This is a genomic window from Shewanella yunxiaonensis, from assembly GCF_018223345.1.
GTDB classification, from domain to species: Bacteria; Pseudomonadota; Gammaproteobacteria; order Enterobacterales; family Shewanellaceae; genus Shewanella; species Shewanella yunxiaonensis.
Map to the genome: position 1 here is coordinate 2,053,502 of NZ_CP073587.1, position 115,343 is coordinate 2,168,844.

At 47.2% G+C, this 115,343-nt stretch carries 103 protein-coding genes and 8 tRNA genes (2 of these 111 running past the window's edge); 60 read left to right on the plus strand and 51 right to left on the minus strand.

Translation table 11 applies throughout. From position 1 onward, the window contains the following. From KDN34_RS09390 to KDN34_RS09400, 3 genes are all read right to left on the minus strand, one after another. Nucleotides 1-726: the beginning of a putative bifunctional diguanylate cyclase/phosphodiesterase gene (locus tag KDN34_RS09390; protein ID WP_212593555.1), read on the minus strand. The gene continues 1,455 nt to the left of window position 1, outside the view; the window shows 726 of its 2,181 coding nt (coding positions 1-726); the start codon lies at nt 724-726; its stop codon lies off the left edge, out of view. 151 nt (nt 727-877) lie between these two features. Next, on the minus strand, nt 878-1,168 hold the full coding sequence (locus KDN34_RS09395; RefSeq protein ID WP_212593556.1) for a DUF406 family protein: 291 nt from the start codon (nt 1,166-1,168) through the stop codon (nt 878-880). A 70-nt stretch (nt 1,169-1,238) separates the two neighbouring features. Next, nucleotides 1,239-1,724, minus strand: a complete 486-nt coding sequence (locus tag KDN34_RS09400; protein ID WP_212593557.1) for a VC2046/SO_2500 family protein — start codon at nt 1,722-1,724, stop codon at nt 1,239-1,241. Between the two features lie 126 nt (nt 1,725-1,850). Between KDN34_RS09400 and KDN34_RS09405 the strand changes: the two genes are divergently transcribed. The 3 genes from KDN34_RS09405 (at nt 1,851) to KDN34_RS09415 (ending at nt 2,169) form a co-directional block, all read left to right on the plus strand. Then, nucleotides 1,851-1,935, plus strand: a tRNA-Tyr gene (locus KDN34_RS09405). Nucleotides 1,936-1,972: 37 nt separating this feature from the next. Further along, a tRNA-Tyr gene (locus KDN34_RS09410) sits at nt 1,973-2,057 on the plus strand. A 27-nt stretch (nt 2,058-2,084) separates the two neighbouring features. Beyond that, nucleotides 2,085-2,169, plus strand: a tRNA-Tyr gene (locus KDN34_RS09415). Between the two features lie 42 nt (nt 2,170-2,211). Here the strand turns inward: KDN34_RS09415 and queE are convergent. Next, the gene (gene queE, locus KDN34_RS09420; protein WP_212593558.1) at nt 2,212-2,880 is read right to left on the minus strand and encodes a 7-carboxy-7-deazaguanine synthase QueE; all 669 of its coding nucleotides are present in this window, start codon (nt 2,878-2,880) and stop codon (nt 2,212-2,214) included. 162 nt (nt 2,881-3,042) lie between these two features. Here queE and queC point away from each other — a divergent pair, with 162 nt between their 5' ends. The 3 genes from queC to KDN34_RS09435 all read left to right on the plus strand — a co-directional run bounded on the left by queC (nt 3,043) and on the right by KDN34_RS09435 (nt 6,038). Further along, nucleotides 3,043-3,759: a 7-cyano-7-deazaguanine synthase QueC gene (gene queC, locus KDN34_RS09425; protein WP_228730301.1), complete on the plus strand. Its 717-nt coding sequence runs from the start codon at nt 3,043-3,045 to the stop codon at nt 3,757-3,759. Beyond that, nucleotides 3,756-4,349: a rhombosortase gene (gene rrtA / locus KDN34_RS09430; RefSeq protein WP_212593560.1), complete on the plus strand. Its 594-nt coding sequence runs from the start codon at nt 3,756-3,758 to the stop codon at nt 4,347-4,349. The genes queC and rrtA overlap by 4 nt, the downstream gene beginning before the upstream one ends. A 225-nt stretch (nt 4,350-4,574) precedes the next feature. Continuing rightward, nucleotides 4,575-6,038: a hypothetical protein gene (locus tag KDN34_RS09435; RefSeq protein ID WP_212593561.1), complete on the plus strand. Its 1,464-nt coding sequence runs from the start codon at nt 4,575-4,577 to the stop codon at nt 6,036-6,038. Between the two features lie 106 nt (nt 6,039-6,144). Here KDN34_RS09435 and uvrB read toward each other — a convergent pair whose 3' ends face one another. Next, entirely contained in the window at nt 6,145-8,163 is a 2,019-nt protein-coding gene (uvrB, locus tag KDN34_RS09440) for an excinuclease ABC subunit UvrB (RefSeq protein ID WP_212593562.1), read from the minus strand. Nucleotides 8,164-9,061: 898 nt separating this feature from the next. On the opposite strand from uvrB, the gene KDN34_RS09445 reads away from it, so the two are divergent. The 13 genes from KDN34_RS09445 (at nt 9,062) to gloA (ending at nt 16,934) form a co-directional block, all read left to right on the plus strand. After that, nucleotides 9,062-9,137: transfer RNA gene (locus KDN34_RS09445), tRNA-Asn, on the plus strand. Nucleotides 9,138-9,180: 43 nt separating this feature from the next. Beyond that, nucleotides 9,181-9,256 (plus strand) — tRNA-Asn (locus KDN34_RS09450). Between the two features lie 23 nt (nt 9,257-9,279). Continuing rightward, nucleotides 9,280-9,355: transfer RNA gene (locus KDN34_RS09455), tRNA-Asn, on the plus strand. A gap of 29 nt (nt 9,356-9,384) precedes the next feature. Continuing rightward, a tRNA-Asn gene (locus KDN34_RS09460) sits at nt 9,385-9,460 on the plus strand. 28 nt (nt 9,461-9,488) lie between these two features. Then, nucleotides 9,489-9,564 (plus strand) — tRNA-Asn (locus tag KDN34_RS09465). A 174-nt stretch (nt 9,565-9,738) separates the two neighbouring features. After that, the gene (gene rsxA, locus KDN34_RS09470; protein WP_212596592.1) at nt 9,739-10,317 is read left to right on the plus strand and encodes an electron transport complex subunit RsxA; all 579 of its coding nucleotides are present in this window, start codon (nt 9,739-9,741) and stop codon (nt 10,315-10,317) included. A gap of 12 nt (nt 10,318-10,329) precedes the next feature. Next, a complete protein-coding gene (gene rsxB, locus KDN34_RS09475; RefSeq protein WP_212593563.1) occupies nt 10,330-10,872 on the plus strand; it encodes an electron transport complex subunit RsxB in 543 nt (180 codons plus the stop codon). 12 nt (nt 10,873-10,884) lie between these two features. Next, nucleotides 10,885-13,119: an electron transport complex subunit RsxC gene (gene rsxC, locus KDN34_RS09480; RefSeq protein ID WP_228730302.1), complete on the plus strand. Its 2,235-nt coding sequence runs from the start codon at nt 10,885-10,887 to the stop codon at nt 13,117-13,119. Nucleotide 13,120: 1 nt separating this feature from the next. Beyond that, nucleotides 13,121-14,170 carry an electron transport complex subunit RsxD gene (rsxD, locus tag KDN34_RS09485; RefSeq protein ID WP_212593564.1) on the plus strand — a complete coding sequence of 350 codons (1,050 nt, stop codon included), beginning with the start codon at nt 13,121-13,123 and terminating at the stop codon, nt 14,168-14,170. 36 nt (nt 14,171-14,206) lie between these two features. Next, entirely contained in the window at nt 14,207-14,830 is a 624-nt protein-coding gene (gene rsxG, locus KDN34_RS09490) for an electron transport complex subunit RsxG (RefSeq protein WP_407695799.1), read from the plus strand. Then, on the plus strand, nt 14,827-15,525 hold the full coding sequence (locus KDN34_RS09495) for an electron transport complex subunit E (protein ID WP_212593566.1): 699 nt from the start codon (nt 14,827-14,829) through the stop codon (nt 15,523-15,525). Before rsxG ends, KDN34_RS09495 begins: the two co-directional genes overlap by 4 nt. Before the next feature lie 36 nt (nt 15,526-15,561). Then, on the plus strand, nt 15,562-16,203 hold the full coding sequence (gene nth, locus KDN34_RS09500) for an endonuclease III (RefSeq protein ID WP_212593567.1): 642 nt from the start codon (nt 15,562-15,564) through the stop codon (nt 16,201-16,203). A gap of 320 nt (nt 16,204-16,523) precedes the next feature. Next, nucleotides 16,524-16,934 carry a lactoylglutathione lyase gene (gloA, locus tag KDN34_RS09505; RefSeq protein ID WP_212593568.1) on the plus strand — a complete coding sequence of 137 codons (411 nt, stop codon included), beginning with the start codon at nt 16,524-16,526 and terminating at the stop codon, nt 16,932-16,934. A 99-nt stretch (nt 16,935-17,033) separates the two neighbouring features. Here the strand turns inward: gloA and KDN34_RS09510 are convergent, their stop codons facing one another. Continuing rightward, nucleotides 17,034-19,565 carry a TonB-dependent receptor plug domain-containing protein gene (locus KDN34_RS09510; RefSeq protein WP_212593569.1) on the minus strand — a complete coding sequence of 844 codons (2,532 nt, stop codon included), beginning with the start codon at nt 19,563-19,565 and terminating at the stop codon, nt 17,034-17,036. A 680-nt stretch (nt 19,566-20,245) separates the two neighbouring features. Next, nucleotides 20,246-20,581: a Grx4 family monothiol glutaredoxin gene (locus KDN34_RS09515; RefSeq protein WP_212593570.1), complete on the minus strand. Its 336-nt coding sequence runs from the start codon at nt 20,579-20,581 to the stop codon at nt 20,246-20,248. A 223-nt stretch (nt 20,582-20,804) separates the two neighbouring features. On the opposite strand from KDN34_RS09515, the gene sodB reads away from it, so the two are divergent. The 4 genes from sodB to KDN34_RS09535 all read left to right on the plus strand — a co-directional run bounded on the left by sodB (nt 20,805) and on the right by KDN34_RS09535 (nt 26,462). Next, complete coding sequence (sodB, locus tag KDN34_RS09520; RefSeq protein WP_212593571.1) at nt 20,805-21,386, plus strand: superoxide dismutase [Fe]; 582 nt, start codon at nt 20,805-20,807, stop codon at nt 21,384-21,386. Nucleotides 21,387-21,673: 287 nt separating this feature from the next. After that, nucleotides 21,674-23,608: a PrkA family serine protein kinase gene (locus KDN34_RS09525; RefSeq protein WP_212593572.1), complete on the plus strand. Its 1,935-nt coding sequence runs from the start codon at nt 21,674-21,676 to the stop codon at nt 23,606-23,608. A gap of 52 nt (nt 23,609-23,660) precedes the next feature. Next, nucleotides 23,661-24,929, plus strand: coding sequence for a YeaH/YhbH family protein (locus KDN34_RS09530; RefSeq protein ID WP_212593573.1), 1,269 nt, complete (start codon nt 23,661-23,663; stop codon nt 24,927-24,929). A 9-nt stretch (nt 24,930-24,938) separates the two neighbouring features. Beyond that, nucleotides 24,939-26,462, plus strand: a complete 1,524-nt coding sequence (locus KDN34_RS09535; RefSeq protein WP_212593574.1) for a SpoVR family protein — start codon at nt 24,939-24,941, stop codon at nt 26,460-26,462. Nucleotides 26,463-26,528: 66 nt separating this feature from the next. On the opposite strand, the gene fadR is transcribed toward KDN34_RS09535, so the two are convergent. Further along, the gene (gene fadR / locus KDN34_RS09540; RefSeq protein ID WP_212593575.1) at nt 26,529-27,248 is read right to left on the minus strand and encodes a fatty acid metabolism transcriptional regulator FadR; all 720 of its coding nucleotides are present in this window, start codon (nt 27,246-27,248) and stop codon (nt 26,529-26,531) included. A 292-nt stretch (nt 27,249-27,540) separates the two neighbouring features. Between fadR and nhaB the strand changes: the two genes are divergently transcribed. Then, nucleotides 27,541-29,133: a sodium/proton antiporter NhaB gene (gene nhaB, locus KDN34_RS09545; RefSeq protein WP_212593576.1), complete on the plus strand. Its 1,593-nt coding sequence runs from the start codon at nt 27,541-27,543 to the stop codon at nt 29,131-29,133. 95 nt (nt 29,134-29,228) lie between these two features. Then, nucleotides 29,229-29,741, plus strand: a complete 513-nt coding sequence (dsbB, locus tag KDN34_RS09550) for a disulfide bond formation protein DsbB (protein ID WP_212593577.1) — start codon at nt 29,229-29,231, stop codon at nt 29,739-29,741. 32 nt (nt 29,742-29,773) lie between these two features. Here the strand turns inward: dsbB and KDN34_RS09555 are convergent, their stop codons facing one another. From KDN34_RS09555 to KDN34_RS09565, 3 genes are read right to left on the minus strand one after another with little or no spacing between them, the layout of a single operon-like run. Then, nucleotides 29,774-30,214 (minus strand): YcgN family cysteine cluster protein, encoded by a 441-nt coding sequence (locus KDN34_RS09555; RefSeq protein WP_212593578.1) that lies wholly within the window; start codon nt 30,212-30,214, stop codon nt 29,774-29,776. Between the two features lie 32 nt (nt 30,215-30,246). Continuing rightward, on the minus strand, nt 30,247-31,221 hold the full coding sequence (locus KDN34_RS09560) for a lytic murein transglycosylase (RefSeq protein WP_212593579.1): 975 nt from the start codon (nt 31,219-31,221) through the stop codon (nt 30,247-30,249). 10 nt (nt 31,222-31,231) lie between these two features. Further along, on the minus strand, nt 31,232-31,519 hold the full coding sequence (locus KDN34_RS09565) for a YcgL domain-containing protein (protein ID WP_212596594.1): 288 nt from the start codon (nt 31,517-31,519) through the stop codon (nt 31,232-31,234). A 120-nt stretch (nt 31,520-31,639) separates the two neighbouring features. Between KDN34_RS09565 and minC the strand changes: the two genes are divergently transcribed. Genes minC through minE form a run of 3 tightly spaced genes read left to right on the plus strand, consistent with a single transcriptional unit; the run spans nt 31,640 to nt 33,402 of the window. After that, nucleotides 31,640-32,305, plus strand: a complete 666-nt coding sequence (gene minC, locus KDN34_RS09570; protein ID WP_212593580.1) for a septum site-determining protein MinC — start codon at nt 31,640-31,642, stop codon at nt 32,303-32,305. A gap of 26 nt (nt 32,306-32,331) precedes the next feature. Then, nucleotides 32,332-33,138, plus strand: coding sequence for a septum site-determining protein MinD (minD, locus tag KDN34_RS09575; RefSeq protein WP_212593581.1), 807 nt, complete (start codon nt 32,332-32,334; stop codon nt 33,136-33,138). A gap of 6 nt (nt 33,139-33,144) precedes the next feature. Continuing rightward, on the plus strand, nt 33,145-33,402 hold the full coding sequence (minE, locus tag KDN34_RS09580; RefSeq protein WP_212593582.1) for a cell division topological specificity factor MinE: 258 nt from the start codon (nt 33,145-33,147) through the stop codon (nt 33,400-33,402). Nucleotides 33,403-33,465: 63 nt separating this feature from the next. Here the strand turns inward: minE and rnd are convergent, their stop codons facing one another. The 6 genes from rnd to tsaB form a co-directional block, all read right to left on the minus strand. Then, nucleotides 33,466-34,575, minus strand: coding sequence for a ribonuclease D (gene rnd, locus KDN34_RS09585; protein ID WP_212593583.1), 1,110 nt, complete (start codon nt 34,573-34,575; stop codon nt 33,466-33,468). A gap of 67 nt (nt 34,576-34,642) precedes the next feature. Next, entirely contained in the window at nt 34,643-36,316 is a 1,674-nt protein-coding gene (gene fadD, locus KDN34_RS09590; RefSeq protein WP_212593584.1) for a long-chain-fatty-acid--CoA ligase FadD, read from the minus strand. 193 nt (nt 36,317-36,509) lie between these two features. Continuing rightward, entirely contained in the window at nt 36,510-37,397 is an 888-nt protein-coding gene (locus KDN34_RS09595) for an alpha/beta fold hydrolase (protein WP_212593585.1), read from the minus strand. Nucleotides 37,398-37,416: 19 nt separating this feature from the next. After that, entirely contained in the window at nt 37,417-38,133 is a 717-nt protein-coding gene (locus KDN34_RS09600; protein WP_407695800.1) for a M50 family metallopeptidase, read from the minus strand. Further along, nucleotides 38,126-38,425 carry a hypothetical protein gene (locus KDN34_RS09605; RefSeq protein ID WP_212593587.1) on the minus strand — a complete coding sequence of 100 codons (300 nt, stop codon included), beginning with the start codon at nt 38,423-38,425 and terminating at the stop codon, nt 38,126-38,128. Before KDN34_RS09605 ends, KDN34_RS09600 begins: the two co-directional genes overlap by 8 nt. Nucleotides 38,426-38,460: 35 nt before the next feature. Then, nucleotides 38,461-39,174, minus strand: coding sequence for a tRNA (adenosine(37)-N6)-threonylcarbamoyltransferase complex dimerization subunit type 1 TsaB (tsaB, locus tag KDN34_RS09610; protein ID WP_212593588.1), 714 nt, complete (start codon nt 39,172-39,174; stop codon nt 38,461-38,463). Nucleotides 39,175-39,489: 315 nt separating this feature from the next. Between tsaB and hemB the strand changes: the two genes are divergently transcribed. After that, nucleotides 39,490-40,515: a porphobilinogen synthase gene (hemB, locus tag KDN34_RS09615; protein ID WP_212593589.1), complete on the plus strand. Its 1,026-nt coding sequence runs from the start codon at nt 39,490-39,492 to the stop codon at nt 40,513-40,515. 119 nt (nt 40,516-40,634) lie between these two features. Here the strand turns inward: hemB and KDN34_RS09620 are convergent, their stop codons facing one another. Next, complete coding sequence (locus KDN34_RS09620; RefSeq protein ID WP_212596595.1) at nt 40,635-42,602, minus strand: ATP-dependent DNA helicase; 1,968 nt, start codon at nt 42,600-42,602, stop codon at nt 40,635-40,637. Between the two features lie 382 nt (nt 42,603-42,984). Here KDN34_RS09620 and hisG point away from each other — a divergent pair, with 382 nt between their 5' ends. Genes hisG through hisIE form a run of 8 tightly spaced genes read left to right on the plus strand, consistent with a single transcriptional unit; the run spans nt 42,985 to nt 50,181 of the window. Further along, nucleotides 42,985-43,884, plus strand: a complete 900-nt coding sequence (gene hisG, locus KDN34_RS09625) for an ATP phosphoribosyltransferase (RefSeq protein ID WP_212593590.1) — start codon at nt 42,985-42,987, stop codon at nt 43,882-43,884. 6 nt (nt 43,885-43,890) lie between these two features. After that, nucleotides 43,891-45,198 (plus strand): histidinol dehydrogenase, encoded by a 1,308-nt coding sequence (gene hisD / locus KDN34_RS09630; RefSeq protein WP_212593591.1) that lies wholly within the window; start codon nt 43,891-43,893, stop codon nt 45,196-45,198. After that, the gene (gene hisC, locus KDN34_RS09635; RefSeq protein ID WP_212593592.1) at nt 45,195-46,247 is read left to right on the plus strand and encodes a histidinol-phosphate transaminase; all 1,053 of its coding nucleotides are present in this window, start codon (nt 45,195-45,197) and stop codon (nt 46,245-46,247) included. Before hisD ends, hisC begins: the two co-directional genes overlap by 4 nt. Before the next feature lie 43 nt (nt 46,248-46,290). Continuing rightward, nucleotides 46,291-47,358 (plus strand): bifunctional histidinol-phosphatase/imidazoleglycerol-phosphate dehydratase HisB, encoded by a 1,068-nt coding sequence (gene hisB, locus KDN34_RS09640; RefSeq protein WP_212593593.1) that lies wholly within the window; start codon nt 46,291-46,293, stop codon nt 47,356-47,358. Further along, on the plus strand, nt 47,358-48,005 hold the full coding sequence (gene hisH, locus KDN34_RS09645) for an imidazole glycerol phosphate synthase subunit HisH (protein WP_212593594.1): 648 nt from the start codon (nt 47,358-47,360) through the stop codon (nt 48,003-48,005). The genes hisB and hisH overlap by 1 nt, the downstream gene beginning before the upstream one ends. Next, entirely contained in the window at nt 48,002-48,739 is a 738-nt protein-coding gene (gene hisA, locus KDN34_RS09650) for a 1-(5-phosphoribosyl)-5-[(5-phosphoribosylamino)methylideneamino]imidazole-4-carboxamide isomerase (protein ID WP_212593595.1), read from the plus strand. Before hisH ends, hisA begins: the two co-directional genes overlap by 4 nt. After that, nucleotides 48,721-49,512 carry an imidazole glycerol phosphate synthase subunit HisF gene (gene hisF / locus KDN34_RS09655; RefSeq protein ID WP_212593596.1) on the plus strand — a complete coding sequence of 264 codons (792 nt, stop codon included), beginning with the start codon at nt 48,721-48,723 and terminating at the stop codon, nt 49,510-49,512. Before hisA ends, hisF begins: the two co-directional genes overlap by 19 nt. 12 nt (nt 49,513-49,524) lie before the next feature. Then, on the plus strand, nt 49,525-50,181 hold the full coding sequence (hisIE, locus tag KDN34_RS09660; protein WP_228730303.1) for a bifunctional phosphoribosyl-AMP cyclohydrolase/phosphoribosyl-ATP diphosphatase HisIE: 657 nt from the start codon (nt 49,525-49,527) through the stop codon (nt 50,179-50,181). A 62-nt stretch (nt 50,182-50,243) separates the two neighbouring features. Here hisIE and KDN34_RS09665 read toward each other — a convergent pair whose 3' ends face one another. The 13 genes from KDN34_RS09665 to KDN34_RS09725 form a co-directional block, all read right to left on the minus strand. After that, the gene (locus KDN34_RS09665; protein WP_212593597.1) at nt 50,244-50,777 is read right to left on the minus strand and encodes a cell division protein ZapC; all 534 of its coding nucleotides are present in this window, start codon (nt 50,775-50,777) and stop codon (nt 50,244-50,246) included. 192 nt (nt 50,778-50,969) lie between these two features. Beyond that, complete coding sequence (gene pyrD / locus KDN34_RS09670) at nt 50,970-51,998, minus strand: quinone-dependent dihydroorotate dehydrogenase (protein WP_212593598.1); 1,029 nt, start codon at nt 51,996-51,998, stop codon at nt 50,970-50,972. A gap of 61 nt (nt 51,999-52,059) precedes the next feature. Then, nucleotides 52,060-56,907 carry an NAD-glutamate dehydrogenase gene (locus KDN34_RS09675; RefSeq protein WP_212593599.1) on the minus strand — a complete coding sequence of 1,616 codons (4,848 nt, stop codon included), beginning with the start codon at nt 56,905-56,907 and terminating at the stop codon, nt 52,060-52,062. A 249-nt stretch (nt 56,908-57,156) separates the two neighbouring features. Continuing rightward, a complete protein-coding gene (locus KDN34_RS09680) occupies nt 57,157-59,472 on the minus strand; it encodes an efflux RND transporter permease subunit (protein ID WP_212593600.1) in 2,316 nt (771 codons plus the stop codon). 12 nt (nt 59,473-59,484) lie between these two features. Further along, the gene (locus KDN34_RS09685; protein ID WP_212593601.1) at nt 59,485-60,504 is read right to left on the minus strand and encodes a YCF48-related protein; all 1,020 of its coding nucleotides are present in this window, start codon (nt 60,502-60,504) and stop codon (nt 59,485-59,487) included. Nucleotides 60,505-60,548: 44 nt separating this feature from the next. Continuing rightward, the gene (locus KDN34_RS09690; protein ID WP_212593602.1) at nt 60,549-61,910 is read right to left on the minus strand and encodes a DUF1329 domain-containing protein; all 1,362 of its coding nucleotides are present in this window, start codon (nt 61,908-61,910) and stop codon (nt 60,549-60,551) included. A 14-nt stretch (nt 61,911-61,924) separates the two neighbouring features. Further along, nucleotides 61,925-63,964 (minus strand): DUF1302 domain-containing protein, encoded by a 2,040-nt coding sequence (locus KDN34_RS09695; protein ID WP_212593603.1) that lies wholly within the window; start codon nt 63,962-63,964, stop codon nt 61,925-61,927. 494 nt (nt 63,965-64,458) lie between these two features. Then, nucleotides 64,459-64,677, minus strand: coding sequence for a DUF2835 domain-containing protein (locus KDN34_RS09700; protein ID WP_212593604.1), 219 nt, complete (start codon nt 64,675-64,677; stop codon nt 64,459-64,461). A gap of 25 nt (nt 64,678-64,702) precedes the next feature. Next, nucleotides 64,703-67,276, minus strand: coding sequence for an aminopeptidase N (gene pepN / locus KDN34_RS09705; RefSeq protein WP_212593605.1), 2,574 nt, complete (start codon nt 67,274-67,276; stop codon nt 64,703-64,705). 123 nt (nt 67,277-67,399) lie between these two features. Next, nucleotides 67,400-69,469, minus strand: a complete 2,070-nt coding sequence (prc, locus tag KDN34_RS09710) for a carboxy terminal-processing peptidase (protein WP_212593606.1) — start codon at nt 69,467-69,469, stop codon at nt 67,400-67,402. A 40-nt stretch (nt 69,470-69,509) separates the two neighbouring features. After that, a complete protein-coding gene (gene proQ / locus KDN34_RS09715) occupies nt 69,510-70,178 on the minus strand; it encodes an RNA chaperone ProQ (protein ID WP_212593607.1) in 669 nt (222 codons plus the stop codon). 235 nt (nt 70,179-70,413) lie between these two features. Further along, on the minus strand, nt 70,414-70,872 hold the full coding sequence (locus tag KDN34_RS09720; protein ID WP_212593608.1) for a GAF domain-containing protein: 459 nt from the start codon (nt 70,870-70,872) through the stop codon (nt 70,414-70,416). Between the two features lie 14 nt (nt 70,873-70,886). After that, nucleotides 70,887-71,168, minus strand: coding sequence for a YebG family protein (locus KDN34_RS09725; protein WP_212593609.1), 282 nt, complete (start codon nt 71,166-71,168; stop codon nt 70,887-70,889). A 210-nt stretch (nt 71,169-71,378) separates the two neighbouring features. Here KDN34_RS09725 and KDN34_RS09730 point away from each other — a divergent pair, with 210 nt between their 5' ends. The 3 genes from KDN34_RS09730 to KDN34_RS09740 are packed head-to-tail and all read left to right on the plus strand — an operon-like array spanning nt 71,379 to nt 75,205. Continuing rightward, nucleotides 71,379-71,984 (plus strand): paraquat-inducible protein A, encoded by a 606-nt coding sequence (locus KDN34_RS09730; RefSeq protein ID WP_407695767.1) that lies wholly within the window; start codon nt 71,379-71,381, stop codon nt 71,982-71,984. After that, nucleotides 71,971-72,594, plus strand: coding sequence for a paraquat-inducible protein A (locus KDN34_RS09735; protein WP_212593610.1), 624 nt, complete (start codon nt 71,971-71,973; stop codon nt 72,592-72,594). The genes KDN34_RS09730 and KDN34_RS09735 overlap by 14 nt, the downstream gene beginning before the upstream one ends. Next, on the plus strand, nt 72,587-75,205 hold the full coding sequence (locus KDN34_RS09740; RefSeq protein WP_212593611.1) for an MlaD family protein: 2,619 nt from the start codon (nt 72,587-72,589) through the stop codon (nt 75,203-75,205). The genes KDN34_RS09735 and KDN34_RS09740 overlap by 8 nt, the downstream gene beginning before the upstream one ends. A gap of 59 nt (nt 75,206-75,264) precedes the next feature. On the opposite strand, the gene KDN34_RS09745 is transcribed toward KDN34_RS09740, so the two are convergent. Further along, the gene (locus KDN34_RS09745) at nt 75,265-76,491 is read right to left on the minus strand and encodes a nucleoside recognition domain-containing protein (protein ID WP_212593612.1); all 1,227 of its coding nucleotides are present in this window, start codon (nt 76,489-76,491) and stop codon (nt 75,265-75,267) included. Nucleotides 76,492-76,561: 70 nt separating this feature from the next. Here KDN34_RS09745 and rsmF point away from each other — a divergent pair, with 70 nt between their 5' ends. Then, a complete protein-coding gene (rsmF, locus tag KDN34_RS09750) occupies nt 76,562-77,977 on the plus strand; it encodes a 16S rRNA (cytosine(1407)-C(5))-methyltransferase RsmF (protein ID WP_212593613.1) in 1,416 nt (471 codons plus the stop codon). A 206-nt stretch (nt 77,978-78,183) separates the two neighbouring features. Here the strand turns inward: rsmF and KDN34_RS09755 are convergent, their stop codons facing one another. Genes KDN34_RS09755 through apbC form a run of 9 tightly spaced genes read right to left on the minus strand, consistent with a single transcriptional unit; the run spans nt 78,184 to nt 85,132 of the window. Then, a complete protein-coding gene (locus tag KDN34_RS09755; RefSeq protein WP_212593614.1) occupies nt 78,184-78,975 on the minus strand; it encodes a TatD family hydrolase in 792 nt (263 codons plus the stop codon). Between the two features lie 46 nt (nt 78,976-79,021). Beyond that, on the minus strand, nt 79,022-79,348 hold the full coding sequence (locus tag KDN34_RS09760) for a PilZ domain-containing protein (protein ID WP_212593615.1): 327 nt from the start codon (nt 79,346-79,348) through the stop codon (nt 79,022-79,024). A 9-nt stretch (nt 79,349-79,357) separates the two neighbouring features. Continuing rightward, entirely contained in the window at nt 79,358-80,284 is a 927-nt protein-coding gene (gene holB, locus KDN34_RS09765) for a DNA polymerase III subunit delta' (protein ID WP_212593616.1), read from the minus strand. Beyond that, on the minus strand, nt 80,281-80,919 hold the full coding sequence (tmk, locus tag KDN34_RS09770; RefSeq protein WP_212593617.1) for a dTMP kinase: 639 nt from the start codon (nt 80,917-80,919) through the stop codon (nt 80,281-80,283). Before tmk ends, holB begins: the two co-directional genes overlap by 4 nt. Continuing rightward, nucleotides 80,919-81,929: an endolytic transglycosylase MltG gene (mltG, locus tag KDN34_RS09775; RefSeq protein ID WP_212593618.1), complete on the minus strand. Its 1,011-nt coding sequence runs from the start codon at nt 81,927-81,929 to the stop codon at nt 80,919-80,921. Before mltG ends, tmk begins: the two co-directional genes overlap by 1 nt. Next, the gene (gene pabC, locus KDN34_RS09780) at nt 81,926-82,759 is read right to left on the minus strand and encodes an aminodeoxychorismate lyase (protein ID WP_212593619.1); all 834 of its coding nucleotides are present in this window, start codon (nt 82,757-82,759) and stop codon (nt 81,926-81,928) included. Before pabC ends, mltG begins: the two co-directional genes overlap by 4 nt. 9 nt (nt 82,760-82,768) lie before the next feature. Then, nucleotides 82,769-83,350, minus strand: a complete 582-nt coding sequence (gene dcd / locus KDN34_RS09785; protein WP_212593620.1) for a dCTP deaminase — start codon at nt 83,348-83,350, stop codon at nt 82,769-82,771. A gap of 21 nt (nt 83,351-83,371) precedes the next feature. Further along, complete coding sequence (gene udk, locus KDN34_RS09790) at nt 83,372-84,010, minus strand: uridine kinase (RefSeq protein ID WP_212593621.1); 639 nt, start codon at nt 84,008-84,010, stop codon at nt 83,372-83,374. 6 nt (nt 84,011-84,016) lie between these two features. Next, nucleotides 84,017-85,132, minus strand: a complete 1,116-nt coding sequence (gene apbC, locus KDN34_RS09795; protein ID WP_212593622.1) for an iron-sulfur cluster carrier protein ApbC — start codon at nt 85,130-85,132, stop codon at nt 84,017-84,019. A gap of 151 nt (nt 85,133-85,283) precedes the next feature. Between apbC and metG the strand changes: the two genes are divergently transcribed. Then, nucleotides 85,284-87,326, plus strand: coding sequence for a methionine--tRNA ligase (metG, locus tag KDN34_RS09800; RefSeq protein ID WP_228730481.1), 2,043 nt, complete (start codon nt 85,284-85,286; stop codon nt 87,324-87,326). Between the two features lie 53 nt (nt 87,327-87,379). Here metG and KDN34_RS09805 read toward each other — a convergent pair whose 3' ends face one another. Beyond that, complete coding sequence (locus KDN34_RS09805; protein WP_212593624.1) at nt 87,380-88,132, minus strand: Nif3-like dinuclear metal center hexameric protein; 753 nt, start codon at nt 88,130-88,132, stop codon at nt 87,380-87,382. Between the two features lie 208 nt (nt 88,133-88,340). Between KDN34_RS09805 and KDN34_RS09810 the strand changes: the two genes are divergently transcribed. Then, complete coding sequence (locus KDN34_RS09810; protein ID WP_212593625.1) at nt 88,341-88,655, plus strand: hypothetical protein; 315 nt, start codon at nt 88,341-88,343, stop codon at nt 88,653-88,655. Between the two features lie 47 nt (nt 88,656-88,702). Here KDN34_RS09810 and KDN34_RS09815 read toward each other — a convergent pair whose 3' ends face one another. After that, the gene (locus KDN34_RS09815) at nt 88,703-89,170 is read right to left on the minus strand and encodes an outer membrane lipoprotein (RefSeq protein ID WP_212593626.1); all 468 of its coding nucleotides are present in this window, start codon (nt 89,168-89,170) and stop codon (nt 88,703-88,705) included. 54 nt (nt 89,171-89,224) lie between these two features. Here KDN34_RS09815 and aat point away from each other — a divergent pair, with 54 nt between their 5' ends. Genes aat through infA form a run of 3 tightly spaced genes read left to right on the plus strand, consistent with a single transcriptional unit; the run spans nt 89,225 to nt 90,933 of the window. Further along, on the plus strand, nt 89,225-89,935 hold the full coding sequence (aat, locus tag KDN34_RS09820) for a leucyl/phenylalanyl-tRNA--protein transferase (RefSeq protein WP_212593627.1): 711 nt from the start codon (nt 89,225-89,227) through the stop codon (nt 89,933-89,935). After that, nucleotides 89,925-90,659 carry an arginyltransferase gene (locus KDN34_RS09825; protein ID WP_228730304.1) on the plus strand — a complete coding sequence of 245 codons (735 nt, stop codon included), beginning with the start codon at nt 89,925-89,927 and terminating at the stop codon, nt 90,657-90,659. Before aat ends, KDN34_RS09825 begins: the two co-directional genes overlap by 11 nt. Before the next feature lie 55 nt (nt 90,660-90,714). Then, nucleotides 90,715-90,933 (plus strand): translation initiation factor IF-1, encoded by a 219-nt coding sequence (gene infA / locus KDN34_RS09830; protein WP_037439960.1) that lies wholly within the window; start codon nt 90,715-90,717, stop codon nt 90,931-90,933. Between the two features lie 141 nt (nt 90,934-91,074). Here the strand turns inward: infA and clpA are convergent, their stop codons facing one another. Together clpA and clpS are read right to left on the minus strand one after the other, a co-directional pair. Beyond that, on the minus strand, nt 91,075-93,333 hold the full coding sequence (gene clpA / locus KDN34_RS09835; RefSeq protein ID WP_212593628.1) for an ATP-dependent Clp protease ATP-binding subunit ClpA: 2,259 nt from the start codon (nt 93,331-93,333) through the stop codon (nt 91,075-91,077). A gap of 31 nt (nt 93,334-93,364) precedes the next feature. Continuing rightward, a complete protein-coding gene (clpS, locus tag KDN34_RS09840) occupies nt 93,365-93,673 on the minus strand; it encodes an ATP-dependent Clp protease adapter ClpS (protein WP_212593629.1) in 309 nt (102 codons plus the stop codon). Nucleotides 93,674-94,026: 353 nt separating this feature from the next. Between clpS and cspD the strand changes: the two genes are divergently transcribed. Beyond that, entirely contained in the window at nt 94,027-94,233 is a 207-nt protein-coding gene (gene cspD, locus KDN34_RS09845; RefSeq protein WP_212593630.1) for a cold shock domain-containing protein CspD, read from the plus strand. A 105-nt stretch (nt 94,234-94,338) separates the two neighbouring features. On the opposite strand, the gene KDN34_RS09850 is transcribed toward cspD, so the two are convergent. Beyond that, nucleotides 94,339-96,564 (minus strand): NADP-dependent isocitrate dehydrogenase, encoded by a 2,226-nt coding sequence (locus KDN34_RS09850; RefSeq protein WP_212593631.1) that lies wholly within the window; start codon nt 96,562-96,564, stop codon nt 94,339-94,341. Nucleotides 96,565-96,833: 269 nt separating this feature from the next. On the opposite strand from KDN34_RS09850, the gene KDN34_RS09855 reads away from it, so the two are divergent. From KDN34_RS09855 to KDN34_RS09880, 6 genes are all read left to right on the plus strand, one after another. Next, nucleotides 96,834-97,520 (plus strand): pseudouridine synthase, encoded by a 687-nt coding sequence (locus KDN34_RS09855; protein WP_212593632.1) that lies wholly within the window; start codon nt 96,834-96,836, stop codon nt 97,518-97,520. Continuing rightward, nucleotides 97,517-98,014: an NUDIX hydrolase gene (locus KDN34_RS09860; RefSeq protein WP_212593633.1), complete on the plus strand. Its 498-nt coding sequence runs from the start codon at nt 97,517-97,519 to the stop codon at nt 98,012-98,014. The genes KDN34_RS09855 and KDN34_RS09860 overlap by 4 nt, the downstream gene beginning before the upstream one ends. Nucleotides 98,015-98,160: 146 nt before the next feature. Further along, a complete protein-coding gene (mnmA, locus tag KDN34_RS09865; protein WP_212593634.1) occupies nt 98,161-99,276 on the plus strand; it encodes a tRNA 2-thiouridine(34) synthase MnmA in 1,116 nt (371 codons plus the stop codon). A 3-nt stretch (nt 99,277-99,279) separates the two neighbouring features. Next, nucleotides 99,280-99,897 carry a high frequency lysogenization protein HflD gene (gene hflD / locus KDN34_RS09870; RefSeq protein WP_228730305.1) on the plus strand — a complete coding sequence of 206 codons (618 nt, stop codon included), beginning with the start codon at nt 99,280-99,282 and terminating at the stop codon, nt 99,895-99,897. A gap of 26 nt (nt 99,898-99,923) precedes the next feature. Further along, nucleotides 99,924-101,294 (plus strand): adenylosuccinate lyase, encoded by a 1,371-nt coding sequence (gene purB / locus KDN34_RS09875; RefSeq protein ID WP_212593635.1) that lies wholly within the window; start codon nt 99,924-99,926, stop codon nt 101,292-101,294. 64 nt (nt 101,295-101,358) lie between these two features. Then, nucleotides 101,359-102,498 (plus strand): ribosomal protein uL16 3-hydroxylase, encoded by a 1,140-nt coding sequence (locus KDN34_RS09880; protein ID WP_212593636.1) that lies wholly within the window; start codon nt 101,359-101,361, stop codon nt 102,496-102,498. A 75-nt stretch (nt 102,499-102,573) separates the two neighbouring features. On the opposite strand, the gene KDN34_RS09885 is transcribed toward KDN34_RS09880, so the two are convergent. After that, nucleotides 102,574-103,179, minus strand: coding sequence for a peroxiredoxin (locus tag KDN34_RS09885; protein WP_212593637.1), 606 nt, complete (start codon nt 103,177-103,179; stop codon nt 102,574-102,576). A gap of 277 nt (nt 103,180-103,456) precedes the next feature. Here KDN34_RS09885 and KDN34_RS09890 point away from each other — a divergent pair, with 277 nt between their 5' ends. After that, nucleotides 103,457-104,776 carry a Na+/H+ antiporter family protein gene (locus KDN34_RS09890; RefSeq protein WP_212593638.1) on the plus strand — a complete coding sequence of 440 codons (1,320 nt, stop codon included), beginning with the start codon at nt 103,457-103,459 and terminating at the stop codon, nt 104,774-104,776. A 52-nt stretch (nt 104,777-104,828) separates the two neighbouring features. Here the strand turns inward: KDN34_RS09890 and upp are convergent, their stop codons facing one another. Continuing rightward, a complete protein-coding gene (gene upp, locus KDN34_RS09895) occupies nt 104,829-105,455 on the minus strand; it encodes a uracil phosphoribosyltransferase (protein WP_212593639.1) in 627 nt (208 codons plus the stop codon). Nucleotides 105,456-105,705: 250 nt separating this feature from the next. On the opposite strand from upp, the gene purM reads away from it, so the two are divergent. The 5 genes from purM to asnB all read left to right on the plus strand — a co-directional run bounded on the left by purM (nt 105,706) and on the right by asnB (nt 112,009). After that, the gene (gene purM, locus KDN34_RS09900) at nt 105,706-106,743 is read left to right on the plus strand and encodes a phosphoribosylformylglycinamidine cyclo-ligase (protein WP_212593640.1); all 1,038 of its coding nucleotides are present in this window, start codon (nt 105,706-105,708) and stop codon (nt 106,741-106,743) included. Continuing rightward, entirely contained in the window at nt 106,743-107,384 is a 642-nt protein-coding gene (gene purN / locus KDN34_RS09905; protein ID WP_212593641.1) for a phosphoribosylglycinamide formyltransferase, read from the plus strand. Before purM ends, purN begins: the two co-directional genes overlap by 1 nt. A gap of 86 nt (nt 107,385-107,470) precedes the next feature. Then, nucleotides 107,471-108,229: an HAD-IIA family hydrolase gene (locus KDN34_RS09910; protein WP_212593642.1), complete on the plus strand. Its 759-nt coding sequence runs from the start codon at nt 107,471-107,473 to the stop codon at nt 108,227-108,229. A 141-nt stretch (nt 108,230-108,370) separates the two neighbouring features. After that, complete coding sequence (locus tag KDN34_RS09915; protein WP_212593643.1) at nt 108,371-110,005, plus strand: M28 family metallopeptidase; 1,635 nt, start codon at nt 108,371-108,373, stop codon at nt 110,003-110,005. A gap of 342 nt (nt 110,006-110,347) precedes the next feature. After that, complete coding sequence (gene asnB / locus KDN34_RS09920; protein WP_212593644.1) at nt 110,348-112,009, plus strand: asparagine synthase B; 1,662 nt, start codon at nt 110,348-110,350, stop codon at nt 112,007-112,009. 45 nt (nt 112,010-112,054) lie between these two features. Here the strand turns inward: asnB and KDN34_RS09925 are convergent, their stop codons facing one another. From KDN34_RS09925 to KDN34_RS09935, 3 genes are read right to left on the minus strand one after another with little or no spacing between them, the layout of a single operon-like run. Continuing rightward, nucleotides 112,055-112,276, minus strand: a complete 222-nt coding sequence (locus KDN34_RS09925) for a DUF1289 domain-containing protein (RefSeq protein ID WP_212593645.1) — start codon at nt 112,274-112,276, stop codon at nt 112,055-112,057. Between the two features lie 17 nt (nt 112,277-112,293). Then, the gene (locus KDN34_RS09930) at nt 112,294-112,644 is read right to left on the minus strand and encodes a 5-carboxymethyl-2-hydroxymuconate Delta-isomerase (protein WP_212593646.1); all 351 of its coding nucleotides are present in this window, start codon (nt 112,642-112,644) and stop codon (nt 112,294-112,296) included. Nucleotides 112,645-112,662: 18 nt separating this feature from the next. Further along, nucleotides 112,663-113,361 (minus strand): DUF445 family protein, encoded by a 699-nt coding sequence (locus tag KDN34_RS09935; RefSeq protein WP_212596600.1) that lies wholly within the window; start codon nt 113,359-113,361, stop codon nt 112,663-112,665. Between the two features lie 226 nt (nt 113,362-113,587). Here KDN34_RS09935 and KDN34_RS09940 point away from each other — a divergent pair, with 226 nt between their 5' ends. Further along, a protein-coding gene (locus tag KDN34_RS09940) for a DUF748 domain-containing protein (RefSeq protein WP_212593647.1) crosses the window boundary here: on the plus strand, nt 113,588-115,343 show its 5' portion. Its footprint extends 1,316 nt past the window's final position; only the first 1,756 of its 3,072 coding nucleotides appear in the window; its start codon is at nt 113,588-113,590; its stop codon lies off the right edge, out of view.

Below are 115,343 nucleotides of genomic sequence, written 5' to 3' on the forward strand. Positions count from 1 at the left end.
TAATACTTGATGAGCGGCTTCGGGAGATTGACGGAAAAAAGCCAGCTCTTTAAAACTCCGACCTATAAGCTTATCTTGCGGAATACCGGTTACCATCTCATGTGCTTTATTCACATATTCGATAGTTTCTTCGTGTAAATTCACCAGCAGTGTAATCTGTGCTGACTTTTCGATGGCTGACTGGAATAATGTCAGCATCTCATCTTTATGATAAGCATCACCGGTTGCCAGCGTCAGTGCCAACTGATCCGCTACCTGGCAAGCCAGATGTATTTCAGTGTCATTCCAGATGGCTTTTTGGGCATATCGTTCAAGGCTCAAGACGCCTTCAATATGTCCATTAATCCTGACGGCAATTTCCAGTGCACTTTTAATCTGATTGGGCTGGATATAACTAGTATGTAATTCAGCTAAACGGGGATCATCAGCCGCATTACTCGCGGCGATATGCAGATGATTTCGAAGCTCGGCAATATAATGTGATAATGATTGTAAATTACTCGGCCGGACGCGCTGTTGACTGGCGGGTGTACCATATCTCGCCGCTTCAAATTGAATGTGCTGGTCCTTAGACCAGGACCAAACGCTGGCATGATCGACCTGTAAGTGCTCACAGAGTAATTTTGTAGCAAGCTCCGCCGTACCAACAAAATCACCCTGTTGTTTCGCTGTCGAATTCGTTAGCGACTCCAATAATCGCCAATACTGCCCACGATTAACGCTCATTCACATCCAGCCAAATTAAAAGACCTAAACTATTGTTTTTTATTATCACTCGCGAAGATTACACATTTACGAATTACGCAGCAACAATAGATATATCTGCTAACAGTTTTATCCCATCTGTATTTCTGCTAACAGTTTTATCCCATCTGTATTAAGGCAGACTGTTTTCCAATTGGAAGATCATTTTTTCTGCACTACAGCCAAACTCAATGTCTAACAGCCAATTAGGTGCTTTTTCTGTCAATGTAACCACCGCATCAGCAAATCTTGCCGAGGCTTTGTCTGCCAATGTCTGCGCGTCTTCCTTGGCGGTTTTGCCTGAAAACTGTAAATGCAGTAATACATCGCTTTCTTCAACCACCGTACCGATATCGACAAAACTGCCACATTCAGCACAGGTATCATTCACCAAATCACTTTGCGCTTCTTTAATGCTTTTCATGACGTCTCTCCGGAATGAACCATAACTTAGTGATTATAGGCTCTTATAACCTGTGTTTCTGTGGCAAGTTTCACGCTGCTTGTAGTCTATGGGCCGCCAGACACTGTTGTAATACCAATTCAGACAGCTGTGGCGTTTCCGGCAATAACGGAAAATGCTCACCATTGAAACGGTTACGAGCAAGAAGACTACAATTTTCCAGGACTTCACCGGTGCCACTGGCCCAGTGACCACGGATCACGATAGGTTCTGCGTTGATTGCTTCGGCTAACCGAAATGCTGTCGGGCCCTCTGACAAAAATTGGGCACTGTTATCGGTGACTAACTGCTGGCTGAGATCCCCCAGCAGTGTCGGTGCTGGAGGTAACTCAAATTGCTGGCGTAACCGGGTGTCGTTATCTAATTCATCTTGCAAATGAAATTGTGGGCAATCGCGCACATCTTGTGACAAAAGCGACAACAGTAGGCCAAAATCACTGCGCGAGTTTGTTTCTATCGCGCGATTTAAACGAGATCCTAATTGCAGTTCGTTGTGCAGTATCGGTTTGGATTGCATAAAAAAACATCAAAGAAACAACCTGTTGTTATTTAATCGACCGAACTGCCACTAACTTTAGTGGTTTTTGCAAAATCAGGCTTTACATAAAAACGCTTTCTGTCTACTATTGCCGCCGCAATTTGAGGAGGGGTTCCCGAGTGGCCAAAGGGATCAGACTGTAAATCTGACGGCTCCGCCTTCGAAGGTTCGAATCCTTCCCCCTCCACCATTTTGCGCTGCCAATCAGCACTTTTGTGTGAAGTTGAGGAGGGGTTCCCGAGTGGCCAAAGGGATCAGACTGTAAATCTGACGGCTCCGCCTTCGAAGGTTCGAATCCTTCCCCCTCCACCATTTCACCACAAAAGCTGCCAATTTCGGGGAGGGGTTCCCGAGTGGCCAAAGGGATCAGACTGTAAATCTGACGGCTCCGCCTTCGAAGGTTCGAATCCTTCCCCCTCCACCATTTTCTATGCGTTATTCGTTGTTATTGTCTCTACCTTTCTAACTAATCAATTTGTAGGTATTTATGCGTTTGCACAGATAGTCGCCAATTGTGTGCAATACATTCCTTAATCGCTAACGCAGTCGCATTTGGCTTCTGGCTTATTGGCTGCAGACAGACCACCTTTCCGGTCAAGTCCACACCTTCAAGCAAGGACTCTAATTGCTCGATATGCCGCTGAGTCGCAACCGGATGCTTAATCTCATTGGCACGCGCCAACGCCTGTGATTGCACGTTCAAACCACCTTTCATGCCGATTTTTGGTGACACAGTAACCCAAGTTGACTGGCTGCATTTCACTTCAAAGGTGCCGCTCGTTTCAATCTGAGTGGTATAACCCGCGTGATTTAATGAATTGGTGAGTTCAACGAGATCAAACAGACAAGGTTCCCCCCCCGTTAACACCACATGCTTAGCTGAAAACGATTTCTGCTGAAATGCCTGCAGCAGTGTTTCTGCGTCATACCAGGCCCAACGACCAAGCTGACCATCCGTTTGCAATACCTGTTCAGCTGGCACTTCATTTTCCGGCGTTTGCTCCCATGTATGACGGGTATCGCACCATGGGCATCCCACAGGACAACCTTGTAAGCGCACAAAAATTGCTGGCAGGCCAGTATTAACGCCTTCTCCTTGAATGGTTTCAAACACTTCATTGATCGGATATTGCATACGCAGGCTCCTGAAAACTGACAAGGGATATTTCCCTCATTGCGGCGCGCCGTTATATAGCATCTTCTTGAAAATGGCAAACCTGACATCCGATTAAGGAATTCGCGCTATTTTGCGGTAAACTGTGCGCCATTCGCTAATTGAGTGTATCGGAAGATGCTCATGACACAGACAAAAAATCCCCCTATCCGTAAAGCTATTTTAGTCTTTAGTGGCGGTCAGGACTCGACAACTTGTTTAATCCAAGCACTGGAGCAATATGATGAAGTGCATGCGATGACGTTTAACTATGGTCAGCGTCATGCTCATGAAATTGATGTTGCCCGGCGGCTTGCCCAAAAGTTAGGGGCCACCAGTCATAAAGTGATGGATGTAGGCCTCCTTAATGAGTTGGCGATCTCTGCGCTGACTCGCGACAGCATCCCGGTGTCGACTGAACTAATGGACAATGGTTTACCCAATACATTCGTGCCGGGTCGCAATATCCTGTTTCTCACACTGGCGGGGATATATGCCTACCAATTGGGTGCCGAGGCGGTGATTACTGGCGTCTGTGAAACTGATTATTCGGGTTATCCTGATTGTCGCCATGATTTTGTACGCGCATTGGAATCGGCGCTGGTTCAAGGGATGGATCGGCCGTTAAAACTCGTGACACCGTTGATGTGGCTCAATAAAGCCGAAACCTGGGCGCTCGCAGATAAATATGGCAAATTAGCGTTGGTTCGCGATGAAACGCTCACCTGCTATAACGGCATTGAAGGTCGTGGTTGTGGAGAGTGTCCCGCCTGTAAACTACGCCAACACGGTCTTGATGAATATCTGTCTAATAAGGCAATCATACAGCAACAACTGACACAAAAGAGCCGCACAGAATGAGTTGGCGTGACTCGCCATGGCTGACAGTATTGGCTGTCAGCTTACTCTGCGTTACGCTGCAGTGGTCAGGGGCGACCGAAGCACTGGAATATCAGCGACAGTTTATTGCTGATGGCCAATGGTGGCGACTATTGACCGGTAATCTACTGCATACCAATAACTGGCATCTGCTGATGAATTTAGCCGGTTTCTGGGTGGTGGTATTTATTCACCGCACGCACTATCACAACTTTCAATTAGCCTGCCTGCTCGCCATATTGCTATTGAGTGAAGGGCTTGGGCTTTGGTTAGCATTCCCAGCGCTCACGGCCTACGTCGGACTGAGTGGTATTTTGCATGGTTTATTTACCTACGGCGCACTTAACGATATCAGAATCGGCTGGCGCTCGGGTTATCTGCTCTTGGCAGGCGTTATTGCCAAGGTTATCTGGGAACAATTTATGGGCGGCAATAGTGAGGTGACACAGCTAATTGGCGCAAGAGTGGCCACTGAAGCACATTTAGTCGGCCTGGTTGACGGAATATTGGCGTTTATGCTGTTCCGTTTCATGTTCACCCTTTTTCCTTTTCAATCCAAAAACAAACGTTAATTTACACTTACCGAGTAAATAATACCGTTACAGACCTCAATGCGAACAAAAAACGTTCATATGTAATGTTTTGTATTTATTGGGTTATATGGCGTATTTATTGAATTACACAACCCTGGATTTTGAGTAAATCGTACCTATTGAGGGCGTTTTCTCAGTGAATGTTATCTACTCCCCCATGGGTAACTTTGTGTTATCAGGGGACATACACTCAGGGTTATAACCATGCCGAAAACCATTCATAGATATGCGCTGTTACTATCACTATTATCCCTGCTTGGGGGGTGTGGTGGCAGTAGCGACAGTTCAAGTAGCCAAGGAAGCAGCTTCAGTCTGCAATTGGTAACCTTGCAAAAAGATACGTTGACCAATACCAATAAAAATAAGTGTCAGGTTTATTATCGCATTGCCAACAGCGACAGTGATGGCAATGCTTACTATTATTACGCGACCAAAGTCAGTGATCCGACAGTGGCACTCTATACCGCTAATGGTACGCTATCGTCAAAACTGACAGTAGACACCACTGGGAAAGTCACTGTCTATGAGAAGGATATTCCGGCAAACGGCTATCTCGGGATCACTACCAAGACTGAAAGTCAGGCTATCACTGAATATAACGTGACAGCCATCAGCAGTGCACTACTATCGGCGATGACGGTCAGCGTCGCCAGTGACGAAACCGATGGGGCCTGTATTTCTGGTACGTATAGTGAAGCATCCAGTACCACCGGTTACATGACAGTGGCGATTGATGACAGCCAATTCACTACCGCTCCGGCTATATACCGTATTGATAATGGCGATAAAGTCACAACAACTGCCAGCAATACGTCGATGAGCATGACGGCCTACAGCAATTCTCCCGTGCTTGTGACTGCTTATGCGCAATATGATAGCAATACCGATACCGCATCCGACATGATGGGTTATGTCTATATCAGCGCATCTGAGCTTTGTTCAAAAACCACCTGTGGCAAATCCGTGCAACTGATCCCGCTGGACCAAACCGGTAGCATTGCATTTTATCACCCGGCAGAAACCGATAGCGCACAGTTAAAACTCAAAGAAGACAGTGTGGTTTATAACTGGCAAACCCTGGCATCAGACAACACTTCATACAGTTATAGCGACGAACTGGCGGATGCCACTTGGTATTACAGCGCCACAGGTAATGACGCCAACTGGACGATCACTCGTCAACAGACGATTACGGAACCGGCTAGCGGTTTTGACGTTGATATTGTGGGTGATCTTGATTTGTCAGACAGTGATCCTGTGATCAGTACAAGCTGCGTTTCAGCGACCTATGCCTGCGTTATAGTTAATGGCATCGACAGTAGCCAGTATAATTATCAGCGTACATTTGTGAGCGCCTATGATGGCACCGACAAATTTATTGCTATGCAGGTGATGGGTGCCGCCAGCGATGAAGTGGTGTTGCCACGAGCAATTGATAGCGAGGGTAACCTTATCATCAGCGCCAATCTTTTAGCGCAAGGTAGCGCCACTGTGAATTTATTGAGCGGCAGCAGTAGCGCACTGTTCCAACAGCAACGAGATGACAACCTTGCCAGCGCACCATACTACTATGGCACGGTGCTGCAAACATTAGCGAGCCAGCAAAGCATTACTCAAAGTTTGGCGGGCGCTAATATTACCAATATCACTCGTAGTAATGCGGGGTAATCTTTTGAAATCAGTTTGCTAGCCACACTCTGACATTGACTTTGAAAAGAAAAACTCATCCGAAAAATCGAATGAGTTTTTGTTTACTTGTCCGGAACATTCAAATTTAAGCTTCTATCAATTGTTGTCTTAGTTCAGCGATTTGGTCGCGAATAGCAGCGGCTTCTTCAAACTCAAGGTCGCGGGCATGCTGTAACATCTGCTTTTCCAAGCGGTCAATTTCATGGGACAGTTCGGAGGCGCTGGCACGAGCTTGATAATGAACTTTAGGTTCGGCGACTTTACGCCAATCTTTGCTGTCATATCCCCCTCGCTCCGTATCACCGACATCCATGACATCGGTGATACGTTTCACTACACCACGCGGGATAATGCCGTGGTCCAGGTTAAATTGATGCTGCTTCTCGCGACGGCGACTGGTTTCATCCATCGCTTTCGCCATTGAAGGCGTTATCTTGTCGGCATACAGGATCACCTTACCATTCACGTTACGTGCCGCGCGGCCAATGGTCTGGATCAATGAACGTTCTGAACGCAAGAAACCCTCTTTATCCGCATCGAAGATACACACCAGAGACACCTCAGGCATGTCGAGGCCCTCACGCAATAGGTTGATCCCCACCAACACATCAAACAAACCTTTGCGCAGATCCCGAATAATTTCCACACGCTCAACCGTATCCACATCGGAATGCAAATAACGCACTTTTACGCCATGTTCATCCAGATATTCGGTAAGATCTTCAGCCATGCGTTTGGTTAAGGTAGTCACGAGTACCCTTTCGTTAACCGCCACACGTTTTGCCACTTCGGACAAAAGATCGTCCACCTGAATAGCAACCGGTCTGACTTCCACTTCAGGATCCAGTAACCCGGTTGGTCGCACGACCTGTTCGGCTATTTCTCCGTCGCAGCGTTCCATTTCATAGGGACCAGGCGTCGCGGAGACATAGATAGTCTGAGGCATCAGCGCTTCAAATTCGTCGAACTTCAACGGCCGGTTATCTAATGCAGACGGCAAACGAAAACCATACTCCACCAGTGTCGTTTTCCGTGAGCGGTCACCTTTATACATGGCGCCAATTTGCGGCACGGTGACATGCGATTCATCAATGATCATCAAGCCATCGGCAGGCAGATAATCCAGCAGTGTTGGCGGGCCCTCTCCGGGACGTCGCCCCGACAGGTAACGCAAATAGTTTTCGATGCCTGAGCAGTAACCGAGTTCTACCATCATTTCAATATCGTATTGCACGCGCTCTGTCAGCCGCTGTGCTTCTACCAACTTATTGGTGTCTAACAACTGCTGACGCCTCTCTCGCAGTTCTTCTTTAATCAGATCCGTTGCCGCGAGAATTTTTTCTCTGGGCGTCACATAGTGTGTCTTGGGATACACGGTGGTGCGCGCAAGGCGTTTACTGATGTGGCCGGTTAATGGATCGAACATCGATAACTGTTCAATTTCGTCGTCAAACAGCTCGACTCGGATAGCATCTCGTTCTGATTCTGCCGGGAAGATATCGATAACTTCCCCCCGAACTCTGAACGTCCCTCGAGCCAATTCAATATCGTTTCGCGTGTATTGCAGCTCACTCAATCTTTGCAAAATATCACGCTGGCCCATGATGTCGCCCTGGCGCAAATGCAACATCATCTTCATATAGGAATCTGGGTCACCCAGCCCATAGATAGCGGAAACCGAGGCCACCAGTACCACATCTCGGCGTTCTAACAATGCTTTAGTGGCGGACAAGCGCATCTGTTCAATATGGGCATTAACCGAAGCGTCTTTTTCAATGAACGTGTTTGTTGCTGGAACATAAGCTTCCGGTTGATAGTAATCGTAATAGGATACGAAATACTCCACCGCGTTATGCGGGAAAAACTCTTTCATCTCTCCGTACAACTGAGCCGCGAGAGTTTTGTTAGGCGCCATGATGATCGTTGGACGCCCCATTGTTGCAATCACGTTGGCCACAGTGAAGGTTTTGCCGGAACCGGTTACGCCCAACAAGGTCTGATGTGCCAGTCCTGCTCCCAACCCGTCAATAAGTTGTGAGATGGCAGAAGGTTGATCGCCTGCAGGCTGGTAAGGTGATACTAATTTGAACACTGATTCAGACACGAAATGATCTCCTCCCAAAGAGCCATACATTGTAACCTCCACCACACGGTCTTACCACCGAGCTTAACTGCAGATTATCTGGGGATTGCCGTTATAACAGCGCATGCTGAAATTCAATAACGGCATCATAAATGGCATCTGCTATGCACAATTTTGAGTCAAAGCACCAATTTAATGCACAAGGCCAACTGATTAATTTCTTACAAATTGATTACAACTCCAGTCAACTTTTATTCGACTGCTTGACTTTTTTAAATCATTGTTTCTTATCTGTTTTATTTTTTGCCGAGTTTTTTACCCGATTTAAGTCGACCCTAGAATCCATAGGGGTTTGCGGCGAATTTACCAGACAAACTCACAGGGTTATCCACAGATTCAGTGGATAACTGAATCCAGCCCTGTAACCATGCGGGGTTGCGATTTTTCCACTATCGCACCACTGGCCTATTTTTTTCTGAAAAAAAATTACATTTAAAAAGTTATGTGGTGGAAAATGGCACAATGCTCACAAAATGCACAGATTGTTATGCTTTTTTTAACTTGATGAGGATTCGTTAATTCCTGAAATTGAAGTGGTTGCGTATGACGATGATACGACAATGTAGCCGGTGGATAATTATCTCAAATACTGCACATTTCAGCGATAGTAGGACATGGCTAATTATACTCAAGATTACGCCCCTCATCCCCACCTGATCTGCGGAATAATCCGTCAGCAAATGCTTGCCTTAGCTGTTATTTTTTAAGCATTATCCTGCGAATTTATGCAGTAAAGCGGTCTCGTGGACATTAGATAAGCAATTAAGCCCATTACAACGCTTTTTTTGAAATGTCGAGTTGACTCAACTTCGAGAGCGATTTACTATGCGCTCCGTTCTTCAGAGACGCAATCTGCGATTCCCCTGTAGTTCAGTCGGTAGAACGGCGGACTGTTAATCCGTATGTCACTGGTTCAAGTCCAGTCAGGGGAGCCACTTTGAAGACACCATCTGCAATATTGATGGTTTTCTGTATCATTCCCCTGTAGTTCAGTCGGTAGAACGGCGGACTGTTAATCCGTATGTCACTGGTTCAAGTCCAGTCAGGGGAGCCATACAGAAATATCGAAAGGTTTGTTCCCCTGTAGTTCAGTCGGTAGAACGGCGGACTGTTAATCCGTATGTCACTGGTTCAAGTCCAGTCAGGGGAGCCATTTCGACTATCAGTAGTTTCAGAGTCTGTTCCCCTGTAGTTCAGTCGGTAGAACGGCGGACTGTTAATCCGTATGTCACTGGTTCAAGTCCAGTCAGGGGAGCCAATCTGAGTTTTATCATGCCATCCATCATTCCCCTGTAGTTCAGTCGGTAGAACGGCGGACTGTTAATCCGTATGTCACTGGTTCAAGTCCAGTCAGGGGAGCCATCATGATATCAAAACACTCGCATCAACCTAAGCTGTGATCCCGCTCGCAGTTAAAATGCAAACTTATCTCTCTCTGTGTTGTCACATTCGCATTAATCCCTAAATTTCATGTGTTGTTAATACCGGACGAAACACCGATAATAACTGCCAAGAAATTGTAATACTGTGAATATGATGAGTGATTATCTGCTGTTGCTGATTGGCACAGTGCTGGTCAATAACTTTGTCCTGGTAAAATTCCTGGGGCTTTGCCCATTCATGGGGGTATCCAGTAAGCTCGAGTCTGCTATCGGTATGTCGATGGCAACAACTTTTGTGCTGACCCTTGCCTCCATTCTCAGTTATCTGGTGAACCAGTATCTGTTGCTGCCTTTTGATCTGGGTTATCTACGCACGATGAGCTTTATTCTGGTCATTGCGGTGGTGGTGCAGTTTACCGAAATGGTGGTGCAGAAAACCTCCGCCTCATTGTACCGGGCGTTAGGGATTTACCTGCCGTTGATTACCACTAACTGTGCCGTGCTTGGGGTAGCGTTATTAAACGTCAATGAACAGCACAATTTCATGCAGTCTGCCGTATATGGCTTTGGTGCAGCCTTAGGCTTCTCTCTGGTGCTAATCCTGTTCTCTGCGATGCGCGAGCGTCTAGCCGCTGCAGACGTCCCGTTACCTTTTAAAGGGGGGGCCATAGCGATGATAACTGCGGGACTCATGTCTTTGGCCTTTATGGGCTTCACCGGTTTAGTTAAATAGAGTGGAATTCTGATGCTAATAGCTGTTGTTCTATTAACACTGCTGGCACTTGTGTTCGGCGTAGTGCTGGGATTTGCTGCCGAAAAATTCAAGGTTGAAGGGGATCCCATCGTCGACCAGATTGAATCGTTACTGCCACAGACTCAATGTGGTCAGTGTGGTTACCCTGGTTGTCGTCCTTATGCAGAAGCAATTGCTAATGGCGAGAAAATCAATCGCTGTCCACCTGGTGGCACCGCAACGATGGAAAAGCTGGCAGATCTTATGGGGGTTGAGCCTGAACCATTAACTGCCGCAGCTGAAACTCAGATTAAAAAAGTGGCCTACATCCGCGAAGAGGAATGTATCGGTTGTACCAAATGCATACAGGCATGTCCTGTCGATGCCATTATTGGTGCTGGGAAATTAATGCACACCGTGCTGACCAGTGCCTGTACCGGGTGCGATTTGTGTGTTGAACCCTGCCCGGTCGACTGTATTGAAATGATCCCAGTTGAACAGGATCTGCGTAGCTGGGACTGGAAACTCAACGCCATTCCCGTTAAGACGCTGTAAGAGGATTTTCCATTGAGTCTATCTGCATCTCCTGAGCAAGCAATCCTCTGGCCTTTAAAAGGCGGCATTCATCCGCCAGAAATGAAGCAATTATCGAATAACTCGCCGATTGAGCGACTACCGCAAGCACAGGAATATCTGCTGCCGCTGCCCCAAGTAGGCGAAACCGCCGCACTCATCGTCAATATTGGCGATCATGTGCTGGGTGGACAGGCGCTCACCCGCGGAATTTCGGCCATGTATCTGGCAGTACATGCCCCCACATCTGGCACCATTACGGCTATTGAACCACGCCCCAGCAATCATCCCTCTGGCTTACCGGTGTTAACCTGCGTCCTGCAAGCGGACGGGCTCAATACCACCGTCCCCTTTATCGCCGCCGATGCCACACAACTGACGCATGATCAGATATTGCAGAGAATTCGTGATGCTGGCATTGCGGGGATGGGCGGTGCAATGTTTCCGAGCCATATCAAGCTTAACCCTGCCAGTAAGATCGAGCAGTTAATTATCAACGGCGTTGAATGCGAACCTTACATCACTTCTGATGACCGCTTAATGCGGGAGCACGCAGGGGGCATTCTCAAAGGTGTGGCTTTGATGCAGCAGCTGATTACACCTAAGCAGATCATTATTGCGATTGAAGACAATAAGCCTGAAGCAATCCTGTCGATGAAAAAAGCGCTAGCGGCCTCGATGCTCGCAGGTAGCTGTCGATTGCAGGTCATTCCCACCAAATATCCCTCTGGTGGCGAAAAGCAGCTGATCCAAATTCTCACTGGCCGTGAAGTGCCGTCCGGCGCCATTCCCGCACATTTAGGTATTGTGGTGCAGAATGTCGGTACTGCATTTGCTATTCAACAAGCCGTGTATGAAGGCAAACCACTGTTAGAAAGGGTCATCACCGTGACCGGCAACAATGTCGACAAACCCGGTAATTACTGGGTTGCTATTGGTACGCCAGTGCGACACATTCTGGAACAGACCGGATTTAACACAAGCAACGCAGAGCAAGTCATCGTGGGTGGCCCCATGATGGGTTACACCCTGCCAACCATTGATGTGCCGGTATTAAAAGGTAGCAACTGCTTGTTGTTGCCACTGGCCACAGAATTATCCAGTGCCACGATGGAGCGCTCCTGTATCCGCTGCGGAGAATGCGCCCAAGTGTGTCCGGCCGCCCTATTGCCACAACAGCTCTATTGGCACGCTAAAGCGACTGAGTACGACAAGGCGGAAAAATTCCATCTGCAAGATTGTATTGAATGTGGTTGTTGCAGCTATGTCTGCCCGTCTGAAATTCCACTCGTCGAATACTATCGGGTTGCTAAAGCGGCCATTCGTAAAACCCGCGATGAAAAACTTCATGCAGAACATGCCAAATTACGTTTTGAAGCGCGTACACAACGTTTAGAGCAGGAAAAACAAGACCGTGAAGCAAAGGCCCGTCAGGCAGCAGAGAAGCGCCAGGCCACCATGTCCGGTGATGAAAAAAGTGCTGTGGCCGCTGCGTTGGCACGCGTAAAAGCAAAACAAGCCGCGAAAGAGACTGACGCATTAGCTGACACAGTGAATACTGCGCCAACAACAGATAAGCAAGCCGCTGTTGCCGCTGCTGTCGCTCAAGCTAAAGCTAAAAAAGCGCAATCAGATCAGCGCAATGACACCAGTAATGATGCCTCTGCAACAGTCGTTGATAATAAAAAAGCGGCGGTTGCTGCCGCGATTGCCAGAGCCAAAGCTAAAAAAGCGCAAACAGATCAGCACAATGGCGCCAGTAATGATGCCACTGCAACAGTCGTTGATAGCAAAAAGGCGGCGGTTGCCGCCGCCGTTGCCAGAGCCAAAGCCAAAAAAGCGGCAATGATTGCAAGCGCGGAAAATCCTACGGACCGGCCAACTACAGTTGAAAATACTGAAGCAGCAACACCCGAAAAAATGGCTGCCGACGGTGAAGACGTAAACAACAAAAGTTCTGCAGGCAATCTGCCAGAGACTGCCGCAATCGCAAGTGACACCACAACCGCAGATGCCGACAAAAAAGCCAGAATCGCTGCCGCCGTTGCTAAAGCCAAGGCCAAAAAGGCGCTAGCGCCTATTGAGCCAGATACGACTGAAACTCCAGCGTCAACGCCAACGCCAACGCCAACGCCAGATAATGATGACAAAAAGGCTCGCATCGCCGCAGCAGTCGCGAAAGCCAAACAAAAAGCCCGCGAGCGAGCTCACGAGCAGGAGAAAAACTGATATGGCATTTAAAATTGCCTCATCCCCACATCTCACTCGTCAGTTGCAAACCAACACAGTGATGCAACGAGTATTGTTATGTGCCCTGCCAGCACTGATTGTTCAATGTGCATTCTTTGGATGGGGCACCTTGATCCAGGTGATCTTCGCGATGCTGATTGCGTTACTCAGTGAATCGCTGGTATTACGGCTACGCCAACGGCCTGTATTGGCCACCATTTCCGATAATAGTGCGCTGCTGACGGCATTTCTGATTGGTGTGGCAATTCCACCGCTAGCGCCCTGGTGGTTAGTCCTGATCGGAACAGCTTTCGCTATCATTATGGTCAAGCAGCTTTATGGTGGGCTCGGCCAAAATCTGTTTAACCCGGCGATGGCGGCGTATGTACTGTTGTTGATTGCTTTCCCTGTGCAGATGACCAGTTGGGTTGCACCGATAACCGCCGCGCAGCACTCACCTGGATTTTTCGATAGTCTACACATTATTTTCAACGCTACTCAGATAGATGTCGCAGATAGTTACCGTCTAGGGATTGATGGCACCAGTATGGCAACGCCACTGGATACCATAAAAACGGATCTACACATGGGCCTGTCTGCCAGCGATAGTCTGCAAAAACTGATTTTTAATGGTTTTGTCGGTAAAGGTTGGTTTTGGGTCAATCTCGCCTATCTTGCTGGCGGATTGATAATGCTGCGGCTGAAGCTTATTCGTTGGCATATCAGCGCCGGGATTTTAGGTGCATTGCTGATCTGCTCAACCGTTGCATGGGCTTGGGACCCACAAACCCATGTGAGTCCTTTGATCCACCTGTTTAGCGGTGCCACGATGATCGGCGCATTTTTTATCGCCACTGATCCGGTAACAGCGGCAACCAGCAACAAAGGTAGGTTGCTTTTTGGTGCCATCATCGGTGTACTGGTCTACCTGATCCGCAGTTATGGTGGCTACCCTGACGCGTTTGCATTTGCGGTGCTATTGGCCAATATCAGTGCCCCATTAATCGATTTTTACATCAAGCCGCGGGCCTATGGTCACCAACGTGGATAGTGGTTGGAGTAAGGAGCAATTATTTTGCAAAACACTATGTTGAGAAACGGCTTGTTACTTGGACTTTTCGCCTTGATCTGTACCGCGTTGGTTGCAGCAGTCAACCTGATGACCAAGGAAACCATCGTTGAGCAGCAACAGCAACAGTTGATGAATATTCTGCATCAGATTATTCCTGACACATTGCATGACAACGAATTATCTCAGACCTGCACCCTGCTGCATGCACCGGAAAGTTTAGGGACTACACGGCCCCTGCCCGCCTACATCGCTATGAAAAATGGTCAGCCCGTTGGACTGGCTATTGAAGCCGTGGCCCCCGATGGTTACAACGGTGAAATTCAACTGATAGTTGGCGTGCGCAACGACGGAACTGTGTTGGGTGTCCAAACCTTATCGCAGCAGGAAACTCCAGGACTTGGCGACAAAATTGATAGCCATAAATCCAACTGGGTAAAGAGTTTCGCGGGCATGGTTTATAACAGTCAAAACGACAAAAAATGGCACGTTAAAAAAGATGGTGGTGATATTGATCAGTTCACTGGTGCCACTATCACACCAAGGGCCTTTACCAAGGCTCTGCGTAACGCCTTACGTTATTTTGAAGCGAATAAGGCTGCAATATATCGTCAACCATTAAATTGTGAGGTAAGCAAATGACCTCGTATCGTGAGATTGCTTGGCAAGGGCTCTGGAAAAACAATCCTGGGTTGGTACAGCTTTTGGGGTTATGTCCCCTACTCGCCGTGACGGCGACCATCACCAACGCCATCGGTCTTGGGGTTGCCACCATGGCGGTGCTCGTAGGTTCCAATGTCCTGGTATCTCTGGTCCGCGACTTTGTCCCCAAAGAAATCCGCATTCCGGTGTTTGTGATGATCATTGCGGCACTGGTCACTGCGGTGCAGTTACTGATCAATGCCTATGCTTATGGCTTGTATCTGTCGCTCGGGATCTTTTTGCCGTTGATTGTCACTAACTGTGTGATCATTGGACGTGCTGAAGCGTTTGCCTCTCGAAATAATCCACTGAAAGCCGCCTTTGACGGTCTGATGATGGGTTCCGGATTTACCTTAGTGCTGATGGTATTGGGTGCCATTCGCGAGATTTTAGGTCAAGGTACCTTGTTTGATGGTGCCGACCAACTCCTCGGCGCTTGGGCTACAAATTTGCGCATTGAAGTTTGGCATGTCAACACCTCCTTTTTGTTAGCAATGCTGCCACCAGGCGCATTTTTTGGTGTTGGCCTGTTAATCGCACTCAAAAATGTGATCGATCGAAAGCTCGCTGCACGCCAACCGAAAATAACAGAAACAGTCGCGGTGCAGCGCGTGCGCGTGACCAAGGTTAACTAATGCCAATAGCTCATTTGTTTCTGTAAAGGATGGACAGTGAATAACGCCAAACGAATTGAAATACTGAAACGTCTGCGGGACAGCAATCCCCATCCTAAAACAGAACTGCACTATAGCAGCCCTTTTGAACTATTAGTCGCTGTGACCTTATCGGCTCAAGCAACCGATGTCAGTGTTAACAAGGCGACGGCTAAATTATTTCCGGTAGCCAACACTCCCAGAGCAATAACGGAACTCGGAGTTGAAGGGCTGAAACACTACATTAAGACAATTGGTCTTTATAACAACAAAGCCATCAATGTTGTCGCACTATCACAAAAGTTGCTGGATGACTTTGATGGACAAGTGCCAGAAAACCGTGAGGCTTTGGAATCTTTACCGGGAGTAGGGAGAAAAACAGCTAACGTGGTACTGAATACGGCTTTTGGTTGGCCCACTATTGCCGTAGACACCCATATTTTCAGAGTGGGTAACCGCACTAAATTTGCGCCGGGCAAGAATGTGCAAGAAGTCGAAGAAAAACTACTGAAAGTAGTGCCCGCTGAATTTAAAGTGGATGTTCATCACTGGTTAATCTTACATGGCCGTTATACCTGTATCGCCAGAAAACCAAGATGTGGCAGTTGCATTATTGAAGATTTGTGTGAGTACAAAGATAAGCTGTACCCTGATTCATAAAAAAGCCGCCCGTAAGGCGGCTTTAGCTCATCGAATACGCTCAACAAAGGCACATCAGAAAATTTGAGCAATAAGTGCAGCAAATACCAGTGCGATGACGCATGTAGTCCCCAAAGCCATTTTTAATTCAGTCGTCATTGTTATCTCCATGAGTTAGCATCGACTTCATTATTAATTATGCAACAATAAATACAACAATACGTTACAGAATATGTGACCTATCAAACACCGCAATCATAGTACAGTGCGTTGTCGCACATTTCCGAAAATTAGCCTTTTAGCTTAACGTGCCTAAAGGCAACATCAAGAAAGGGGTAAATATGTCTCAGGTTTTACACACAATGATCCGCGTGGGCAACCTTGAACGTAGTATTGAATTTTATACAAAAGTTATGGGTATGAAAGTACTACGGCAATCAGAAAACCCACAATACAAATATAGCCTCGCCTTTGTTGGCTATGAAGAAGAAAGCAAAGGTGCGGCAGTCATAGAATTGACCTATAACTGGGGGACTGATAAGTACGAAATGGGTAATGCCTTTGGACATATTGCAATTGGTGAAAAAGATATTTATAGCCGTTGTGAGGCGATTGCCGCGGCCGGAGGTAAAGTCACACGTGCTCCAGGTCCTGTTGCCGGAGGCACTACCGAAATTGCATTCGTAGAAGATCCTGATGGCTATAAAATTGAGCTGATCCAGATGAGTTCAGCTGAAAAAGGTCTGGGCTAATCCTATCTGCTAATAAAAATGTGCATCAAAAAGCCCTCTAATGAGGGCTTTTTAATTAGATAAAGTCTCCCAAATTCGGGAGACTTTGCTCTGAGGCGATTAGAACTTGTAGCTTACGCTACCATAGATCTGACGGCCTACAACGTCATATACCTGTGGAGAGGTACCGCCGTCGCTACCGTTAGACACATATGAAGGATTTTCATCAGTGAAATTCTTCACGCCAGCAGACAGACTCAGGTTATCAGTGAAGTGATAAGTACCCACGATGTTGTGGTACATTACTGCATCCGCCTTAGTGCCATCACCTAAATCGTAATCCAGCATGCTGCTCAGATAACGGTTGTAGTACATCAGGCTCCAGTCACCCTGAGAAGCAGTGATGCTGAAGTTGTTACGCCACTGAGCGTAACCACCCATGTTACCGTCTACATAACCTTCATAATCGATCCCATCTTGTCTGTAGTCGATCAGATAAGTGGCATCGTTGTTGATGGCCCAATCCAGACCCAAGCCTTCAAACTTGTAGGCGACGTTAATGTCAACACCGCTGGTTTTTACAGTACCGACGTTAGTCAAAGCTGAAGTCAGGTTGCTGATGTCGCCATCAGAAGTCACGTTGATAGCAGCACATGCTGAAGAATCGCCATTGTAACAAGCGTCGAGGTTAGCCTGAACGTCAAGACGGCTGATGGCATTAGTGATGTTAAACTTCCAGTAGTCAATGGTGGTTGAAAAACCGTCCAGATAACTTGGTGAGTAAACAATACCAGCTGTGTATGACTCTGATTCTTCAGGTTTCAGATTTGGATCTGAGGTGTAGTTCACTAGCAGTTGTGCGTCTTCTGAATTGCCCCATGGGTCAGTCAGGTAATCGTAAGAACCAGAGTTACCACCGAACAGTTCGCTGATGTTAGGTGCACGGAAACCGGTAGCCACCACACCACGCAGCATGACATCATCAGTCATTTTATAGGTTAAACCGACTTTCCAAGTAGCGGCCTTACCGAAGGTGTTGTATTCGTCGTAACGCAGCGCAAAATCACCAGTCAACTTCTGAGTGAATGGCACACTGACTTCTTCGTATACAGAGATAACGTTGTAATTACCGCTGGTAGGATCCTGCTGAGCTGCTGTACTCTGACCGGCAACAATGATTGGGTCTGGAGTATAGTAACCAGACTCGTAACGATATTCAGCACCGATTGCAAAACTTACGGCACCAGCATCCAGTTGGAACAGGTCACCACTCAAGTTAGCCTGTACATCGTTCTGTTCGTTACCGCCGTGGTTGGTTTCTAAGTAGCTGATGTCATCTGCATATTCAGATGGCACAGTATCACTGTAGAACCATGCGTCCTGGTCAGCATAGATAGAGTCTGCCATTAAAGTGGCATTGACAGAGTTTTGGGTACCAGTGGTAGCTTTGTTCTTACCATAGGTATATGAAACGTCCCAAGTCATGCCGTTAGCAACGTTCAAAGTGCCTTGCAGATCCAATGAAGCACGATAGGTATCAGTGTCCTGAGTATAAATACGATCACCAACACCATTAGTACGTTGTTTGTATTCTACCTGTCCGTTGTCGTCAGCAGTAATGCCGGCAGCGGTCATAGCGCTGTCTAATGTTACGCAGTTACTGGTAACAGAACCGCTACAAACATCGAGCATAATATCGGCTGGCTGAGGAGCCATCTGCTGATGAGACTTACGTTTGGTATACAGCAAGTCACCAGTCAGAACCAGATCATTACCCAATTCCTGAGTCATATTGGCAAACAGACTGTAGCGTTTTGATGGAGTCTGATAATAACTATCGGCAGTGTAATCGTAACCATAGTCACGAGCATACCAGCTACCATCTGCGGCAGAACGCATGCCATTCAGAGTGCCTTCCGGGATGTATGAACTTGCACCAGCTTCAGTCCAATTACGATCAGCCTGAATAACACCGTTACGTTTTGAAACAGCGGCACCAACAGTGTAGTTGCCACCGTTATTGGTATTGAAACCATACAAACCGTTCAGTTCGTAGGTCTGGCCATCGCCTTTATCGGTAGTAGATGACTTGGCATCTAATTGACCGCCTTCATAGTCTTTCTTAGTGATGATGTTCACTACCCCGGCAATCGCATCTGAACCGTATACTGCAGAAGCACCATCTTTCAGGATTTCTACACGTTGGATCATTGCAACTGGGATGGCGTTAAGGTCAACAGCACTATCTGCGCCTGAACCTGAGTTCACCATACGGCGACCATTCAGCAGTACCAGAGTACGCTTAGAACCCATACCACGCAGGTCTACGTTAGCGACACCGTCAGAACCGTTGTTGGTAGTTGAACCTACTGGAGCACCAGCCATTGAAGTCTGATCCTGCAGCAGTTGGTCTACAGAGGCATACCCCTGGGCAACGATAGTATCTGCACTGATAGAAGTCACGGGAGACGCAGTCTCCATGTCTTGGCGTTTGATACGAGAACCGGTAACTTCAATGCGCTCTACATCGCTGTTAGTAGCGGTAGCTTGATCTGCTGCGGCTGCAGCATGTGCAAAGCCTACAGAACCTGCAGATACAGCAGCAATCAGAGACAATCTGACAGCTGAAGCAATCTTATTAGTTTTAAGCATTAAAAACTCCCTTACTTCCTGGTTTTGTTTTACAGCCGATTTTTTATATTTATTCACACCTGAAAATCAGGCGAGTGAGAATACTGTCGCCAAGTAAACAAGGCGTCAATCCCGTATTTACAAACCCGAGTAACACAAAATGTTTATTAATTGTTTCATTTATGTTCCATTTTTATTTAAAACAACAATTGGATTAATAATTAGCAGTAAAATTAACCTGTAAATGCTTTTAAAATAGTCATATTTAATAATGTTACATGTAAATATTGTCTATTTTCATTAACAATACCCTTGGACATTTTTGTGATCGATATCACATTTCAAAATGTGACAAGGAACTTGTCAATAACCATGCAAAGCAAGACTACACAAGCATTTGCCCACACTTCAGCTTCGACAATGACAACATATTGTTATAATTGTTTATATTTTGTTTATATGAAAATTATTTGTTATTTTTATAATTACGTTTGTTTATGTTTAAATACATAATCTGTGTTAACAAAAATAAATTAAATTTAATTTTAACAATTTATTTAAAAGGAAATGAGCAGCACAATAACAAGCAAAGATGAACTATCATAAAGGTGACAATTGGGGTAAATGTTAAATTTTATGCGGCTAGGAATGTGAATAAAAAAACCGCACTAGGCGGCTTTTTCTTGAGCATATGATTTAAGTTATTCTTCTTCTTTTCTATATTTATCAGCGGTTTCTTTAATAAGCGTCTGAAGTTCACCCTTCTGATACATTTCAGTCACAATATCACAACCACCAATCAGTTCCCCTTCAACCCAAAGTTGTGGGAAGGTCGGCCAATTTGCATATTTAGGCAATTCTGCACGGATATCTGGATGCTGCAGAATATCAACGAACGCGAACTGCTCGCCAATATTGATCATGATTTGAGCAACTTGGGAAGAGAAACCACAACTTGGCAGCTTAGGTGAACCTTTCATGTAGAGGATGATTGGATTTTCGCTAATCTGACGCTTAATTTTTTCAACAGTATCCATTTTGATTCCTGAGTATTAATGGAGTAGGTATTGCTGACTATTGTACGCCACTCAGTAGGCTAACAAAAACACAGGAAAAGTATGGTTTTTAAATGCATACATTCTAATGTAAAGCAACTACATTTTTAAGCAAAACGATGATGCACTTCACAAATTTTATCAGTACAATAGCATCCAGTGAGCATGTTCAAGAATGATAACCCAAGTCAATGGAGAGATAACAATGGCTTTCGAATTACCTGCATTACCATATGCAAAAGACGCATTGGAACCCCATATTTCCCAAGAAACACTCGAGTACCACTATGGCAAACACCACAACACTTATGTGGTCAACCTGAATAAACTGATCGCTGGTACCGAGAATGAAGCTAAGTCTCTGGAAGAGATCATCAAATCAGCTACCGGCGGAGTGTTTAACAACGCAGCCCAAGTTTGGAACCACACTTTCTACTGGAACTGTTTAGCGCCTAATGCTGGTGGTGTGGCGACTGGTCCTGTCGCAGATGCAATCGTTGCAGCTTTCGGCTCATTTGAAGCCTTTAAAGAAGAATTTACTAAAAGTGCCACTGGTAACTTTGGTTCAGGCTGGACCTGGCTAGTGAAAAAAGCTGACGGTTCTCTGGCAATCCAAAACACGTCCAACGCTGGTTGTCCATTAACCGATGGCGTAACTCCAGTGTTGACTGTAGATGTCTGGGAACACGCCTATTACATCGATTACCGTAATGCCCGCCCTAACTACCTGGCGCATTTCTGGGAATTGGTAAACTGGGATTTCGTGAACAAAAACTTTGCTGCTTAAGCAAAACGAATACGTCAAAAAGGAGCCTTAATGGCTCCTTTTTTCATTTAAAAGTAATGCCTACTTTTACCGCAAAAAATCTTGCCTACTTCGGAAAAACCATCCCTATAGCGTTTTGATAACCTAGTTGCAACAACTGCAAATATTGCTTTTGCAACTATTTCCCCTTGTTTTTATTTATGTTTTTTTTGACAACGCCCACAAAATAGTGTCTAAGATTAAGTGTAGGTCACTACATAACGAGAGTTTCCATCCAGAGATAAGCTTGGTGTTTCAGGGGGTTTAAGATGGGTATATTCGAGCATTATCAGCAGCGCTACGAGAAGAAACTCGAGGAAGAATTTACACTTCAAGAGTTTCTGGATCTTTGCAAAAAGGACCGTACAGCATACGCATCGGCCGCAGAACGATTGCTCATCGCAATCGGTGAACCGCAAGTGATCGATACGTCAAAAATTCCGGTGTTAAGTCGACTCTTTTCTAACCGAGTTATTTCCCAGTATCCAGCCTTTAAAGATTTCTATGGTATGGAAGAGTCTATAGAGCAGATTGTGTCCTATTTACGCCACTCTGCTCAAGGACTGGAAGAGTCGAAACAGATCCTCTATTTACTCGGCCCGGTAGGTGGCGGTAAATCCTCATTAGCGGAAAAACTGAAAGCATTGATGCAACAAGTGCCGGTATATGTGTTGACGGCAAATGGCGAAAGAAGTCCTGTCAACGATCACCCATTTTGCCTGTTTGACCCTGAAGAGGATGGCAAATTGCTGCAAGAGGAATATCAGATCCCATTGCGCTATCTGAAGACCATCATGTCACCTTGGGCAGTAAAACGTCTGCACGAGTTTGGTGGCGATATTTCTAAGTTTCGAGTAGTAAAAGTTTATCCTTCGGTACTCGATCAAGTTGCGATTGCCAAAACTGAGCCAGGTGATGAAAACAACCAGGATATCTCCTCTTTAGTGGGTAAAGTCGATATCCGCAAACTAGAACATTTTGCACAAAATGATGCGGATGCTTATGCCTATTCCGGAGCGCTGTGCCGGGCCAATCAGGGGTTGATGGAATTCGTCGAAATGTTTAAAGCCCCCATCAAGGTACTACATCCATTGCTGACGGCAACGCAGGAAGGCAATTATAACGGTACCGAAGGGTTATCAGCCCTGCCCTTTAGCGGCATTATTCTGGCTCACTCAAACGAGTCTGAATGGAGTGCGTTTCGTAATAATAAGAACAATGAGGCATTTCTCGATCGTGTTTATATCGTCAAAGTACCTTATTGTCTGCGGGTTTCTGAAGAGATCCATATCTACGAAAAACTGATCACTAACTCTGAACTGGCACATGCCCCATGCGCACCTGGCACATTGGAGACGCTGGCGCAATTCAGTGTGCTTTCTAGGATTAAATCTCCAGAGAATTCATCGATTTACTCTAAGATGAGGGTATATAACGGTGAGAGTCTCAAAGACACTGATCCTAAGGCAAAGTCCTATCAGGAATACCGGGACTATGCTGGCGTCGATGAAGGGATGGAAGGTTTGTCAACGCGTTTTGCCTTTAAGATCTTGTCCAAGGTGTTTAACTTTGACAGAACTGAAATCGCGGCTAACCCGGTACATCTGTTCTACGTGCTGGAAAAGCAGATTGAGCAAGAGCAATTCCCGTCAGATACTGCCGATAAGTATCTGGAATTCCTCAAAGGTTATCTGATCCCGAAATATGTCGAATTCATTGGCAAAGAAATTCAGACGGCGTATTTGGAATCCTATTCCGAATATGGTCAAAACATCTTCGACCGTTATGTTATCTACGCCGATTTCTGGATCCAGGATCAGGAATACCGCGATCCCGAAACCGGACAGCTGTTTGACCGTGCATCACTGAATGCTGAGCTTGAGAAAATCGAGAAGCCAGCAGGGATCAGTAATCCCAAAGATTTCCGTAACGAGATTGTCAATTTTGTATTGCGTGCTAGAGCCAACAACGATGGTAACAATCCGAACTGGACCAGTTACGAAAAACTTCGCACAGTCATTGAGAAGAAAATGTTCTCAAATACTGAAGATCTGCTGCCAGTTATTTCTTTCAACACTAAAACGTCGACCGAAGATCAACGTAAGCACGATGACTTTGTCAGTCGGATGATGGAGAAAGGCTATACCAAGAAGCAGGTACGTCTGTTATCTGAATGGTACCTGAGGGTAAGAAAATCCTCGTAGTCCGGTGGCGAGGCCGGCATAGCGGCCTCGATTCTTACTTTGGGAGGTGCTTATGGCGAATTTCATCGACCGGCGGTTAAATGCCAAAGGCAAGAGCACGGTTAACCGCCAACGTTTTATCAACCGCTATAAACAGCAGATAAAAAAGGCGGTTAGCGATGCGGTAACGCGTAGAAGCGTTACTGACATCGATAAAGGCGAAAAGATCAGTATTCCGACAAGGGACATCAGCGAACCGATATTCCATCAGGGTCAAGGGGGTGTACGTGAACGGGTACATCCAGGCAACGACCAGTTTAGTCGCGGCGATAAAATTGAGCGGCCACCTGCTGGCGGAAGCGGTGGCAGCGGTGCCGGTGATGCATCAGATAGTGGTGAAGGTCAGGACGATTTTGTATTTCAGATCTCCAAGGATGAGTATCTCGAACTGTTGTTTGAAGACCTGGAGTTACCCAACCTACAAAAAAATCGCCTCAATAAATTAGTGGAATATGAAACCTATCGGGCAGGTTATACCACCGATGGAGTGCCGACTAATATCAATATAGTGCGCTCACTGCGCTCGTCTTTGGCACGCCGCACAGCAATGACTGCGGGTAAAAAACGAGAGCTTAAAGCGCTGGAGCAGGAGTTAGATGAGCTGCAGAACACCGCCGGAGCGAGTGCCGACCGGATCATGGCGCTCAAGCTACAAATTGAAGAGTTGAAGCAGAAAATTAAAAAAGTACCGTTTATCGATACGTTTGATTTGCGCTTCAATAACTTTGCTAAACGCGAAGTGCCAACAAGCCAAGCGGTGATGTTCTGTCTGATGGATGTTTCTGGCTCAATGGATCAGGCCACCAAGGATATGGCAAAACGCTTCTATATTCTGTTGTATCTGTTTCTAACCCGCACTTATAAAAATCTGGAAGTGGTCTATATCCGCCACCATACCCAGGCAAAAGAAGTCGACGAACATGAGTTCTTTTATTCACAGGAAACTGGCGGCACCATTGTCTCCAGCGCGTTAAAGCTCATGCATGAAATCCAGCAAAAGCGTTACCCTGCGGATGAATGGAATATCTATGCTGCGCAAGCATCAGACGGCGATAACTGGGCAGATGACTCGCCTTTATGCCATCAGTTACTGGAGAAGCAAATCCTGCCATTTGTACGCTACTTTTCGTACATTGAAATTACCAACCGGGCACATCAGACGTTGTGGAGGGAATACGAACAACTTACTGAAAAATACGACAATATGGCAGTCAGAAACATTCGTCAGGTAGAAGATATCTACCCGGTATTTCGCGAACTGTTCAAGAAGCAAGCAGTATAAGGAGGCTTTATGGCAAAAACCAAGTTACGTCGTCAGCCACTTAGTGATGGCCCAGAATGGACCTTTGAACTGCTTGAAACGTATGAAAAAGAGATTGCCAGAGTCGCGGAGCATTATCGGCTGGATACCTACCCCAATCAGATTGAGATCATCACGGCTGAGCAGATGATGGATGCTTATGCGAGTGTTGGCATGCCGATTGGTTACACCCATTGGTCATTCGGCAAGCGCTTTATCGAAACTGAACAGGGCTATAAGCGTGGGCAAATGGGATTGGCCTATGAGATTGTCATTAACTCAGATCCCTGCATTGCTTACCTGATGGAAGAAAACACCATCACCATGCAGGCGTTAGTGATTGCGCATGCCTGTTACGGACACAACAGTTTCTTCAAAAACAACTATCTGTTTAAAACCTGGACAGATGCCAGTTCGATTATTGATTATCTGGTATTTGCCAAAAACTACATCAGCCAATGTGAACGTAAATATGGCGTTGAGGAGGTCGAGACCATTATCGATTCCTGTCACGCGCTGATGAATTATGGGGTCGATCGTTATAAACGGCCTGCCCACATCTCATTTAAAGAAGAACAGCAGCGGCAACAGGAACGTGAAGCTTATCTGCAGAGTCAGGTGAATGATCTCTGGCGTACCATTCCCACCAAGCCAGCGGAGCAAAAACTGGCGGGGAATAAACGTTTTCCGCCAGAACCACAGGAAAACATTCTTTATTTTATTGAGAAAAAAGCACCATTGCTGGAACCGTGGCAACGTGAAGTGGTGCGGATTGTGCGCAAACTTGGTCAGTACTTCTACCCGCAACGCCAAACACAGGTAATGAACGAAGGCTGGGCAACATTCTGGCACTACACCTTACTTAATCATCTTTATGATGAAGGGTTGTTAACTGATCGCTTCATGTTGGAGTTTTTACAAAGTCACACTAATGTTGTGGCTCAACCCGCTTACAACAGTCCGTATTACAGTGGCATCAATCCGTATGCTTTGGGCTTTAACATGTTTTGTGACATTCGCCGGATCTGTGAACATCCCACAGAAGAAGATCATCGCTGGTTCCCAGATATCGCCGGCAGTGACTGGCTGGAGACCCTGCATTTTGCAATGCAGAACTTTAAGGATGAGAGTTTTATCAGCCAATATCTGTCACCTAATCTTATCCGCAAGTTTAAGCTGTTCAGTGTTCTCGACGACGAGCGTCAGGAATATCTGAGTATTTCAGCCATTCACAATGACCAAGGATATAAGGAAATTCGCCAGATCCTGTCGTCACAATACAACCTGTCAAATAACGAACCCAATGTTCAGGTGTACAATGTCAACGTCAATGGGGATCGCTCTCTGACGTTGCGATATGTTCCGAATCGTGGCATTCCGTTGGCCAAAAGCAGTGCTGAGGTGCTTAAGCATCTGCATAGGCTTTGGGGATTCGACGTGATACTTGAACAGATGGACGACGATGGCGACGTGAGAATTATTGCGGCATGTCCAGAGAAAAATGCGGCCGCATAACATCCCAGCTGTAAAATGAACAAGACCGCCTGATGGCGGTCTTGTTCAATCGGGAAGCCGAGACAATTATTGATTATCTTGCGCGATTTCTAGCGGCATCGCATCTCGCATTTTCTGCCACATAATCCCACTATCTTTGCCGTAGCCGCGCATCAGTTCAGGGACCTCTGCGAAACGGCCGGCACGGGCCAATTTTTCCAGATTCAGATAAAAGTCCAACGCGAGTTTTCGAGACTCAGCACTACCAAAATAATAACGCCCTACTCGGCCATAAAGACCTTTGAAACCGTTAAGGATCAGCACGTACAACGGATTGCCCGATGAAAATGCCAGCGTATGGTGCAACTTATAATCAAAATCGGTATACGCTGCGGCATCGTCCGTCAAATCATGCGCCTTAGCCAACGTGTCAATGGCAACATTCGGGTTATTACGCAAGGCACCGCGGAAATAAATGGTGCTGATGTTAGTGCGCGCCGATAACAGCTGATCCACTAGAACCGGGAAGCCTGACGGATTCAGATCTGCAATAGTTTCCAAAATATTGAGACCTGAAGTTTCCCAAAAATTATTCACTTTGGTTGGCTTACCATGTTGAATAGTTAGCCAGCCATCACGAGCTAAACGTTGCAAAACTTCACGTAACGTCGTGCGGGTAACACCGATGAGTTCTGACAACTCACGTTCAGCAGGAAGAATAGAACCTGGTGGAAATTTATTTTCCCAAATCGAGCGAACTATATATTTCTCTGCAAAGCTTGCAGGCCCTTTGGCATTGATGATCATCAGCCCAATTTTCCAGTGGTGACAGTGATTTTGGAAACTGATCATACCAGAGACAAAAAAAATGAAAACCTTCAAACTATCGACTACCGCTATCAGTCACTATCCGGTAGCCCCGCCGCGGCACTTAATTATAAAATTAACTGCCCAGCTCCCATTTTTACTATCGGATACCTCAATTTTAAGTCTGAATTCAGACTGGTCATGACAATACTCTAGGGTTTGCGCTAGACTGAGCCATTCACAAATCCAACAATTTTTATAACGTCTTATAACAACTTGAGAGAGGGTAACCATGCCAATGCCATTAAGTCAGGCTTTCATGGGCAACTTCTTGGGGAACTCGCCCAAGTGGTACAAGCTTGCGATTCTGTGTTTTTTAATTATCAATCCGATTCTGTTCAGTATTCATCCCTTCCTCGCTGGTTGGTTGTTGGTTGCCGAATTTATCTTTACGCTGGCGATGGCTTTAAAATGTTATCCGCTGCAACCTGGTGGTCTGCTTGCCATTGAAGCGGTAATCATTGGCATGACCAGTCCGAGTCAAGTGTTACATGAGTTGGAAGCCAACCTCGAAGTATTGCTGTTATTGATCTTTATGGTTGCGGGCATCTACTTCATGAAGCAGTTATTGCTTTATGCCTTTACTAAAATGATCACAAAAGTGCGCTCCAAAATCGCAGTTTCGTTGATGTTCTGTCTGGCGTCCGCATTTCTTTCGGCATTTTTGGATGCGTTGACGGTAATTGCAGTGATTATTGCGGTCGCTGTTGGCTTCTACTCGATTTATCACAAAGTGGCTTCTGGTAAAGATTTCAGCGACGACCATGACCATACTGATGATGGTGACGGACAGTTAAATGCCGAAGAGTTGGAGAACTTCCGTGGATTCTTGCGTAATCTGCTGATGCATGCGGGTGTTGGTACGGCCTTAGGGGGGGTTTGTACTATGGTTGGGGAACCGCAAAACCTGATCATCGCAGCTCAGGCCAACTGGCAATTTTCCGAGTTTGCCCTGCGCATGTCACCGGTTACTGTACCCGTGCTGCTGATGGGTATCCTCACTTGTTTGATCGTCGAGAAATTCCATCTATTTGGTTATGGCGCAAAACTGCCAGATGCAGTGCATCGTATCCTAGTAGATTTTGCCAATCACGAAGATGAAAGCCGTACGACAAAAGACAACATCAAGCTGGTCATTCAAGCTTTAGTGGGTGTCTGGCTGATTGTTGGCTTGGCATTCCATCTGGCGTCTGTGGGTCTCATCGGATTGTCGGTGATTATTTTCACCACATCCTTTAACGGCATTACTGATGAACACGCATTGGGTAATGCCTTTAAAGAAGCATTGCCATTTACCGCACTATTGGCCGTCTTTTTCTCGGTGGTTGGTGTGATTATTGATCAACATCTGTTTGCCCCGGTAATTCACTGGGCACTGAGCTATCAAGACAATAAACAGCTGGTTATTTTTTATATTGCTAACGGCTTGTTGTCGATGGTCAGTGATAACGTGTTTGTCGGAACGGTTTACATCAACGAAGTTAAAGCCGCGCTGATCGATAACCAAATCACTCGCGATCAGTTTGATCTGTTAGCCGTGGCCATTAATACCGGGACGAACCTGCCATCTGTCGCTACACCAAACGGACAAGCCGCGTTCCTGTTCTTGTTAACTTCAGCCTTAGCGCCGTTAATTCGTTTGTCCTACGGACGCATGGTCTGGATGGCACTGCCCTACACTATCGTCCTGTCTGTTGTCGGGATTCTGTCAATTGAAACGGGATTTTTACAGGAAGCCACGCAGTATTTTTACGATTCACATATGATCTTGCATCACAGCATGCAAGAGGTCATCAAAAACGCCGCAGAACATGGCGTGCACTGATTTTTATTGATGTCTTTTGACTGAACCAAGCCGATTCAGTAAAGTCTAAAAAGCGCCTATGGATGTCTGGGCGCTTTTTCTTTGGAGCATCAAACTTGATTTCATTACAAAAATTCGCCCATTCGCGTCTAAGTTGGCTGGTTCTACTGTTAAGTGCGGTTGCCCTAGAGTTATCGGCGCTGTTTTTTCAATATGGGATGAAACTAGATCCCTGTGTAATGTGTGTCTACCAACGCGTTGCCGTTTTGGGCCTTGCTGCTGCCGGGATTGTCGGTCTGGTAATGCCATCTTTCCGATTAATCAGAGTTATTGCGGCCATTATCTGGGGAATTAGTGCTGGGTGGGGGTTAAAACTAGCGATAGAACTTAACGATATCCAACAGGATCCCTCCCCGTTTGCTACTTGCTCCTTTATGCCGGATTTTCCGAAATGGTTGCAATTGCACGAGTGGTTTCCATCAGTATTTATGCCAACAGGTATGTGTACTGATATTCCCTGGACGTTTCTGGGCGTCACCATGGCGCAATGGATGATAGTGGTGTTTGCGACCTATCTGTTTGCCTTAGCTATTTATATTTTGCCAATTCTGCGCCGCCCCCATTACTAATACCGTAAGCAGGAAGGTTCTCGTCTTCCTGCTTAATCAATATCCTGTAAGGGCCAGATCACGATATAATCTTCCAGCTCTCTGACTCGGGTTTCACTGACAATTTTACCCTTTACCGACATTCCCATTTTGTGCATCTGCTTTTTATTCCCGGTTAACAACGGATGCCAACTGGGCAATGATCTGCCGAGGTATAAACGCCGATATGCACAACTGTCAGGTAACCAGTCAAGCGAAGCAATATTTTGTGGGGTTACTGCAGTGCACTGTGGCACCAGCTCAAAACGCTGTGAATAGTGGCTACAGCGACAATCTTTATCTGACAACAACTTGCACGCCACATTGGTGTAGTACAACTTGTCTGTTTCATCATCAATTATCTTGTTAAGACAACACTTACCACAGCCATCACACAGCTGTTCCCATTCGTCAGTTGTCATCTCTTCGAGGGTTTTAGATAACCAAAAAGGCATTTCAAATATACCTGTCTTCGGCCAATGAACGATCAGTCAATCTGTAGCGCTTTAATCTTTTCAGAAAGATGTGCCACGGCCAACACGACATAATCATCATGCTGTAACTTCTTCAAGGCCATGTAATTGTCATATATGAGGTACTGTCTCCCATTAACGCCATCAGGCATGATCAAAGACACCTTCATATCTTTACGTTGGGGTAACGCTTTGCCATCGTATCGCTTAACACCCAGCGCTTGCCATTCGCTAAAACTCGTTTGATATTGCGTACCCACCAGTGATGATTTTAGCTGTTTCGGTGCTCTTACCTGACGACCCCATGTTTGGCTGATATCCCAGTTGTAGGATTTTAAACAGTTAGCGGCGGTGGCAAAGATATCTAGCGGATTGTTCCAGATATCGACTTTGCCATCATTATCGCCATCAGCGCCACAGTCACGATAATCGGATGCAGACAAATGTAGTTGCCCTAGCGCACCATCACTGTCACTTAATAGCTGTTCCGCAGTATTTTGCTTGTTATCAATTAACGATAACGCAGTTAAAAAATCCCTCTGGTATATTTTGGCATCATCTTGATGTTTATATGCCAGTGAAGCAGTAACCGAGAGTATCGGATAGGAAGCCACACGCTGACCGTAATCCGATGCCATGCCCCACCAAGCCAAAACAAACCTCGGTTGCACCTTATATTTTTCCGCCAGTGCTTTATATTCAGCCTTATGTGCACTGTAGATTTTCTGGCCAGATAACGCTCTTTCTTCAGTCGCCGTTGCTGGCAAATACGTTTCCAATGAACGGACATTTTTTTTAGTAGAGGCTTCAGCACGCTTAAATAATTTTATATGGGCGAATTCCGTTTTGATGGTTTCAGCACTTATGCCAGCATCCTCAGCCTGCTTTTTAAGAAATGACAGATAAGTTTGGAAATCTGCGGTACTGGCCTGAACCGTTGCAGACAGAGCTAAACTTGACCCAATAAATAGTTGCTGAAGGCGTCCCATAGAAAGTCCTTTATTCCGTTTTTGTTCCCACCGTTTTTTGTTCTAAGTATTCAGTTAACAGATTAACCTGAGGCGGCGGTAATTGCAGATAATACCCCTTTTCCTGCAACTCTACTCTTACCTTATTGATATCCGCCAGCCCCAAATGCTGACGTCTTTCAATAGGCAATAACATCACCAATTGCGGCTGCCCAAAGACCTCCATTAATGCAGCAGGGACATCGTCAAATTTATCTTTCTGTTTGATAAATAAGTAGGTATCAGCTTTTCGTCTGCTTTTATATACAGCACAGATCATAAGAACACCAAATTCCAGGGTTATAACTTGCCAGTAAAATGGCCACACTATAACATGGATGGCCATTATACGTTGTATGTTCGTGAGCTTAATGCTCGGATGCCGGAGAATTCCGCCAGGATGCAAAAACCAGCTCTGGAACTGAAAGGTTCCTCCTTCACACTCTCTGTTTTACATATCAATACTTCTGATCTTGTCTCGTTGCTTGAAGAACTTGATAAAAAATTGGCACAAGCGCCACAGTTTTTTATTAATGCGCCATTAGTCTTGAATTTCAGTGAAATTAACCAACAAGCTATCGATTTATCGGCGCTCAAACAGGCGATGCTCGACCGGCAACTGATCCTGATCGGGATTGCCGGCGCTGATGAACAACAGCAACAGCAGGCGAAGCAATTAGGTATCGCCCATCTAAAAATGGGAAAACAGAATCCATTACCGCCCCCACCACCAAGAACCTGTAAAATCGTCAAACAGAATATTCGCTCCGGTCAGCAAATATATGCTAAAGACGGTGATTTGGTTATCTTTGGTGCGGTCAGCAATGGCGCAGAGGTTATTGCCGATGGTAGCATTCATATCTATGGCGCATTGCGTGGAAAAGCCATGGCAGGTGCTAAAGGTGATATAAATGCAGTGATTATTGCCAAATCACTGGATGCAGAACTGGTGTCAATTGCTGGTCAGTATTGGCTGGCAGAAAATCTTCTGCAACATGGCGCGAAAAAGAGTGGCTGTATCAGATTAGCTGGTGAATCATTAACTGTTGAAACACTGCCAGAATAAGGCAGATACAAGGGATATAACGACACATGGCACAAATTATTGTGGTCACTTCGGGAAAAGGGGGCGTGGGAAAAACCACCTCCAGCGCAGCGATTGCAACCGGTCTGGCACTCAAAGGCCATAAAACCGTAGTAATCGATTTTGATATCGGATTGCGTAATCTGGATTTAGTGATGGGGTGTGAACGACGAGTCGTCTATGACTTCGTCAACGTTATCAATGGCGAAGCCAATCTCAATCAGGCACTCATCAAAGATAAACGCTGTGACAAACTGTATATATTGCCCGCCTCACAGACCCGCGATAAAGATGCACTCACCAAAGAAGGTGTTGGAAAAGTGCTGGAAGATCTGGCAAAAGACTTCGAATTTATCTTATGTGATTCGCCAGCGGGTATCGAAACCGGTGCAATGATGGCGTTATATTTTGCAGATACGGCCATCGTAACCACCAATCCTGAAGTCAGCTCAGTGCGTGACTCTGACCGCATTTTAGGGATGCTGCAGAGTCGTAGTCGCCGAGCAGAAGAGAACCTCGAACCAATTAAAGAGTACCTGTTGTTGACACGATATTCGCCAGCACGGGTGAAAACCGGTGAGATGTTGAGCGTCGAAGATGTTCAGGAAATTCTGGCCATTGAGTTATTAGGCGTGATCCCTGAATCTCAGGCAGTGCTTAAAGCATCTAACTCAGGTGTTCCAGTGATTGTTGATGAGGAGAGCGATGCTGGTCAGGCCTATAATGATACTGTCAGCCGCTTACTTGGCGAAGATATTCCTTTGCGCTTCACGATTGAAGAGAAGAAAGGATTTCTCAAACGAATATTTGGGTAGCGAATTATGTCTTTACTTGACTATTTTAAAAGCAGCAAGAAAAGCAATACTGCAGCCACCGCCAAAGAAAGGTTGCAGATCATTGTCGCCCATCAGCGGTCTCAACGGGATACTCCCGATTATTTGCCGTTGATGAAACAGGAAATTATTCAGGTGATCCGTAAATATGTACCTATTTCAGAAGAACAGGTATCGGTGCAGTTGGATCAAAATGACGATAATCTTTCCGTGTTGGAACTTAACGTTACTCTCCCCGACCATTGATCCCGTCAATGTGTCAAAAAAGGCGCCAGATGGCGCCTTTTTTATAATGAATGATGTGACCGATTAAACTTTTAAATTATGCAGTTTTTCCGCTACTAATTGGCCACGCCAACCTTGTAACAACAATGGATTATCGCCTTGTTTGGCGTTCCACAACCAGCCCAGATACTCATTGATATGACGCTTGGACCCCAACATTTCTAATGGAACGTCTTCTTCCTGCGCGATCTGCTCAAGGCATCCCTTAAGCGTTTTGAATGCGGTTTTGTATTCAGGCTTTAACGCCAGCACATCCACCGGCTCGGGTAATCGAGAGTAGTCAGTATCTGCAATGATGTTAGCAACATCTTTAGCATGAAAGCGCTTTTCCTGATCTGTCAGTTCTTTCAGGCGCATCACATCATTCACCGTCCGAGGTTGCTTTTTGGCAAGTGCAATCAACGCGTGATCTTTCATGACAAATCCGAGCGCCAGATCTTTTTTCATCGCTTTATCCAGACGCCAAGCGGCCAACCCTTTAAGTACGGCTAGTTCCATTGTCGACAACTGGAAAGCGTTTTTCACTTTCAGATAGGCGGTTTCCCGGTCAGGTGGTGTCAACCGCCCTTCCGTCATTCTGGCACTTTCTTCTAACGCCCATTGATAACGTCCCTGCTGTTCCAGTGTCTGTTTTAACTCAGGGAACAGCCGATAGAGGTAAAGCACGTCATTAGCGGCATAAACCAACTGAGACTGGGTTAGCGGGCGGCTTATCCAGTCGGTACGAGATTCCCCTTTATCCAGCTCCACTCCGAGGTATTGCTGTACCAGCTTAGCATAACCGAGTCCATGTCCTTGCCCAGCAAGACCTGCTGCAATTTGGCTATCCAACAAAGGCGCAGGCTGTATGCCACCATCATGGGCAAATACTTCTAAATCTTCGCTGCAGGAATGCAATAGTTTGGTAATGTGAGGGGCTGTGAGTAATTCCCAAAAGCCGGATAGGTCTTCTATCGCCACCGGATCGATCAGTGTCAAAGTGTGGCCATCATAAGCCTGGATCAACCCAAGGCGGGCATAATAAGTACGCGTACGCACGAACTCAGTGTCCAATACCAGCAACTCACTTTGCCGATACTGCTTCAGCACTGGTGCCAGCGCAGTGCTGCTATCAACATACAGATAATCTTGCAAATCTTACTCCCGGGAATCCTCTGCAACAGCTATAAAAAAACCGGCTGATGCCGGCTTTTTGAGATACTCAGGCGCTTTTCGCTTCGTCCCGGAGTTCCCTGCGCAGGATTTTTCCCACATTGGTTTTTGGCAATTCATCGCGGAATTCTACCAGTTTCGGCACCTTATAGCCCGTTAAATGCTGACGACAATGTTGAATTAACGCTTCTTTAGTAAGCGACTTATCTTTCGCCACCACAAAAATCTTCACCTGTTCGCCACTTATGGGATGTGAGACACCTACTGCTGCAACCTCAAGAACCCCAGGATGCATTACCACCACCTCTTCAACTTCATTGGGAAACACATTGAAGCCAGAAACCAGGATCATGTCCTTCTTACGGTCTACCAAATAGAAAAAGCCTTGAGGATCCATATAACCGATGTCACCGGTCGCGAGCCAGCCATCCTTATCGATAACCTTGGCCGTTTCTTCAGGACGCTTCCAGTAGCCCACCATCACCTGTGGTCCCTTCGCAAAAAGCTCACCGGCTTGCCCTTGCGGCAACGGGTGGCCATCGCTGTCACGCACTTCAATCTGGGTAGATGGCATGGGTAAGCCAATAGATCCGTTATAGCCTTCGAGGTTGTAAGGCGTACCTGCAACGACTGGCGATGCTTCGGTCAGACCATATCCTTCCAGCAATTTGGTTTTAGTCAGTTTCTGCCACTTTTCTGCCACTGCGCGCTGTACCGCCATACCGCCGCCGACGCTCAGCTTCAATCGTGAAAAATCCAATGTGGCGAATTCAGCGTTGTTCAGCAGTGCATTAAACAAGGTGTTCACACCCGTCAGTGCTGTAAACGGAAACTTTTTCAGCTCGGCAATAAAGCCAGGAATATCGCGCGGGTTGGTGATCAGTAGGTTTTGTGCCCCTTTATGCATAAACAAGAACAGGTTAACCGTCAGGGCGAATATATGATATAGCGGCAACGCGGTAACCACCTTTTCTATGCCATCAGTCAATAATGGCGAGTAAGCGCCGTTAGCCTGTAAGACGTTGGCGACCACATTACCGTGACTCAGCATTGCCCCTTTAGAGACCCCTGTCGTCCCCCCGGTATATTGCAGAAATGCAATATCATGACTTTCAATCACCGGCTTTATATATTGCTGATGCTTCCCCACGCGTAAGGCTTTACGCATCGATATCGCACCGGGTAGTGAATATTTGGGGACCATATGCTTGATATACTTCACGACAAAATTCACTAAAGTACGTTTTGGTACGCCCAATAAATCACCGATACCACTGATGATGACGTGCTTTACCGGTGTTTGAGCTACCACTTGCTCTAGGGTATTGGCAAAATTAGACACCACCACAATCGCTTTGGCTTCGCTGTCTACCAATTGGTGTTTTAATTCTCTGGGGGTATATAAAGGATTAACGTTGACCACCACCAAACCCGCCCGCAATATGCCAAAAATGGCAATTGGATATTGCAGCAAGTTCGGCATCATAATCGCGACTTTATCGCCTTTTTTTAATTTGAGTTCATTCTGCAAATACGCAGCAAACGCGCGGCTGCGCTCCTCAAGCTTACGGAATGTCAGATTAGCCCCCATGTTGACGAATGCAGATTGATCAGCAAATCGATTTACTGTCGTTTCAAACATCTCTAGCAATGACTTAAACTGACCTGCGTCTATCTCTGCAGGGACGTCAGCGGGTAAGCTATTAATCCAGGGTTGATCCACAAATCTCTCCTAACATCCAGCATCAGCACGCAACATCACTGTTGTCGTTAAGGCCCATAAAGGGCATACACTGAGTTAAATTCTTATTATCTGAAATCAAAGTCAGCTCGACTTTGAATTTTTCCACTCGGCAAACGCAAAATCATACGAGCGTTTGAATTTTGATCATCATCACACACTTTTTAGGGTTTGCCTAGCCCCCGGTCACGCTTTTACAATCATCAAGGAAGTCATTGATGACTAAAGCAACTTTAGCTGAATTTTCCATATGCAAATGATGATTTCCGGTCAATTGCACTTTAGTCAAATCCAGATACCAAGGGCTAATTTGGGGGAGTAACTCCGCAAGCGAAGCATACCCTTGGGTGCCCGTCAGTAACAGTGACGGCACCGCAATTCCACGCATTAACTGTTCAACTTGAGTAAAGCTTAGGCGCTGTGGAGAATCAGTCCGTAACCGCGGATCTGTACGCCAATAGCGACCATAAACATCCTCTGCCGTATTACGCTCAAGAATCAAGCGACACCAGTTTGGCGCTAAGCCAGTGAGCCGATGCCGAGCATCAACAGCTTTTTCTAGATCACAATAATGACGTGCTTCAGCCGCTTTTTGCTGAGTCTGTGAAAAACTTTTACGCATTCGCGCATGGAGGTGGGAAATGTCTTCAAACAACGGAGCCAACGCCTCTATTAACACTAGAGCGTTAATCCGTTCGGGGAAGGTCGCAGCATAAGCACTTGCCACAATGCCGCCTAATGAATGGCCGACCAAAGTTACCGCTTGCTGTTTGGCCACCACATTTAGCAGACGATGCAAGTCATAAAGATAATCCACCCAGTGCAACGGATAACATCCAGGACGCCAAGGTGATAAACCATGACCCGGCCAATCAATCGCCAATATGCAGTAATTTGCCTGTAGCTGCTGAGCCAATGGTGCAAAACTGTTAGCGTTATCTAACCAACCATGTAATGCAATCAATAAGGGCTTGTCACCACATCCCCAATATCTGGCGGCGATCATCTGGCCATCCAGGTCAATGACCCCATTTTCAGGGCCAGAAGACTGCCATAATTCCATGGTATTGTCAGACGATCCTTTAATTTCCCGATGTTTTGGCGCTGTTAACTTTCCTCGGCGCATTAAAAACAATCACACGCCAGCATAAATACAATGCCCCCAGACCAACAGCGAACCACAGCATCACCCAGATAACTGACGGGATCATGGTCAAATCCGCCAGCAATGAAGCATCCCCACGCTGACCGAGTCCCAATAAAACGGCCGGACTGGCGAGAGCATTGAGCATGACAATCAAGGCAACCAAGCGCAGACTGCCACGTAATAAGGTGTTATATGTCAGCTTAAGTGGCAGTAAAAACAACACCGCCAAGCTCGCCATAATGGCAATGCTCAGAATATCTCTCGCCCATAACAGTAATGTCAGCAAAACGACAATACCCAGTGCCAAATAACTTTGACGGATACCGCTTCGCAGACAGGACATCAGAAACAGTAATGCCCCCCAGAGCGCAGCGCCGGTATAACCACTAAAACCGATTAACACCGGCCAGCCACCCTGACTAAAACACAGGCCTGACCCATCCGGAAATAATCGAATATGACTTACCACACCACCAGAAATAATCGCGGCTATCCCATGAGACAATTCATGGAAATAACTTTCCAACCAATGGAAGGGCAAAGATATATAAGGCAAACGGGATAGCACCAATGCCAACAGTAATTCGACAAAAAACTGTTTCTTGCCGGGGACTAAGCGCCCAGAAGATTCAACTAACTGCGTCTCAGGCATAAACATCAACGCCAACCATCTGCGCAATACTATCGCGCTGTTCGGCGTACTGAGTCAAAAGATAGGTGGAAATGGCACTAGAGCTGGCCGATGTATCCTGTTCATATTCCACTTTTGCTTGATATTTGGCATCGACCAAATCGTGGTCAATATCAACAGCTGACGTTTCTATTGCGGATGAAGATGCAGCGGGATTGACGATTTTTTCACGAGGTTGAGATACCGGTCGATTACTGGCGACAGCCTGCGACAGATCGGGCGTGTTGTTCAGTGAAACAGACTGAATACTCATGGCTGCACCGCCAATTTACCTTTTATTCAATAGAATTATGCCCTTCCAGGCAGTTTCTTCCAGGCAACCGTATCTCGCAAATATACAGGAGCCAGTTCATCGACAGCGGTTGCGTTACCGCTATACCATTCGTGAACAGCCAGGGTAAGCATGGCACTCGCATCAGGATATTTCACGCTTTCCAATAAGGTCAAGTTATCGATGTTAAGAATAAGATCCGGATAGGTTTCAAAACCGCTACCACAGGCAAATACCGACGCAGCATCATTAAATGGCGACACCAACGCTTCAGGAGCGGTAACTTGCTCCGCACCAATCAACACCGCTAGTCCTTCCTGAGCTTCAAAACACCCCCAATAGATCTCCCCCATGCGAGCATCAATCGCACTGATAACATAACGCGCATTAGCTGTTTCAATGGCCTTCTGTGCCATCGCTGCCAACGTTGAGATACCAACAACCGGAATATCCCGTGCTAATGCCAGTCCCTGAGTCATAGAAGTACAAATACGAATGCCGGTAAAACTGCCAGGCCCACGACCATAAGCGATGAGACCTACATCCGCCATGGATAACTTTGCGTGGGTCAGCAAACCATCAATCATCGGGAGCAAACGTTGGCTGTGTTCTCTTGGGGCATCTTCTGCAACTGACTCACGACCTTCTGACCACAACAACGCGGCAGAACACAGTTCAGTACAGGTATCCAGCGCCAGAATCACTGCTGGCAACGTTTGATTAGCATTCATCTATTGACCTCGGCTGCCGGACATCCAATCATGCCAGCTGATTTTTAACGGCGGCGATCATACCACCAATCCCCGATAAGCCAAGTTTAACAGGCCATAAAACCGGCTTAAGCCCGACGCACTGACTATATAGTTCACAAATTGCGCATATACATTGACCTGCCACAGCTATCACCGGATGTTTCGTGATATGTTTCAAAGTATCATTAACTGTCTAACAGTTATGCTCTGGCTAATTTTCCGGGGCGATTGGCGAACTTTGGATAATATCGTTTGCCATAGTGACAAGCCTCATCAGCAAACAAAGGAATTTTCATGTCTGATCAATGTAATCACACTCATACTTTCAAAACCCCGCTACGTCGCTTGCGCCGTCTGCGTACTTCTGAAGCTATGCGTGCTATGGTCCGGGAAAACTTTATTTCTCTGGACGACCTGATCCATCCGATTTTTATTGAAGAAGGCATTTCTGCTCCAGTTGAAATCCGTACACTGCCTGGCATCAGCCGTTTCCCGGAAACCATGCTGGAACAAGAAATTAAGGAACTGCAAAAGCTGGGTGTTAAATATGTAATGCCTTTCGGGATCTCTCATCATAAGGATGCCGTGGGTAGCGACACTTGGAATGATGAAGGTTTGCTAGCACGCATGGTGCGCACCATTAAGCAGACTGCACCAGAAATGATCGTCATTCCTGATATCTGTTTCTGTGAATACACAGATCATGGCCATTGCGGCGTGATTGAACACATTCATGATGATGTACACGTGTGCAACGATGCCACCGTTGAAAATCTGGTAAAACAGGCGATCTGTGCTGCCAAAGCAGGTGCCGATATGCTGGCCCCATCAGCCATGATGGATGGTCAGATCCGCGCCATGCGTGATGGCCTGGACGCTGCAGGTTATGAAAACGTGTCCATTCTCGCTCACTCAGCAAAATTTGCTTCCGCATTTTACGGTCCATTCCGTGAAGCCGTGGCCAGTGAGCTGAAGGGCAACCGCAAAGGTTATCAGTTGGATTGTGCCGACGGTCGCCAAGCCATGGTGGAAGCGCTGCTGGATGAAGAAGAAGGCGCCGATATCCTGATGGTAAAACCCGGGACACCATACCTGGACGTACTGGCTCGCTTACGTGACCGCACGGATCTGCCATTGGCGGCTTATCATGTGGGTGGTGAATACGCTGGGATCAAGTTTGCCGCATTGGCAGGTGCACTGGATGAACGTGCCGTGGTCACCGAAAGCTTTATCGGTTTCAAACGTGCCGGGGCCAGCCTGATTGTCAGCTATTACACCAAACAGTTTGCTGAATGGCTAGCGGCTGATAAAAACGCTTAAATTATTAATCAATTAATGCTCGTAAAAGAGGAGGCCAATGCCTCCTCTTTGGCTTGGATGATCTTTCATAACCGCAGCATCATTTAGTGAACACGCACAAGTATCCCGCTGATTGCTAGTTATTTTATCTCGTGCAGAAATTTCATCGCCTTGGCAAGATCTCGGGTTCTCGCCATCGGTGGCAGCGAATTCAAAAAGGCACTGCCATACGGCCGATTGACAATACGGTTATCGCATAGGATCAACACTCCTCGGTCGTGTTCATCACGGATTAAACGACCAAAGCCCTGCTTCAATGCAATCACCGCCTGAGGCAGAGAAATATCATTAAATGGATCACCACCGCGCCGGTGCAGTTCAGCAGCACGAGCACGATAAAGATTATCATCCGGCGATACAAACGGCAGCTTATCGATAATCACGCAGGACAGCAGATGACCGCGGACATCTACCCCTTCCCAGAAACTGCCAGTGCCCAGCAATACCGCATTACCAAGTTGTCGGAATTTTTTCAGTAAACTCTGTTTACCGGCACTGCCTTGCACCAGTAACGGAAAATTACAGCGCCCGCGAAGTTCTAACGCCACACGCTCCAACATCCGATGGCTGGTAAACAGAATAAACGTACGTCCCTTCGCGGCAGATATCGCCTCTAAGCAGATACTGACCAGTCGCTGCAGCTGATAATCGGAGTCGCTGCGCACATCTGCCAGTTGTCTTGGCACACAGAATAATGCCTGTCGCTGGTAGTCAAAGGGGCTATCAAGGATCATCTCGCGGCAATCTTGCAATCCCAAACCAACAGCAAAATGTCGTAATTCACGATTCACCTGCAGCGTTGCCGATGTAAACACCCAGCGGCAATCAGCATTAAATAGTTGTTGGCATTCCCGAGTGACATCAATCGGAGCCATTCGTAGTAACGGCAGACGTCCGGTTAATTCCAACGAATAGGCTGCACTGGGATTATCACAATCAAGGAATTGCTTTAACTTAGTAAGATACTCCAGCCACTTTTCAAAACAATCATCTAACAGCTCACTGCGGCCAACGTGCGCTAACAATAGCCGTTGCAACGCCTGAAACTCTTCCAGTAACTGCCAGCTACGCCCTGCAATGTTTTTATCGGCAAGTAACACGCGCCAGTCACTCTGCGCTGTCTGCAAACACTCCTGAACCCAATCGGTTAAACGACTCATACAGCGACGTGCCAGTTCTCCGAGTTGACCGGTATCACGCAGTTCATTGAGATACACATCTTCTATACGGCCCAACAGTCGTTCCATTGCCCCCAAAGACAACTGTTGACCAAAATAACTTACAGCAATATCTGGCAGTTGGTGCGCTTCGTCAAACACCAGCATGTCTGCTTTGGGGAGTAACTCAGCAAACCCGGTATCTTTTAACACCCAATCAGCAAAAAACAGATGGTGATTAATCACGATGATTTTAGCGTCTAAGGTTTTTAATCGGGCGTTACGGGTAAAACACTGCTCATAAAATTCACAACGTTTGCCAATACAGGTTTCACGGGTGGAGGCGACTAATCCCAGTGCCGGCGACTGCTCGGAAACTGTGGCAATCATGCCTAAATCCCCATCAACGCTGGCAGTCGCCCATTGTTGCACCCGCAACAGATCGTCCAGCGTTTGTGCCTCAAGACTTTGGGCGTCATCCAGTTGCTGTTGCAATCTGAGTTGACACAGATAGTTATTGCGGCCTTTTAGCAACGCCACTTTCGGGGCGATATCCAACATCCTCAAAAGCGCCGGAATATCTTTATAGAACAATTGCTCCTGCAGATTCTTACTGCCGGTGGACACAATCACCTGCTTACCAGAGAGCAATGCAGGAATTAAATAGCCGAAGGTTTTGCCCACGCCAGTCCCTGCTTCCAAAACCAGTTTACCTTTAGGGCTGTCAAGGGTGTCAGCAACCGCTTGCGCCATAGTTAGCTGCTGGGGCCGAGGTTTATATCCTTTAATCCCTTGTGCTAAGGCGCCTTCTGGGGAAAAAGCCAATATGACTTCTTTAAGCAAACGGCTAATGATCTGGCTCCGAACATTGCTAACGGCATAAGGGTGCATTATCCCCGAACCACCCAATTCAGCAAGTCTATCCACCATATCCGTGTTAATGCTGCAAAACTTGGAGTGCATGATGATGCAATTTAAAAAAACGTGAATTAATGGTTGCAAATGGCAAACAAAGGGATTAGTTTAAAGCCCATCACGACATACCCTTTGTGCCGGTGTGTCAAACAGAACCGAATTAGGATTGAATTAATGAAACAGCTCCAGACTGCTATCCACCATCACCATCATAAGCGGTAGCCTTCGGAGCTGACTGCCGAAGGTGCTATTCCTTCTGGCGGTTGATTCAAACGACTTAACACCCCCGGAAGGAATTCCGGGGGTGTTTCGTTTTAAACGTTAAAATTTTTGAATCAACAATCAGGAAATAGCCAGAATGACTGCATCAAACCGATTAAGAATTGCCATCCAGAAATCCGGACGTTTGTCCGAAGAATCTCAGAAACTGCTGAAAAAATGCGGTGTTAAGTTCAATGTTAATGAACAACGGTTGATTGCTCACGCCGATAATATGCCTATCGATCTGTTGCGTGTACGCGACGATGATATTCCTGGACTGGTCATGGATGGGGTGGTGGATCTTGGCATCATTGGTGAAAACGTTCTTGAAGAAGAAGAGATTGAACGCCAAAGCTTGGGAATGCCGTCAGAATACCAGAAGTTAAAACAATTGGATTTCGGCGGTTGTCGCTTATCGTTGGCAGTCCCTAAAGAGTTCACCTATCAGGACGCATATTCATTGGAAGGATTGCGTATCGCAACCTCCTACCCTAACCTGCTTCGCCGCTTTATGCAGAATAAGGGCATAAATTTTCGGAGTTGTCTGTTAAAAGGCTCGGTAGAAGTGGCACCTCGTGCCGGACTGGCTGATGGTATCTGTGATCTCGTGTCGACAGGTGCCACTTTGGAAGCTAATGGTCTGTACGAAACCGAGGTCATTTACCGTTCAATGGCCTGTATCATTCAATCACAACAACCACAGTCTGACGAAAAACAGCAGTTAATTGATACCCTTTTGAGTCGTATTAACGGCGTGATCCGGGCGCGTGGCAGCAAATACATTCTGTTGCACGCCCCCGTCGATGCCCTGGAACAAATTGTCGCGTTATTACCTGGTGCCGAAAATCCAACGGTACTGCCGTTGAAAAACGACACCTCCCGCGTGGCAGTGCATGCTGTTAGCAGTGAAGATCTGTTCTGGGACACCATGGAGCAGTTGACCTCGTTGGGTGCCAGTTCCATTCTGGTTATGCCGATTGAAAAAATGATGGGGTAATAAATTATGCAAACCCTCAACTGGAACCAGCTTGATGCAGACGCCAAAGCCGCAGCGTTAAAGCGTTCGCCACTGGTCGGTGATAATGCACTCGAGCAGCAAGTTGCCGACATCATTGCAAATGTTCGCAAAAATGGTGATGCCGCCCTGCGTGATTACAGCCGCCGTTTTGACAAGGCCGAGATCCAAAATATCCGCTTATCCGATGCAGAGATCCTTACGGCCTCTGCGCGTGTCAGTGATGAGTTGAAAGCGGCTATCCAAGTCGCAATGGCCAATATCCGTCGCTTTCATGAAGCGCAGAAACCCGCCACGATTGCACTGGATACCCAAGCCGGGATCCGTTGTGAACTCCACACTGAAGCGATTGAAGCCGTCGGCCTGTATATTCCCGGTGGCAGTGCGCCACTGATATCGACAGTAATGATGCTGGCGTTGCCTGCCAGTATCGCCGGTTGCGAGCGTCGGGTGCTGGTAAGCCCGCCACCGCTCAATGATGCCATCGTGTACGCTGCCACTGCCTGCGGCGTGAATGAAATCTACCAGGTTGGCGGTGCCCAGGCGATTGCTGCACTGGCATTTGGTACCGAATCAATTACTCCGGTGGACAAGATTTTTGGTCCGGGCAACCGTTATGTGACTGAAGCCAAAAGCCAAGTTTCTCGGGACAACCAAGCCTGTGTCAGCATTGATATGCCTGCGGGTCCATCCGAGGTATTAGTCATTGCCGATGCCAAGGCCAATCCAGTGTTTATTGCCGCAGACTTGCTGTCACAGGCTGAACACGGCCCAGACTCGCAGGTAATGCTGGTGACTGATAGTCAAGCAGTAGCAACCGCAGTCGCACAAGAGGTTGAACGTCAGTTGGCAACGTTGCCGCGCGCTGAAATCGCCCGGAAGGCGCTGTTTTGCAGCCGAACACTGCTCGTTAGCGATATGCAGCAGGCGGCAGAGGTATCAAACCGTTATGGCCCGGAACACTTGATCCTGCAAACACAGCAACCCCGAGAAATACTCAAGCGTATTCGTGCCGCCGGTTCAGTGTTTGTCGGCCCCTATACGCCAGAGTCTGTCGGTGATTACGCCAGCGGCACTAATCACGTGTTACCCACTTATGGCTATAGTCGAACAGTTTCCAGCTTATCGTTAGCGGACTTCTGTCGCCGTTTCACCGTACAGGAACTTTCTGCACAAGGGCTGCAAGGATTAGGTGATACAGTAATGACTCTCGCAGCTGCCGAACAATTAGATGCCCACAAAAATGCAGTGGCGTTACGCCTGGCAACCCTTAACGCGGATGGAGAAGTACGATGAGTGAGGCGACGTTAAATCTGGCACAGCGACTGGCTCGTCCAGAACTTTTAGACCTTGAGCCTTATCAAAGTGCACGCCGCATCGGTGGTCGAGGCGATATCTGGATCAATGCCAATGAAAGTCCATTTAATCGAACAGATTTGCCAAGATTAAACCGTTACCCAGAGTGTCAGCCCCCCGCATTGATTGCCGCCTACAGCCGCTATGTCGGCATCGATAGCAAGCACGTTGTGTGCAGTCGTGGCGCGGACGAAGCAATTGAGCTGCTTATCCGAACCTTCTGCATTCCCGGTAAAGACAGCATTGCCTTATTCGGTCCCACATATGGCATGTATAGTATCAGCGCCCGTACTTTTAATGTCGGGGTGGTATCAATGTCGCTGACGCCGGAGTACGGTTTGCCCTACGATCTCAGTGCGGTTAAAGGTTGCAAGCTGGTGTTTATCTGCAACCCGAATAACCCGACCGGAACGCTAATCCGCCCCGAAAAGATTGAAAGTGTGCTGCAAACGTTACCCGAGCAGCTAGTCGTAGTTGATGAAGCGTATATTGAGTTCAGTCCAGAATACTCAGTGGTAGCACTGCTGGATAAGTACCCTAATCTGGTGATCTTACGTACACTTTCGAAAGCTTTTGCGTTGGCCGGTGCGCGTTGCGGTTTTACGCTGGCATCAGCAGATGTTGTCGCCATGATCATGCTAGTGATTGCGCCATATCCCGTACCTTTACCCGTTTCAGTGCTTGCGGAACGCGCCCTTAGTGAAGCGGGATTGGACAATATGCGTGCCGATGTGCAGTTGCTGATCCAGCAAGGACAACGTTTAGCCGATTGTCTGGAACAACTGGGGGCTAAAGTGCTGCCCACTGGGGCGAACTTTGTGCTGGCATATTTTGATGATATCCAGAGCGTGGCCCAGGGACTAAAGGATGCTGGCATCGTTGCCAGAGCTTACAAAGATCCTCGATTGGTAGATGCCATTCGCTTTAGTTATAGCGATGAACGCGAGACTGATTTAATCATTGCAGCATTGAAAAAAATACTAAACTAACCGACCCTACACAGATACTGGACAACCGGTACAAGGTAAGCCCATGAGCCAAAAGATACTTTTTATTGACCGTGACGGTACGCTGGTGGAAGAGCCGGCCATAGATAAGCAACTCGACCGACTTGACAAGTTGGTGTTTGAACCACAGGTGATCCCGGCGTTGCTCAAATTGCAGAACGCTGGCTTTAAACTGGTGATGGTGTCCAATCAAGATGGTCTGGGAACAGATTCATTTCCTCAGGCAGATTTTGATGCCCCCCATAATCTGATGATGCAGATTTTCAACAGTCAGGGGGTGGCATTCTATGATGTGCTCATCTGTCCACATTTCCCCGGAGATAACTGCAGTTGCCGTAAACCCAAGCTGGGCTTGGTAAAAGATTATCTCACCGGCGGTAAAATTGATTTTACCCGCTCAGCCGTGATTGGTGATCGGGAAACCGATATTGCACTGGCTGATGCCATGGGCCTTAAAAGCTTCAAATATCAGCGTGGCGTATTAGGCTGGCAACAGATTGCTGATGAGCTGTTGTCGCGCCACCGCACCGCCGAAGTGGTGCGAACCACGCGAGAAACCGATATTCGTGTCACTGTCGATTTGGATAACCCTGGTCACAACGACATCAATACCGGGATCGGCTTTTTTGATCACATGTTGGACCAGATTGCCACCCACGGTAATTTCCGTTTGAGTGTGCAGGTTAAAGGCGATCTGCATATCGATGACCACCACAGTGTGGAAGATACCGGATTGGCACTAGGCGATGCCCTACGGCAGGCATTGGGTGACAAACGCGGCATTGGTCGTTTTGGTTTCAGCTTGCCGATGGATGAAGCCCGTGGCGAATGTTTACTGGACCTTTCTGGCCGACCTTTTATTAAATTCAACGCTGAATTCAACCGTGACAAAGTGGGCGAACTGGCCACTGAGATGGTACCGCACTTTTTCCGCTCCTTTGCGGACGGGTTACGCTGTACGCTGCATATTGGTTGCGATGGCGATAACGAACATCATAAGGTTGAAGCCTTATTTAAAGCTTTGGGCCGCGCACTAAGACAAGCCATTCGCGTGGAAGGCGATGCACTTCCCTCAAGTAAAGGAGTCTTGTGATGAGCGAAACTGTCATTATCGATACCGGATGTGCCAATCTGAGTTCAGTGCGTTTCGCGTTTGAACGTTTGGGTGCCGATGTCAGTGTCAGCGATGATCCTGTGGTGATCCAAGCAGCCACCCGAGTGATCCTGCCCGGCGTGGGTAGTGCGCCGGCAGCGATGCAGTCAATCCGCCAGAAACAACTGGTGGAAGTGATCCAGGGCCTGACGCAACCGGTGCTTGGCGTTTGTCTGGGCATGCAACTGATGACTGAATATTCCACAGAGCGCGGTGAAAAAGACGAAGACACTCAGTGTCTGGGCTTAATTCCCACCTCTGTTCGTGAACTCGATACCCAGCAACTGCCCACACCCCACATGGGGTGGAACCAGCTGTCACCGGTAATCATCAATCAGCAACCACATCCGTTATTTGCTGGCATCAGCGAAGGTGACTTTGTCTATTTTGTGCATTCATTTTGCGCGCCTGTCAGCGATTACAGCATCGCCCTCAGCGAGTATGGCGAACCGTTTAGCGCGGCAATTGCCAATGGTAATTTTATGGGTGTGCAATTCCATCCAGAAAAAAGTGCCGCCGTTGGAGCCAGAATCCTGCAGAACTTTCTGAAAATGACCAAGGAAAGTCTCAGTGGAGGTGCGGCATGATTATTCCGGCAATTGATCTGATTGATGGTCAGGTGGTGCGCCTGTATCAGGGCGACTATGGCCAACAGACTACATTTGATTACAGCCCACTTGAACAATTGCAGTCTTATGAACGCCAGGGTGCCAAATTACTGCATCTGGTAGATCTTACCGGTGCGAAAGATCCACAAAAGCGCCAGACAGCACTGATTGCCCGACTTGCGGCGGGACTCCAGACCCCACTGCAAGTGGGCGGCGGGATCCGTAGTCATGAGCAGGTAAAAGAATTGCTGCAATCGGGAGTCTATCGAGTGGTGATAGGTTCATTAGCCGTTAAGCAGCCCGAATTAGTCAAACAATGGTTTGCAGAATTTGGCGCGGAGCGTATTTGTCTGGCACTGGATGTCAATATCGACACAGATGGCACTAAAGTTGTTGCCGTTGCTGGCTGGCAAAGCGGCGGCGGGAAAACGTTGGAATCCTTAGTGGCAGAATTCACTCCTGTCGGTCTCAAACACGCATTGGTAACCGATATCAGTCGAGATGGCACCATGACCGGTGCGAATAATGCGCTCTACCACGAATTGGCCGAAAGCTATCCCAATATTCAGTGGCAGGCCTCTGGCGGTATTGCATCACTGGCTGACGTTGCTGCGGTTCGCGACAGCGGTGCCAGTGGCATTATTATTGGCAAAGCGCTACTCACTCAACAATTTAGCGTCACGGAGGCAATCCAATGTTGGCCAAACGCATAGTTCCCTGTCTGGATGTCAAAGCCGGTAAGGTGGTCAAGGGCGTGCAATTTCGTAACCATGAAATTGTTGGTGACATCGTACCGCTGGCACAACGTTACGCTGCTGAAGGTGCTGATGAACTGGTGTTTTATGATATTACGGCCAGTGCTCACGATCGTACTGTTGATAAATCCTGGGTCAGCCGGGTAGCACAGCAGATTGATATCCCCTTTTGTGTCGCTGGAGGCATCCGTTCCATTGAGCAAGCACGGGAAATTCTGGCATTTGGCGCCGATAAAATCTCCATCAACTCCCCGGCATTATCGGATCCCAGTCTGATCCGGCGCTTACACGATGAATTTGGCCGTCAGTGTGTGGTTGTGGGTATCGACTCCTTCTATGACGCTGCCAGCGACAGTTATAAAGTGAAGCAGTTTACCGGAGATGAAGCCGCCACCCGCGACACTCAGTGGTACACATTGGATTGGGTGGAAGAAGCACAGAAGCAAGGCTGTGGCGAAATTGTCCTTAATGTGATGAATCAAGATGGCGTACGTCAGGGCTACGATATCAACCAACTATCCAAGGTTCGTAGCGTTTGTGACGTCCCATTAATCGCCTCCGGTGGTGCTGGTGCAATGGAACATTTTCGCGATGTATTCATTGATGCCGGTGTCGATGCTGCCTTAGCCGCCAGTGTGTTCCATAAAGGTATTATTCCGATCCCGGAATTGAAACAGTATTTGCGCAACGCGGGTATCTGTATCCGCAATGACCAACCGCTGCAAGCATAAACAGGAAGTAACATGACTCAATCAGAAACCCCCTCTTGTACCATGACGCCAGAACAGCAGCAGACATTGCTGAATGAACTGGATTGGGATAAACAACAGGGTCTAGTGCCTGCAATCGTGCAGGATTTTCACTCCGCAAAAGTCCTGATGCTGGGCTATATGAACCCGGAAGCACTGCAGACCAGCTTTGCTAAAGGCCTGGTAACCTTCTACAGCCGCAGTAAACAACGGTTATGGACGAAAGGTGAAACCTCAGGTAACCATCTGCAACTGGTATCCATTGCCATGGATTGCGACCGTGACACATTGTTGGTTCAGGCAGTACCGACCGGTCCTACCTGCCATAAAGGCACCGATAGCTGCTGGGACGGCGAAGTGCATCCTTTTATGCATCAACTCCAAGAATTAATTCACGGCCGCAAAAATGCCGATCCATCCACCAGCTATACCGCGTCACTGTTTGCCCGTGGCACCAAGCGGATCTCACAAAAGGTAGGAGAAGAAGGCCTGGAAACAGCACTGGCGGCAGCGACGCATGACAAGTTTGAACTGGTCAATGAAGCTTCTGACCTGATCTACCACCTGTTTGTACTGTTGGAAGATCAGGATCTGTCATTGGCAGACATCAACGCTAATCTGGCGTTACGCCACCAGAAAGCCGGCAAGTAACCCGCTAAAAACGACAAAGGCGATCTATCAGCGATCGCCTTTTTGCTATTCAAGCAGCTTTTTCAGGCCGCAACTATCTGTTGTTGGGCTCGCAGCGCAAACAAACGATCGTGCATAACCTTGATGGTCTCGAATTTTTGCAGCGACTTCGTGTCACTCAACATGCATTCCTGATCCAACATCATCACGGTAGAGGCTTGCAGATTTGTCTCGATTACCAATACCAGAATACGTTCACCACGGCATTTCACATTGAATAATTTACCGGCTTCACTATAGACACATACATCACTGCTTTCAAAAAACCAGGACTTCGGCATTTGTGGCTTTTGTAGAAACCGTGCGGCGGTAGCATTCAATGCCAATTGAACCAGGCAAGCATCAGGCAATGACAAACGCTTGCTCAGGCAATCCAGTAATTCAATATAATATCTGGCATGGTCCACATTGAATTCGAACTCACTGAGTGCATCTGGAATTAACGTCTTGGATTTGTAAGGGGTTAGAAATTCTAACTCTGAGCCCAGGGTTATACCCAAGACCCCATATGAGTCATCATATTTCCATTGCCAGCAACTTTCAGGCATTAATAACATAGCGTAGTCCAACCGACTTTTATTATTATGGAAAGATAGTAGATGATATTTTATCCAATAGCAAAATATAGTTTAAATATTTTGCACTACTTTTCAACATTAAATATTTAAGATCGAAAGATTAAGTGAGATCGTAGATATAAAAAAGGATCGCCACGCGATCCTTTTGATCAATTATCGCTCTTTACGATCTTATTTTTTATTTCTGGATCGATATGCTTCTACAATATCTCTAATCAGTTTTGGTCCCTGATAAATAAAGCCAGAATAAATCTGAATTAATTGTGCCCCCGCATCCAATTTGGCCATCGCATCTTCAGCACAGATAACGCCACCACAACCAAGTATTGGCACCTGCCCTTGCAAGCAATCCGCCAGTTGTTTAATCACCTTGGTGGATAGCTCATTTAATGGCTTGCCGCTCAAGCCACCTGTTTCATTTGAATTAGCCAAGCCACTCACGCCATCACGACTTAATGTTGTATTCGTCGCAATAACGCCATCAAACTTATTTCTGATCAGTGCATCGGCTATTTTCTCAATTTCATCTTGAGATAAATCAGGTGCAATTTTAAGTGCTACTGGAACATATTTCTGATATTTGTCAGCTAATGCTTTTTGCTTTTCTTTAAGACTGGCTAACAAATCTTCCAACAACTCACCATATTGCATGGTGCGTAGTCCGGGAGTATTGGGTGATGAAATATTAACCGCAATATAGTCTGCATATGGATAAACTTTATCCATACAGATCAAATAATCATCTTTGCCCTGTTCGACGGGGGTGTCTTTATTTTTACCAATATTGACCCCGACCACAGCTTTAGATTTACGCGCCAGTAAATTTTTAACCAGATTATCGACGCCTTTATTATTAAATCCCATACGGTTAATAATCGCTTTCGCAGGCTTAATACGAAACAACCGCGGCTTATCATTACCTGGCTGAGGCCTCGGTGTGACGGTTCCCACCTCGATATGGCCAAATCCCATCGCAGCAAAAGCATCGATTGCTTCCCCGTCTTTATCCATCCCGGCAGCCAGTCCCACTGGATTAGGGAAGGTTACGCCCATAAATTCCACTGGAACCGGCGCAATATCTTGGGCATAAAAACAGTTCAAAGGGTTGTTTGCAGAGGCCTTTAGGCCAGTCATAGCGAAATTATGGGCCACTTCCGGGTCCATCTGAAACATCACCTTTTGCGCGATTTTATAAAACATGTGTTCTCCTAGACCTAAAAAAAGCCCCGGCAAATGCCAGGGCTCTTGTTGTTATTATATATTAACCATGCCCTTCACAATGCAAAATCAGCAGGTTCAGTTCACGCAGTGCCACAGAGAACTTGGCGAACTCATGAACACCTGATGTTTTGAAGTCAGCCAGCATCAGGAACCAACGTTCCAGCAACAGCTGATGACCTTCAATCCACTGGGCGATCACCACTTCTGCATCGCATTCAGTCGCACAACTTCTCAGAACGACAGAACTGAGTGAACGTTGCTGCCAGTCCAGATCTTCGCGGAACGCCGCCCGAGCCAAGACCTGCCAATGGTTAGACGCAGGCTGAGCATTAATCTGTTCCAGGAACCAGTGCAATTCAATGCGCGCGCCAAGCTTGTAATAAGTCTCAGCAACCAGCGCAACAGTTTTGTTCTGCTGCTGTACTATCTGCGCAATGTCCAGAGTACAGAACAGTGTGCTCATCTTACCCACCAAACTCGCTACTGCTGTGGGTACCGCTTCGCGCTCCAGCGCTGCGATTTCGTCAGCAATGCCCTGCCATTCACCTTCCTGGAGGTAATGGTGAAGATTATCGCGCAGATCTTCAAACACAGGTTTGAAGAAAGCAACATTCTGTTCAACATTCAGATTGCGGTTACGGTTACGTAATAACCAGCGGGTTGAGCGACGCATGTTACGACGTAACTGATGCAACATTTCACTTTGCACCACGGCCGGAACCACGCCATTCAGGTCATCAATCGCCTGAATTAATTCACCCATACCGAATATTTCTCTAGCCATAGCGTAACAGATGGCAGATTCTGCAACTGAGGCACCAGTCTCATCCTGCATACGCTGAATGAAATTCATGCCCATTTCGTTGACGAGTTCATTGGCAAGTGAGGTGGCGATGATCTCACCACGCAGCGGATGAGTGCCCATCTTGTCGGCATACAGTTTCTGCAGTTTCTGTGGGAAATACGCCACCAGTAACTGACTCAACCAAGAGTCCTCGGTCACTTCCGGTGTAACCAACTGCTCTTTAAGCAACATTTTACTGTAAGCCACCAGCACAGACAGCTCTGGACGAGTTAGGCCACGGTTGTTGGCCAGTCGCTCAGTCAGTTCCTCTTCAGATGGCAGGAACTCCAGCGCACGGTCAAGCTTGCCCTCTTTTTCCAAGTAGTGAATGAAGCGGATATGCTCTTTCAGCTGCTCAGCCGCATGTACCTGTGTAACCGACAAGGTGCGAGTCTGCTGTTCACAATCCTGAATCACGATATCAGCCACTTCGTCCGTCATTTGTTCCAGCAGGCTGTTACGTTGTTTAACCGTCAGATCCCCTTCTGCTACCAGGCTGTTAAGCAGGATCTTGATGTTAACTTCGTTATCGGAACAATCCACGCCACCAACGTTGTCCACAAAGTCGGTATTCATGCGACCACCATTGGCGGCGTATTCGATACGACCCAATTGGGTACAGCCGAGGTTACCGCCTTCACCGATGATCTTTGCCCGAACATCAGCACCATTAACCCGCAACGCATCGTTTGCACGGTCACCAACATCTGCATTGGTTTCATGGCTGGATTTTACATAAGTACCGATACCACCATTCCATAACAGATCCACTGGCATTTTCAGCAACTCTTTGATGAGTTCGCTTGGAGTCATGGATGCTTTATCTGTCGCCAGCATAGTTTTCATTTCTGGGGTCAGATTGATGGCTTTAGCACTTCTGAGGAAAATACCACCGCCCTTGGAGATCAACTTACGATTGTAGTCATCCCAAGTGGAGCGCGGCAGATCGAACAGCCGTTGCCGTTCCACGAAGCTTTTCGCCGCATCCGGTGTCGGGTCGATAAAGATGTGCATGTGGTTGAACGCCGCCTGCAAGCGAGTGTGTTCAGATAACAACATACCGTTACCAAACACGTCTCCCGCCATATCACCAATACCGACGCAGGTGAAATCGCTAGTCTGGCAATCAATGCCCACTTCGCGGAAATGCCGTTTAACAGATTCCCAGGCACCCTTAGCGGTGATCCCCATTTTCTTATGGTCGTAACCATTAGAACCACCAGAAGCAAAGGCATCTCCCAGCCAGAAGTTATATTCCAGCGAAATCGCATTAGCGATATCGGAGAAGGTTGCGGTACCTTTATCGGCGGCGACTACCAGATAAGGGTCATCATCATCGTGGCGCACTACGTCAATAGGCGGAACCACCTCTTTGTTGACGATGTTATCAGTAATATCCAGCAGACCGTGGATGAAGATCCGGTAACATGCCTGACCTTCTTGGAACACGGCTTCACGGCCACCGTCGGTAGGCATCTGCTTGCAGACAAAACCACCTTTGGCACCCACAGGCACGATTACGGTGTTTTTCACCTGCTGGGCTTTCACCAGACCGAGGACTTCAGTACGGAAGTCTTCACGACGATCGGACCAGCGCAGGCCGCCACGGGCAACGCGCCCACCACGCAGATGCACCCCTTCAACCCGCGGGCTATAAACGAAAATTTCGTACTTAGGCAGCGGTTTTGGCATTTCAGGGATCAAATCTGGAGAGAACTTAAAGGAGATATAATCCTTTGACTCTCCCGCAGCATCGAGCTGATAGAAGTTAGTTCGTACGGTGGCATTAATCAGTGCCAGATAACGGCGAATAATACGATCATCGTCCAGGCTTGCCACGTCTTCTAAGCGCAGCGCAATCTGCTCTTCAAACTTACTGGTAGTGCGGGTTTTCAGCTTCGGATTGAACTTACGGATGAACATTTTCACCAGCGAGTCAGCAATCTGAGGGTAACGGCTGAATGTCTCTTCGATATATGCCTGACTGAAAGTGGCGTCAATCTGACGCATATATTTGGCATAGGCACGCAAAATCGAGACTTCGCGACCAGACAGGCCGGTAGCTAACACCAAACGGTTGAAGCCGTCATCTTCCAGTTTCTTCTGCCATACCAGCGACAGCGCATTTTGAAAGCGGTCCTGACTATCAGTCAGATCTTCAGAAGCTGACCGCTGCACCGTCATCAGGAAGTCGAGGATCCAGAAAGTCTTGCTATCGGTGGTTGCTACTTCGTAAGGACGTTCGTTGATCACCCGCAAACCAAAGTTTTCCAACATCGGCAATACATCTGATAACGGGATTGGCTCGTCTTTGTGGAACAATTTCAGACGCACAGTGCTACTGTTAACTTCCGCTTCCTGTGGTTGATAAAACAGCATGCCAAGTTTGTGTTCATCATCTAACGCTTCCAACTGACGAATATCAACTACCGCGGAGGTAGGCAGCACATCGCCCTTGTAGCTTTGCGGGAAAGCGGAATCATAGCGTTTAAAGTAACGGTTACCCTGTTCTTCGCCAATGGCACTGACCAGAGCATTTGCAAGTTTGTCGTCCCAGGAACGGGCGGCTTCGATTAGGTTGTTTTCTATAGCAGCCACGTCTACATCCACATCATTGTTATTGTCTACTTTCACGATGTAATGAGTCCGACATAAAGATGATTCGGAGAAATAAGTAGTGAATTCTACTTCCTCATTACTCTTAAAGGTTTGCGCTAAAATACGCTGAGTATCCTGTCTGAGCTTAGTGTTGTATCTGTCTTTGGAGACATAAACCAGGCAGGAGAGAAAACGTCCAAAGGCATCTTTACGGACAAACAGTTTCAGTTTGTCACGGTCCTGCATCTCCAGCACGCCATGTGCAACACTTGCCAAATCTTCCACAGATGCCTGAATAATTTCATCGCGCGGCAAATTTTCAAGGATATTCAGCAAGGTCTTGTAATCATGAGAACGCGGGCCTAGTCCAGAAAGGTCCATAATCCGCTGCACCTTGTCAGCCAACAGCGGAATAGAGCGCGGACTCCGGTTGTACACATTGGAAACGTACAAACCCACAAAGCGATCTTCACCGATAACATTGCCTTGCTTATCAAAACGCTTGATGCCGATGTAGTCCACGTAGGCAGGGCGATGCACTCGGCTCTTGGCTGAGCCCTTGGTCAACACCAATAACGAACTATTAAGGGCTTCACGGCGGGCCGTTTCTGATAAGGATGACAGCATCAAACCGTGTTCTGGTTGTTCTTTCCCAGGTTTGCTCATCAACCCCAGGCTGGAGGTCATATCAGGGACTAACTCGACATCACCAGCAACTCGGCGCAATTCATAGTAACGGTAACCCAACAACGTGAAATGATGGTCGTTGAGATAACTCAGGTAATTAACCGCTTCTTCGAGCTCTTTAGCATCGCCGGGGAATGGCCGTTTTGGCAGCTCAGCGATGATGTTAGCGAGCTTTTCTGTCATCGGCTGCCAGTCTTTTACCGCAGCAGAGACATCATGAAGCACAATTTCGATCTCTTTTTCTAGATGCTTGATATCTTTTTCACTGCTCTGACGGTCAATTTCTATCAGGAACACTGCCACTTTATCGGAGTCTTCACGACTGCCTTTAACACGGGTGACACCAGTGATCTGATCTTTTTTTCGTTCAATTGCCAGAGGGGTGTGCAGCATCATATGAGAAGTGATACTGAGGCGTTTCAACGCCATCCCTAATGAATCAACCAAAAACGGCATATCGGGCTGCACAATTTCGATAATTGTGTGGGACGATTGCCAGCCGTGCTTGGCTTGGGTGGGGTTAAAAACTTTCAGGTGAGTCTGTCCAACAGAGGTGTTAGACAGCGAATTCCACAAACTCAAAATAGCCCCATAAAGATCACTATCAGTACGGGCGAGCAAATCGTCTTTCGACATGTGGGCATACAGACAGGTAGCAAATTGCTCTACCTGAAGAGCTTGGGCTTTTGGAACTTTGGAGTGAATGAGATTAACTACATTCTCCAGTAACACTGAGGGCATTGAGTCTTTCAAAGCCATGATGATATTTCCTTAAGCGTCTATAGCTGCGCTTTTTTGTATTTAGGGTGCTTCTGCGAGCGACCTGGATCACCCAAAATTGTGACCTAGGTCTAGGCGCGAAGTTTATTACTAAACACCTCGTATTTCGAGGAAAATTTTAGTGTTATATAAGGGAGTTAGCCATTGTTGCGGCGCCCAAAAACAGTGTTTTGCCCATTTATCTGCTAAAGTTGAAAAACTATTCACGTAAAGCTATTAAACATGCCTTTATTGTTTAGTAAAACTTTTGTGTTTAGGCCAGAAAACGGCGGCCAATGCTGGCAAAATGATAATTGCACCGAGCATATTGACTAAAAACATGAACGTCAGCATTACCCCCATATCCACCTGAAATTTCAGTGCTGAAAAAAACCAGGTACTGACGCCAACGGCTAAGGTCAGTCCAGTAAAAACAACCGCATTCCCCCGTTCACAAAGCGCTTCCAGATAAGCCTGCTGCACCGCCATACCATCACGCAGTTTTTGCGCCATGATTGATAAGATATAAATCCCGTAATCCACACCAATACCCACGCCTAGGGCAATAACCGGTAAGGTACTCACGGTCAGACCAATATTTAACAATGTCATCAGCGCCTGCGCTAATGTGGAAACCACATAGAGTGGAATAATCACTGCCAACGTGGCGCGCAGAGAACGAAAACTCAGCAAACATAAAATGAACACCGCACCATAGACATACAACATCATTGGCATTTGCGCTGACGCTACCGCTTCATTGGTTGCAGCCATGACCCCCACGGGACCGGAGGCCAATCGAAATTTCACCTGTTCGGTATCCAAGGCTGTCGCAAGATGTTTCACTTTATCTATGACAACACCAATGGTTTGAGCCTTGTGATCACGGAGAAACAGATACACCGGCATCACTGAACAATTCCCATCAAGCAAACCACTGGAGGTCGGGATCTGTGAGACTAATTGCGCCAAGCTAGCTGAGTCTCGTGGCAACACTAACCAGCGAGGATTACCTTCGTTAAACCCCGCGTTTACCTGACGGGCGACCGAACTGATACTGGCAGTAAATTCCACTCCCGAGGTATTGCGTGCTAACCACTCAAAATCGTCAATGCGCTGCAACACATCATGGTAAGTACAAGCCTCTGGAAACGCCTCCACAATGACAGTCATCACATCAGTAGTAATCGCAAAGTGATCAGTAATAAAAAAGGTGTCTTGGTTATAGCGAGATGATTCATGCAGCGCCGGCGCCCCGCGTTGCAGATCGCCGATTTTCATCTGGGTTGCCTGGGTCAGCCCTAACCCATAAAGTACCACGGTCACTGCGATAATTACCCAGGCGTAGCGCAACGACGCCAACTTTGCGAAATAGCGCCAGATCGCGGTCGAGCGGGCTTGAGTGGTAGATTTTACCGGTAAATGCACAAATGAGATGACTAAGGGCAGTAACACAAGATTGGTTAAAATTATCACGCCCACGCCCAACGATGCCGAGATCGCCAATTCACGGATAATACCAATGTCGATTGTTAACAGCGTCATAAAGCCGATAGTGTCCGATAGCAATGCCACACCACCAGGCACCAGCAACGCGCGAAATGCTGCCGCTGAAGCCTGCTTACTGCTCATCCCCTGACTGACCCGCTGGCGAACAGCATTGATCATCTGAACCCCATGACTCACACCAATGGCAAATACTAGAAATGGCACCAGGATTGACATGGGATCCAGCCCAAAACCAACCAGTTTGAGTAATCCGAGCTGCCACACTACCGCAACCAGACTGCACGTCAGTGGCAGTATTGTCAGTAATAGTGAGCGACTGAACAGATAAACCATGGCAGCGGTCACCAATAATGCCATGACAAAAAACAGCACGACGCCGCGAGCACCATCCGCAATATCGCCCGCCATTTTCGCAAAACCAATAATGTGGATGCGAATGTGCTCGTTCTGGTATTGGTCACGTAATTGCTTTTCCAGCTCATTGGCAAATGCCAAAGTATCCAGTGGCTCACCGGTTTGCGGATCAAAATCCAGCAGTTGCGCGCTGATCATGGCAGCCGAATAATCACTGGCGACCAGTCGTCCAACAATGCCAGCTTTCTCAATATTTTCGCGAACTTTCTGCAATCCAGCTGGACTGGTATTGAAGTCTGCCGGGATCACCGGACCACCAGAAAATCCGTCTTCTACCACTTCAGTAAAACGCGTAGAGGGAGAATACAGGGATTTGACTTGTGAACGATCAACTCCGGGGATGAAGAACAACTGATCATGCACTTCTTTGAGTGTGTTAAAAAATCGAGGATTGAAGATATCGCCGCCAGCATCCTCCACCGCGACCATAATGGAATTTGCCCCACCAAACTGGGCTTGGTGCTTCAGGTAGGTTTGCATGTATGGGTGCGCTAGTGGAATATTTTTAACAAAAGCGGCATCCATACGTAACAAACTGGCTTGCCAGCCTAATAACCCTGTGCAAAGCACAAAAAACACCACGCCCCATCTCCGGTGTCGAAACAGAAAGCTTTCCAGGCCATTGACCAGTTTTTCCAACATATTCAACACCCGTTATTTTAATGTTATGGGCTGTAACCCTTTAGTACCAGCAAGCCAAAGGTTGCCTGAACGATCTGCCGCCAGTGTCAGCAGATTTTCCCCTTTCAGTTGTTGTTCCAAACTGGCACGATTATCCGCACGAAGCTTTATCAGTACACCACTATTCCCCATCAGCCATAAATGGCCAGCTATCAAGGCCATACCATTGATGGTCGCGCTTTGAGGTAACGCTAATGGTTGCCACTGTTGCAGTGTTAAATCGCTAACAAATACGTTACCGCGCAAACCCGCGACATAGACCCGACCGTTATACTCCTGAGCGGCAAACAAAGACCCCTGATAGTCAAAGGGTAATCGTTGCCAGTGATTGCCAAAATCGTGACTAATCGCCACCAAGCCCATCTCACCAAGCAGTAGTAACCGTCCATCACTCAACGGTAATAAGCGATTAAAATGTGGCAGAATAGAATCTGACTCTTGCTGATAGGCAGCTGGATCATCGGTTTTAAGCTGCAGCAGATATGTCCGATCATCCTCAAGCAGCAACTCATCATGGAACTCGCGACTCCAGTGTTTTCCACCATCACGGGTTCGCAACAATAAACCATAAGCCCCGACTGCGATGCCATTTTTTATATCATTGAAATACATATCAAATAAAGGTCTGGCTAATGCTTCAGAATGATATTGCAGTTGCCAACTAAGGCCACCGTCCCGAGTGTGTAAAATGGAGGCATCATGTCCTACCGCCCAGCCGTTCTGACTATCCAGAAACCGCACCCGCGTCAATAAATTGCGACTGGGTGTTACCACCTGTTGCCAATGATTATCTGACATCAATCGTAGAATATGACCACGTTCACCCACGGCAACCAGCTGCTCGCCAGCGGTGGCGATATCCAATACCAATGATCGTGCCGCTAATGGCTGGATCTGACTGGTTATCACCGATGGCGCGTCCGATGACTGCGCACTGAACGTGGGCACAGACAAAATTGCACAAACGGTACACAACAGCTTGGCGTACTTCATCTATAAACCTTGTGTTATATGGGCGTTATCTGCCCACTGAGTTGTTAGCGAATGCCCTCACGACGCAAAGATGCTGGAGTGAAATTTGCTTCCGTCAACTTAGCGTCAAAGTCATACATGGGTGATTGATTGTCTAATCCAAGAGCCAGATAACGGCGTGACTGTAAGTCGTGATAAACCTCCAACGTGCTCCACAATACGGGCACTTCGTAATAGTTAATGGCGTGCGCCTGCGCTACTCGGTATAGCTGATCGCGGTTGTCATAGAGATCGGCAACAGATATCTGCCACGAGTCTTCATCGAGATAGAACACTCGTGTTTTATATATGTGGCGCATGCCTGCTTTAAGCGTCGCTTTTACCACCCATACCCGATGTTTTTCATAACGCACAACATCGGGATTGATGTGGCCTTTTTTAAGAATGTCACTGTATTGCAGCTTGTCTGAATGCAGACGGTAGTCGTTATAAGGGATCAACAGCTCCTGTTTACCTAACAGTTCCCAGTTATAACGGGATGGAGACCCGTTAAACATATCAAAATCGTCGGTCGTACGCAGACCATCAGAGACTGTTCCCGGTGTGTCAAAAGCGACATTCGGGGCTTTGCGTACGCGGCGCTGCCCAGTGTTATAAGTCCAGGCTTGTCTTGGTTCCTTTTCCTGGTCCATGGTTTCTTTCACCAACAGTGCGGTACCGGCCAAACGTGCGGGCTGGGTGACCACCTGTTTGAAACTGAAGATCAGGTTGTCTTTCCGTAATTGCTCCAGCGTTTCTTCAGGACGCGAATATTCGAAGCGGATCTCCTCCTCCATTTCCACTAAGGTGAAATCGCCAGAGGCCGTAGGAGCGGCCTGACCGCGATGGGTGGTTATATCAACGCCACGAAAACGCAGGATGTGATTCCAGATCGCTTCAAGTCCATTGGCAGGTATTGGGAATGGGATACCTTTGGCCGCACCGTCGACACCATTTCCACCGGCAACCAGCTTGGCAGTAGTGGCATTGGCTCGGGTGGCATCATAGATATATTGCGGAACAGAAGCGGTACGACGCGTCTGATAGACATGCATCTTGAAGCTGTCAGGATAGAGTTCAAATAATTTTTGCTGACCGGGACTTAATAATTCTTTGTATTGCGCAAAATTAGCCTTTGTTATGGTATACAAAGGCTTATCTGCAGCAAAAGGATCTGGATGATGCATGCCTTTCTGATAACTTTTTGGCGGTGTGGTAATGCCACTGTTCCAGGCGGGAATGCTGCCATCTTTACTTCCGGTCATTTCGGCACCTAATGGCGTTAAATCCTTACCGAGCCTTGCCGCATCGAGGTCTGACACTTGCGCCAGTGCGCTATTCCCCAACAACATCATCACTACAGTCGATGCTTGTATAATCGTTTTCATTTTGTCGGTCCTCATTACAATGAGTACTTAATACTGAACGAAATGTAATCACGGTCAGCCATCGCATTGGTAGTTCCCACACCACCAAAGAAATTGTTATAAGACAGTTCCGCGCCCCAACGACTCTGATAATCGAAACTGACACCGAGCGCGACGGACTTACGGCCTTCGGTAAACAGGAATAACGGATCGGGGGTTATCCCATTCACATCATGAGAAAAAATGATCCGTGGAGAAATGTTAATGCCACCGTAAAGATTATTCAGATCAGCTTTTGCCACCAGGCGATAACCCCAGGCAAATGCCGTTGGGAAAGGATTGGTCTCAGGTCCGTCTTGCAACGCTTGAATAATCCCCGTCATCTCGGGATTGCCACCACTGCGACTGGTACCGGGTCCATTCAATCGCAGCTCGTCAAAGCCGGGCATATTACTAATCCAAACGCCGCCTACCTCAGCGAGCATAGTGAGGTTATCGAGCCCCAGGGTTGGACCGAACAGGTGAGTCAGCGTCACCTGTGCTTGAGTGGTATCACGGCGGATATAGCCATCCACCGTTTCTCCGGGAGCGACAGTATCCAGCTGCGAAATCCCATCAAGATCCGGTCGGATGCCAGCATTAGCTAACTGTTGCGGCATCCCCGCAAACAGCAGTTCCACATCATCGATCTGCAACGGCTCATCCTTACGCAAGGCAATTTCACCGGCAACCGAAGTGTCACCGACTAAGGTGTTAAAACTAAAGCCGTAAAGTTTGATATCTTCCGGATAAACGACTTGGGCTTTAGAAAAGCTCTGCAAGCTCAACAACAGTTGTCGATTTATTTGCCCAGCGTTTTGTGCCAGCACGGTTAAATCACTTAATAACGCAGATGTGGTGAAATTAGCCGCCGTACCACTGATAAGGGGACGCCGACTATGGTAATTCATAAAGTAAAAGCCAAATTCGGTTTCACCCAATTCAGGCGCGTAATAACTGGCCTTCAATCCATATTGGCCGCTATCTCTAGGTTTCGCTGCGTCCTGCACGAGTGTCACTTTCGTTGGATAGGCCAGCGCCATCTGCACCAATGTCGCCGTCGGCACAGATGCGCCACTGGCTAACAGATTAGCCAAGTCGCTGTATTCCTGCTCTAAAACGTCGAGATTGATATCAGGATTTGCATTAAACCCTAACTGGGCATTTTGCGAATATCCGCCATACCCGACAAAGTCGTTGGTCGCGAAAATTGACCCTGGCGCAGGCACCCAGATAGGCTCCCAGTCATATTGGTAAAAAGCTTCTACCGACAAATTTTCGGTCACACCTAAAGATGCCCATATCATGCCTTGTGGTCGAAAAGCTTCTTTCAGCTCCGCGCCAGGAACGTAGAGGATGTTCAAATCTACCGGATTAATTTCCGCAATTCCGTGTGAGATCAGCGTACTTTCGCCCCAAGAAACCACCTGTTGCCCTACCCTAATGGCGAGTGGATTAGCACCTTGGTTCAGATCAAAATTCGCATAAACAAAGGCATCTAATAGGCGGATATCCTTACACTGCACTTCACTTGCGCGCTTATCTGCACAGGGATCATATTCTTTGCCAGTTAATGGATTGGTGTAGCCAAAATCGCCGTTATTAAGTTTACGGTCATAAAAATACATTCCACGGACAAATACCCCATAATTGCGATACTTAAGTTGCAGTTCGTGCAATCCTTTGAAAATTTCTGATGTGGTATCACCCTGAGCGTAAAGCAAATTACTCATGTCATTATTGCTGGAATAAGACCCTGGCTGTGCCCAGATCTCAGCGGCGGTATAACGGGTATTACCAAAAGCAGAATAACCACTCCAATCAAATTGCGGGTGGTTGACCTTACCGATTTGGCCATTCCAATCACGATCAGCAACCCGCCAACTAGCGCCAATAGTCCAAGTTGAATCAAATGAACCTTCAATTTCACCCCAATTAAAAGACACGGCTTTAACCGAGGAGATCAGCCCCACATTCAGTGCCGATACCACCCCCAAAGTGACCATCGACATTTTGAACGTTTTTTTAATCGTCATGTTAGCTTCTCCGTCACTGCCAGGTGCGTTGCTTAAAATAAAAATCAACATCTAGTGAACCGACAGATAACATTAGAGTTACAACAATTGGAGCAGCGCCGCAAGCCACAAAATATTAGACTTTTTGGGCACTTATGCGCATTTCAAGTGGTGATTGAGGGGTGAAGTTTTTGAATTTTTATGATGTAAATTGGTCTGACAAATTTAAATCTAATATAACTAAATGATATTTAAAGGCTTAAAATTTAAACTACACAATAATACTTATTATGGTTGTCATTCAAACGTTTTAAGTATTTACTCTATATTATTTATGCCACGCTAAAAAATTTATCCGTCTTCAACTCAAATACTTAATTAAATATGAATTTTTTAAGAAACTTGCTCTGTTAACCGTCTTTTTGTCGTACCTACGATGACGGCTGCAATATTCTTAAGGTATAAAAAAGGCCCCTGAGGAAAAATATCAGGGGCCATTGATTAACGTATTACGTTTAATTGACGCGCTTAATTGATTGGAAATGACCCTGACTATCAATGGTCAATCGGAACTGTCCATGCACTCCCTCTGAAGTCAGGAACTGTCTGAAATGCCGGCCATTGATTTGCAGGATCTTACCATTAACATCACGCACCTGTACGGCTTCTGCAATCCCCTGGTAATACGGCTTAAACTGTTCAAAACTCAGATTTAGACTGAAATAAAAGTCCATCACCAAACCTTAATCTGTAATTCCATCAGTCCTTGAGCGCCTTGCTAACCTTTTCAAACAAATCTTTGGACAACTCAGGCAAGGCCAACAGTTCATGCAAACATTGCTTAATCAATAGCTGACGCACTGGATCAAGTTTGCCGAACTGGATCAACGGCGTAACAATTCTCGCCGCAATCTGTGGATTACTACTGTTCAGCTTTTTGATGATGTCGGTCATAAAACGGTATCCGGCACCATCTGCGCGATGGAACTGGGCAATATTTAGTGCGGCAAAGGCTCCAATTAACGAACGTACGCGGTTAGGATTACTCATACTAAACGCCGGATGTTGCTGGAGTTCGGTGATGCGGTCTAATACTTCTGCTTCATTGATGGTCGCTTGCAGCGAGAACCATTTATCCATCACTAATGGCGTCTGATTCCAGCGCTGTTCAAATGTCGCCAATAGCGTATCACGGCAGTCAGCATTACCTTCAACTGCCGCACTCAGTGCTCCCAGTGCTTCAGTCATATTCGCTGCGAGAGTAAATTGTCTTTCTAGTAGCGATTCATGGCCATCGGTTCCGCGGGCTAGCAAGCTCAACAAAGCGTTTGCAAATGCCCGGCTACCGGCGTTATCGACACCATGCAATTCGCGATAACGCACCAAGGCTTCATCTTCACAGCCTGTCGCAATGGCCTCAAGCACATAGTCACGGGCGCACAGCAGTTTATCCAGATCAACTTGAGAAGCCTGCTCTATTAAGGTCGATGCTGATGGCATTTTCAGAATTTCAGCGGCCAGTGCATGATCCAATGACTCACTCAAGATCACACCACGAAACGCATCAATCACCCGACTATCCAGCACCATGCTCTGCTGCTGTTGCAACCGCTCAACATTGCGCCACACAGCGTGACTGAACAGGGTTACGGAGGCTTCCCAACGCGCGACTTCACTGCGGGCATGAGCCATCAGCACCAATAATTGCTCAATAGAAAAATCATAAGACAACCGGACTGGTGCAGAAAAATCCTGTAGTAATGATGGAATCACCTTACTTTTCAGTCCGCTGAACTCAAAAGTTTGTTCTGCCTGAGTAAAATCGAGGACCTGATTAACCAGTGACTGTCCTTGTGGATCCAACAGCTCGACACTGAAAGGAATATGCAGCGGCAATTTTGACTGCTCGCCCAGACGCTGGGCAGTTTGTTGCCGCAACTGTAAACGGTAAATACCTGTCTCAGCATCAAAACTGTCATGCACGGTGACTTCCGGAGTTCCTGCCTGAGCATACCAACGCCGGAACTGAGTCAGATCTTTACCGCTAGCATCCTGCATTGCTTGCACAAAGTCATCACAGGTCACCGCCTGACCATCATGGCGCGCGAAGTACAGTTTCATGCCAGCCTGAAAGCCACTTTCCCCCAAAAGCGTATGCATCATGCGAATGACTTCAGCGCCTTTGTTATACACGGTGACGGTATAGAAGTTGTTCATTTGAATCACTTCTTCCGGGCGAATGGGATGTGACATTGGGCCAGCATCCTCAGCAAACTGCTGATTTTTTATTACCTTAATCGCATGAATGCGATTTACCGGCCGCGAACCGACATCCGAACTGAATTCCTGATCGCGAAAAACGGTTAAGCCTTCTTTTAAGCTCAACTGAAACCAATCACGGCAAGTCACCCGGTCTCCGGTCCAGTTATGAAAATATTCATGGCCGATAACTGACTCAATCCCATGGAAGTCGTCATCAGTAGCGCTTTCCACATCAGCCAACACGTATTTAGTATTGAATATATTCAGGCCTTTGTTTTCCATCGCCCCCATATTGAAGAAATCTACGGCGACAATCATGTAAATATCGAGGTCATACTCTAGATCAAAACGGCTTTCATCCCATGCCATAGCCTTTTTCAATGATGCCATAGCATGATGTGCTTTATGCAAATTGCCTTTATCAACAAATACCTGCAATTTCACATCACGCCCGCTGCACGTATGAAAACTGTCTTCTAGCAGATCCATATCGCCGGCCACCAAGGCGAACAGATAGCAAGGCTTTGGAAACGGATCCTGCCAGCAGGCATAATGCCAACCATTTTCCAGCGCGCCACTGTCAATGTTATTACCATTACTCAGCAGATACTTAAATGCTTGCGGTGCTTCGATGCGTACGCTGTATTTTGCAAGCACATCCGGACGGTCAAGAAAATAGGTGATACGGCGGAAACCTTCCGCTTCACACTGAGTACAGTACGCGCCATCTGACATATACAATCCTTCAAGCGTCGAGTTGTCTTGAGGATTGATGCGAGTAACCAGTGTCAGTTCAAAATCATCCAGCGCTGTTGCCACCTGTAATTTGCCGGGCAATTGGGTAACTTCAACCGCTTCACCGTTTACTTTAGCGCTCAGCAACTCCAATGCTTCACCATCTAGCACCAATGGCTCATGGTGGTCGCCGTTACGTACAACATGACTAATTGCCGTCACTTCCGTCGCCGTAGGCTGTAACTTAAACGCCAAAGAGAGCTCGGGAATAAGGAATGCGGGTGGACGATAATCGGCCAGGCGTTTGCTGGCGGGTTGATTGACATTCTGAGACATAGTAACTGACCTTGAGTACAAAATGATTTAAAAACAAATACAGGCACTTACACTTTAAATATCCAAGCGCAGTATATATAGAAGAAAAAACGCGCTAGCAGCGCGTTTTTTCTTTAGTAGAAATCAATGAAGCTGTTTGGTGGCGCCTTTTTCGTAGTCCACCATGTCGAGCGTAACATCTACCGCTTCGTTGAGGAAGGTGTCCGGTTCAGCGATTTTCTTCTCTTCCTCACTAACACCATCCTCATCTTCTAGCGATTTCAATGGCTTAAGGCCATGTACCTGACGCCGTTCATTCAATCGGGCTAATGCTTTTGCATCTTCTTGGTCACGGTCTTTCAAACGTTCGCTCTCAACCAGAGACACACTTTTCTCTTTATGATGCTGCTTGAATTCCTTGATATCATCCAGGATATAGCCGAATTCAACACTATTCTTAACGCGCTGCTCATGGCGCTGTTCAAGACTGGCGATCATCGGTTTAGTCACTTCATTTAACGGCTGATAGTCCGCTGGTGGTACCTGATCCCAAGGTAAGGCATTATCTTCTTCAGACTCACCATACTCGCCGGGTTCTAATGCACTTGGGAACGGAATATCTGGCGTAACCCCTTTCCGTTGAGTGCTGCCCCCATTGATACGGTAGAACTTCGCTATAGTATACTGTACATGGCCCAGCGGCTTGTCATACATATCGTAAATACGTTCAAGACCACGGTGTTGCTGCACAGTACCTTTACCAAAGGTAGATTCGCCAACAATCAGCGCACGACCATAATCCTGCAATGCTGCTGCAAAAATCTCTGAGGCTGAGGCGGAGTAACGATCAACTAAGAGCGTTAAAGGCCCGGCGTAATAGGTTTTGCCATCATTGTCACTGTTTTCACTAATCCGACCGTTAGCGTCGCGGATCTGCACCACTGGACCTTGATCAATAAATAATCCGGTCATCAGGGTCGCTTCAGTCAGCGCTCCACCACCATTGCCGCGCAGGTCAATGACAATGCCTTCTACATTATCAGCCTTCAATTTTTGCAATTCATTGGCGACATCGTTGGACAAATTCATGTAGAAGCCAGGAACAGTAATGACACCTATCTTACGATGGGCATAAGGACCGGTTTCAGGCTCAATGACTTTTGACGCTGCTGCACGATCTTCCAAACGGATTTTATCGCGTGTCACGGTGACCAAAAATGGCTTGGCATTCGAGCCTCCTTTCTTCGGCAACACCTGTAAAGTGACTTTGCTGCCTTTAGGCCCTTTAATCAGCTCTACCACATCGTCAAGACGCCAACCAATCACATCAACAATTTCGCCATTATCCTGGCCGACACCGACAATCTTATCGTCAACGGCTAACTTACCACTCAGAGCAGCTGGGCCTCCGGCGACAAGACTTTTAATAATGGTATAATCGTCTTCCATCTGTAATACAGCACCGATACCTTCAAGGCTGAGATTCATTTCCATCTCAAAGCGTTCGGCATTACGTGGTGACAGATAGCTTGTATGCGGTTCGATAGAACGGGCAAAAGCGTTCATCACCCCCTGGAAAACATCTTCGCTGTTGGTCTGCTTCATCCGTTTGATGGCATTGTTATAACGTTTGCCAAGAATATCGACTGTCTCAGGCCAGGTTTTGCCGGTTAACTTGAGACTCAACGCATCATATTTAACACGTTCACGCCATAACTCATTCAGTTCAGATTCTGTTGTCGCCCATGGTGCGTCTTTGCGATCAAACACATATTTGTCACCAGGTACATCAAAATTCATCGGTTTATCTTTATCGAGTAAACTCAGCGCGTAGGCAAAACGTTCATAACTACGTTGCTGCACCAGATGAAACATCTTGTATGCGGGTTCTAATTCGCCACTTTTTATCATGTCATCAAATTGGGTGGCGTATGGCTGCATACTGTCTACATCACTCTGCAACAGTATGTTGCGACGATAATCCAGCTGCTCTAAAAAACGATTAAAGATCTTTTTTGAAAAGGCATCGTCAAGTTCGATACGATGGTAATGGGAACGAGTAAACAGTCCAGCCACACGCTTGCTGGTAACCTGATGTTGTGGTTCCTGATGTAAATCGGGCAACTCGCTGACAGGAATTGTCGGTGATATAGCAAACGCCGGGGTTCCCAACAGCATACTGACCAGTGACGCTGCTATAATAATCTTTCGCATCAGCAAGTTACTCCTTTATCTTTACTTGGTTTTGGGCACACTACAGCAGTATATGCTCTGCGTGTACCTTGACAGTCAAACCTGAATCCAGCTGAACATGAACATCTTCTTTATTAATGTTCTGAATGACGCCACTCACCGGGTTAACACCCAGTTTGACATTCACTCGCTGTCCTGGGTTCAACTTTGACAGTGTAGCTGGTGCAAGTTTAACCGCAGGCTGGGCAGCCTGGGGGCGTGGAGCAGACTTGGGAATAGCGACTTTTTTGCTATCCGCATGCGGTTTACGACGCATCTTAGCTTTCGCTGGTCGAGCAGCTTTGTCTTCCTCGGCCGCCACCTTACCTTCTGCTTTTGCGGTTTCAACACGTTTGGCTTTCGCTTTTTCCTGACTCTCTTTTAGAGTAGCCCGGGCGTGCTCAACATGTTCAGCTTCCAATTCTCCGCAGGGATTACCATCCAGATCTACCCGCTGCGCACCTTCCTTGAGAGACTTCAGATAACGCCAACTATTGGTATAACGCCGCAGGGCAACACGTAGTTGGGTTTTACTGACTCTGGAATCGTTGGCCAACCTTTCTGCCAAATCCTGAAACAGCCCGATTTTAAGTGGTTTGGCTTCACCTTCAGCAATAAAACATAAAGGAAAGGTTTCATACAAATACGCCAGAATGGCATTGGTGTCGGTCAACTTTTCTGTTGATTCCATATTACTTCCACGAATTACAGGGGACTCAGGCATCGCTGGGCCTGGTCGTTAGTTCTTTTTATCCCGGAGGACAACCTACAAATTAGCACGCCTTCAGCATTTACCAAAGGGGTGGTTAACCTTAACAATTGTAATGCGTTATTGCCAAGATGATTAACCTTCGTGCATTTAAGCGGCCTATTATAAGCCGCGGCGCACCGAATGCGACTATCAAATGCACAAAATCGCACGGCTTTTAAGCAAACAAGCAACTTTCGAAGGTCTTTACCAACATTTCCAAGCCCTGTTGATCGTCTTTATCAAACCGAGCGAACAAGGGGCTATCAATATCCAGTACCGCCACAACCTGTTGGTCACTTCTAACCGGCACCACAATTTCAGAATTACTGGCGGAATCACATGCGATATGGCCAGCGAATTGATGAACATCAGCCACCAACTGAGTAATGTCTGTTGCCGCCGCAGTTCCACAGACCCCTTTTCCCAATGGGATCCGAGTACACGCCACTTTACCTTGAAATGGGCCCAGGACTAATTGGTCGCCTTTCATAAGATAAAAACCGACCCAGTTAAGGTCGTTCAGGTGTTCATTGAGTAATGCGGAAAAGTTGGCCATACCGGCGATTAAATCGGTTTCGCCTTCAAGTAGCGCGGCCGCTTGTCGGTTAAGCGTGTCGTAAAACTGCGGTTTCATGCAACATTCCTGAATTAAACATCATCAACTTTCTTTTTCGGTGTTTTGGCCACAGGGTCAGTTTTGACCGGAGCGCCTTTAAGTAACGAAGCCAGCGTATCTTTATTGGCTGCCATATAAAAAGCAAGTTTTTCTGCCGCTGTATCATCAATTGTTGCTTCACTGGCCTGAATAAAGGGTAACAGATTATCTGCAATGTCGAGCATCCTGTCATAAGCATCAGCTTCCTTCTTGGAAGTAAACGTCATCTTTTCCACCCCTTCTCTGACCACAACAAACTGGGTAATTACCGCCATGATCTTCCTCACACTGTGTAAATATACAGTACCAATCGTGACATAATTTCATCCACAGATGCAAGAAGTTCTCGGTATCTGCTAACATCCCGACAGTACCCTTTGTACAGACAACTAATTAAGTTCTCCATTATGCGCATGGACACTAGGGGGAATGACGATTCCCCGTCCCATTATAATCGCAATTCTGCCTCACCTAATTGTGCGCTTGTGCTTTGCCGTGCCTGTGATTTGGCCGTAAGCCGCCGTGCACTACCCTCTGGCGTGCGCGCGATATGCCCGCGTTGTAAGACACCACTTTACGATACGCCTTACTGTGCGATTGATGGGGTGTTGGCAATGTGTATTGCGGCGTTGATTCTCTACATTCCCGCCATGCTATTGCCAGTACTAGAGATGCATTTTATTGGCAGTGTCCGCACCACTACCGTGTGGCAAGGCGCCTTAGCTGTTGCCGATCAAGGCTATTGGGTAGTGGGGCTCGCCGTGTTGATTGGCGCGGTAGTCGGGCCTGGATTATTGATCACCTCAATATTCGCACAAATGCTGATTATCAAAACTCACTATTACCGTCGGCCGAGTGGCCGTCGAATACTGGTAGTGTTATTGCGCTATCACAAGCTGTTATCCCAGCTGTCGATGCTAGAAATCTATGTTATTAGTTTTCTCGTGACTTCATTCCAACTGTCTGATTTTGCAGATGTCTATTTTGGTATGGGCACATTCTGCTTTACTATGTTGTTCTTGATCGTGCTGTTTATGTTAAGGGAATACAAGTTGGAGCACATGTGGGGTTATCTGAATGAATTCGAATAACAACATTCAAGGCAAAGATATTGGCTTATGTAGCTGTCACGATTGTGGGCAACTTAACAATGCTGCTGAAAGTTATTGTTTGCGCTGTGGTGCCAAATTGCAGTTGCGTGACTTCAGTAGTTTGCAACGTAGTTGGGCACTCTTGATCACTGCGGCCATCTTGTTAATTCCGGCTAATGTATATCCCATTACAACACTCACGAAAAGTGGGCGGGTTACTCATGACACCATTTTTTCTGGGATCCTGCGACTGGTCCATTCAGATATGCTGCCGATCGCGATTATCGTGTTCACGGCCAGTATTCTGGTACCTTGGTTGAAAATTATTGGCCTCGGTATCTATTTGTCAGCCATCAGTTTTAATCTCAAATTTTCCAAAACCAAACTGATGGTGGGATTTCACTTAATTGAATGGATTGGCCGTTGGTCAATGCTCGATCTGTTTGTTATTTCGTTAACTGTCGCACTGGTGAATATGGGCCAGATACTCGATGCTAAGCCTGCGCCTGCTGCGACAGCGTTTGCGCTAGTTATTTTGTTTACTCAGGTGTCCGCAAAAGTGCTGGATACTCGTCTGCTATGGGATCAGCTGGAAAAGCAAGATGAATGAATTTGAACAACCCCAAGTGGTGCGAAAAAAACTATTTTCCCCAGTATGGCTGCTGCCGTTAATTGCGTTGGCACTGGGAGCCTGGCTAGGTATTAAAAGTATTCGCGAATCAGGTATTGATGTGCGCATCCATTTCCCCAGCGCCACAGGTATTGATATCGGCAAAACACTGGTGCGTTATCAAGGCCTGAATGTGGGCAAAGTGGTGGACGTATCCATTGATGACGAACTGAAAGGCGTTAACGTCGATCTGTTGATGGATTACCGAGCACAACCGCTACTCAGAGACAACAGTAAATTCTGGTTGGTAACCCCCAAAGCCTCCATCACCGGGGTGGAAGGACTGGATGCTTTGTTTTCAGGGAACTATATCGGTTTATTACCCGGCGATGGTGACTTTCGAGATCATTTTGAAGCTGCGCAGGAAGCCCCCCCCGTTTTGCCAGGCAACGATGGCCTGGTGGTGGAATTAAGTGCAGAAAAGTTAGGCTCATTAGATGTGGGCTCACCCGTATTCTATCGGCAGATCCCGGTGGGTGAAGTGGTGAGTTATCGCCTTGACCCACAACATAAAGTATTACTGAAAGCCTATATCCAGAAGCAATATGCATCACTGGTTCGTAAAGATTCGCACTTCTGGAACGTTTCTGGCGTTCAAATTGATGCGTCTTTATCCGGTATCAAGGTGAATACTGCAAGCCTGGCATCATTGATTGCGGGTGGGATCAACTTCAGTTCACCAACGAATTCACCTGAAGCAGAAGCGAATCAAGGCTACAAACTGTATGCGAGTCAACAAGAAGCCAATGGTGGTGTCCGCTTCGTGCTGACGGCCACCGATGCTGATGGGATAAAACGCGGGACAGATATTGTCTACCGCGGCGTCATGGTGGGCGAAGTTGAAAACGTAGTTGCCGATAAAAATACCGTGGCCATCCATACGCGTCTGGATGCTCCCTACTCCGAATTATTAGGTAGTGACGCCCAATTCTGGCGCGAAGGCGCAGATATCTCGTTGAGTGGCATCAAACATGCCGGTCGGTTAGTGAGCGGCGATATCATTCAGTTTTTGCCGGGGAGTGGCAGTCCGAAAGATCATTACTCTTTGGCAAGTAGCGCACCTAAAATCGATAGCGATAGACCAATACAGCTGACGCTGACCGCAAGCGAAAACCCCGGCGTCAGTCGTGGCGCAGAAATTCGCTATCGACAAGTGAAAATTGGTGAAATAACTGAAGTACGGTTAGCGGACGATTTTAATGCCGTGCTATATCGCGCCGAGATCTTACCTGAGTTTAAGTCGCTGTTAAGCAAAGGCAGCGATTTTATTGCTGAAGCCGCCTTAGACTTCCAAGCGTCACTTGATGGTGTTCAATTAAAAAGTGGCGATCTGACCACATTGACAAAAGGTGCGGTCAGTTTACATCGTAGCGCCAGTAAAAAGGCGTTAGATTTGACAAAAGCGATCCCGCTATTTGCATCGACATCAACCGCCAATGATTACTATCGGCAAGGACAAAAGATTAAATGGACGCTTTATAGTGATAATGCAGCGTCTGTCGCCAGTGGCTCACCGATCTATTACAAAAAAATGCAAATAGGATCGGTATCAGCGGTTGACTGGCAGGCCAAAACTGACCGTTTTGCCATAACGTTGGCGGTGGACAGTACCTTCGCACCACTGCTAAAAAGTCACGTCGTCTTCTGGCAGAATGCCGCCCTCTCTGTTGATGCCAGCTTAAGCGGTATCAAAATGGAAATGGCGCCTTTAAAAGGCGTTATCAAAGGCAGTATCTCGCTGGCGAAAATTGACGCTGACGATGTTGATAGCCAACAACTTTACGCCTCAGAAAGCTTGGCGGTGAATCAAGCACAAGCGATTAGCTTGATACTGCCTACTGAAGCCGCACTCAAATCTGGTGCAGCCATCCGATATCAAGGTATGCAAATTGGTGAAGTCACACAAGTTGTGCTTGATGCCAATCTGCAAAATCTGTCAGCCACAGCCTATCTCTATGGCCGTTACGCTAACGCGTTTATGCGAACTGATAGCAAGTATCTGCTACAACAAGCGCAAGTGTCTCTAAAAGGTATTGAACACCCAGAAGCCTTGCTCACCGGTGATTTTATTTCAGCAATGCCCGGACATAGTGACACGCCGAGTACCCGCTTTACCGTGCCGTTAAATAATGACAATTATGCTGCAGCTGATGCATTGCATATTCAACTGACTCGCCCGTCACTGGGGTCAGTAAAATCCGGGACAGGAATTTTCTTCCGTGGGGTGCAGATTGGTGTAATTACGGGCTTTCAGTTAACAACGGGGGGTGACGGAGTACTACTTAACGCCAGTATTGCTGCGCGTTACCGTCATTTGCTGAATCAAAGCAGTAAGTTTTATGACCTTTCCGGAATTAAAGTCGATGTAGGGCTATTCTCCGGGGCGCAGATCGAAACCGGCTCATTGGAAACTATTCTTGCAGGTGGGATCGGTGTGGTAACGGAGCAGAGTAATCAACAATCAGCCCCCTTGGACAACCGCACTGTCATGCCGATCTTTGCTAAAGCGGAAACCAGTTGGTTACAGTGGCAGCCGAAACTCGATAACTAGCCATAGTCATCGACTGAAAAAGGCGTCAATAGACGCCTTTTTCATATCCAATACTCACCCTACCCATAAAACCAATAACATACGATTATTGCGCTGACTATCCCCGCAAAATCCGCCAATAAGCCACAGGCTAAGGCATATCGGCCGTTGCGTATGCCCACCGAACCAAAATACACGGCCAGCACATAGAAAGTCGTTTCTGTACTGCCCTGAAACACCGAAGCTAGGCGCCCGGCAAAAGAATCCACACCATAATGTGACATCGTTTCCAACATCATCGCTCTGGCGCCGGAACCACTGAGAGGTTTCATTAATGCGGTAGGTAAAGCATCAACGAATCGACTATCGAACCCCAACATATTAACCAAGCCCGAGATGCCATTCAGTAAATAATCCAAGGCACCAGACGCCCTTAACATTGCGATAGCCAATAACATTGCTAACAAGTATGGAATAAGCTGTATCGCCTGTTCAAAGCCAGACTTGGCTCCTTCAATAAATTCATCGTAAACCGCCACTTTACGAATAACAGCAATCAACACAAATGAAAAAACCAAGAGCAGCAATACACCGTTACCAACGACTGTTGATACGCTGCCAATGCGCTCAGCATCTTGATGCAATAACCAGCCAACAACCGCACCTAAAGTACCCAATATCACCGCTGCGTAGGCTGCGACGGTCAAGTTCCACAACGGTAAACGTTGTACTAGCGCCACGGCCAATAATCCCGCCAATGAAGATCCTAATGTGGCCAACAAAATCGGCAAAAATACTTCCGCTGGCGCAGCCGCCCCCTGTTGTGCCCGATATAAAAAGATAGTCACCGGAATTAAGGTCACCGATGAGGTATTGAGTACCAGAAACAGAATTTGAGCGTTGCTGGCGATGCTTTTAGTAGGATTAAGGCGCTGGAGATCATGCATTGCTTTTAGACCCAGAGGGGTTGCGGCAATATCGAGTCCCAGCATATTGGCGGTAAGATTCATGGTGACACTGCCAAATGCCGGGTGTCCTTTGGGAACCTCTGGCATCAATTTACGCAGTAATGGTTCCACCATCCAGGCAATTGCGCTAACCACGCCGGCTTTCTCGCCCACCCGCATCAGTCCCATCCACAACGTCAACACGCCTATCAGGCCAATGGCAATATTGGCCGCTAACTTGGCACTTTCAAACATAGCGGCGACGGCGGTACTAACAACTTCCGTATGTCCAGTGAGACATTGCATGGCTAGCGCCGCTGCGGCAATTATAAAAAACAGGCTCCAGACCCGATTCAGCACAAAACCACCCCAAATTTACTTATTCTGCGTGTTATACTTCCGCGCAAAAAGAAAGATTGCTTTTAGTGTTATGGTTCAATTAAATCAAAATTTTATCAACAATATCGCGCAAGAATTGCCATCACAGCTTTCTCTTGAAGAGTTTATTGCATTCTGTGACAAACCTCTGCGCCCGTCGCTTCGAGTCAATACGCTTAAAATCGACAGCGCTAGTTTGCTTGAGCGCATGCAGGCAAAAGGCTGGCAATTCGAACAAATTCCGTGGTGTCCCGACGGCTTTTGGTACCAGGCGCCTGACAGTGTCCAGGCTGGCAATACCGTAGAATATCTGCAAGGTTTATTTTATGTGCAGGAAGCCAGTTCAATGCTGCCGCCTATGGCACTGTTATACGATACGCACCTATCCACCGTGCTGGATATGGCATCGGCGCCAGGTTCTAAAACAACCCAGATTGCGGCAATGATGCACAATGAGGGCACGCTAGTCGCCAACGAATACTCTGCCAGTCGTATTAAAGCATTACATTTCAATATTCAACGCATGGGTGTAAGTAATGCGGTAATGACACATTTCGATGCCCGAGTTTTCGGCGAATCACTGTATGAAACCTTTGATGCCATTTTGCTTGACGCCCCCTGCAGTGGCGAAGGCACGGTTCGAAAAGACCCGCAAGCACTGAAAAACTGGGATGCCAGTGAAATAGATATCATTGCCGCCACCCAAAGAGACCTAATTGAATCGGCCTTTCTGGCATTAAAACCCGGCGGGGTGCTGGTGTACTCCACCTGCACACTTAATAAAACCGAAAATCATGGTGTTTGTCACCATCTGAAACAGCAATTCGGGGATGCGGTTATATTTGAATCATTGATAGACCTGTTCCGTGGTGCTGACCAGACAGTCACCGACGAAGGTTTTTTGCACGTCTGGCCACAGGTTTATGACAGTGAAGGATTTTTTGTCGCAAGAATACGGAAAGCCACCTCTGTCCCACGCCAGTTACCAGCGCCGCAAACACGCGCAAATTTCCCGTTCCAGCCAGTCTCGACCAAACAGTATCAGTTGCTAATGGCCACAATAAACCCAATTATTGGTGTTGAATTACCCAAAACGAGGATATGGGTAAGAGACGATGAATTTTGGCTGTTCCCTGAGGGATTTGCTGAACTTATTGGCAAACTGCGCTACCAACGCATCGGGGTCAGACTGGCAACGGCTGAAAAACACGGCATCAAACTGCAACATGAGGCGGTAATGGCGCTAACTGTGGTCCCCAAACTGGCATTGTCTGTCGATGAAACACAAGCAGAACAGTACATGATGGGCAGAGATATTATGCTGAGCGTGCCGGAAAAGGCCCAAGGTGAACGCGTTTTGGTCTGGCAACAACAAGTGTTAGGAATGGTAAAACACCTAGGAAATAGATTGAAAAATCAGCTACCTAGAAATTTAGTGCGCGATAATATCAGCAATAATGAAGCGTAGTGCCACCACCTTATTATTCATTTTAGATATTAGTTATAACTAAAAAAACTATTAATAACGCAGCATTTGCCAGTGGATTTAACATCATAGGCTAAAATTCAAGCAGAGATCGCAATCCTGTCATATCTCAACTTAAGCGCACGGCTCGTCAAGAGCCATTCCCCTGGGCCCAAAACAATAGGAATAGTTTTGGGCCTTTTTTTCGGTTAAATTCTACCCGCTAATGCTGCCGCATCACGAAATAACCTGAAAAAGTTGTCAGTCGTATATGCGGCTAACTCGTCCAAGGGTTCTTGCCGCAAGTCCGCAACAAACTGCGCAACATCACGCACAAATGCTGGCTGATTCTCCTTTCCCCGATGAGGTATTGGCGCTAAATAAGGCGAATCTGTTTCCACCAGTAGTCGTTCTTTAGGGATCTGCTTAATCACGCTACGCAGTGCATCAGCATTTCGAAACGTTACAATACCGGAAACCGAAATGTAAAAGCCGAGCGCCATTGCAGCCTGAGCCATTTCCAGTGATTCAGTGAAACAATGCAAGACACCGCCACATTTCTCTGCGTGACCATTTCGCAAAATAGCCATGGTATCTTCTTGCGCATCTCGGGTATGGATGATCAATGGTTTATTTATTTCAGTTGCCACTGCCACCTGCTGTTCAAAACATTGCTGCTGCACTGTTTTACTGTCTGGGGCATAAAAGTAATCCAATCCCGTCTCACCAATCGCCACTACGCGGGGATCAGCAGCATGTTGCTTCAGTTGCTCAATCGATAAGCCCGCTTCGACATCTAATGGGTGTACTCCGGCAGACAAAAATACCTGTGAATGAGTAGCCATTTTGTCTCGCATTGACGGAAAGTCCTGCTGGCGTACGTTGACGCAGAGAAACCAATCCACTCCACGAACTTTGGCATCATTGATAATTTGTTGGAGAGAGTCTTGATCCGGTGCAGCTTTCAAGCGATCAAGATGACAATGGGAATCGACTAACACAAACAAGCCCTGAGGAAATTAAGCGAAGGGGCCCAAGAATATCCCGCTACATAGTGCAGGTCAAATCGCCGGAGGCAAGTTCTCGAGATAAGAGATTTTCGATGCGTTGCTTGTGTTCCTGCGCCTCGGACACAATTTTCACTCCAACACCCGCAGGCCGTCCACCGGAGGCACCTAACGGGTTGATCCACACCACAATCCCCTGAAATTCATTAATGCCCGTCGAGCCTGGCAAGCGATAGCCAATACGCATCTCCTGCCCTAGGAAATGGCCTTCAGTGGTAGTCACGAACAACCCTGCCGGTTGGATAAACGGCATATAGGCACGATATAACTGATGCAAGGTGTCGAAATTTACAATCAAATCAACCATAGGCTACTTTTATTTTTTCATTCTCTTGTATTCTAAGACATAACTTTGGCAAAGCGCCAGATAATTGACATTAGACATCTGCATAAGTTGCTGATTATCTCTCATCACCTGACCAGCGAGCTGTGCCAAATGCAGCTTAATTAACGGGTCTAATTGCGTTTGCTGTATCTCTTCCTGTAGCACTTGATATAACAGTTTTAATACATCAAACAGCTGCTCCACATTCAGATTACTAAGCTTTTGGCTCAAGTGACCGCTGCTCAGACTCTGTTGCCATGCGGTCTTAAGTTTCTTCAGCTCGGCAAAATACCCTTCTTTAATATACTCAGCTAACGTCAGAGCACCGCCAGCGACCGGCAAGCACCAGCTTATATCTTCATCAAGCTGCGGATATTGCTGTTGCAACCATTGTGTAATTAATTGAACCGAAGGCCGGACAATTTTTAACTGCTGACAGCGGCTGACAATGGTAGGTAACAACGCACCAGGGCGATCGCTTTGCAGTAACAGCAAGGTACCAGCACCCGGCTCTTCAAGCGTTTTTAGCAAAGCATTGGCAGCGGCTGTATTCATTCGTTCACACTGCAATATCAATGCCACACGATAGCCGCCCTGCTGTGCTGTCACATTAAGTGACTGACACAGACTACGCACTTGCTCCACTTTAATTTGGCTGCCATCTGCTTGTAACAAATGGAAATCTGGATGATTTCCAGCCACAAAGAGTTGGCAACTTTTACAGTGGCCGCAAGGCTGGCCAGATTGAGATGCGGTACAAAGTGATAACTGCGCCATATATTGACCCAGCCGCACACCGCCATCAGCTTCGGGTAAGGTTAGCAGTATTGCATGCGGCACCTGCCCCTGCTGTCGCTGGTGCACAAACTGTTGCTTCGCATCCCGTAACCAGGGCAAATCTAATAGCATCGCGCTCATACTCTTAAGTGCTGGTTTAATGCTGACAAAATATCTTCATGAACCTTTGGCAGCGGTTGATTGGCATCTATCACCACAATCGAATCATCTGCTGCTGCCAGACTCAGATAAGTCGCCCGGGCCCGCTCAAAAAAACTCAGCGCTTGTTGTTCGATACGATCTAATTCGCCACGGTTCGCAGCTCTGGCCATGCCGATTGCTGGCGGGATATCCAGATAAAGCGTCAAATCTGGCCTAAAACTGCCAAGAGTGGCTGCACTAATGGTCTGGACTAATGGCATTAAGCCTCGACCACCGCCTTGATAGGCTAACGAAGATAAATTGTGACGGTCGCCAAGAACCCAGTCTCCACCTGCTAATGCTGGCTTTATCACATTAGCGACCAGCTGTGCCCGCGCTGCATACATCAATAGGCACTCGGCTTCGTCACATAAAGGATCGGTGGCATCAGCTGTTTTAACCAAAGTACGGATTTTTTCGGCTAAGGGTGTACCTCCGGGTTCACGGGTACACACGGGTTCTTGTCCCACCAGCTCTGTAATAAATGCCTTTACCAATGCCATAGCGCTGGATTTTCCAGCGCCTTCAAGTCCTTCAATAACAATAAATTTTCCTGTTGAAATCTCAGCCTGCATTATTTTCTTCTTCTCTGATAACGATCTACGGCGCGATTATGCTCTGCTAAGGTCTCAGAAAATACGTGAGAACCATCATTACGTGATACAAAATAAAGATACTTTACATCGGCGGGATGTGCAGCAGCTAACAATGATTCCTTACCCGGGGCGGCGATTGGCGTGGGGGGCAGTCCCGGAATTCGATAAGTATTAAACGGGGTTTCCTGTTGCAGATCTTTTCGCGTGATGTTGCCATCAAACGCATCCCCCATGCCATAAATCACCGTAGGATCTGTCTGTAAACGCATCCCTTTGCGAAGCCGGTTAATAAATACCGCTGAAATCAAGCTTCGCTCGTCCGCCTTTCCGGTTTCTTTCTCAATGATTGAAGCAAGGATCAACAATTGATAAGGGGTTTCAAGCGGCAATCCTTGCTCTCGCCCATTCCAGATAGTCTGCAGTTGCTGCTGCATCATCTGATAACTTTGTGTCAATAAGCTGCTGACATCAGTTCCGGCGCGATATTGATAGGTATCAGGGAAAAATTTGCCTTCAGGTTTAGCCGAGGTATCCCCCTGCTGCTGCAGTACGGTGATAAAAGGCTGCGGGTCCATGCGTAAATGGGGTAACTGCTGCAAGTACTGTTGCCATTCCTTGACCGTTTTACCTTCCACCAACGTGAAACTGAAGCGTTTTTCATCCCCGACAACAAGTTTGGTTAACAGTGATAACGGCGTATCTCCAGGATTAATTTCATACAACCCTGAACGAATAGCGGTAAGTTGTGGTTGCCATTTACCGAGTAACTTCCATCGCCAGTCATATTGTAACAACCCCCGTTGTTGCAATTCCTGACCTAACCGATGATAAGAGGTACCATGCTCTAGCTGTAATTCTTGTGGCATATCCAGTACCAGTGCCGAACGGCTAAACTGCTGCAATTGCTGATAACCCCATAAGCCCAAGCCTAACAACAATGTCAGTACGGTAAAAAATACGGCAACCGCTACCAAGATCCATTTTTTCATAACTGAATAGCGAGATTTTCCCTTAATTGTGCACTACCCGGCCAGACGGCAAAATGGTATGAATCAGCAGCGATAACATCCACAGTGCCTAACAAACTGTTGCTGATAAATAAATGTGAGACCCGAGCAAGCCAGTCATAAGTGACAGGCACCACTTGGACATGAACGCCCATGGCTAACAAGGTCATAATGACTTGTTGCCGCATTACACCCGAGACACCGCAGTTATTCATTGCTGGCGTTAATGCCTGCCACTGGTCATTTTCATCTTGAAACAGCAAAAACAGATTGGCCATTGAGGATTCCACCAGCCATCCATCCGTATCGCAAACCAGCCAATCGTCACAATCTTCATCGAGCGCGTAACTTTTGATTAGCACCTGCTCCAGGCGATTAAGATGTTTTATGCCTGCCAGTAACGGTTGCTTGGCCAGCTGGACAGTTGATGTCTGCAACTTGATGCCCTGTTGTTGCCAGGAAGTGTAATGCACGGGTATAGGACTGACACTGAGCACTTCGGTGATTTGTGGCGCGGTTGGCGGAGCGTAACCACGCCCACCAACACCTCGACTCAGTTGTAGTTTTAAGCAATGACGGGGAAAACGGCCAGCAGTGTCAGTCAATAACGTCAGTAAGGTTTCTGATGGCTGCCAGGAAAAACCCAATCTTGCCGCACCATCAGTAAGGCGTTGCAAATGACATGAGAGAAACTGTATCGCACCAGCTCCATCGACAGCCATGGTAGCGAATAAGCCATCACCATAGGTGAAAGCACGATCACGGACATCGATTGTGTCAGCTGGTTTGCCGTTTACCCACACCGAACCCATAAAGGAAGATCAGTCCTGGCTGATACGGCTGGCAACCGCATCCTGCTGATCTTTGTACTTGGCATTTTTACGTGCGTTATAGGGTTTAGCGACTGGATGATTGAGCTTATCGAAGTTCAAGGCACCAATCGTCATCATTGGCCGTAACGCTAACGGCAATTTACCACTGTTAAAAAATTCGAGGACAATTTTACCTTTCCAACCCGGATCAATACGATGAGCCGTAACATGTACCATCAGACCGAGCCGCGCAAGCGATGAACGGCCATCGAGCCAGCCAACAATATCTGCCGGCAGCTGCACACTTTCATAGGTCACAGCGAGCGCCAATTCTCCTGGATGCAGAAAAAAAGCCTGACCATCGGCGATGTCAATTTGCTCGCTCATCACACTGTCCAGCGCTGCCTGAACTTCTGCTTTGGGGCCAGACAGGTCGATATAGGCCGCAGTATGATCTTTAAATACGCGGAACTGATGACCAAGCCGCACATCCACACTGACACCACTGATAGCGTCACTGGAAGGGCGTGGCTCTATCACAATACTGCCTTCATCAAGGCTCTGTTCTATTTCGATGTCCGTTAATCTCATTTGGCCCTGTCTCCCGGGTCTTTATCTGGAAAGTAAATGCTGAATACGTGTTTTCAGAATATCGGTGGCAATGCGGTTTTTACCGCCACGAGGCACAATAATGTCTGCATATTGTTTTGACGGCTCAATAAATTGCAGATACATCGGCCGCACGGTGTTCTGGTACTGCGTCAGAACTGACTCCATGGTCCGGCCACGCTCTTCTACATCTCGGCGTAAGCGCCGGATCAGACACACGTCCAGAGGTGTATCCATAAAAACGCTGGCATCCATCAACTCTCGCAGCCGAGTGTCGGTCAACAACAGAATACCTTCGAGAATAATGACCTTTTTCGGTGTCATCAACAACGACTCCCCTGTGCGAGTATGTTCAACATAACTGTAACAGGGAATTTCGACCGGCTTGCCATCTTTAAGATTTTCTAAGTGACGCGCCAGCAACTGATGATCTAGCGCTTTGGGGTGATCATAATTGGTCAACACCCGCTGTTCCATCGGCAGATGGCTTTGATCACGGTAGTAGCTATCTTCGCTAATCACCCCGATTTCGTTAGTCCCAAGATCCCGGCACAACTCCTCGTAGATGGTTCTTGCTATGAGGCTTTTGCCAGACGCCGAAGCGCCGGCAATGCCAATTATCACACTGTGAGTAGAGCTCATTCTGCTTTATTCTTCCTCAGAAATCGCAATAGATACAGTACTTTGTTGCTGCTGCAACGCCAGTCCGGCGGCGACTTTGCGAGCAATGTCGCGATAGATACCGGCAACCTCACCATCGACGTCAGCGACGACGGTCGGCACACCGTTATCCATATTTTCGCGAATGCTACCATTTAACGGTAATGCGCCCAACAATGGCACGTTATAACGCTGCGCAATGCGAGAACCACCTTCGCTACCAAACGGATATTCTTTGTGACCGCATTCAGGACACAAGTAGAAACTCATGTTCTCTACTACACCAAGCACTGGAATATTGACCTTTTCGAACATCGAGATGCCTTTTTGTGCATCGGCTAACGCAATGTCCTGTGGTGTAGTGACAATCACCGCACCGCTAACCGGTACTTTTTGTGACAGAGTCAGCTGAATATCGCCTGTGCCTGGCGGCAAATCGATCACCAGATAATCCAGATCCTGCCATAAAGATTCATTCACTAACTGCAACAATGCACCGGCTGCCATAGGACCACGCCACACTGCGGCTTCATCACCAGAAAGCAAAAAGCCAATACTCTGCGCACTGATACCATGTGCATTAGCGCAAGTCATGTGTTTACCATCAGGTGACAATGGGCGGTAATCGGTGATCCCAAGCATCATCGGCACTGAGGGGCCATAAATATCCGCATCCAAAATACCGACATTGGCACCTTCAGACGCCAACGCCAACGCTAAGTTGACTGAAGTGGTCGATTTACCGACACCGCCTTTACCTGAGGCTACTGCAATTACTTGTTTCACATTAGGAATAGGTGGAATACTGCCACTGGCAGAATAGGACTTCACACTAAAGTCCATTTCGGCTTCAACTTCTTCAATACCGTCAATTTTGGCGAGTTCCTGAGTCAGGGCCATCACGGTATCACGATATTGAGTTTCACATGGGTATGGATATACCAAGCCTAATTGTAGCTGAGTGCCATTCATTGCCAGCTTGGTAACGCAGCCCGCATCGACCAAGCCCTGTTTCAGGTACGGATCCTGATAGGCATTGAGCGTGGCAAGTACTGGACCGAGAAGTTCGTCGCTAAGACGATAGTCCTGAGATGCAGAAGACAAAATATAATCCCTTTGAGATAAAGTTGATCAAGTGTACCAGATATTATCCGCTGATTTGGAATAGATTTAGCCCATCAAGCTCACACCATGATGAAAATGGCGCAGGGATCGGTTAGTATCTAGGCCATTATTTTTAGGGCCCTTTAAACAGATCAGAAACAAGATGTCAGATTCGAAACGCAAGATCCTCGTTACCAGTGCATTACCTTACGCAAATGGCTCCATCCATCTGGGGCATATGCTTGAACATATTCAGACCGATATCTGGTCACGCTTTCAAAAATTGCGTGGTCATGAGTGCTATTACATCTGCGCCGATGATGCACACGGCACCCCCATCATGCTTAAGGCCCAGCAGATGGGGATCACCCCAGAACAGATGATTGCCGACGTCAGCAAGGAACATCAGGCGGATTTTGCCGGATTCAATATTAGCTATGACAACTATCACAGTACTCATAGTCCTGAAAACCATGAAATCGCCAATGAGATCTATCTGAAATTGCGAGAAAATGGTTTTATCAAACAGCGCACTATCAGTCAGCTGTATGATCCGGAAAAGCAGATGTTTCTGCCGGACCGTTTTGTTAAAGGCACCTGTCCGAAGTGTAAGGCTGAAGGCCAATATGGCGATAACTGCGATAATTGCGGCGCAACCTATAGCCCAACCGAGCTTATCAACCCACGCTCTGCAGTTTCTGGTGCCACTCCCGTACTGAAGGAATCCGTGCATTTCTTCTTCGATTTACCGGCATTTGAAGACATGCTGAAGAACTGGACTCGCTCTGGTTCTCTGCAAACAGAGATTGCGAATAAACTGAACGAATGGTTCGAACAGGGATTGCAACAGTGGGATATTAGCCGCGATGCGCCCTATTTTGGTTTTGAAATACCCGATGCCCCCGGCAAATATTTTTACGTTTGGCTGGATGCGCCTATCGGTTACATGGGCTCGTTTCGGAATCTGTGTAATAAACGTCCAGAACTGGATTTCAATGAATTCTGGGGTAAGGATTCTACCGCAGAAGTCTATCACTTCATCGGCAAGGACATTGTGTACTTCCACAGTCTGTTCTGGCCGGCCATGCTCTATGGGAGTGGCTACCGCCAACCAAATAGCGTATTCACCCACGGTTATGTGACCGTGAATGGCGCCAAGATGTCAAAATCGAAAGGGACCTTCATTAAGGCGCGTACCTATCTGGAGCACCTGGATCCTGAATATCTGCGTTATTATTACGCGGCAAAGCTGTCAAATGGCATTGACGACCTTGATCTTAACTTGGAAGATTTTGTCAGCCGGGTCAACGCTGATTTGGTGGGCAAACTGGTAAACCTCGCTAGTCGTACCGCTGGTTTTATTACCAAACGTTTTGATGGCAAGTTAGCTGCGGTTAACAATAGCGCATTAAGCAACACATTCTTGGCCAAGGCCGATGTGATCGCAGAACTCTACGAAAACCGTGAATACAGCAAGGCGATTCGCGAAATTATGACACTGGCGGATTTGGCAAATGCTTATGTAGCCGATGAAGCGCCATGGCAGCTGGTAAAAGCTGACGAAACCTTAAGTCGCGCACATGAAGTATGCTCCAACGCCATCAATCTGTTCCGTATTCTGGCAACCTATCTGAAGCCAGTGGTGCCTAGGCTGGCAGCTGACGTTGAAGCTTTCCTTGGACTGGAACTGACCTGGGATGGCTTAACGCAGGATCTGGCCGGACATGCCATAAATCCATTCAAGCCTATGATGCAACGTGTCGAACTGGACAAAGTGAATGCGATGGTAGAAGCCTCCAAAGAAAACTTGCAAACGGCGGCAGCGCCAGAAGTTCAAGCTTCACCATTGGCAGATGATCCGATCAGTGCAGAAATTGCTTACGATGATTTTGCAAAAGTGGACTTGCGTATCGCACTCATCAAGCAAGCTGAACTGGTGCCAGAAGCTAGCAAATTGCTGAAACTCCAATTAGATATCGGCGGAGAAACCCGTCAGGTTTTTGCGGGTATCAAATCTGCTTATAATCCAGAAGACTTGGTTGGCAAACTCACCGTAATGGTAGCGAATCTGGCTCCGCGCAAGATGCGTTTCGGCATGTCTGAAGGCATGGTGCTGGCAGCAGGTCCCGGCGGTAAAGATCTATGGATATTAGAACCGCATGAAGGCGCCCAACCGGGTATGCGCGTGAAATAATATTCGAAAGGCCGCAATCTGCGGCCTTTTTTAATCATTATTCTGGCAGACCACTACACCGGATTCGCAATATCAATGAACGTGTGTTCTAAGCCAAATTGCTGCGCCAAGTGCGCCCCTAATGCCTGAATGCCATAAAGCTCGGTTGCATGATGGCCTGCAGCATAATAGTGGATACCCTGCTCTGCCGCGCTGTGGAAAGTACGCTCCGATACTTCACCACTGATAAACGCATCTACGCCAAGTTCATAAGCCTGATCGATATAATCCTGCGCACCGCCAGTGCACCAGGCAACCGTACGGATATCTTTGCGCGGTGCAGGTAGATGCAAGGGTTTACGTCCTAACTTGGCGGCTATCCATTCGGTGAAAAGCTCAGGGGACATACTATGCGGGAGATAACCTCGCCACAGCAATTCCTGCGGGAGCGAGCTTACCGGAGCCGCCTCTTGTAATCCGAGTTGCACCGCTAAAGTGATGTTGTTGCCGACCTGCGGGTGGGCATCTAATGGCAGGTGATAACCGAACAGGTTGATATCATTCACCAGCAAAGATTTTATCCGTCGCCGTTTCATTCCAACCAATACCTGAGGTTCGCTTTTCCAGAAAAAGCCGTGATGTACCAATATTGCATCCGCCTGGCAGGCAATAGCCGCGTCTATAAGCGGTTGACAGGCAGTCACCCCGGTGACGATACGGTTTATCTCAGATTTGCCTTCGACTTGCAGACCATTGGGAGCGTAATCCCGAAATTTATCGACCTGTAAAAATTCCTGCAAATATTGCTGTAACTCTGACCGCTGCATCTGTTCATCCGGTTAAATAGGTTTGCATTATGGTAGCACATGCCTGGTTACTACTCGCAGTAGCACTAAAGTATCTGCCATTCTCAATGGTTAAATTCAGTAACTTTTCCAGCAATTTTCGTTACCAAATTGGACATTTCTGCAATTTGCCCGATAAAATTACTCACAAATGCCAACATTCACTATCGAAAAAGACGGATAGAATCGTATGACAACACTCACCAAAGAAAATGTAATCAGCCAGTTGGAAACGTTGCTCAGTGCCAAAGAAGGCAAACAAGTTACCGTCGAACAAAGTGGCAGCTGGTACAAAATTGATGGCGGGAAGTCCGTACGCTTTAGCGAATTGGAACAGATGTTGGCAGAAAGTGCCGTGGTTCCCGCAGTTAAACCACCGGCAAAAACTGCGGCAAAACCAGCCAAGAAGGTTAAACCTGCCGGCAACGGTGGTAAGACACCAAAAGAGATTTGGCGTGAGAAATTGTCAGCCAATCCCGGCAATCAACTGCCTCGTGGCTTCTAATCCTGATTTTGTAAATAAAAAGGCGCTAATAAGCGCCTTTTTATTGATTACATGGCTTTATCAACCCGTACGCTGCCCTTTAGGTAAACAACCCGGACTTCATCACCGGGATTGAATGGCATTCCTGGATCTTTGTCCTGGATGATCATCACCTGAGTGTTGTCTTCCTGACGGATCATCAGTTCAATAAGCTGTGTTTGACGATAATAACTGCCGCTACCACTGTTACTGCCAATCCCGGCACCCACAATTGCGCCTAATACCGTAGCGACATCACGCCCATTTCCGCTCCCGAACTGATGACCAATCACGCCACCGAGTAATGCACCACCAAAGGTACGCCAACCGCTGTTTTTATCCTCTACCAGTTGCTGTTGGGTGATATCTCTTACCGATATCACCGAACCATACAACACCTTCTCGACAGGCACTGCTTGGTTACGGTCGTAACCAGCCTGTGCTGACACCATGAATAAGGTCGATAACACAAATACACTGAATAATGTTTTCCACATAGCCGGATTTCCGCTAATTTAATAGGTAAGCCCGTCAATTAATAATACGCAATCGTGAACTCGCTGTCCTTCATTAATAACACCATGGAACCATTTCCATCTCCGGAATTGGCACTGAAGGATCCCAATGGCTTACTGGCCATCGGAGGTGATCTGCATCCTCAACGTTTGCTGAACGCCTATTACGAAGGGATATTCCCCTGGTTTAATCAGCATGATCCCATTCTGTGGTGGTCACCAGATCCTCGGGCGATATTTATTCCTGGTAGTGTGAATATTGCCAGAAGCTTACGCAAATACCTGCGTAAACAGCCTTGGCGTATCACGATAAATCACGCATTTGCTGATGTTGTCGCCGGCTGCGCTATGCCGCGTAAGGGACAGGATGGCACCTGGATCACCGGGGAAATCCGACTTGCCTACCAAGAGCTACATCAAATGGGGCGAGCACACTCATTTGAAGTCTGGCAAGGTGAACGATTGATTGGCGGATTATATGGACTGGACGTGGGCCAGGTATTTTGCGGCGAGTCGATGTTTCATCGGGAAACAAACGCCTCAAAAGCGGCATTTATCGCATTGCACCAACATGCTCTCGCAAAAGGTTACAAGTTGATCGACGCCCAGGTGATGAATCCACATCTGTCTTCTTTGGGAGCCAAGTCGATTGAGCGCAAACAGTTTTTGGAGCTGCTTTACCGTTACCGTGATGGAGAAGCAATGCCCGGAAGCTGGGCAGCAAGTGAGGTCAATCTTGAACTCTGAGCCGCAGACAGTTGCTGTAGGCATTACCCCCCCCTTCAGCTGCAGTTACTTCGCTGAACGCCAAGAACAGTTAATTGTTATCCAACAGGAACTGTTACAACTGCCGTTATACGAGCGACTACTCGCCATGGGATTTCGTCGTAGTGGTGAAGCGGTGTACCGTCCGCATTGTCCGGGATGTCAGGCTTGCCAGTCGTTACGTATCCCATTAGCAGATTTCAAGCCATCTCAACGCCAGAAACGCACACTGGCGCATAATCAGGATTTAGACGTCCGGATTACCGACAGCTACCAGGATGCACACTATGCGCTATATGACCGCTACATTCGCACTCGTCATCAGGATGGCAGCATGTATCCGCCGAGTCTGGAACAGTATCAGCATTTTCTGAGCAGTCAGTGGTTACAGCCGCGATTTATAGAACTCTTGCTCCATGGGCAGTTAGTCGGCGTCGCAGTCACGGATGTTTTACCCAACAGTCTGTCGGCCGTTTACAGTTATTTTGATCCGGATATGGAGAAGCGTTCGCTTGGCAGTATGATGATCCTCACTCAGTGCCGCTTGGCACAAGAGTGGCGTAAACAGTACCTTTATTTGGGATATCAGATAGATAATCATCCGAAGATGGATTACAAACGGCTATATCGCCCCTATGAAATCTTAACGGAACAAGGCTGGGAAAAAAGCGATTGTCTGGCCTCTCACCCTTTACACACTCGGTAATTTGCGGCATGATACGGCGGTTTTTTACCTACCAGGCTAACAGGACAATTTATTAATGGCGAAAGAAGACAGTATTGAGATGCAAGGAACCATTTTGGAAACCTTGCCAAATACAATGTTCCGGGTTGAATTGGAAAATGGTCACGTTGTGACTGCTCATATCTCCGGTAAAATGCGTAAAAACTACATCCGAATTCTGACCGGTGACAAAGTTACAGTTCAATTGACTCCATACGATCTGAGCAAAGGCCGCATCGTATTCCGCGCACGCTAATCATCTTCTTCATCGACGACCTGGCACTATAGCTTGGCTATATGTGTTACTGGCAGGTGTTTTCCTGCGATTGCCTGAAGTACCGGATTTTCGTAAAAAAATGGCTGCTAAAAGCAGCCATTTGCATTAATGCGTTAGAGGTTATGAAACCTTTTCTAATTCATCAATTTGAATATCGAGTTCCCCATCTTTGACATCCACTCTAGCAACGCCACCGGCCTCGAGTTTGCCAAACAGGATCTCATCAGCCAAAGGCCGTTTAAGCAGATCTTTGACAACTCGCGCCATAGGTCTGGCGCCCATGGATTTGTCATAGCCCTTTTCAGCCAACAGCGTCCGCGCTTCATCACTAACTTCCAGCGTAACGCCCTTCTGATCCAGCTGTGCCTGTAGTTCTACCAAGAACTTATCGACCACCTTCGCAATAATGGTCATATCCAGACTGTTGAACCAGATAATGGCGTCCAAACGGTTACGGAACTCAGGTGAAAAGATACGATTGATTTCTGACATCGCATCAGAGCTGTGATCCTGCTGTTTAAAACCAATAGACTTACGCACGGTTTCCTGAACCCCGGCGTTGGTTGTCATCACCAGCGTAACATGGCGGAAGTCTGCTTTACGTCCATTGTTATCAGTCAGTGTGCCGTGATCCATTACCTGCAACAACAAGTTATAGATATCCGGGTGGGCCTTTTCGATTTCATCCAGCAATACCACGCAATGAGGATTCTTGATAACGGCATCGGTCAATAGTCCCCCTTGGTCAAAGCCAACATATCCTGGCGGAGCACCAATTAAGCGAGAGACAGTATGACTTTCCATGTACTCGGACATGTCAAAACGTACCAACTGCAAGCCAAGGCATTGTGCCAACTGATTAGTAACTTCGGTTTTACCCACGCCAGTAGGGCCGGCGAACAAGAAACTACCAACAGGCCGATTTTCGTTGCCTAAACCACTACGCGCCAGTCGAATGGACGCGCTCAGGCTTTCGATGGCTTTATCCTGACCAAATACCACCATCTTCAAATTACGCTCAAGGTTTTTGAGCATATCTTTTTCGGTGGATGATACAGATTTTTCTGGAATCCGCGCCATCTTAGCAATAACCGCTTCAATCTCCAGTTCACCAATGGTTTTCTTGCGCCGACTCTGGGGCATCATCGCCATACGGGCACCCGCTTCGTCGATCACATCAATCGCCTTGTCTGGCAGATGCCGATCGTTGATATGGCGATCCGACAATCTCGCAGCGCTAGCCAGTGCGGCATGTGTATAGCGCACGTTGTGGTGCTGTTCGTAACGAGACTTCAGACCTTCGAGGATCTTGGTGGTTTCGTCCACACTTGGTTCAACAATGTCCACTTTCTGAAAGCGGCGCGCTAATGCCCGATCCTTTTCAAAAATACTCTGATATTCCTGGAAAGTGGTGGAGCCCATACAGCGCAAACTGCCTGAAGACAATAAGGGCTTCAGCAGATTAGAAGCATCCATTACGCCACCAGACGCCGCTCCCGCACCAATAATGGTGTGAATTTCATCGATGAACAGAATAGCATTTTGATCAGACGTCAGTTCCTTTAATAAGTTCTTGAATCTTTTCTCAAAATCACCACGATATTTAGTGCCTGCCAGCAGTGCACCCATGTCCAAAGAATAGACAGTTGCGTCCTTGATAATTTCCGGAACTGCATTGTTGACAATTCGATAAGCTAAACCTTCAGCAATGGCGGTTTTACCAACCCCTGCTTCACCCACCAGCAGTGGATTGTTTTTACGACGCCGACAGAGGATCTGAATTGAACGTTCAATCTCGTTATCACGTCCAATAAGCGGATCAATTTTGCCTTGCTGCGCCAGTTCATTGAGGTTGCTGGAAAACTGTGACAGCATGCTGCGTTCTTCTGGGGCATCAGCCTGCTCTTCCACATTTTCCTGGGCAGGACTGTTGTCACTCTCTTCGTTTTTGGCAACACCATGAGAGATATAATTCACAACGTCCAGCCGCGTCACGTCATATCGACGCAGCAGGTAGACCGCTTGTGATTCTTGCTCACTGAAAATTGCTACCAGGACGTTAGCACCGGTCACTTCATTACGGCCAGAGGACTGCACGTGAAATACCGCGCGCTGCAATACCCGTTGGAAACCGAGCGTTGGCTGGGTTTCACGATCGTCTGCAGGGTCGGTAATAACCGGGGTAGTTTGCGCGATAAACGCGGCCACATCTTCCCGTAACTTTTCAATATTGGCACCACAGGCCAACAGCGCATCCCGAGCTGCGGGGTTATCGATAAGTGCCAACAACAGATGTTCTACGGTCATATATTCATGCCGTGCATCCCTGGCTTGCTGAAACGCCAGGTTCAAGGTCACTTCCAAATCTTTGTTCAGCATACGCACCCCCTAACCACAGTGATAAGCTTATTTACGCTTTCTCTAACGAACACAGTAACGGATGTTGGTTTTGCCTGGCAAATTGATTTACCTGAGCCACTTTGGTTTCGGCAATCCCGAACGGATACAGTCCACATACTGCTTTACCCTGATGGTGCACCATCAACATCAGATCGGTAGCCTCCTGTTCATTTTTACCGAAAAACAACTGGATAACTTCTACAACGAAGTCCATCGGCGTGTAATCGTCGTTATTCAAAATTACTTTATACATTGGAGGTGGTTGCAGCTCCTGCGCGATACTGCTTTCCAACTGCTCAATTTGACCGCTTTTACTCATGCTTAAATACTAGCCTCTGTCCACTGACCTTACCAAATAACTGGGGCAGTGACGTGCTTGAAAAATAAATTTGATCTTGCTCTCACTATAACGCGCTTCTGACAAAATTGTCTAAGCCCATTAGTAAACAAATATGGTCAACCACGACCGCATTCAATCCCTGATATCAATACAATAGTGTATGTCATCGCGACATAGTTTAAAGTTTGACCGATTCCATTGTTGATTTTTTGTTAATTTAACGCTTGACTTCCCATGCAACTGCTTACATCCTGTACAGCGAGTGGTGAGCAGTCAGCTCAATTTTGTGCTGATTGTTTGAGTGGGATGCAGACATAGAAGGAAGTAGATGTATGGCAAGCGGAACTGTTAAGTGGTTCAACAACGCCAAGGGATTCGGGTTTATCTGCCCTGATGAAGGTGGTGAAGACGTATTCGCGCACTATTCAACCATTGACATGGATGGTTATCGCACATTAAAAGCTGGCCAGCCAGTTGAATTTGAGGTTGAGAAAGGTCCAAAAGGCATGCATGCCTCGTCCATTTCTCCCGTCAAATAACGAAATAAAAATTATAAAGTAAAGGCGGGTTAACCCCGCCTTTTATTTTAGCTATTGTTGCTAGGCCCGCGACTGCGACTCACACCGCAGTCGTTCAATACAACCTTAAGCATCCATTACAGCATTCAGTGTGGCGCTTGGGCGCATCGCCGCAGAAGCCAACTGATGGTCTGGTCGATAGTAGCCTGCCATTTCAACCGCACTTCCCTGCACACCATTCAGTTCTGCCACAATCTGCTCTTCCTTAGCGATCAAGGCATCCGCGATTGGTGCAAAATGCTGCTGCAATGCAACATCCGCATCCTGTGCCGCCAGCGCTTTCGCCCAATATTGTGCCAAGAAATAATGACTGCCGCGGTTATCCAGTTCTCCCACTCGGCGTGAAGGTGACTTGTTGTTATCCAGGAATTCCCCAATGGCTTGATCCAAGCAATCTGCCAGCACCTGAGCCTTAGCATTACCCGTTGTCTGACTCAAATGTTCCAGAGATGCTCCCAGCGCCAAAAATTCACCCAGCGAATCCCAACGCAAATGGTTTTCTTCAACAAACTGCTGCACATGTTTAGGCGCACTGCCACCCGCCCCCGTTTCAAATAAACCACCACCATTCATCAACGGCACAATAGATAACATTTTGGCGCTCGTCCCCAACTCAAGGATTGGGAACAAGTCGGTCAGATAATCACGTAATACGTTACCTGTAACGGAGATAGTATCTTTACCGGCTTTCATACGAGTTAGCGACAAATGTGCTGCGGCTTTAGGTTCAAGGATCTGAATATCCAGACCACGGGTATCTTCTTCAGGCAGATACGCTTTTACCTTAGCTATCACTTGCGCATCATGGGCACGGTTCTCGTCTAGCCAAAATACCGCTGGGGTATTGGACAGACGGGCACGACGTACTGCCAATTTTACCCAGTCACGGATGGGCGCATCTTTGGCCTGACACATACGCCAGATATCACCCTGCTCTACTTCATGCACCATCAATGCTTCGCCAGCGGCATTGAGCACTTTCACCACGCCAGCGGCAGGAATTTCGAAAGTCTTGTCATGGCTGCCGTATTCTTCTGCTTTTTGTGCCATCAAACCGACATTAGGAACAGTACCCATTGTCGCCGGGTCGAAAGCGCCATGTTCTTTACAGAAGTTAATCGCTTCGTCGTAAACTCCCGCGTAACAACGATCAGGGATCATTGCTTTGATATCATGTAGTTGACCATCAGGCCCCCACATTTTGCCACCGGCACGGATGGCAGCAGGCATTGATGCATCAATAATCACATCACTTGGTACATGCAAGTTCGTAATGCCTTTGTCGGAATTGACCATCGCTAACGGAGGTTGTGCTTCATAAACCGCAGCAATGTCAGCTTCAATCGCGGCTTTCTCGGTAGATGGCAGTTCCGCAATACGGGCGACTACGTCACCAAAACCGTTATTAACATCGACACCAATGGCTTTAAAAGTGTCCGCATGTTTGGCAAACAATGCCTTGTAATAGGCTTTAACGGCATATCCGAAAAGTACTGGATCAGATACTTTCATCATTGTCGCTTTCAAATGCAGCGATAACAGCACACCTTCTGCTTTTGCCGCAGCAATCTCTTTTTCATAGAACGCACTCAATTCGCGCACATTCATTACCGAAGCATCAATGATTTCACCGGCGAGCAATTTCAGACTCGGCTTTAACGTAACCTTGTTACCGTCATTCTGTTCCAATACGATTGATACCGTATCAGCAGCCGGCATCGTCACTGACTTTTCACTGCCGTAAAAATCCCCATGGTCCATATGCGCGACATGAGACTTAGAATCCTTGCTCCAGGCCCCCATAGAATGAGGGTGTTTACGTGCATATTGTTTCACCGAGGCTGGTGCTCGGCGGTCAGAGTTCCCTTCACGCAATACGGGGTTTACAGCACTGCCTTTAATTTTGTCATAACGAGACTTAACGTCTTTCTCTTCGTCATTTGCAGGTTCTTCCGGGTAATCCGGCAGCGCATAACCCTTAGCCTGTAATTCTTTAATACAAGCTTTTAGTTGTGGGATGGAAGCACTGATGTTCGGTAACTTGATGATATTGGCTTCAGGGGTGGTCGCCAGAGCACCAAGCTCAGCCAAATGATCGTCAATACGCTGTTCTGCGGTCAGGCGCTCAGGGAATGCGGCAATCATACGGCCAGACAAAGAGATATCGCGAGTTTCAACATTGATGCCGGCGCTTTTGGTGAAAGTCTTGATTATCGGTAGCAGGGATAGGGTCGCCAACGCAGGCGCTTCATCTGTTTCCGTATAGATGATGGTGGGAGTTTTATCGGTCATTTTGGGTCCTACGTTCGTTTGCTTGAAATAGAGACAATTGCTTCCCGTTTTAAACTGCTGTCTCGGTTACCAATAAAATGCCTTTCTATCAATAAATCCGACAAGCGGTTCGACTCACCAAAAACGGGTCTTAGATCACATTTTGGCGAACATCATAGAGCATTCTGCACAAGATTCAAATTCCGTAAGCAGCTTCAATCCTTAGACGATTGTCGCAGGTATGTTAAGATCTGCGTCATAGTACACCTCCTGAGTTACCCGCTAGCACAATGAAACCCCGTGACCGTCGTTCGCCGTCTTCTATCAATAGTGTACGTCCAACTACCTCAAGCGCCTCAAGCAAACACCACCGAGAGATTAAAGCGGCGCTTTCGCTCGAGGACACCAAGGTTTTATTGTTCAACAAACCGTTTGACGTGTTGTGCCAGTTTACCGATGAAGGTGGTCGTAAAACCTTAAAAGACTTTATAGATGCACCGGGCGTATATGCTGCCGGAAGGTTAGATCGCGACAGTGAGGGCCTTTTGTTACTCACCAACAATGGCAAGTTGCAAGCAAAACTGACCGCACCGCAACGCCATACCTTCAAAACCTATTGGGTACAGGTTGAAGGCGACGTGAGTGAAATAGCACTGGAACAATTACGCCAGGGCGTTGAATTAAAAGATGGTATGACACTGCCCGCCCAAGTTAGAAGAATTGAGCCGCCAGTAATATGGCAACGCATACCGCCTATACGCGAACGTAAATCAGTTGCAGATTGCTGGCTGGAAATAAAAATCCGCGAAGGCCGTAATCGCCAGGTTCGCCGCATGACTGCGCATGTTGGTTACCCTACGCTACGGCTAATCCGCTACGCCATTGGCAATTACTCGCTCGATATCAATGGTCAACGCCTGGCAAACGGAACTTATCTGGAATTGACACCACAGCAGATTGAGGCACTTTGGCAATGAGTAATATTGCAGTCAGGGACAAAGTCAGATACCGGCCTAATGTAACGGTTGCCTGTGTTATCGAGGCCGAAAACAAATTTCTGATGGTAGAAGAATGGATTAATGGCGAGCAAAAATTTAACCAGCCTGCAGGACACTTAGAGGCCGGAGAAAGTCTTACCATGGCCTGCGCCCGGGAAATTATTGAAGAAACCGGTTTAGCGCTGCAACCACAGCAATTACTGCGCATAGATCAGTACAATGCCAATGCCGAACTAGCATTTCTGCGCTTCACTTTCTGCTGCCAACTGCCCGCATGTCACAGTGCAGCCCCGCAAGATGCCGACATCACGGCAACACACTGGCTTAGTTTTGACGAGATTTGCGCCTTGGGGAGTAAGCTACGTAGTCCGTTGGTCGCCGAAGTGATCCGCAGTTATCGCCAAGGACCGCGTTATGACCTGGAATTGTTAAATTGGCAATTCCTGGCATTAGCAGGTGGCGTTAAGCCGTGATAGAATACGCGACCAATTATCCGGGTTAACTGTTGCCAGATTGCCATCAACTCATTGAGCGGCAAGCAGCTTTCCATTGCTACTTTAATTATGTGGTGACAGCAAACAACTTAACCCTGTCGATGTTTAACGGTGAACCAGGTTTTATGACATTTATCGATCCCAATCCTTCTGCAAAAAAGGTTATCGTCGGCATGTCCGGTGGCGTTGACTCCTCGGTATCAGCTTACTTGCTGAAACAGCAGGGATACCAAGTGGAAGGACTCTTTATGAAAAACTGGGAAGAGGACGATGATACCGAGTATTGCTCAGCAGCAGCGGATCTGCAGGACGCTCAGGCAGTATGTGACAAATTAGGGATCAAACTGCATACCGTCAACTTTGCGGCTGAATATTGGGACAACGTCTTCGAGTATTTTCTGGAAGAATACAAAGCCGGACGCACCCCTAACCCAGACATCATGTGTAACAAGGAAATTAAATTTAAAGCTTTCCTTGATTTTGCTGACGACATTCTCGATGCCGATTACATTGCCATGGGCCATTATGTGCGCCGTGGCGAGCTTAACGGTAAAACCACATTACTGCGTGGTGCAGATAGTAATAAAGACCAGAGCTATTTCCTTTACACCCTAGGTCACGAGCAGCTTTCTCGTAGCCTGTTCCCTGTCGGTGATATTGAGAAGCCTCGAGTACGGGAAATAGCCAAAGAACTGGGGCTGGTAACGGCAGATAAAAAAGACAGTACCGGGATCTGTTTTATCGGCGAACGTAAATTCAGTGAATTTCTCAGTCGTTATCTGCCAGCACAACCCGGCAATATTGAAACGGTCGAAGGTGAAATCATCGGCCAACATCAGGGACTGATGTACCATACATTGGGCCAACGTAAAGGTTTGGGTATCGGTGGTACCAAAGACGGCAATGAAGAGCCATGGTATACCGTTGATAAAGATCTTGAACGTAATGTTTTAGTAGTAGCCCAGGGACATCATCACCCACGCTTGATGTCTGATGGACTCATCGCGCATCAATTACATTGGGTGGATCATCTGGGTCCCGTTGACGGGCAACAACTCACGGTAAAAACCCGTTATCGTCAACCGGACATCGGTTGCCGGGTTCACTATAATGGCAAAGATGAAATAAGAGTGATCTTCGACAATCCCGTTGCAGCTGTCACCCCTGGACAATCAGCGGTATTCTACAATGGTGAAATCTGCCTCGGTGGCGGCATCATAGATAGTCTGATAAGAGAGTAATCAGTGAAAACACTGCATGACAGAACCATGGCACTGGCAGCAACCCTGCAGGCTGTTGCTCAGGTTCAGTACATTGCCCGTCACGGTGAAACCGATGACGAACAACTGGCTGCTGCGCTGAACACCATTTTAGTGACAGACCCTGACAGCATTGATGATATCTATCCCGACAAAAAAGTGCTGGCAAACGGTTACCGCTGGGTGATCAACCAGCTTGGCGATAATCACCAGAAAGATGTCGAGATCACTCGTTATCTGGTGGGCTTACTGGCGCTGGAGCGCAAACTCAGCCGCAATAATGCCGCACTGGCGATGATGTCGGAACGCATCCAGCAAATCCATAGGCAACTGCAGCACTTCACAATCACCGATGAACAAGTGATCGCCAATTTTGCCGATATCTATAGCGATATCATCAGCAATCTCGGTCCAAAAATTCAGATTTCCGGGAATCCCCATATTCTGCAACAAAAGTCGGTACAAAATAAAATACGTGCACTGCTGCTGGCAGCAATGCGCAGCGCCGTGCTTTGGCGACAACTGGGTGGGAAACGCCGACAACTGGTGTTTTCGCGTAAAGCCATCGTCGATACGGCCAATAACAGCCTCTCCCTATATTAAAAGCCAAGTTCATCAAGGAGCTTACAATGGATCTTTCCGCACTGACTGCTATCTCCCCGGTTGACGGGCGCTATGGCAATAAAACCACCGAACTTCGGGGGATATTCAGCGAGTACGGTCTCAGCAAATATCGTGTTCAGGTCGAAATCAACTGGTTGAAATTATTGTCCAGTTGTCCAGATATTGAAGAGGTTCCGCCATTTAGCGAACGAGCACTGGCACAGCTTGACAGCATTCGCGATAACTTCAGTGTGGAAGATGCACTACGCGTTAAAGCGATTGAAGCGACCACCAACCACGATGTAAAAGCGGTCGAATACTTCATCAAAGAAAAAATTGCCGATAATGCTGAACTGAAAGCCGTCAGTGAATTTGTTCACTTTGCCTGTACGTCTGAAGATATCAATAACCTGTCTCATGGTCTGATGTTGACTGAAGCCCGCGCGAATGTGTTGCTGCCCTACTGCCGCAAGATTGTTGACGCGGTTAAAACCCTAGCAAAAGCTTACAAAACTGTACCACTGATGTCCCGTACCCATGGTCAGCCAGCTTCACCTTCCACTTTGGGCAAAGAGATGGCTAACGTTGCGGTGCGCCTGGAACGGCAGATGAAACAGATTGAAGCTGTTGAGATCATGGGTAAAATTAATGGTGCAGTGGGTAACTACAACGCCCACCTGTCGGCCTACCCAGAGGTGGACTGGCATACCTTGTCTCAACGCTTTGTTACCAGCCTCGGGCTGAACTGGAACCCTTACACCACGCAGATTGAACCACATGACTACATCGCCGAATTATTTGATGCTGTCGCCCGTTTCAATACTGTGCTGCTTGATTTTGACCGGGATATCTGGGGTTACGTCGCACTCGGCCATTTCAAGCAGAGAACCATTGCTGGAGAGATCGGTTCCTCTACCATGCCGCATAAAGTCAATCCTATCGACTTTGAAAACTCCGAAGGCAATCTGGGGATTGCCAATGCCCTGATGCAGCATTTAGCCGCAAAGTTGCCCGTTTCTCGCTGGCAGCGCGACCTCACTGATTCCACCGTATTACGTAATCTTGGGGTTGGTTTTGCGCACTCGCTCATCGCTTACCAGGCGACGTTAAAAGGCATCAGCAAACTGGAAGTAAATGAAGCCCATTTGCGTGATGAATTGGATCACAACTGGGAAGTGTTGGCCGAACCAGTGCAAACCGTTATGCGCCGTTATGGCATTGAAAAACCATATGAAAAGCTCAAAGAGCTGACTCGTGGTAAGCGCATAGACGCAGCACAGATGGCAGCCTTCATCGACAACCTGGCCTTGCCAGATGAAGTAAAAGCTGAGCTGAAACGACTTACGCCAGCCACCTACATTGGTCGCGCTGAAGCCTTTGTTGATGATCTGAAATAAATCGCCACAAACTTTCACAGGCGGTACCTCGTGTGCCGCCTTTTTTCATTCGGACAGGCAAATCATGTATCAACTCACCATAGATAAAGACAAATTTCTGAAGGAAATCTGGCAACAAAAGCCGGTCATTTTCCGTCAGGCATTCAAAGATTTTGCCGATCCAATCGCGGCAGATGAATTAGCTGGATTGGCGTGTGAGGAGGAAGTTGCTTCCCGCGTAGTCGTCACCCAGGACAAGGGTAAAAACTGGCAGGTGATCAATGGACCATTTGAAGATTATGACCAATATGGTGAGGAAAACTGGCAGTTGCTGGTACAAGCTATCAATCATTGGTATCCAGACTGCCAGCCATTAGTTGAAGCGTTTCGCTTTCTGCCAGACTGGCGTTTTGACGACCTGATGGCTTCGTTTGCTACACCTGGTGGTGGTGTCGGTCCACACATCGATCAATATGATGTTTTTATTATCCAAGGTGAGGGTCGCCGTCGCTGGACCGTTGGCGATATTGGCAGTTATCAACAACGCGGAGGCGTCACTACCTCGCCACTGATTGAAAATTTTGAACCAATTATCGACGAAATCCTTGAACCGGGCGATATGTTGTATATTCCACCAGGATTTCCGCATCAAGGATCCACGTTGACGCTGGCCATGTCTTATTCCATCGGCTTTCGAGCACCCAGTCAGCAAGAGTTGCTGTCATCAATGGCCGATTACCTGATTGACTGTAACCAGGGACAGCAACGATATACGTCAACATCAGAACCATCACAACCTGGTATGGTGCCACTGGCACAACAGCAAGGGCTGATGACGTTGTTGACCGCGTTAGCACAAGCGCCTGAAACCTACCAAGCCATGTTAGGAAAACTGCTGAGTCAAAACCGCTTTGAGCTGGATATCTGTGAGGCCGAGCGCATTGATGCTGAGGAACTACAACAGGCATTACAGGATGGTGCGGTGATCAGCCGTATCGGTGGTCTGAAAGTGCTGCTGTTAGAGAATGATGCAGCAGATCGACTGTTCATTAACGGTGATAGTTTTGATTTTGCGGCTGAAGACCGAGACTACGCTGAAATTCTGGCAAACCACACCAGCATCGATAGCGAAATCGCCCTGGCGATGTTGCAGCGAAATAGCATCAACGCATTACTGCTGAAACTACTGGAGTTGGGTTACTGTTACCTGGCAGAAGCTGAGTAACTCGTTATCTATTTATGGTTTTACGCATAAAAAAGCTGCCCTTGGGCAGCTTTTTTATTAATAACAATTACACCATTACAGCTTATCGGCATTTTCGGACAGGTATGCAGCAACGCCTTCTGGGTTGTCTTTCATACCTTTTTCGCCTTTCTGCCAACCGGCAGGGCAAACTTCACCATATTCTTCGTGGAACTGCAGCGCATCAATCATACGCAGCATTTCATCGACGTTACGTCCCAACGGTAAATCATTCACTACCTGATGACGTACGATGCCTTCCTTATCGATCAGGAATGAACCACGGAAAGCGACACCCGCTTCTGGATGTTCAACATCATAAGCTTTACAGATCTCATGACGAACGTCAGCAACCAAGGTGTATTTCACTGGGCCGATACCGCCCTGATTTACAGGGGTGTTACGCCAGGCGTTGTGGGTAAACTGAGAGTCGATGGAAACACCAATAACTTCAACGCCACGTTTCTTGAACTCGTCCAGACGGTGATCGAAGGCGATCAATTCAGATGGACATACAAAAGTGAAGTCCATGGGGTAGAAAAACACTACTGCGGGTTTTCCTTTGATTGCGGCGGTCAGGTTGAAGCTGTCAACAATTTCACCGGTTCCCAGTACTGCAGCTGCAGTAAAATCAGGGGCCGGACGGCTTACTAATACGCCCATTATATTTCCTCCATCTATGGATTGAGTAGTGACTTGCAAATCTGGTTTAACTAACAAGCATTATAAAACCTGCCGGTTAACTCACAACCTATTTATGATCGATATCACCTTTTTCAAGGGCTAGCGCCTTGATTTGATTAAATATCATCCAAATAGCCAATTTTTCGCAGAATTAATAGAAAATCTACGACAAATTTAACCAATTTGTTACCGGATGCTTTACAGCAACGCTGCAGTTCCAGACAATGGCTTTTTCACAAAAATAATAATCCTTTCTATGAATGCTGTTGTTATTGCTGTCTGTCTGATGCTTGCTTTAAGTATCATGCGGGTTAACGTGGTGATTGCGCTGACGATTAGTGCATTGGCGGCCGGGCTGTTAGGTGGTTTGGGACTGAATGAAACCATTGCCGCCTTCAATACCGGTCTGGGTGGTGGCGCACAGATAGCGCTGAGTTACGCCTTACTCGGGGCATTTGCTGTTGCGCTATCGCACTCGGGGCTAACCTCGTTGATCTCAAGCTCGGTCATCAAGCTATTGGGGCAAGAACAGAGCAGTCGTAATGAACGCATGGTTAAAGCCACGCTGTTATTAGCACTGCTGGCAATGTCGATTAGTTCTCAGAACCTGTTGCCTATCCATATCGCGTTCATTCCTATTTTGATCCCGCCGCTATTGCAATTGATGACCCGGTTGCGGTTAGACCGGCGTCTGGTCGCATGTGTTCTCACCTTTGGTTTAGTGACTACCTACATGGTGTTACCTATTGGCTTTGGCGGCATATTCCTGAATGACATTCTGCTGGCGAATCTCAACCACAATGGTCTGTCAGTTAAAGCAGGAGATATCCCTGGCGCGATGTTGATCCCTGGGGCCGGAATGGTATTGGGTTTGCTGATTGCGGTATTTATCTCTTATCGTAAGCCCCGCGATTACCAGTTGCAGCAGCCAACAGCAGGGTTACAGGCTGAGACTCCACGCAAGCGTAATATTGGCTTTGCTGTTTTGGCGGTGCTCACAACCCTGCTCGTCCAACTCGCTACTGAATCAATGATCTTCGGCGCGTTAGCGGGGTTTGTGATTTTAAGTGTCACCGGGGTGATGAAGCGTAGCGACAATGAAGATATCTTCAATCGCGGTGTACGAATGATGGCAACTATCGGCTTTATCATGATTGCTGCCTCAGGCTTTGCGGCGGTGGTCAATCAAACTGGCGAGGTTGCCACTTTAGTGAACACCATTGGGGATCTAATCGGAAACAACAAGTCACTGGCGGCATTTTTGATGTTAGTGGTGGGATTGCTGATCACCATGGGCATAGGTTCCTCTTTCTCCACCATTCCCATTATTGCCACTATCTACGTGCCGCTGGCGTTGCATTTTGGTTTTTCGCCACCGGCGGTAATCGCCTTAGTCGGCACTGCCGCGGCGTTGGGTGATGCGGGCTCTCCAGCATCTGACTCCACCCTCGGCCCTACCTCAGGTTTAAATGCCGACGGGCAGCACGATCATATTCGCGATAGCGTGATCCCAACATTTATTCACTACAACATTCCGCTGTTGATATTCGGTTGGATTGCAGCCATGGTGCTGTAACAAATCATAAAAAAGCCCGCGATAATGCGGGCTTTTGCTACTGAAATTTAACTTACTTGGTACCAAAAATCTTATCACCGGCATCACCAAGACCCGGCAGAATATAACCATTTTCATTAAGACAACGGTCGATAGCAGCACAGTAAAGTTCGATATCTGGATGCGCTTCTGCCAATGCTTTCAAACCTTCTGGGGCAGCCACTAACACCAACGCTTTGATGGATGTACATCCCCGTTGCTTCAGCAGATCAATCGTGGCAATCATAGAACCACCAGTTGCGAGCATCGGGTCAACCACCAGCGCCAGACGTTCATTCAAATCGCTGGCAAGCTTTTCAAAATAAGGAACAGGTTGCAGTGTTTCTTCGTCACGATACATGCCGACAACGGAAATGCGGGCGCTAGGAATGTTTTCCAGTACCCCATCCATCATTCCGAGACCAGCGCGCAAAATTGGCACTACAGTAACTTTTTTGCCTTTGATCTGTTCTACTTCCACCGGACCATTCCAACCCTGAATAGTGACGGTTTCAGTTTCAAAATCGGCTGTTGCTTCGTAGGTTAATAAACTGCCCACCTCGGCGGCCAATTCACGAAAACGTTTGGTGCTGATATCACCTTCGCGCATCAAACCAATTTTGTGACGGACCAGAGGGTGTTTAACCTCGACAACTTTCATTATGTTTCTCCTGAGTTTTTGCGGGCGGGTAAGCCAGTCGGGGGCAGGTTTAGCTGGGCCTGCTCGAGCCAGGCAAATCCTCGAAATTTTAGTAGATTTACCTGCAAGGGAAAACATAAAGTTTCAGTTTTACGTCGATTCGTGAAGCATATCAGCACGCTCCTTCAGCATCTTTGGCTTTCGACCCCCAAGGCAAACTGTTAGAATACTGCGGCATTAAAACCCATAACCACGTACCCGAGAGGATCAAGTGAGTAATCCTACCCCACTGAGTTATAAAGATGCGGGCGTTGATATCGACGCAGGCAACGCTCTGGTCAACAATATCAAATCTGTCGTTAAACGTACCCGTCGCCCAGAAGTTCTGGGAAATCTGGGTGGTTTTGGCGCCTTGTGTGAATTACCAACCAAGTACAAACACCCAGTACTGGTATCCGGTACCGACGGCGTTGGTACCAAACTACGTCTTGCAATTGACTACAAAAAGCATGACAGCGTTGGTATCGATTTAGTGGCAATGTGTGTCAACGACCTGATTGTACAAGGGGCTGAGCCACTCTTTTTCCTCGACTATTATGCAACTGGTAAACTCGATGTTGAAGCAGCTACTGCGGTAGTAACCGGCATTGGTGAAGGTTGTTATCAGTCTGGTTGCGCCTTGATCGGTGGTGAAACTGCCGAAATGCCTGGCATGTACGAAGGTGCTGATTACGATTTAGCGGGTTTCTGTGTGGGTGTGGTTGAGAAAGAAGCCATTATCGATGGCAGTCAAGTACAACCCGGCGATGCGCTGATTGCTTTAGGCTCCAGTGGCCCTCACTCTAATGGCTATTCGTTAATTCGTAAGGTGCTGGAAGTCAGCCAAGCCGAGCCCAATGAGCTGCTGGAAGGTAAACCACTCATCGACCATTTGCTGGAACCTACCAAAATTTACGTTAAATCCTGTCTCAAGTTGGTGGAACAGCATGCTGTTCATGCAATGGCGCATATCACCGGTGGTGGCTTCTGGGAAAATATCCCACGGGTATTGCCTGAAAACTGTAAAGCGGTGATTAAAGGCGATTCCTGGCAGTGGCCAACCGTGTTCCACTGGTTACAGGACCATGGCAACATCGACATTCACGAAATGTACCGTACCTTTAACTGTGGTGTCGGGATGGTAATTGCGCTGCCTGCCGACCAGCTTGAATCGGCAATAGCCCTGCTCAAGGCCAATGGTGAAAATGCCTGGCATATTGGTGAGATTGCCGCATTAGGTGATGCTACCGAGCAGGTGGAGATCATTTAATGTCTGTTTGTCGCGTCCTGGTGTTGATTTCTGGTAACGGTAGCAACTTGCAGGCGATTATTGATCACGCACAACCTAAAGCCTCTTTTGAGGTGGTCGGCGTGATCAGTAACAAAACCGATGCTTATGGTTTAGTTCGGGCTCGTGAAGCGGACATCAACTGTACCTGTGTTATCGCAACGCCTGGCGAAAATCGCGCGGCTTATGATGATCGTTTGCGCGCTGCTATCGACAGTTACCAGCCAGATCTGCTGGTATTGGCTGGCTTTATGCGGATCCTCAGTGACGATTTGGTAACGGCATATCAAGGACGGATGATTAACGTGCATCCGTCCCTATTACCCAAATTTACCGGGCTCAACACCCATCAACGCGCCATTGATGCGGGTGAGCAAGAACATGGGGCAAGTGTCCACTTTGTGATCCCACAACTTGATGCTGGTCCGGTAATCCTTCAGGCAAAAGTGCCCGTTTTTGAGGATGATAGCGCCGAACTGCTGGCCGAACGCGTTCATGAGCAGGAACACGCTATCTACCCCTTGGTAGTCAAGTGGTTTGCTGACAATCGACTCAAGATGGTGAATAACCAAGCATACTTGGACGGAGAACCGCTAGGCACTGGTGGATATGCCAACGATTGACAACAACAAGGAACCTTCGGGTTCCTTGTTGTTCTATAACTTGCTAGGTTAGCTAAACAAGTTGTAATGCACTGCACGGGAAGGCAATGAAAAATATTATCTGCGATATCGATGGCGTGCTGATGCACGATAACAAACTGGTACCCGGTAGTGATAAATTCATCGCCCGGATCCTAGAACAAGGTAACCCGTTAGTCGTGCTGACCAACAACCCGGCACAAACAGGTAAAGATCTGCAAAATCGGCTGGCGGCAGCAGGCATGCCGGAGATCCCGGAAGCCTGTTTTTACACTTCAGCAATGGCGACAGCGCACTTTCTCAAACACCAGAATGGTAATAACAATGCCAAAGCCTATGTGATTGGTGAAGGCGCATTGATCCATGAACTCTATAATGCCGGATTTACCATCACCGACATTAATCCGGACTTTGTCATTGTTGGTGAAACCCGCACCTATCATTGGGATATGATCCGTAAAGCCGCCGCTTTTATCGCCAAAGGAGCACGTTTTATCGCCACCAACCCAGACACCCACGGCCCCAGTTACAGTCCTGGCTGTGGAGCCCTTTGCGCCCCGATTGAAGTTATTTGTGGCCGACAGCCATTTTATGTCGGTAAACCCAGTCCGCTGATCATTCGTTCAGCTCTGAATCATATGGGCGCACACTCAGAAAATACGGTTATTATTGGTGACAATATGCGCACTGATATTCTGGCAGGCTTTCAGTCTGGTCTGGAAACCATTTTAGTCTTAACTGGTGTAACACGCCGTGAAGATATCGAGCTGCAACCATTCCGTCCTAACCACATATTTGAGTGCGCACAAGACATCGATATCCTCTGATGCAGATCCCAAGTCTACTGACACATTATGTAACATTAGGGTTACAAACTGCAGTTGTTTAACCAGCTCACTTTCAGCCATTATTGCCCTACCCTGAGGCGTTAACAGCGCCCAACTTATACCTATTCAACAGGCTCAATTATGCGCTTATTGGTTCCATTCTGTACGTTAGCCCTTCTGGCTGGCTGTACTCATGAAAATGGCGATGCGGCTGTCGGATTCCATTTTGATGAACAACTTTTCCGTCAGGATATAGAAACGCTCTCTTCTGATGCATTCGAAGGCCGAGCGCCCACCACTCACGGTGAGAAAATGACGCTGGATTATCTGGTTAGCGCCTTTAAATCCATGGGATTGCAACCGGGTCCTGCGGGGAGTTATCTACAAAAAGTGCCAATGGTGAGCTATACCGCCAGCGAGCAACAGCAGATTACATTAGCCGGATTACCGCTTAAATATCGCCAAGACGTTGTATTTAGTAGTCATCATGATGTCAAACAGATCGATATTGAAAATGCGCCATTAGTATTTGTGGGCTATGGCATTAACGCTCCGGAATATGGCTGGAACGACTACCAGGGACTGAACATGCAAGGCAAAATTGCCGTGATCCTGGTAAATGATCCCGGCTTTGCCGGTCCGACTTCTGGAAAATTTAATGGCAAGGCCATGACCTACTACGGCCGTTGGACATACAAGTATGAGGAAGCCAGTCGTCAGGGAGCCTTAGGCGCTATTATCATCCATCAAACTGAACCGGCGTCTTATCCCTGGGCAGTTGTGCAACACAGTTGGACCGGACCACAGCAGGATTTGGCAGAAGCTAATCCGCAACCTAGAGTTGCAGTCGAGGGTTGGATGACTTTAGATGCAGCGAAAGCGGTGTTTGCCGCATCCGGATTAGAATTACAGGCCGCACTAGATCGTGCGGCGCACGGTCCAATGCAATTACCGTTAGAGCAAACCGCCACGATAAAATTTGCCAACAATGCAGAATATGGTGAGAGTTACAATGTCATTGCCAATCTGCCAGGCACCGCAAAAGCCGATGAACATATTTTGTTTACCGGCCATTGGGATCATTTGGGAAAAGATGACTCATTGGCAGGAGACAAAATATTTAACGGCGCCATGGACAACGCATCCGGGGTATCAGGCATGTTAGCCATCGCCCGTCAGTTTGTGGCGGCAGCGAAGGCTGGTCATGGCATAAAACGTTCAGTCACTTTTGTAGTCACCACTGGTGAAGAACAAGGTTTATTGGGTTCTCGCTATTATGCCGACCATCCGTTGTATCCGCTAAAAAATACTATCGGGGTATTCAATCTCGACAGTACAAACGTTTATGGCCGCACTAAGGACTTCACCATCGTTGGCAAAGGAAAATCTGAACTTGAACTGTACTTAACCGCTGCTGCCACGCTGCAACAACGGCAGGTAAACGCTGAACAGCATCCTGAATCTGGCGGTTATTTCCGCTCTGATCATTTCAGTTTTGCCAAGTATGGTGTACCAGCAGTGTTTGGTAGCAGCGGTCAGGAACCTATTGATGAAGCGACTGCAAAATATAAAGAACAGATGCAGAAACGGATGAAAGGCTGTTATCACAACGTCTGTGATGAATATCAGGCTGACTGGGATCTCTCCGGCGCACTAGAAGATTTAGCCGTTTACTACCAAGCCGCCACCATGCTCGGTAACAGTAATGCACGCCCTGGATATTACGAAGGCACTGAATTCTATTCACTTCGCCCGGCCGCCCACATCAAACTTTGACCCTATCTAATGGACCGCGTCTACGGGCGCGGCCCATCGTTAAAAAAACACATTTATTGATTATTTTTCAATCTTTTATATTAAAAATTCCAATCTTAAATTTTGCTCATTTCTGTGTAGATTCAGTAATCCGCGCTTAATAGCGAATGCAATTTTAGATAGTTAATCATAAAAATCGCCAATTAGCTGAACATTCCACATATTAATTACGCTTTTGTTACGCTTTTACCTTGTTCATCCGCTATTTTTTCATAAATTTATTAAATTAAGCCCTTGGCTTTTGTCACCTTTAATGGCAAAGTAAATGACAGTAAACTAAGGCGTGTTCTGGAGTAGTGTTATATGTGTTCTATTTTTGCCATTCTTGATATCCAATCAGATGCCGCATCCATGCGTCCAATTGCATTGGAAATGTCCAAACTGATGCGCCATAGAGGGCCTGACTGGTCAGGTATTTTCTGTTCTGATGAAGCGATTCTGGTGCATGAGCGATTGGCAATTGTTGATATTGAGCATGGTGCACAGCCACTGTACAGCCAAGATGGATCATTAGTACTGGCAGTAAACGGCGAGATATACAACCATAAAGAACTTAAAGCGCAACTGGGGGATAAGTATACCTACCAAACTAACTCCGACTGTGAGGTAATTCTGGCGCTGTACCAAGAGTATGGGTGCGAATTTCTCGACATGCTGAACGGTATTTTTGCATTTGTTCTGTATGACCAAAAGCAGAAACGGTATCTGATTGGCCGCGATCATATCGGGATTATCCCACTGTATACTGGTCGTGATGCAGCAGGTAACTTTTATCTTGCTTCAGAAATGAAAGCGCTGATGCCAGTTTGTAAAACGGTAGAAGTATTTGCACCAGGTCAATATCAAGTAAGTGGTAGTGAACCAGTTAAATATTACCAGCGTGACTGGCGTGATTACGATGCGGTTAAAGATAACCCCGCCAGCAAAGAAGAATTAAAAGCAGCACTGGAAGCTGCCGTTAAACGTCAATTAATGTCCGATGTGCCTTATGGTGTGTTGTTGTCAGGCGGCCTCGATTCTTCCGTGGTTTCTGCTATCACGCAGACATATGCCAAACATCGCATCGAAGATAACGACCAATCAGGTGCCTGGTGGCCACAGTTGCACTCATTTGCCGTTGGGTTGAAGGGTGCGCCAGACTTGATTGCAGCCAAAAAAGTCGCCGATGCCATTGGTACCATTCATCATGAAATTAACTTCACCTTCCAGGAAGGGCTGGATGCCATCAAAGATGTCATCTACCACCTGGAAACTTACGACGTGACTACCATCCGCGCAGCTACACCTATGTATCTGATGGCTCGCAAAATTAAAGCTATGGGCATCAAAATGGTGTTGTCCGGCGAAGGTTCAGACGAGTTGTTTGGTGGTTATTTGTATTTCCATAAAGCCCCTAATGCCCAGGCTTTCCATGAAGAGCTGATCCGTAAACTGGATAAACTGCATCTCTATGATTGCTTGCGCGCCAACAAGGCGATGGCCTCTTGGGGACTGGAAGCTCGAGTACCATTCCTCGACAAAGAGTTTATGGACGTAGCAATGCGTTTAAACCCAGAAGCCAAAATGTCGAAAAATGGTCGGATTGAAAAGCATATTCTGCGTGAAGCCTTTGAAGATATGCTGCCGGCAGAAGTGGCATGGCGTCAGAAGGAGCAGTTCAGTGATGGCGTTGGCTATTCCTGGATTGATGGGCTCAAAGCACATGCGGCAGCTCAGGTAGATGATAAAGATTTGGCCAATGCTCATTTCCGTTTCCCATATAACACGCCAGAAACTAAAGAAGCCTATTTCTATCGTTGCTTCTTTGAAGAGCTGTTTCCATTGGAATCTGCCGCGAAAACCGTACCGGGCGGAAAATCTGTGGCCTGCTCCACCCCAGAAGCACTGGCTTGGGATGCGAGTTTGCAGGGGGTTATTGACCCTTCAGGACGTGCCGTTCGTTCAGTGCATACGGCAGCCTACTAACTTCGGTCAAGGACAACAAAAGGCACTCACTTGAGTGCCTTTTGTTTAGGTGTAACTGGTGGGTCTGATTCGACGACGTTTGCGGCAGGCATCCAGGATCTGGCGCTTGTGTATCTCATCAGCATCATGCCAGGCGAGGATTTCCGATAAGGTTCTGCCACACCCCAGGCAAATATCTTGCTCATCAAGACAGCAATTTCTGACACAGGGGGAAGCAGGCGTTGCCGTATCCGATGCAGCTGACCAGGAGGCCTTACCCTTAATCATCAAGCGTTGCTTTCCACTTAGTGTTCCTGTTTGAAGTAACTGGGCTGGTGTAATTCAGCGACTTCTATCGATACACAACCCACCGCGCCAACAAAGGCAGAGAGCCCTTGCCCGATACTCTGTGTCAATTGTTGCTTTTGTTCATCGGTTCGCCCCGGCATGATACTTACCCGAATATGAATAAAAGAGCCAGTGCTGGCGTCGCTTTCACCTAGCACAAAGTCTTCACAAGCATAGGCACGACTTTTGACAGCTTTCGGATTAAATAACCCAGTCGCGATCGCGCCTTGATGAGCGGCATGAACCAAAGTGTTGACATCAAGCTGCTCGCGCAGCGGTGCCGCATATTCAATGACGATGTGTGGCAAGTTGCTCTCCTTTATCTGTTATCCTAAAAATAGCGCATTCAGCAGACCAATAACACCGCCAAAGACGCCGCCCCAGACTACCAGCCATCCCAGATGGCGACGGATCATCGTCTGCACCATCTCTTTTACCATTTTTGGGGTGAGTTCTTCTAACCTTTGGGCCACAATCTGTTGAATTTGACCTCGCATATCTGCCATTACCCCTGGCTTCTCTAACTCCTGTCGCAACAACTCAGTGAACTGTTCGCTGTCAGCGATCTCTTTTAACGACTGCTGCATCTTTTCGATAAACGGGGCTTTCATTGGCATTAAGGCATCGGTTCCGCCAAACATCGATAACATACCGCCAAATGACGACTGTGCAACGGTACTAACGAGCGCATCAAATGCCGGTGCTAAATCGAGTTTACCCAGCAATCCTTTAACATCGAGCAAGGGGGTATCGGATTTTCTGGAGAGAAACTTATCAATATTGGCTTCAGTGAAAAACTGCTCCATCATCAAATCGGCAATGGCCTGCTTAAACGCTTCAAAGCGTGCTGGAATGACACCTGAACCGTAAAGCCCAGGCACCTTTTCAAACAACATGTACACCGCCAGCCAATTAGTCATCGCCCCCGATAAGGCGAATATACCGATGTTCCAAATAATATGGTTACCAGAAACAGCGCCGATCCCCACCAGTAACAACGCCAGCAAATTGGTAACGACACTCATATTCCAGTTGTCAGATCCTGCCTGTAACTGCTTCAACTTCAACACTCCTGAATGACAAAACTTAGTAATGTTAGCAACTGCACTAAACTGTTAAAAGAGCCTTAATCTGATATGCCACAGTTAATCTATGCATTGCTTTACATAAGGTTAAATACCACTGACACCATAAACGCAGTACAATGATCAAGTTAACATTTTTTAGTTTTAGATAGTTCGGGGAACTCACATGATAGTGTCCAGACTCCAAGGAATGACCGCCGCTTACAATAAAGTGCCACGGTCAATGCGGATCTCCTTTTGGCTGTTAGCCTGCTACTTGTTATATGCATTACTGTTAGGTCTGATAACGCCCGCCATTGTCCGCTCAGTCGCACCGGATAAAATGACTCAATTACTGGGACGGCAAGTCGCACTCAAACAGCTTCATATTAATCCGTTCCTGTTAAAAGTGAGACTGGAAGACTTTGCAATTGCTGGAAAAACAGGTGAACAACCGCTGCTGTCATTGAGCCATGCAGAATTGGAATTCAATTTCTGGCAATCGGTATTCAATCGGGCCTGGTGTGTCGATCATCTGCAGCTTGATGGATTACAGAGCCAAGTTGCACGCACCACTGATACAAAAGGTAATATCGTTTTTAACTTTGACGACATTGTAGCCAGGTTACAGTCTCCGGAAACGAAAGAAGCCGCCACAGAGCCAACCCACCAACCCCTTCCTGATTTCCGGATCAAATCTCTGACTTTGGCACAAAGCCGCTTTGCGTTTTCAGATGCAACAGCCAACATCACTCTGAGTTATCACGATATCAACTTTACCCTGAATAACTTTGGTACTCGAAACGCTGTCTCAAAAGACGAAATGGTTGCCACAAAACCCAATCAATACCAGATGTCACTAAGCGGGCAAGATAACGGTACCTTAGTCGCAGACGGCCAGCTGTTATTACAGCCGTTGCAGGTTGACGGCAACTTGCAACTGAATAACATCACGCTACCACCATTCTGGGGTTATGTGCAGCCTATGCTCAAAGCGAAGCTGACTGAAGGTGCTATCTCGCTCAAAACCCATTATCTGGTGTCACAACAGCCCGATAAGCCGCTGACTTATGCGGTTGATAACACCTATGTTACCGTGAACAAATTACAATTTGCCGACGGCGATAACCCGGTAATCAAACTGCCAAAACTCAATGTTGGGGAAATCACGTTAACCAGCGAACAGCAGCACGTCAACGTCGCCGATGTTACGGTGGATGGCCTATGGATCAATAGTCGTTTCGATCAACATGGCCTGGCATTGGCACCATTATTTACGCCGACCTCGTCAACGAAAACTGAAGAATCTGCGGCTACTGCAGTTAATAAAGAAGACGCGTCCACATCGAAATGGCTAATTAAACTAGCCGCATTTAACCTTAAAAATGCCGATGTTAATGTACACGAGCAACAAATAAGTAAAGGTGTGGATTGGCGCGTATATCCGTTAACGGTAAAAACTGGCAGCATTGACAGTGAGTTATCAGCACCGCTTAACTACCAGATTTCGTTGGATATATCTCAGAGCAATGCCAAGGGTAGCGGCGGTAATTTTAGCAGTGAAGGCAGTATCAACCTCGCCAGCAAACAGGCGAGCGGCAAGCTGACATTGAGTAATCTGTTGCTGAGTCAGTTCCAGCCATACCTGTCACATTATCTGAATATCGAATTACCCAAAGGCCAGGTAAGCAGTGCCGGGGACTTCAGTGCAGATGCGGATGGACATGCGAGTTACAAGGGTAATGTTGATGTCAGTGATCTCGAAATCAAAGATCTGCAACAACGCCGGCCTTTGCTAAAGTGGCAACAACTCACCATTGATTCGTTAGATTTTGACGCTGGCAAGAAACAATTGCTGCTTGGTAATGTCACGCTCGATAAACCTTATGCCAAAGTAACAATTAACGAAGATCATAGCACCAATATCGGTGAACTCGTGGTCA

What these genes read in the sequence shown, in the direction of transcription:
- KDN34_RS09395 (WP_212593556.1), bottom strand. Translation starts at nt 1,168, where the DNA reads ATGAAAAGCATTAAAGAAGCGCAAAGTGATTTGGTGAATGATACCTGT.
- KDN34_RS09400 (WP_212593557.1), bottom strand. Translation starts at nt 1,724, where the DNA reads ATGCAATCCAAACCGATACTGCACAACGAACTGCAATTAGGATCTCGT.
- queE (WP_212593558.1), bottom strand. Translation starts at nt 2,880, where the DNA reads ATGCAATATCCGATCAATGAAGTGTTTGAAACCATTCAAGGAGAAGGC.
- queC (WP_228730301.1), top strand. Translation starts at nt 3,043, where the DNA reads ATGACACAGACAAAAAATCCCCCTATCCGTAAAGCTATTTTAGTCTTT.
- rrtA (WP_212593560.1), top strand. Translation starts at nt 3,756, where the DNA reads ATGAGTTGGCGTGACTCGCCATGGCTGACAGTATTGGCTGTCAGCTTA.
- KDN34_RS09435 (WP_212593561.1), top strand. Translation starts at nt 4,575, where the DNA reads ATGCCGAAAACCATTCATAGATATGCGCTGTTACTATCACTATTATCC.
- rsxA (WP_212596592.1), top strand. Translation starts at nt 9,739, where the DNA reads ATGAGTGATTATCTGCTGTTGCTGATTGGCACAGTGCTGGTCAATAAC.
- rsxB (WP_212593563.1), top strand. Translation starts at nt 10,330, where the DNA reads ATGCTAATAGCTGTTGTTCTATTAACACTGCTGGCACTTGTGTTCGGC.
- rsxD (WP_212593564.1), top strand. Translation starts at nt 13,121, where the DNA reads ATGGCATTTAAAATTGCCTCATCCCCACATCTCACTCGTCAGTTGCAA.
- rsxG (WP_407695799.1), top strand. Translation starts at nt 14,207, where the DNA reads ATGTTGAGAAACGGCTTGTTACTTGGACTTTTCGCCTTGATCTGTACC.
- KDN34_RS09495 (WP_212593566.1), top strand. Translation starts at nt 14,827, where the DNA reads ATGACCTCGTATCGTGAGATTGCTTGGCAAGGGCTCTGGAAAAACAAT.
- gloA (WP_212593568.1), top strand. Translation starts at nt 16,524, where the DNA reads ATGTCTCAGGTTTTACACACAATGATCCGCGTGGGCAACCTTGAACGT.
- KDN34_RS09510 (WP_212593569.1), bottom strand. Translation starts at nt 19,565, where the DNA reads ATGCTTAAAACTAATAAGATTGCTTCAGCTGTCAGATTGTCTCTGATT.
- KDN34_RS09515 (WP_212593570.1), bottom strand. Translation starts at nt 20,581, where the DNA reads ATGGATACTGTTGAAAAAATTAAGCGTCAGATTAGCGAAAATCCAATC.
- sodB (WP_212593571.1), top strand. Translation starts at nt 20,805, where the DNA reads ATGGCTTTCGAATTACCTGCATTACCATATGCAAAAGACGCATTGGAA.
- KDN34_RS09525 (WP_212593572.1), top strand. Translation starts at nt 21,674, where the DNA reads ATGGGTATATTCGAGCATTATCAGCAGCGCTACGAGAAGAAACTCGAG.
- KDN34_RS09530 (WP_212593573.1), top strand. Translation starts at nt 23,661, where the DNA reads ATGGCGAATTTCATCGACCGGCGGTTAAATGCCAAAGGCAAGAGCACG.
- KDN34_RS09535 (WP_212593574.1), top strand. Translation starts at nt 24,939, where the DNA reads ATGGCAAAAACCAAGTTACGTCGTCAGCCACTTAGTGATGGCCCAGAA.
- fadR (WP_212593575.1), bottom strand. Translation starts at nt 27,248, where the DNA reads ATGATCATCAATGCCAAAGGGCCTGCAAGCTTTGCAGAGAAATATATA.
- nhaB (WP_212593576.1), top strand. Translation starts at nt 27,541, where the DNA reads ATGCCAATGCCATTAAGTCAGGCTTTCATGGGCAACTTCTTGGGGAAC.
- KDN34_RS09555 (WP_212593578.1), bottom strand. Translation starts at nt 30,214, where the DNA reads ATGCCTTTTTGGTTATCTAAAACCCTCGAAGAGATGACAACTGACGAA.
- KDN34_RS09560 (WP_212593579.1), bottom strand. Translation starts at nt 31,221, where the DNA reads ATGGGACGCCTTCAGCAACTATTTATTGGGTCAAGTTTAGCTCTGTCT.
- KDN34_RS09565 (WP_212596594.1), bottom strand. Translation starts at nt 31,519, where the DNA reads ATGATCTGTGCTGTATATAAAAGCAGACGAAAAGCTGATACCTACTTA.
- minC (WP_212593580.1), top strand. Translation starts at nt 31,640, where the DNA reads ATGCAAAAACCAGCTCTGGAACTGAAAGGTTCCTCCTTCACACTCTCT.
- minD (WP_212593581.1), top strand. Translation starts at nt 32,332, where the DNA reads ATGGCACAAATTATTGTGGTCACTTCGGGAAAAGGGGGCGTGGGAAAA.
- minE (WP_212593582.1), top strand. Translation starts at nt 33,145, where the DNA reads ATGTCTTTACTTGACTATTTTAAAAGCAGCAAGAAAAGCAATACTGCA.
- KDN34_RS09595 (WP_212593585.1), bottom strand. Translation starts at nt 37,397, where the DNA reads ATGGAATTATGGCAGTCTTCTGGCCCTGAAAATGGGGTCATTGACCTG.
- KDN34_RS09600 (WP_407695800.1), bottom strand. Translation starts at nt 38,133, where the DNA reads ATGCCTGAGACGCAGTTAGTTGAATCTTCTGGGCGCTTAGTCCCCGGC.
- KDN34_RS09605 (WP_212593587.1), bottom strand. Translation starts at nt 38,425, where the DNA reads ATGAGTATTCAGTCTGTTTCACTGAACAACACGCCCGATCTGTCGCAG.
- tsaB (WP_212593588.1), bottom strand. Translation starts at nt 39,174, where the DNA reads ATGAATGCTAATCAAACGTTGCCAGCAGTGATTCTGGCGCTGGATACC.
- hemB (WP_212593589.1), top strand. Translation starts at nt 39,490, where the DNA reads ATGTCTGATCAATGTAATCACACTCATACTTTCAAAACCCCGCTACGT.
- KDN34_RS09620 (WP_212596595.1), bottom strand. Translation starts at nt 42,602, where the DNA reads ATGCACCCTTATGCCGTTAGCAATGTTCGGAGCCAGATCATTAGCCGT.
- hisG (WP_212593590.1), top strand. Translation starts at nt 42,985, where the DNA reads ATGACTGCATCAAACCGATTAAGAATTGCCATCCAGAAATCCGGACGT.
- hisD (WP_212593591.1), top strand. Translation starts at nt 43,891, where the DNA reads ATGCAAACCCTCAACTGGAACCAGCTTGATGCAGACGCCAAAGCCGCA.
- hisC (WP_212593592.1), top strand. Translation starts at nt 45,195, where the DNA reads ATGAGTGAGGCGACGTTAAATCTGGCACAGCGACTGGCTCGTCCAGAA.
- hisB (WP_212593593.1), top strand. Translation starts at nt 46,291, where the DNA reads ATGAGCCAAAAGATACTTTTTATTGACCGTGACGGTACGCTGGTGGAA.
- hisH (WP_212593594.1), top strand. Translation starts at nt 47,358, where the DNA reads ATGAGCGAAACTGTCATTATCGATACCGGATGTGCCAATCTGAGTTCA.
- hisA (WP_212593595.1), top strand. Translation starts at nt 48,002, where the DNA reads ATGATTATTCCGGCAATTGATCTGATTGATGGTCAGGTGGTGCGCCTG.
- hisF (WP_212593596.1), top strand. Translation starts at nt 48,721, where the DNA reads ATGTTGGCCAAACGCATAGTTCCCTGTCTGGATGTCAAAGCCGGTAAG.
- hisIE (WP_228730303.1), top strand. Translation starts at nt 49,525, where the DNA reads ATGACTCAATCAGAAACCCCCTCTTGTACCATGACGCCAGAACAGCAG.
- KDN34_RS09665 (WP_212593597.1), bottom strand. Translation starts at nt 50,777, where the DNA reads ATGTTATTAATGCCTGAAAGTTGCTGGCAATGGAAATATGATGACTCA.
- pyrD (WP_212593598.1), bottom strand. Translation starts at nt 51,998, where the DNA reads ATGTTTTATAAAATCGCGCAAAAGGTGATGTTTCAGATGGACCCGGAA.
- KDN34_RS09675 (WP_212593599.1), bottom strand. Translation starts at nt 56,907, where the DNA reads ATGGCTTTGAAAGACTCAATGCCCTCAGTGTTACTGGAGAATGTAGTT.
- KDN34_RS09680 (WP_212593600.1), bottom strand. Translation starts at nt 59,472, where the DNA reads ATGTTGGAAAAACTGGTCAATGGCCTGGAAAGCTTTCTGTTTCGACAC.
- KDN34_RS09685 (WP_212593601.1), bottom strand. Translation starts at nt 60,504, where the DNA reads ATGAAGTACGCCAAGCTGTTGTGTACCGTTTGTGCAATTTTGTCTGTG.
- KDN34_RS09690 (WP_212593602.1), bottom strand. Translation starts at nt 61,910, where the DNA reads ATGAAAACGATTATACAAGCATCGACTGTAGTGATGATGTTGTTGGGG.
- KDN34_RS09695 (WP_212593603.1), bottom strand. Translation starts at nt 63,964, where the DNA reads ATGACGATTAAAAAAACGTTCAAAATGTCGATGGTCACTTTGGGGGTG.
- KDN34_RS09700 (WP_212593604.1), bottom strand. Translation starts at nt 64,677, where the DNA reads ATGGACTTTTATTTCAGTCTAAATCTGAGTTTTGAACAGTTTAAGCCG.
- pepN (WP_212593605.1), bottom strand. Translation starts at nt 67,276, where the DNA reads ATGTCTCAGAATGTCAATCAACCCGCCAGCAAACGCCTGGCCGATTAT.
- prc (WP_212593606.1), bottom strand. Translation starts at nt 69,469, where the DNA reads ATGCGAAAGATTATTATAGCAGCGTCACTGGTCAGTATGCTGTTGGGA.
- proQ (WP_212593607.1), bottom strand. Translation starts at nt 70,178, where the DNA reads ATGGAATCAACAGAAAAGTTGACCGACACCAATGCCATTCTGGCGTAT.
- KDN34_RS09720 (WP_212593608.1), bottom strand. Translation starts at nt 70,872, where the DNA reads ATGAAACCGCAGTTTTACGACACGCTTAACCGACAAGCGGCCGCGCTA.
- KDN34_RS09725 (WP_212593609.1), bottom strand. Translation starts at nt 71,168, where the DNA reads ATGGCGGTAATTACCCAGTTTGTTGTGGTCAGAGAAGGGGTGGAAAAG.
- KDN34_RS09735 (WP_212593610.1), top strand. Translation starts at nt 71,971, where the DNA reads ATGAATTCGAATAACAACATTCAAGGCAAAGATATTGGCTTATGTAGC.
- KDN34_RS09740 (WP_212593611.1), top strand. Translation starts at nt 72,587, where the DNA reads ATGAATGAATTTGAACAACCCCAAGTGGTGCGAAAAAAACTATTTTCC.
- rsmF (WP_212593613.1), top strand. Translation starts at nt 76,562, where the DNA reads ATGGTTCAATTAAATCAAAATTTTATCAACAATATCGCGCAAGAATTG.
- KDN34_RS09760 (WP_212593615.1), bottom strand. Translation starts at nt 79,348, where the DNA reads ATGGTTGATTTGATTGTAAATTTCGACACCTTGCATCAGTTATATCGT.
- holB (WP_212593616.1), bottom strand. Translation starts at nt 80,284, where the DNA reads ATGAGCGCGATGCTATTAGATTTGCCCTGGTTACGGGATGCGAAGCAA.
- tmk (WP_212593617.1), bottom strand. Translation starts at nt 80,919, where the DNA reads ATGCAGGCTGAGATTTCAACAGGAAAATTTATTGTTATTGAAGGACTT.
- mltG (WP_212593618.1), bottom strand. Translation starts at nt 81,929, where the DNA reads ATGAAAAAATGGATCTTGGTAGCGGTTGCCGTATTTTTTACCGTACTG.
- pabC (WP_212593619.1), bottom strand. Translation starts at nt 82,759, where the DNA reads ATGGGTTCGGTGTGGGTAAACGGCAAACCAGCTGACACAATCGATGTC.
- dcd (WP_212593620.1), bottom strand. Translation starts at nt 83,350, where the DNA reads ATGAGATTAACGGACATCGAAATAGAACAGAGCCTTGATGAAGGCAGT.
- udk (WP_212593621.1), bottom strand. Translation starts at nt 84,010, where the DNA reads ATGAGCTCTACTCACAGTGTGATAATTGGCATTGCCGGCGCTTCGGCG.
- KDN34_RS09805 (WP_212593624.1), bottom strand. Translation starts at nt 88,132, where the DNA reads ATGCAGCGGTCAGAGTTACAGCAATATTTGCAGGAATTTTTACAGGTC.
- KDN34_RS09810 (WP_212593625.1), top strand. Translation starts at nt 88,341, where the DNA reads ATGACAACACTCACCAAAGAAAATGTAATCAGCCAGTTGGAAACGTTG.
- KDN34_RS09815 (WP_212593626.1), bottom strand. Translation starts at nt 89,170, where the DNA reads ATGTGGAAAACATTATTCAGTGTATTTGTGTTATCGACCTTATTCATG.
- infA (WP_037439960.1), top strand. Translation starts at nt 90,715, where the DNA reads ATGGCGAAAGAAGACAGTATTGAGATGCAAGGAACCATTTTGGAAACC.
- clpA (WP_212593628.1), bottom strand. Translation starts at nt 93,333, where the DNA reads ATGCTGAACAAAGATTTGGAAGTGACCTTGAACCTGGCGTTTCAGCAA.
- clpS (WP_212593629.1), bottom strand. Translation starts at nt 93,673, where the DNA reads ATGAGTAAAAGCGGTCAAATTGAGCAGTTGGAAAGCAGTATCGCGCAG.
- cspD (WP_212593630.1), top strand. Translation starts at nt 94,027, where the DNA reads ATGGCAAGCGGAACTGTTAAGTGGTTCAACAACGCCAAGGGATTCGGG.
- KDN34_RS09850 (WP_212593631.1), bottom strand. Translation starts at nt 96,564, where the DNA reads ATGACCGATAAAACTCCCACCATCATCTATACGGAAACAGATGAAGCG.
- KDN34_RS09855 (WP_212593632.1), top strand. Translation starts at nt 96,834, where the DNA reads ATGAAACCCCGTGACCGTCGTTCGCCGTCTTCTATCAATAGTGTACGT.
- KDN34_RS09860 (WP_212593633.1), top strand. Translation starts at nt 97,517, where the DNA reads ATGAGTAATATTGCAGTCAGGGACAAAGTCAGATACCGGCCTAATGTA.
- mnmA (WP_212593634.1), top strand. Translation starts at nt 98,161, where the DNA reads ATGACATTTATCGATCCCAATCCTTCTGCAAAAAAGGTTATCGTCGGC.
- purB (WP_212593635.1), top strand. Translation starts at nt 99,924, where the DNA reads ATGGATCTTTCCGCACTGACTGCTATCTCCCCGGTTGACGGGCGCTAT.
- KDN34_RS09880 (WP_212593636.1), top strand. Translation starts at nt 101,359, where the DNA reads ATGTATCAACTCACCATAGATAAAGACAAATTTCTGAAGGAAATCTGG.
- KDN34_RS09885 (WP_212593637.1), bottom strand. Translation starts at nt 103,179, where the DNA reads ATGGGCGTATTAGTAAGCCGTCCGGCCCCTGATTTTACTGCAGCTGCA.
- KDN34_RS09890 (WP_212593638.1), top strand. Translation starts at nt 103,457, where the DNA reads ATGAATGCTGTTGTTATTGCTGTCTGTCTGATGCTTGCTTTAAGTATC.
- upp (WP_212593639.1), bottom strand. Translation starts at nt 105,455, where the DNA reads ATGAAAGTTGTCGAGGTTAAACACCCTCTGGTCCGTCACAAAATTGGT.
- purN (WP_212593641.1), top strand. Translation starts at nt 106,743, where the DNA reads ATGTCTGTTTGTCGCGTCCTGGTGTTGATTTCTGGTAACGGTAGCAAC.
- KDN34_RS09910 (WP_212593642.1), top strand. Translation starts at nt 107,471, where the DNA reads ATGAAAAATATTATCTGCGATATCGATGGCGTGCTGATGCACGATAAC.
- KDN34_RS09915 (WP_212593643.1), top strand. Translation starts at nt 108,371, where the DNA reads ATGCGCTTATTGGTTCCATTCTGTACGTTAGCCCTTCTGGCTGGCTGT.
- asnB (WP_212593644.1), top strand. Translation starts at nt 110,348, where the DNA reads ATGTGTTCTATTTTTGCCATTCTTGATATCCAATCAGATGCCGCATCC.
- KDN34_RS09925 (WP_212593645.1), bottom strand. Translation starts at nt 112,276, where the DNA reads ATGATTAAGGGTAAGGCCTCCTGGTCAGCTGCATCGGATACGGCAACG.
- KDN34_RS09935 (WP_212596600.1), bottom strand. Translation starts at nt 113,361, where the DNA reads ATGAGTGTCGTTACCAATTTGCTGGCGTTGTTACTGGTGGGGATCGGC.